Consider the following 115,343-nt stretch of genomic DNA (forward strand, 5'->3'; position numbering starts at 1 on the left):
GATCGACGCGGCGGCGACGAAGCCGTTCGGGTTCATGAAGTTCACGCCGGGGCCGGGGATCGGGGGGCACTGCATCCCGCTGGACCCGCACTACCTGGCGTGGAAGATGCGGACGTTGAACTACAAGACGCGGTTCATCGACCTGGCGAGCGAGATCAACTCCCACATGCCCGAGTGGGTGGTGCAGAAGGTGGCCGATGCGCTGAACGAGGTGCGGAAAGCGGTGCGCGGCAGCCGGGTGCTGGTGCTGGGGGTGGCATACAAGCGGGACATCGACGATGTGCGGGAGAGTCCGGCACTGGATGTGATCCGTCTGCTGGAGGAGCGAGGGGCGCATGTGGAGTATCACGACCCGTTCGTGCACGAATTCCGGGAAGAGGGGCACACCCGCAAGGGGGTCGATCTCAGTGACGAGATGCTGCAGTGGGCGGATGCCATCGTCGTGGTGACCGACCACAAGCAGCTCGATTATCAGCGGGTGGTGGATCAGGCGGCGTTGCTCGTGGACACGCGCAACGTGACGGCATCGCTGCGCCCGGGACGCGCCCGGATCGTGCCGCTGGCGTCGGGGTTCCGTTCGGCTGGAGGCATGGCGTGAGCGTCAGGGAGAACCGGGTGAATCGTTGGATGGTGTGCGGGGGTATGTTGTGGGCATGAGATACGTCCCATCCCGCCTGGAATGGCGGCTGATGCTGCTGTTGAGCGTGGCCGCTGCGGTGGCCGGCTGTTCGAAGGGCTTCAAGCCGCAGGACTTCGCGACGCCGGAGGCCCTGTTCAAGGCCTCCCTGCAGGAGTTCGAGCGCAAGAAGTGGGACAACGCGCAGGTGGGCTTCGAACGGCTGACGAACGATCTCTCGTCGCGCGATCCCCTGCTGGCTCCGGCGTATTTTTATCTCGCGCTGACCCACGAGCGGAAGCAGGAGTATCTGCTGGCGGCGCAGGCGTTCGAGCGGGTCACGGATGGTTTTCCCGACGACACGCTGGCCCCCACGGCCATGCTGGGCAGTGGGCGTTCGTACCAGAGCATCTGGCGGCGCCCGTCGCTCGATCCGGAGCAGGGGCAGAAGGCGGCGTCGGTGTTGCGGGCGCTGCTCTCGTCGTACCCCGACTCCAAGGAAGTCGAGGAAGCGAAGCAGCGCATCGCCACGCTCGAAGAGTGGTTCGCTCAGAAGGATTACGAGACGGGCGTGCACTACATCCGTGTGCGTCGCGCCATCGATCCGGCGATCATCTATTTCAAGGACGTCGTCACGACGTACCCGGCCACGAAGGCGGCACGCCTGTCGTGGCTGCGGTTGCACGAGCTCTACACGAAGATCCGCTGGAAGGAAGACGCGGCGGAGACGTGTACGGCCATGTGGAAGGCCTACCCGGGCGACGCCGATGTCCGGGCGGCCTGTGGTGTGCAGCCCGCGGATACGGCCGCGGCCCCTCCGGCACCGCGCGACACGATTGCGCTCGCGCCGCTGCCGACCCGATCCCCTGTGGTGTACGCGCGCCCCGCGCCAGTCGGGCGCGGCTGACCGGTCGTGCGACTGGGCCTTTTCGGCGGCAGTTTCGATCCGCCGCACGTTGGCCATCTGCTGGTCGCACAGGACGCCCTCGCGGCGCTCCACCTCGACCACCTGCTCGTGATCCCGGCGGCGCAACAGCCGCTCAAGGATCACCATGGCACCTCGGCCGTTCACCGGCTGGCCATGGTGCAGGCGTGTTTTGCCGGGATCCCTGGCATCGAGGTGGACCCGGTCGAAATCGAGCGGGGCGGGTTATCTTACATGGTTGACACCGTGGAGGCTGTCCACCGGCGCTGGCCGGCGGCAGTGCTCCATCTCCTGGTTGGTCGCGATGTGGTTCCCACATTGCCACGCTGGCACGACGTGGATCGCCTGTTGCGGTTGGTCCGTCTGGTCGTGCTCACGCGTGAGACGGCGCCGGATGGACGGCCGCTGCCGATCGACGGGGAGAGCGACGGCGGTGTGGTCGCTGAATACCTGGCCACCCGACGGGTGGACATTTCGTCAACCGAAATCCGGTCGCGGGTCCGGGACGGTCGCTCCATACGGGGCTTCGTTCCCGATGCCGTGGCGACCTACATCGCATCCACAGGGTTGTATCTCGAGCATCCCCGGGAATCGATCGACGCGGAGCGCATCGTGCGCGCCTGACTGGCGCGGCGGGCACCGCCGGATCGGTGCCCTTGCCAGGAGTAGAGGTCTATGCTGAAGGGCTTGATCGGTAAAGTGTTCGGAACGCGCCACGAGCGTGAGCGCAAGCGCGTCCAACCCATCCTCGCCGAGATCCACGAGATCGAACGGCGTCTGTCCTCGTTGTCCGACGAGGAGATCCAGGGACAGACGGCGAAGTTCCGCGGCATCCTCGCGGAACGTACCGGCCCCATCGAGGCGCGTATCGCCGAACTGAAGGCGGCCAAACACGCCACCGCCGACAGCGCGGAACGTGACCGCCTGGATACCGAACTGCAGGGCGTCGATGGACGGGGCGGCGCCGAAGCGGAGTTGCGGACGGCCATCGCCGAAACGCTCGACGATCTGCTGCCGGAGGCGTTCGCCACCGTGCGGGAAGCGGCGCGGCGTCTCAAGGGCACGACGGTCATGGTCACCGGTCATGAACTGACCTGGGACATGGTCCCGTACGACGTGCAGCTCATCGGCGGGATCCAGTTGCACCTGGGTCGCATCGCGGAAATGGCCACGGGCGAAGGCAAGACGCTCGTCGCCACGTTGCCCATGTACCTCAACGCCCTGCCCGGGCGCGGGGCACATCTGGTCACGGTCAACAACTACCTCGCCCGCCGCGACTCGCAGTGGATGGGGCATCTGTACGGATGGCTCGGTCTCACCGTCGGCTGTCTCGACGACACCGAACCGGGATCGTGGGAACGGCGCGCCGTGTACGCGGCCGACATCACCTACGGCACCAACAACGAGTTCGGCTTCGACTACCTGCGCGACAACATGGTGGTCTCGCTCGACCAGCGGGTGCAGCGTCCGCACGTGTTCGCGATCATCGACGAAGTGGACTCCATCCTCATCGACGAAGCGCGGACGCCGCTCATCATCTCGGGACCGGTGGGGAACGAGAGCGACGGGCAGTACGCGGAGTTCAACACGGCCGTGGAACGCCTGGTGCGTCGCCAGTCCGATCTCGTGAACGCGCTTGTGGCCGAAGGGGAACGTCAGCTCGAAGCCGGTGACCAGCAGGCCGCGGGGCTGCAGTTCTACAAGGCGCAACTCGGCGGGCCGAAGAACAAGCGCCTCATGAAGGTGATGCAGGAGCAGGGCGTCAAGCAGCTCGTGCAGCGCATCGAACTCGATGTGATCGCCGACCGCAAGCTGCCGGCTTCCAAGCGGAACTTCCGCTCGCTCGAGGACGATCTGCTGTACGTGCTCGACGAGAAGGGACACACGGTGCACCTCACCGAGCAGGGACTCGATTGGCTTTCGCCGGATCATCCCGACACGTTCGTGCTGCCGGACATCTCGGTGCTCATCGGTCAGATCGACAAGGATCATGCGCTGAGTCCCACGGAACGGCTCGAACGGCGCGGCCTGGTGGAGCGGGAATACGCCACGAAGAGCGAGCGGCTCAACATCATCCATCAGCTCCTGCGCGCCCATGCGCTGTACGAGCGCGACGTGAACTACGTCGTGCAGGAAGGGCAGGTGCTGATCGTCGACGAGTTCACCGGCCGTACCATGCCGGGCCGTCGCTGGAGCGAGGGGCTGCATCAGGCGGTCGAAGCCAAGGAACGGGTGCAGGTGAAAGGTGAGACGCAGACGCTCGCCACGATCACCATCCAGAACTACTTCCGCATGTACGAGAAGCTGGCCGGCATGACCGGTACGGCCGAAACGGAAGAAGGCGAGTTCCACCAGATCTACGGACTCGAAGTGTCGGTGATTCCGACCAACCGGCCCATCCAGCGTGAGGACCGTCAGGATCTGGTGTTCAAGACGCGGCGCGAGAAGTACAACGCGATCGTCGACGAAACGAAGCGGCTGCACGAGCTGCAGTTCCCGGTGCTCGTGGGTACGGCCAGTGTCGAAGCGTCGGAAACGCTGTCGCGTCTTTTTGCGCGGGCGGGGCTCAAGCACAACGTGCTCAACGCCAAGTATCACCAGCGTGAAGCCGAGATCGTGGCCGAGGCGGGGCGTGCGGGCGGCATCACGATCGCGACGAACATGGCCGGCCGTGGCACCGACATCAAGCTGGGCGAGGGCACGCGCGAGGCGCGTCCGTCCCGCGTGCACGATGCCGACGGCAAGGAAGTCGATGTCGAGGAGATCGGCGGTCTCCACATCATCGGCTCGGAGCGCCACGAATCGCGTCGCATCGACCGCCAGTTGCGCGGTCGCTCGGGCCGTCAGGGCGATCCGGGCGCGTCGCAGTTCTTCCTGTCGCTCGAAGACGATCTCATGCGGCTGTTCGGCTCGGAGCGCATCGCGCGCCTGATGGACCGCATGGGCGCGCAGGATGGCGAGGTGCTCACGCATCCGCTCATCACGCGGTCCATCGAACAGGCGCAGAAGCGTGTCGAACTCCAGAACTTCCAGTCACGCAAGCGGCTGCTGGAGTACGACGACGTCATGAACCAGCAGCGGGAAGTGATCTACTCGCTGCGGGCGTTCGCGCTGGAAGGCGGCGAGGAGCTCAAGGGCGAAGCCATCAAGATGCTCGACCGTGGCGTGCAGCGTCGGGTGGAGCAGGCGCTGGCCACGTTCGACAAGCCGGAAGAGTGGGATTTCGAGTACGTGCAGCAGGATCTCCTGATGCACTACATGCTGCAGGTGCCGGGCTTCGTGCAGCACGATCGTCCCACCTCGCTGGAAGAGGCGCAGGCGCAGGCCGTGGATGCCGTGCACGAGGCGTTCGCGCTGAAGATCGAGAGTCTCGATCAGGTGACCGACGAGAACGGCGTGGGTTTCTCCGGCCGTTTGCTGTCGCTGGTGATGCTGAGCGTGATCGACGAGAAGTGGAAGGACCATCTCTACGATCTCGATCAGCTCCGGGCGTCCATCCACTATCGGTCATGGGGACAGAAGGATCCGCTCGTCGAGTACAAGCAGGAGGCGTACACGATGTTCGTGGATCTGATGCACGACGTCGCGCACACGTTCACGGAGCGGTTCCTCAAGGCGCAGCTCGTGTTCGAGCAGGCGCCGGTGGAGACGTTCGAACCCGTGCCCAGCGAGGCGGCCCGCCTGGAAAGCGCGCGACCCACGAAGCGCTACAACGCGCTGGGTATTCTCGAAGACGTGCCGCCCGAGGAGTTGCTGGCGGGCGATGCGGCCGGCGAGATCGTCGACGCCATCGACGAGGTGGATGTCCGCGAAGGCGATGCCGGTGCCGATGCGTCGCGTACGGTGGCGCGCGGTACACCCGCGGTGGTGGGCGCCGGCTCGGTGCGGACGCTCGAAGCCGGCGGTGGGGCACTGCCGCCCGGTTGGGAGAACACACCGCGTAACAACGCCTGCCCCTGTGGATCGGGGAAGAAGTTCAAGAAGTGTCACGGGGCGAATCTCTGAGTCTCCCCCAGCGAAAGAACCACTATGAATCTCCCTCCTGACCAGCTCCGTCCTGCTTCCTCTTGATACGTTGACGCCGTGGCGCCGAGGCCGTCCGGATGACACACCGTGCGTCATCCGGAAGGTACCGATTCCACGGCGTCAATATTTCAAGAGGACGCAGGACGGAGCTGGTCAGGAAAGAGATTCATAGAGAGACTTCGGAAGGCTACGACCGATTCATCAGTGGCGGAGTATCCCGGATCATCTCCGGACAATTGTGACAGCGGTGTGTTCCATCCCCCCGCTCGATCTGGATCGTGGGATGTCTGATGCCGAACTGATCGCGCAGATCGTGAGCGACATCGGCCAGCAGGGCATCGGTGTCGAGTCCGGGCCCCGGGCGCGTGAGGTGCGCGGTGAGTGCCGTGTCGGTGGTGCTCATGCCCCAGATATGGAGATCATGCACCTCCGTCACACCGGGGAGGGCGAGCAGATAGGCCCGTACCGCTTCCGGATCGACGTGCGCCGGAACGGCGTGGAGGGCGAGGTCCACCGATTCGCGCAGCAATCCCCAGGTGCCAATGGCAATCAATGCGACGACGATGAGGCTGATGGTCGGATCGAGCCATAGCCAGCCGGTGAAGCTGATGATGATCCCGGCCACGACGACACCGGCCGAAACGGCGGCGTCGGCGAGCATGTGGAGATACGCGCCCCGCACGTTGAGATCGTCGTGTCGTCCGCCGGCGAAGAGCCAGGCGGTGAAGGCATTCACGACGATGCCGGCGGCGGCGACCCAGGCGATGACCCCACCGGCGACGGGCTCCGGACGCGAGAAACGACCGACGGCTTCCCAGCCGATCGCGCCGATAGCCAGGAGCAGTGCAATGGCGTTGCCCAGGGCGGCGAGGATGGTGGAGCTCCGGAGTCCATACGTGCGGCGGGGTGTCGCGGCCCGCTGCGCCAGCGTGGCGCCGCCCCACGCGAGCAGCAGCCCCAGGACATCGCTCAGATTGTGTCCGGCGTCGGCCAGCAGTGCCATGGAGCCGGTGTGCAGTCCGTATCCGGCTTCGAGGACGATGTAGGCGAGATTGAGCGCCGTGCCGATGGCGAAAGCACGACCGAATGAGGCCGGGGCGTGGTGATGCCCTCCCGGTCCATGCGTGTGTGCATGCTCCTGCCCGGGTTCATGATCGTGATCAGGGTCCTGTTCACGATCATGGCTGTGCGAATGGGAGGACGACGCCATGAACGGGAAGATATCCCCCGGGAACCGGCGCGGGGAAACACCTGACCTCGCCAGGCACATTTTCGAAGTGACGTTCGGCTGACGATGCCCACGATACTTGCCCCGTCACACGAGCCGGTCCCGGTCTCCGGTGTGGTCGCCCTGGTTCCCCGTGCGGGACGAGCGGAGCGGGAGGGGCACCCGAGTGCACCGCCCGGAGGCGGACCTGGATCGTTGTCATTGGGTATTATTGTTTCGTATCCTCTTCGGAGAGTCCGGCGATGACCTGGCGACAGATGCTGGCCTGTGCGGCAATGCTCCCCGTATTTCTTCCCGCCACGCTGTCCGCGCAGTCCCGGGGCGGTGACGGGTATCTCTTCAAGAAGCCGTCGGCGACCTTCGGTTTGCGAATCGGGGCGGGTCAGCCCAACGCATCCAGTGATGTCTTCGACGAGATCACGAAAGATTTCACGCTGGGACGCCGCGATTTTCTGGGCGTGAATTTCATGGCCGATCTCTCGGTGCCGCTGTCGCAGCGGTTGGAGCTGCAGTTCACCGGCGGGGTGAACGGCAGGCATGCCGACAGTGAGTATCGCGCGTTCGTCGACAACAATGATCTGCCCATCGAGCAGCAAACGTCGCTGCGGCGTGTTCCACTGGCGGCGGGGCTCAGGTGGAATCTCACGCCGGCCGGACGCCAGGTGAGCCGTCTCGCGTGGGTGCCGTCGCGGGTCGTGCCGTATGTGGCCGTCGGCGCGGGAGCGATGTATTACAACCTGCGGTTGCGGGGCGATTTTGTCGACAAGGAGACCATGGATGTCTACCCGTCGACGCTCAAAGCCTCCGGCTGGGGTGCTCTGGGGTACGGCGCGGCGGGCGCCACGCTGAACCTGCGTCCCTGGATGGGACTCACCACGGAAGTTCGCTACGACGTGAGCAACGCCTCGCTGCGTGGGGATTTCCGCGATTTCGCACCGATTTCCCTGTCCGGCGTCGGCCTCACCGCCGGCCTGATGTTCCGACTCTGACCGGTATGCTTCACGTATGCTTCACGGAGATCGACCCATGACTCGCACCATCAAGCTGTTGAAGACGGCGTGCGGTGGCGTGCTCCCGGGCATCCTGGGGTCCGCAGCGCTGTTTGCGGCGTTGGGCGTGGCGCCGGCATTCACGACGGGCGGCGTGGCACGCGCACAGAGCACCAGCGCCATCGACGCGCGCTTTCAGCCGTGGATCGGCTGCTGGCGCACACTCGACCTCACCGATATGCCCAAGCCGACGTCGGCCCCTACGCAGGCCTGCGTCGTGCCATCCACTCAGGTCGCCGGCAGCGTCGACGTCCTGCTCTATTCGCGGGACTCGCTCCTGTCGCGCAATGTGTTGCCGCAGGTGGGCAGCGTTACGGACAAGACCATCGATGACTGTCAGGGGCGGGAAACCGCCGCCTGGACTGCCGACAATGCGCGACTCATCATGCGTGCCGAGCTGACCTGCGCGCGCGGCGTGAAGCGCGTGGAAACCGGCATGATGACCATCACGCCGGAAGGCGAATGGTTGCAGTTGCAGCATCTGCAGGTGGGCAGCAACGAGGCCACCACCACCGTACGGTTTCGTTATGATGCCAGCGGACCCGCGCCGGCAGGCATATCGTTCGGCACCAGCCGGTCCACGTCGTCGTTGCGACTGACGGCCGGCGCGCCCGTCACGGTCGATCAGGTGCTCGATGTCGCCACGCACGCGCCGAGCGGACTCACCGAGGCATGGATCGTCGAACTCGGGATGGCGTTCGATCTCGACGGCAAGACACTCGTCAAGCTGGCCGATCGAGGCATGCCGCCCAGTGTCATCGACATGATGGTGGCCGTCTCCAACCCGCGTGCGTTCTCGGTGCGCCCCAACGAAGCGGCGGCGCAGCGCGGGATCGCATCCAGCACCATTGCGGCGGTGCCATCGGGGACCACGGGCATCAACGCGATGCGTTCGCGGTGTGCCATGTGGGATGATTTCTGCTACGGGCCCCGTGGCATGGGCGCGTGGGGATTCGGCTGGCAGTACGGCTATGGCGCGTGGGATCCCTGGGATCCGTGGTACGGCTTCAACAGCTGGCGTTACGCCAGCCGGTACGGATACCCCTATGGCATGGGGTACGGAATGCCGTGGGGTGGCGGCATCTACTACGGCGGAGGTCCGGTCATCGTCGTCGGACCGTCCACCGGACAACCACAGTCGCAGGGCCGTTTCGTCAAGGGGCAGGGGTACACACGCTCCGGCGGTGGCAGCTCGGGATCAGCAACGCCGCGTTCCCCCGTGTCGGGTGAATCGAGGAGCGGCGCTTCGAGCTCCGGCGGGGGGGCCAGCAGTGCACCGGCTCCGAGTTCGAGCTCCGGGTCCAGCTCCGGTGAAGGTTCGGGACGTACTGCCAAGCCCAGACCTCCCGGCGGTCTCTGATCTCGATGCCCTTGTGGACCCTTTCGTACGGCGGCCTGAAATCATTCAGGCCGCCGTGTGCATTTCTCCGCTGATCTCGCGGCCGATCTCCACGATGGCCTGTGCGAGGTCGTCGATGTCCTGAATGGTGGTGCGATGATTGACGTGCGCCACCCGCAGGGCGAACCGGCCGCCGATGCGCGTGGACGACGGCGTGGCGATACCACGTTCCTGCAATCGCTGCAGCAGTTCGGCGTTCAGCGCGTCGAGTGCTTCTTCGGTCAGGGTCCGTCCTGATGGACGGAAGCGGAAACACACGATGTTCAACGGCGCCGGCGCCAGACGTTCGAGCTCACCGTGACTGTCGATGTGGGCCACGAGGCGCTGTACCTGGCGCACGTTCTGCTCGATGATGCGTCCGAACTTGTCGACACCGTCCGCCTGCAACTGCATCCACACCTTCAGCGCCTTGAATCCGCGCGTGAGATCGAGACCCCGGTCGTTGAAAGGCTGTCCGCCGGCGCTCACGCCCCGCGGCATCGCGCCGAGATAGGCGGCCTGTTGACGGAAGGCCGCTTCGTGCAGGGCCGGATCACGTATGAGGGCACAGGCGCATTCGAATGGCATCGATCCCCACTTGTGCAGATCGAACGCCAGGGAGTCCGCGCGCTCCATGCCACGGACACGATCGCGCAACGTGGGGGCGAGCGCGAGGAGCGCACCGAAGGCGCCGTCCACATGGAACCAGAGCGATTCTTGTGTGCAGAGATCGGCCAGCGCCGTGAGATCGTCCACCGTGCCGGTGTTCACGGTGCCCGCCGTACCCACCACACAGAACGGGGCGAGGCCCGCCGCCCGATCGTCGGCGATCATGCGCGCGAGGGCGTCGACGCGAATGGTGAAGTCGTCATGTGTGGGGACCTGCCGGAACGCGCGTCGTCCCAGCCCCAGCCACTCCGCGCCCTTGAATGCCCAGCCATGCGTCTCGGCGGAGCCGTAGAACACGAGCGGCGCAGGTGAGGGGGTATCGGGCCATGTCTGCAGCCCCTGCGTGCGGATGTCGTGCCCGAGTCGTGTGGCCGCTGCATACCGGGCCACCGCCAGACCATGCACATTGGCCATCGTTCCGCCCGTCACGAACAACCCACTCGCGCCGGGCAGACCCATCAGCGCGCCGAGCCATCCGATCACCTGCTGTTCCACGAGCGCCGGCGCCTGATTGAAGCCGGCCAGATGAGGGTTCATCCCCGAGGCGAGCATATCGGCCAGCATGGCCAGTGGTGTGCCGTTGCCTTGCACCCATCCGAAGAACCGCGGATGCCAGTTCCCGTTGCCATAGGGCAGGATGTGCGAGCGGAACAGGGCATACGCCGATTCCGCGCCGATGCCGTCTTCCGGGACCGGCTCGTCGAAACGGGCGCGTTTGGTGTCGGGAAGAGGACGCCACGCCGGGGTGTGCGGCAGGGCGCGTTGGGCATCGACGAGATCATCGAGCATGCGATGGCCCAGCGTGCGCAGTGCCTCCCAGTCGCCGTCGGACGGCGGGTCGAACGACTCGTGATGCGTGTGGGGCAAGGGCAGGGATCCCGTTGAGGACATGATTCACGGCACGATCGCCGATATGATCGCCGACATGATCGCGGGCACGATCGCGATCATGATGAACACAAGGTGAGCGCTCGTCGCCTGAACAGAAACCACGAAACGGGGACAACCAGGCGGTCATGCGAAGAATCGGTCATGCCTGCGGGAACTTGGTACAGGAGATTGCCCACGGCGAGTGCATAGTGGGGCGTCCACGCGCATCACGCCCCGTTTCCCATCTGCACAGACCTCCCATGTCCGCTTCCCCGTCATCGGCTGCATCCAACGGCACCCGCATCAAGGAGCTCCCGTCGAGCGAGCGGCCGCGTGAACGCCTGCGCATGCTGGGGGCGCAGGCCCTCAGCACCACCGAACTCATCGCCACGCTGCTGGGATCGGGACATCAAGGCACGTCGGCGGTGGCCTGTGCGCATGTGATGTTCGAGTACTGCGGTGGCTCGTTGGGGCGTCTGGCGTCCACGCCGCTGGCCGCATTGACCCGCATCCGGGGCGTGGGACTGGCCCGGGCCACCGCGGTGCAGGCCGCGCTGGAATTGGGGCGGCGGATGGCCGGCGAGGCGCGGGAGGCCGGCCTGCCCATGCGGGGACCGCAGGATGTGGCCGCGGCATTCGCGCCGCGGCTCCAGGATGCCCCCGTGGAGGAGTTCCACGTGGCCATCCTCGATGCGCAGCACCGCCTGGAGCGGGACATCCTCATCACCCGCGGATTGCTCAACTCCTCGCTCGTCCACCCGCGGGAGGTGTTCCGGGAGGCGATCGCCGAACGGGCGGCGGCGGTGATCCTGGTGCACAACCATCCGAGCGGCGATCCGACACCCAGCGCCGAGGACCGGGCGGTGACGGAACAGCTCGTGGCGGCCGGGCGGCTGCTGGACATCCCGGTGCACGATCACGTGATCGTGGGGCGGGGCCGGTATGTGAGTTTTGCGGAATCCGGGCTGCTTTGATGGCATGCCTTACTGCCTCTCTTTCATCTCGCCCCGTATTTTCAGAAAGATTCACAACGATCAGGTGGTTGGCCGTTCCCATGTGGGACCAGGCGCGACCGCCCTTGCCGAGGCAGAGTTTTCAGGTGACGACCGTCGCGCTGCACGAGATGATTCCGGGGTTCGGGCCGGCGGCCGAAGGCGCCTATGATCGGCTCGACCATGATCTGCTCGTGCGGGCGTACAAGTACTCCGAGGCCGCGCATGCCGGGCAGGTGCGGCATTCGGGCGAGCCCTATGTCTCGCACTGTGTCGAGGTGGCGCGCATCCTCGCCGACCTCCAGCTCGACACGGCCACGGTGGCCAGCGGGCTGCTGCACGACATCGTCGAAGACACCGATATCACCGTCGAGGACATCGACCGCGAGTTCGGCCCGGAAGTCGCGCAGATCGTCGATGGACTGACCAAGATCGCCAACCTGCCGATGTCCTCCCGCGAGGAACGGCAGGTCGAGAACTACCGCAAGCTGCTGCTGTCGATCGCCAAGGATGCGCGCGTCATCCTGATCAAGCTGGCCGACCGGCTGCACAACATGCGCACACTCGACTGGCTGGCGCCGGAGAAACGTCGGCGCATCGCGCAGGAGACGCGCGATCTGTACGCACCGCTGGCACACCGTTTTGGTATGGCCAAGGTGCGCTGGGAGCTCGAGGACCTGGCGTTCAAACACCTCGAGCCCGAAGCCTACCGCACGCTCGCGAAACTGGTGGCCGCCAAACGTGGCGAGCGTGAGGCGCTCATCGCCCAGATGAAAGAGCCGCTCGAGAAGCGGCTCACCGAGGCCGGCATCGCCGACGTGGAAGTGACCGGCCGGCCCAAACATCTCTGGTCGATCTACAAGAAGATGCAGCAGCGGGAGCGTCCGTACGAGGACATCTACGATCTGCTGGCCATCCGCGTGATCGTCCCCAACGTGCTGGAGTGTTATCACGCCCTCGGCGTGATTCACGACGGGTGGACGCCGGTGCAGGAGCGCATCAAGGACTACATCGCGCAACCCAAGTCGAACGGGTATCAGTCGCTGCACACCACGGTGTTCGGTCCGGGTCGTCAGCTGTTCGAGATCCAGATCCGCACGCGCGACATGCATCGCACGGCCGACTATGGCATCGCGGCGCACTGGCTGTACAAGGAGAACACCAAAAACGCCGACGAACTCGATCGTCATCTGGCGTGGTTCCGTCAGGTGCTCGAACTGCAGATGGACGCCGAGACGCCGGGCGAGTTTCTCGAATTCCTGAAGCTCGATCTGTATCAGGACGAGATCTTCGTGTTCACGCCCACCGGCGACGTGATCCAGTTGCCCAAGGGCGCGACACCGCTGGACTTCGCGTTTGCCGTGCACTCGCAGGTGGGTGCGCGCTGTGCGGGGGCGAAGGTCAACGGGCGTATCGCTCCGCTCTCGCGGGAACTCAAGAATTCGGAAACGGTGGAGATTCTCACCAATCCGAATGCCAAGCCCAGTCGTGACTGGCTGGCGCATGTGCGCACGGGCAAGGCGCGCCACAAGATCCGGCAGTTGCTGCGGCTCGAAGAGCGCTCGTCGGCCATGCGGCTCGGACGCGAGATCATCGAGCGTGAGCTGCGTCGCCGCCGGTTGCCGAAGGTGGACGACGACAAACTCCAGCCTATTGCGCGGCAGCTCAAGCTCAAGGACGCCACGCATCTCATCGCCTCGGTGGGTGCCGGTGACATCCAGGTGCTGCAGGTGCTCAAGGCACTGCACCCGGATCTCGACACCACACCACCGGAACCGGGCAAGGTCAGCACCACCTTCGAGCGCATCGTCGACCGCGTGCGTGGCACGGGGAAGGGCATTCGCATCCAGGGTGCGGATGGCCTGCTCGTGCGATATGCGCAGTGTTGTCAGCCGGTGCCTGGCGACCGGGTGGTGGGCTATGTCACGCGTGGACGCGGTGTGAGCATCCATCGCGGAGATTGTCCCAATCTGCTGCTCTTGGCGCACGAGCCCGAGCGGCGTCTCGAAATCGATTGGCAGGAAATGGCGGGCGAGCGCTTCGTGGTGCGTCTCGCGATGGAAGGCACCGATCGGCGCGGACTCTACGCCGACGTGGCGGCGGCTGTGAGTGCCACCGGCACCGACATCAAGAGCCTCGAACTCAAGACCATCGATGGCAAGGTGACGGGCGCCGCGATGGTGGAAGTGGAGAACCTCGCGCATCTCGAACGCATCATCAAAGCGGCGCGACGCGTGAAGGGCATTGCCCAGGTCACGCGTCGCGAGAAGATCACGGCGGAGGATACGTGAGGTCGGTGGCGGTCTGACCTGCCGGAGCTACGGCCCCGTCCGGACTCCGGCAATTGCTCCGCTGTTCAGCCCGCTCTGACCGCCCGTCGGGTCGCCGGCACGGCCGGTGTGCCTGTCCGTTTCGTCGCAGACGACGCCTCTTCCCGCCGCTCCCGGACCGGTCGCTGCGGCGTCTCGTGCGGAATGCGTCGGGCCATCGTCCGCGCGCCACCTTTCGAGTCCTGCACGAGGAAACGCCGTACGAGATCACGCATCGTGGCGGCCTGCGCGTCGAGTTCATCGGCCGCCGTGGCCGATTCCTCGGCCGAAACCGCGGCGCCCTGCGTCTGTTCACTCACCTGCGCGATGGCCCGATTCACGTGCACGATCTGATCGCGCTGCGATCCACACGCGCCGGCCACCTCGGCCACCAGCGTTGCCACCCGATCGGCGTCGGCATCGATCACGTCGAGCTGCGACCGCACATGATCACTCACCATCGTGCTCTCGCGCGTGGTGGTGACGGTCTCCTCGATCAGCGACGCCGTTTCCCGCGCGGCCGATGCCGCGCGGATGGCCAGTTGACGCACCTCGCCGGCCACGACGGCGAAACCGCGACCCGCATCACCGGCGCGCGCCGCTTCCACCGCCGCGTTGAGCGCGAGCAGGTTCGTCTGGAACGCGATCTCGTCGATCGTCTTCACGATCTGCGCGGTCCGCTCGGCCGAGCCGCGCATGCGGGTCATCGAGTCGGAGAGTTCGCGCATCGAGCGGGTGCCTTCGTGCAATCGCTCCCGCATGGCCATCGAGAGCTCGTGCGTCCGGCTCAGCGTCTCGGACGTGCGGACGATGGCATCCGTCTGTTCCCGCATGGCCGCGGTGATACCGTCGATCGACTCGGCCTGATGGGCCACCGTGGAGGCCATGTGCTGACTGCCGTTGCTCACCTGATACGCCGCACTGGCGATCTGCTCCGTGGCCACTTCCACCTTGCACAGCGCTTCGGAGATGTTGATGACCGCCTTGTTGATGGCGCCCGCCAGACGTGCGTGATCACCCGGGAAATCGCCGGTGACCCGCACCGACAGATCACGCTCCGCGACCCGTTCGAGAATCGCGAGCGCTGCCACCACGGGCTCCCGCGCCGCGTCCTGCGCACGGTTGAAGTCGACGAGCAACTGGCCAAAGGCGCCGGAGAACCGGTCGCTCTGCGCGCGCGCCATCGTATCCCCGAGCCGCGCGCGATCGACGACCCGTTCCGTCTCGGCGAGCATGGCGCGGAGGGCGGTGACCGCATGGCCATAGGAACGAATCCCCGCGTGGGCCCGGGCAATGGTGGCATTCAACTCGGTGGCCACCGCGGCGATCTCATCGCCACCGTCGATCGAGACGGTCGGGGTGTTCGGCGCGACTACCACGTCGAGATTGCCCTCGGCCAGTGCCGACGTGGCCCGTTCGAGTTCCGCCATGCAGTGCTGCTGCAATGACGTCAGGCGGTCGCGGACCTGGGCCAGCGATGAGGTGATGCGTCGGATCACCACGTGGGCCAGCAGGGACGCGCATCCGATGCCCGCGAGCAGCGCGGCCAGTGCCAGCCAGAAGCTGCGGGTGATCTGCGATTCGGCGATCGTCGCGAACGCGGACGCCGATCGGGCCTGACGGTCGGCGGCGATGGTCAGAGTGGAATCCACCGCTTCCATGGCCCGACGAAGGTCCCCATGCAGAATGGCCAGCGCTTCGGGCTGCCGTCCTTCCCCCAGCCGTGTCATCACGGTCGCGAGCGGAATCTGCGCGGCCGACCAGTGCTGATAGAACGTGTTCAGAACCGCACGATCCTGCGCGTCGGTGACGGTGAGCGCCACGGTGCGATACAGCGAATCGACTCTGATGATGCTCCGCACCAGTTCGGCGCGGGCTTCGGACTGCCGTGTTGCGTCGTATGCGAGGTCGCGATATGCGGCCCGTACACGCTGGACTTCACCCTGCAGACGACCGGAGGCCGCCAGCGGCGCAATGGCCTGGGTGTCCAGCGCCCGGGCTTCGCGCGCCACGCCGTCGAGGGCCCGGAGCGAGACGAGCGTGGCGCCCGCACCCGCCGCCAGCCCCAGTCCCAGGGTGCGCCACAATTGTCCACGAAGTGGAAGACGAATGAACCACTGCCATGCTGCGCGCATCGTACCTCATCGTACGGGATCGAGTATGTCAGCCGTTGCAATACGGTGACGATCGGATGTTTCGGAGTAGGGGGCTCGTCGATGAGTTGACGAGATGCTGGCGAGAGTATCGGCGGTACGGCCATGGTGCTAAACCGGCGGACGATATGAGAATTTCCCTTCACCCCGGGTAGGGGCTCCCGAATAAACGCCGACATCGTGTTATATTCGAGGAATGACTGCGCCGTTCCGATTGCATGCTCCCTTCGCTCCCGCGGGCGATCAGCCACGCGCCATCGCCGAACTCTCGGCGGGGCTGCAGCGTGGGGACCGTTATCAGACCCTGTTGGGCGTCACGGGGTCGGGCAAGACGATGACCATGGCCAATGTCATCGAGCAGTGGGGACGTCCCACGCTGGTCCTGTCGCACAACAAGACACTGGCGGCGCAGCTCTACGGCGAACTCAAGTCGTTTTTTCCCAACAACGCCGTCGAATATTTCATCTCCTACTACGACTACTATCAGCCCGAGGCCTATGTGCCGTCGAGCGATACGTACATCGAGAAGGACGCGAGCATCAACGAGGACATCGATCGTCTCCGGCTGCGGGCCACGTCGTCGCTCATGGAACGTGACGATGTGGTGATCGTCTCCACGGTGTCGGCCATCTACGGCCTCGGCGATCCGGTGGAATACCGGCAGCGCATGGTGTCGCTGCAGCGCGGTCAGCAGGTGGCGCGCGACGATGTGCTGCGGGCGCTCGTGGGCATCCAGTATCTGCGCAACGACGTGGCGTTCGAACGCGGCACGTTCCGCGTGCGTGGCGATACCGTGGAGATCTTTCCCGCCTATGAAGAGCAGGCGGTGCGCCTCGAACTCTGGGGCGACGAGATCGAACGCATCTCCAAGATCGATCCGGTCACCGGCGAGACGATCGCCACTCTGGAGCGCATGGCCATCTATCCGGCCAAACACTTCATCACCAGCCGGCCAACCATCCAGCGCGCCACGGCCGCCATTCGCGAGGAACTCGCGGCGCGGCTGGCCGAACTGCGACTGCAGGGCAAGCTGCTGGAGGCGCAGCGACTCGAACAGCGCACGCAGTTCGATCTCGAGATGTTGATGGAGATCGGCACCTGCGCGGGCATCGAGAACTACTCGCGGCATCTGAGTGGCCGTGAAGCCGGCGAACGGCCCGCGTGTCTGCTCGACTACTTCCCCGACGAGTATCTCGTGGTGGTCGACGAGTCGCACGTGACGTTGCCGCAGGTGCGTGCCATGTACAATGGCGACCGCGCCCGCAAGCTCACGCTCGTCGACTATGGCTTCCGCCTGCCGAGTGCGCTGGACAACCGGCCGCTGGTCTTCGATGAGTTCATGTCGTTGGTGCCCCGGCTGGTGAACGTGTCGGCCACCCCGGGCGAACTCGAACTGCAGTTGTCGGAAGGTGTGGTGGTGGAGCAGGTCATCCGCCCCACGGGCCTGCTCGATCCGGTGCTCGAAGTGCGTTCGGTGAAGGGCCAGGTGGACGATCTGCTGCACGAGATCCGTCTGCGTGAGCGGCGTGGCGAGCGGGTGCTCGTCACCACGCTCACCAAACGCATGTCGGAGGACCTCACCGACTATCTACAGCAGATGGGGGTCCGGGTGCGTTACATGCACTCCGATATCGACGCCATCGAACGCATGGAAATCGTGCGCGGATTGCGCCTGGGTGAATTCGACGTGCTGGTGGGTATCAACCTGTTGCGTGAAGGACTCGACATGCCCGAGGTGTCGCTGGTGGCCATTCTCGACGCCGATCAGGAGGGGTTTCTGCGCAGCGACCGCTCGCTCATCCAGACCATCGGGCGTGCGGCGCGCAATCTCAACGGCATGGCCATTCTCTACGCCGATCGCATCACGGGCTCGATGCAGCGCGCCATCGACGAGACCACGCGTCGTCGCACGTTGCAGCGCGAGTTCAATGAAGCGCATGGCATCGTGCCCCGAGGCGTGATGAAGAGCGTCGACGAAGTACGTTTCATCACGCGGGTCGCGGATGCGCGTGTGGAGCGTGAGGGAGAAGCGCCGGCACCGCGTCGTCTGGCCAGTGAAGCCGCGCCGCGGAGTCGTGAAGAACTGGAGACCCTGGTGGGAGAACTCGAAGTGGCGATGCGCGAGGCAGCCACGGCACTCGACTTCGAAGCGGCGGCGCGTCTGCGCGATCAGCTCTTCGAAGTGCGCACGGCCCTCGGGCAGGCGCCGTCGGAAGCGCGTGGCAACGCGGTGGCGCCCCGGCGTCCACCGGGCAGTGCGCCGCAGCGTCGGGCCGGTGGAGGACGTCGTGGTCGCTGATACGCTGGCGCATCTGCTGGGGCGGGGTGCGCCCCGCAATCCCGATCGGGATTCCCTCGATGCCTGGGGACGGGCGCTCGGCGCGGTGCTGCCGCGTCCCACGGTCATCACCCTCGAGGGGGATCTGGGGGCCGGCAAGACCACATTGGCTCGTGCGCTCTGTGCGGGGCTCGGGGTGCTGGCGCTCGATGCCGTCACCAGTCCCACGTTCTCACTGGTGCAGGAGTACGATGCCCCGCGGGGACCGGTGGTGCACGCCGATCTCTATCGCCTGAAGGGGCCGGCCGATCTCGAGGCGTTGGGGTGGGAAGAGCTCGTGGATCGGTCGCCGGTGTTGCTGATCGAGTGGCCCGACCGGGCGGCCAATATGCTGCCCGCGGATACGATCGCGATCACGCTCGCGCACGATCCGGAGCATCCCGACCGCCGTCTGCTCAAGGTGCAGGCGCCCCGGACGCCTCCCCGATGAGCACGCGGATATGCACGCATCTATGCACGCGTCCACGCGCGCGGGCGGGCCCCCGGAAGGGCATGTGGTGGTAAACTCCGGGATGTCCACGGTCATCGGTTTCCCGGCGCTCCCCACGCATGCTCCCGTGCTCGTCATCGAAGCGGCCACCGCGGCCGGCTCGGTGGCGTTGCTGCAGGGGGAAGAACGATTGGCCTCGCGTCAGGTGACCATGGGCGCCGGCATGCGCGATGGCCTGTTCCCGGCCATCGAAGCCCTGCTGCACGAGGCCGCGATTGCACCAGGGCAGCTCGGCGCCGTGGTATGCGGAGCCGGGCCGGGGAGTTTCACGTCGCTGCGTATCGCGGCCTCGCTGGCCAAGGGGCTTGCACATGGATCGGGTGTGCCCTTGTATGCCGTCCCCTCACTCCTGATTGCCGCGGCGGCTCTGCCGGAGCAGGTGCAGGGCGAATTCGTGGTGCATGCCGATGCACTGCGTGGCGAGCGGTACGCACTGCCCGTGCACCGGGGGCCCACCGGTGCCGTGATGAGTGCCGGACCGGTGGCCAGAATCACCGTGGAGACGCTGCGGACACAGACCAGCGAAGCGCAGCGGGTGGCCGTGCTCGAGTCGCCGGCAGCATTGCCGAGTGCGTGGACGGTCTCGCCCGATGCCGCGGGAGTGACGCAGGCGATGGGGAACTGGCGTGAGGCGCCGGTCGAACTGGCCGCATGGGAACCGCAGTATGGCCGGCTGGCCGAGGCGCAGGTGAAGTGGGAGGCGGCACATGGTCATCCTCTGCCGCAGACCGCGCTCCGGGGCGCCTGAAGCACGATGGCGCAGTCGTCCCACCGGTCGTCGTCCGAGCGACCGTCGCCGCTGACGGTCCGGATTCGCGCGATGACGCCGGACGATGCGGACACCGTGGCGGCCATCGAAGCGCAGTCGTTCAGCGATCCCTGGCCGCGCAATGCGTTCACGATGCTGATGCGGCGGGCGCATGCACGGTTGCGCGTGGCGGTCGACGATGGCGATGTGCCGGTGGGGTACTGCGTGATGCTGGTGGCCGTGGATGAGCGTGAGGTGGCCAACATCTGTGTGGACGCCAAGGTGCGCGGCGCGGGAGTGGCCGGACGACTGCTCGACGACGCGCTGGCGGCGGCCGACGCCGAGGAGACGGTGGCGGTGTATCTCGAGGTGCGGGAGTCCAATGCACCGGCCCGGCGGTTGTACGAGACGCGCGGATTCCACATGGTGGGGCGCCGGCGGGGTTATTATCAGCACCCGGCGGAAGATGCGCTGGTGCTCCGGCGGGAGCGCGCGGGGCGTCGGCCGGATGATGTCGGAGAGGTTGTGGGTGAGTGATCGGTGCGTTGTGGGAGATGCGTTCGAACGATCATGCCCGCGTACATCCGGGTATGTGCTTTTTTCGGAAGGTCCTAGTATCGGACATCCGTTGGTTTTTTCATCCGCCATTCCAATCGTGTCGCGCACGAAGCGCGAGGAGGCAACGTGAGTCGCAGCCTGAACAAGGCCATCCTGATCGGCAACGTCGGGGGAGATCCCGAGGTGCGTACCGTGGGCACCGGAGGCCGGGTGGCGCAGTTCTCACTGGCCACCAGTCGCAACTGGACCGATCAGAGTGGCAACAAGCAGGAAAAAACCGAGTGGCACCGGTGTGTGGTGTGGAACAACTCGCGCGGCTCGGGCCTGGCCGACGTGGTCGAGAAGTACGTGAAAAAGGGTGAGAAGGTGTACGTGGAGGGCGAGATCGAATACCGTCAGTGGCAGGACAAGGACGGACAGACGCGCTACACCACGGAGATCCGCGTGCGCGAACTCATGCTGCTGGGCGGCCGCTCCGGCGGTGGTGGCGACGATTTCGAATCATCGGCGCCCCGTCGCACCGCGGCACCGGCGCGTCCCAAGGCCGCCGCGGCCAATGCCGGCACCGACGATTTCTCCGATTTCCCGGGCGCGTTGCAGGACGAGGACGACGATCTGCCGTTCTAGCCAATAGAGTTCAGCGGTGTCGAGCTATCCGAGGGGATGAGCGAGCGCACCGGCTGATCTCGAATACACGTATCACTGACGGGTGACGATCCTTCCGGGTTGTCGCCCGTCGGTTTTTCGTCCATCGTAGGGCAATGCCATCCACCTGCGCGACAGGTTCCTCAGCCGTCCGTCGCCGCTGTTCAAGGCACGAGATTCGTATGAGGGTATTTCGGCAACATGCCGCACTGCTCGTTCTCGGACTGTTGATGTTCTGGTGGCCCCTGCATGGGTTCGCGCAGACGACATACGAGATGGAAGGCTCGGTGCTCGCCGTGTGGGGCCTTCCCCTCGACAGACCCACGGCAACACCAGGAGTGTTGCTGCGCGTCGGTGTGGTGCAGCAGGAAGCACTGAAACGCATCTCGGGCAGACTGGCACTCGAGGGGATCGGGCACGCGCGAAGTATGGGGAATGCGTCCGATCAGGACCGCGTCAAAGCGCTGATCGGGTTGGGATACGACCTGCGCTTTCATGGTTCGCAGCGTCCGGTCAGACATTTCATGCTGATGGGAGCGGGACTCTATGCGTCGCCGATGACGAGGGGCGATGGATATCCAGCCCTGCTTCTGTCTCCGCGCATCGGATGGGGTGGAGAGGTCCATCGTGGGCGAATGGAAGTCGGTCTGGAGATTTCCGCACAGTACGCTCGATGGACCAACCTCGGGATGACCGAAGAGAGAATGGTCCCGTGGATATTCCCCGTGGGAATCACCGTGCGGTACTGAGAGAACAAATCGGCCAGAATGAGTCGGGCCGATATGCTGATGTGATTGGCTCCAAAGAAAGAGATCCCGGCGATGTTCCCGCCATATTCACAGAGCCATCCTGCTGGTATCCCGCTGTTCATCCTGCCGGCATCGCGCCCGCAGGGCGCCCTTCACGGCCTGGGGCCCGCCCCAAGCCGGTTGTCCGGCACGAATCGCTGACGCGTTGCCTCCAGCCCTGGCTGATGGTGTATTGGCCGAGCGGTTGTGCGCGTGGGGACCATGTGGACACTCCTCAATTTTTGCTGACCACACCACTGACGGCACACTGACGAGAGCGGCGAATCTGCGTCAGGCCCGCAGCCGTTCGGCACCGTGTCGGCGCCCCGAATGCCGCATCCCGAAACGATGCGCGCCAGGAGCGAAACGGAGGAGGCGTTACCGCGCTGCCCGGTATGCGTCTCCGGTGTGGTAACTGGTGTGACGATTTCTTTTTCCCGGGACTTTCACAGATGCGCGCTGCCAAGAAGGCGCCCTCGACGTCCACGCTCACCCGCACGCAGACCTCGGGGCTGCTGTTCAAGCTCCTGATCGCTCTCGTCGGCACGTTGGCTTTGCTCGTCGTCTGGCGCCCCGCCGTCATCCACGCGCAGGCAGCGCCGGCCGCCGGCAATGCCACCGGCAGTGCCGGCTCGACCACGCACGTCGTGAAGGCCGGCGAAACCTTGTGGAGCCTGGCGGCCCGCTACTACGGCGACGGACATCAGTGGCGGGAGCTCGCCCGCCGCAACAAGCTCGGCACCGACGGCGTGCCGCCGCTGCGGGTGGGTATGACGATCAGCGTACCGTCGCGGCCCTCCGCGGGCGGCAGCAAGGCCGCGCAGGTGGCAGCCGCGCCGGCCGACAGCACGGTCCCGGCGGTGGCACTGGCCAAGGCCGGCGAAGGCACACTCCCCCCGCCCCCCGCCAGGCCGGAGACAAATCCGGCCGCCACCGCGTCGGGGTCGCTGGCCGCCCAGACGGCGGCTAAAGGCAACGCCGTCCAACCGCCCACGGGTGCCCGCTCCACCCGGACTGTCGCGTCCTCCTCGGGCGCGCCCCGCACGCCGGTTGCCGGAAGCCGAGCCGCGGCGTCGGTGACCGCCAGTTCGGTGACCCCCCGCTCCGCGGCCGCCCAGGGAGCAGGTGCCGATACCGGCCGCCTCAACCTGCAGCCGTCACGCGGCACGCTCATGAGCGAAGGTCAGGGCACGGTGCGGGTCGGGCTGGTCAACCAGCACGAACAGGCCGCGGCCCGCAAAACCAGTGAGGCGCTGACGGTCTTCCATCGGGATATTCCCGATGCCGCCGAAGGCGAGCGGCGCGCGATGGCGGCCATCCGGCCCAATACACCCGTGCCGCGCCAGGCCGAATTCGACGCGGCTCCCTTCCTCCTGACGGGCGACCAGCGCGACGCGACCGGCACCATAGGGCGTCGTGTCGGCACCGGCGGCAATGCCGGCACCGACGGCTATCCGCAGCGGGCCATCAAGACCGACGAAGTCGAACTGTCGCCGGCACCGCGGGGCAGCTTCACCGTGGGGCAGCGCCTGGTGGCGTTCAGCGAATCACGCCTGGCGGATGGCAAGACCATCGTGGCCGTGCCCACCGGCGTCCTCGAAGTCACCGAAGCCGAGGCCGGCCGGCCAGCCGTGGCGGTGGTGCGTCGGCAGTCCGGACGCATCGAAGCCGGCCAGCGCGTGGTCGTGTCCAACGGGGAACCTGCTCCGCGCGGGCAGGCCGAACGCCTCGCCGCCCCCGACGTCTCGACCACCGTGCGCTGGCTCGAGAGCACCGAACTGCTGCCCACCCTCCAGAGCTATCTGGTGCTGGGGGCGGGATCGGCGCAGGGCCTCAAGGCCGGCGACGAGGTGGCCCTGTATCACCGCCCCGCCGGCAGCGCGTCGGATGTGCTGACGGCCACCGTACGCGTCGTGCGGGTGGACGATGGTTCCAGTACGGCCATCATCCTGCGCCAGTACGGCCACGAAATCACCACCGGGATGACGGCCCGACGGTTCGCCAAGGCCCCCTGACGCGCCCATAGGTCCCCACGGGGAACATCCCGAGGACCGCCGCCCCGCGGTTCGTCGCGAGGCCTGCGTCACGGACCTCCGTACATCACGCAACACCGCGCAGCAGTACGTCGCATGACACACGCGCCGGGTGCCCCATGGCTCCCGGCGCGTGTGTACATTGTGGGATTCCCCCCGAACCTCAACGCAGAGGCAGCGAACGGCATGGCCAAGACGGTGCTGGTGACAGGTGGTGCCGGGTTTATCGGCTCCCACGTGGCGGATCGATTTGTCGCCGAAGGATGGACCGTGACGATCCTCGACGATCTGTCGAGCGGTCGTGAGGCGAACCTCCCCTCGGCGGCGCGTTTCGTGCGCGGCTGCATCACGTCGCCCGAAGCGGCCGCGCTGGTGCGTGATGGACATTTCGACGTGATGTGCCATCTGGCCGCGCAGATCGATGTGCGGCGCTCCGTGCTCGATCCCGCCTACGACGCCACCCGCAACATCCTCGGCACGCTGAACCTCATGGAGGCCATCCGCACGAGTGGCCATCCCACCCGCACGGTGTTCTCGTCCACGGGCGGGGCACTCTACGGCGACTTCGATCCGCCACCCAGTGCGGAAACATTCGCCAAGGATCCTGAAGCGCCGTACGGGATCGCGAAGCTCTCTGTCGAGTACTATCTCGCGTACTACGGACGTGTTCACGGACTCGATACGGTGGCCTTGCGCTACGGCAACGTGTACGGGCCCCGACAGGATCCTCATGGCGAGGCAGGGGTGGTGGCGATCTTCTGCAACCGGTTGCTCGACGGGCGACCACTCACGGTGTTCGGCAACGGCGAGCAGACCCGCGACTACGTGTACGCGGGCGATGTGGCGGCGGCGAATTTCGCGGCGGCCACCACGGATGCCCTCCCGCCGCGTGGTCGCCTGGACGCACGCGCGTTCAACATCGGGACCGGTATCGAGACGTCGGTGAATACGCTGGCGGAAACCCTGCGTGGGGTATCCGGTGCCACGGCACCGATCGAGTACGCGCCGGCACGCGCCGGTGAACTGGCGCGCTCCGCACTCGATACCGCCAAGGCCCAATCGATGCTGCAATGGAAGCCGGCCGTGTCGCTGCGCGAGGGCCTGGAGCGCACCTACCGGTTCTTCGAGACACGCCGTGCGGGGAGTGTGCCGTCGTGATGGGCGCGGTTGTTCCGGCGCTGCTGCAGTTGTCCACCGTGGGTGGAAATGCCGTTCCTTCGTCGCCGCTGGCCCTCATCGCCACGAGCGATCCGGTCACCAAGTTCGTGCTGGGCATCCTGGCCATCCTGTCGCTGCTGTCGTGGGGCATCATGTTCGCCAAGTGGCGGGCCTTCAGCGCCGCGGAGCACAACGGACGCAGCTTCGTGCACGAGTTCGAGCGGGCGCGGGGCATGGATGACGCCATGCTGCTGGCGCAGCGCGTGAAGTCGAGCGCCTTCACGGCGGTGTTCGCGCGGGCGGTGCAGTTCCTGCACGACACCAAGCCGGCGCTGGGCGCCACGTCCGATCGCACGGCCCGTCTGTCGGGCTCGCAGGTGGAAGCCCTGCGGCTCGTGCTCGATGCGGAAAGCGGCAAGGAGCGCGAGGAACTCGGCCGCTTCATTCCGTGGCTGGCCACGGTGGGCAGTGTCTCCCCGCTGATCGGACTCTTCGGCACGGTGCTTGGTGTGATCGAAGCCTTCACGGGCATCGCGGCCAAGGGCTCGGGCAACATCGGTGCGGTGGCGCCGGGTATCGCGATCGCCCTCGTGGCCACGGCCGCCGCGCTCGCCGTGGCCATTCCGGCGGCCTTCGCGTACAACGTGTTTGCCGCGCGCCTCAACCGGTTCGACAACGCGCTCGAAGGCTTCGGCTCCGAGCTCATCGCACTGATGGTGCGCGAAGGGCGGATCTGAGTCGTGCGACGTGGCCGCCGCGGTGAGCGCATGGGTGTCAATGGCGAGATCAACGTGGTCTCGCTCATCGACGTGATGATGCTGCTCATGGTGATCTTCATGATCACCGCGCCGATCATGCAGGGTGGGGTGGACATCGCGCTGCCCACCGCCGACGTGCGACCACTGGAACCGAAGAACGGTCTCGTGGTGACGGTGGACCGTCGCGGGCAGATCTTCGTGGACGAGACGAAGCTCTCGTTCGACGAATTTGCCGGCAGCATCAAGGCGTTGTCCGACAAGAAGGGCGGGGGCGGGGTGTACCTGCGGGCCGATGAAGCGGTGCCGTATGGCCGGGTGGTGCAGATCGTGGCGGCGATGAAAGCGAGCGGCATCACCGATGTGGGGCTCGTGGCCGAGCCGGAGTCTCCGCGGTGACTTCGGCGGGGACGGCGGGCAATGCGCCCACGTCGCTGACGCGTGGGATGGTGGCGTCGGTGGTGGTGCATGGCGTGCTGGTCGCGCTGGCCATCTGGTGGGGCGGCCGGCCTGGTCCCGTGCGTCCGCCGGTCTATCGGGTCGAACTCGTGGGGCAGGCGGGTCCGCGGCAGGCGGGCGTGGAAACGCCCACCACGCAGCCGGTGGCGCAGGCGCCCGATGTGGCGGGCGCCGAGCGCGTGAAGGAGGAGAAGGTCGTGCCCACGCCGAGCAAGGCGAAGAAGGTGCTGCCCTCGCCCAAGGCGACACCTTCGCCCACGCGCTCGAAGGCCGCGGGAGCGAAGACCGCCGCACCGACCGCCACCAAGGGCACAGCCGCGCCCAGGTCGGGTGCCGGTCCCACGGGCAGCAAGGGCGCGGACGTCGCGAATGTGCGTACGGATGGGATCGCGTTTCCCTTTCCTGGGTACCTGAACAACGTTGTCCGTCAGATCGCGCTGAACTGGTCTCCGCGGCGGGTATCGGCGGCGCTCATCACCGAGGTGAAGTTCCTGATCCGTCGTGACGGATCGGTGGCCGGCATCGAGGTGGTGAAGAGCTCGGGAGACCGGCTGTACGATCTCGATGGCGTGGGTGCCATCGAAGCGGTGGGGTCGACACGCAGCTTCGGCCCGCTCCCTACCGGTTGGTCCGACGATGTCCTCGTCGTGTATTTCACTTTCGACTACGCCCTCCGTCCGAACTGATGCGATTCCGTCCGTCCCGCTCCCTGTTGGCACTCCTGCTGACACCGGTGTTCGTGGTGTCCGCGTTCGTCACACCACGCGGTGTGGCCGCCCAGGAGAAGGGCGTGAGTCTGTCGCTGCAGTATCGACCGGGGCAGAAGACCACATTGATCGTGCTCCCCATCGCGGGGGCCAACGGCGATTCGATCGCGCGGGTCATCAGTCGCGATCTCGATTTCAGTGACCGGTTCACGATGGTGTCGACGAGCAGCGCACCGACGGTGAACGGTCCGTTGAATTATGCCTTGTTCACGAAACTGGGAGTCGACGGGATCGTGCAGGCGACATTGCTGCCGTCGGGCTGGGTGCGTGTGGCCCTGCACGACGTAGGGCTCAAGAATGTGCGGAATACGAAAGACTTTCCGTTGCCGTCGCCGGCATTGTCGGCGGGGTGGCGACTGGCGGTGCATGGGGTGTCCGACGGCATCGAGGAGTGGATCACGGGCGCGCGCGGGATTGCGCAGACGCGGATCGCCTTCACGCGGGGCGGTCGCGTGTGGACAACCGACAGCGACGGCGCAAATGTGACCGCCGTGACGCCGAGCGGCATGTCGCCACAGTGGCTGCCGAGTGGACGCGGGATCGTGTACAGCGTGCTCGATGGGGTGCGCAATCCGATCATGTTCACGGATCTGGCAACCGGAGCGCAGCGTGTGCTGGTGAGTGCGCAGGGTGTCGAGCATACGACACCGGTGGTGTCGCCGGATGGCCGCACGATCGTGTATGCGCGCGGATCGGATACCGGAACGGATCTGTATCAGCAGCCCCTCGAGGGCGGCGCGGCGCGGCGTATCACGGTGGGCCGCGGTCGTGCGAGTGCACAGGCGAGCTTCAGCCCGGATGGTCAGCGATTGGCATTCATGTCCGATCGCTCCGGGCATCCCGAAGTGTATATTAGTGATCTGGACGGCACGAACACCGAACTGCTGACGGCGGCGGCTTTCGGTGATCGGGATTATCGTGCGGGACCGGACTGGTCTCCCGACGGACGTCTCGTAGCCTTCCAGTCGCGCAATGGTGGCACGTTTCAGATCATGACCATCAATCTGCGTGATCAGTCGGTGAAGCAGGTGACGAACGACGGCCGCAACGACGATCCGTCGTGGGCGCCCGATTCGCGGCATCTCGTGTTCACATCCACACGCAGCGGTACGAGGCAGTTGTGGATCGTCGACATCGAGACAGGCCGCACGCGGCAGCTCACGTTCGGACCGGAGACGCGATTGTCTGCCTGGTCTCCCCGATTGCTCGCGCAGTAAGCGCGGTCTTCACTCCCTTCCCGCTCAGGAGTTTTCGACATGAAGCGTGTCTCGCGTGTGCTGATGGTCATGGTGTCCACGTCGCTCGTCCTCGGTGCCTGCAAGAAGAAGCAGCCGACGCCGGCTCCGGCTCCCGCGCCGGCGCCGACCAGCGAGGCGCCCGTGCGGAATACCCCGACGGCGCCGGCACCGCGGGACACGATGGAGGAGTATCGTGCGAAGGTGGCGGCGGCGCGGGCGCGTCTGCTCGAGACCATCTACTTCGAATACGATGCCGACGAACTGCGTGAGGAAGCGCGGGCGTCGCTCGATGCCAAGCTCGCGATCCTGAACGCGAACCCCGGTTTGCGCATCCGTATCGCCGGTCACTGCGACGAGCGCGGCAGCGATGAATACAACATCGCCCTGGGCCGTCGTCGTTCCGAAGCGGCAAAGCGTTATCTGACCGATCGTGGCGTGGATGCGTCGCGCATCGAGACGTCCTCGTTCGGCCGCGAGCGTCCGGCGGTGCAGGGGTCGGGGGAAGAGGCGTGGTCGAAGAACCGTCGTGACGAGTTCGAGATCACCGCGGGCGGCGATCAGCTTCGCGCGGCTCCGTAATGTTCACGGCCACACCCGGAGGTCTGGTCATGCGTTTCCACCGTGTGTGGCGGCTGGTTCCCCTCGTGGCCCTGGCGGCCACGGGGGGCTGCTTCGCCACGCGGGGCGATGTGCGCATCGTGCAGAACGATGTGCTCTCCCTGCGCTCGGAGATGTTGCGTCAGCAGCAGCAACATCAGGAGTCCCTTTCACAGACGTTGCGCATTCTGCAGGTGGCCAGTGATTCGCTGGCCCGGGTGAGTGCCCGGACCGTGACCATCCAGGGCGATGTGCGCGGAGAGATGCGGGCGGTCCGCGAACAACTGCTGCAGGTGCAGACGCTGCTGGGACAGAGTCAGGCCACGATCTCGCGCCTCCGGGCCGAACTCGAGGCTCGCAACAATGCGCCGATGCCGACGCCCACGGGGGCACCGTCCGGTCCGCCGTCGGCATCGGGGACACCTCCGGTGGGTTCACGGAATCCCCCGGTCAGCAGCGGGACGCCGGTCGATTCGATGACACCGGCCCCCACCGGCCCGGGTCCCAATCAGCTTTTCACGAACGGCATGGATCAGCTCAACCGCGGCAGCACCTCCACGGCGCGCACGCTGTTTCAGGAGCTGATCACCACGTATCCCACGTCGGACTATGTGCCCGACGCGCAGTACTGGATCGCCGAGTCGCTGGCCAAGGAGAACAATCTGCCCGCGGCCGATGCGGCCTATGCTGCGGTGGTCAGTGCCCATCCCACGTCGGCCAAGGCGCCGACGGCGCTGTACAAGCGGGCGCAGTTGCTGCTCCGGCAGAACAACCCGACGCAGGCCCGACAGCTGTTCGAGCAGGTCATGGCGAAGTATCCGCGCAGCAACGAGGCCGCGCTGGCCGAAGAGACTCTCAAGACGCTGCGCTGATCCGCGTGGCCCGTACGTCCGACCGAGCAACCGATGGCTGGGAGTAACGCGGGAGAAATGCCGTTCCTCGATCATCTCGAGGAACTGCGTTGGCGGCTGTTCCGATGCGCCCTGGCCATTGCGGCCGGTGTCATCGTGGCGTTCACACTGCTGTATACCAAGCGGGTCGATATCGTCGGCATCCTCGCCGCGCCGATCCAGCCGTATCTCAAGCAGCCCCTCATGGTCACGCACGTCGGTGACCTGTTCGACATTGTGATGAATGCCTCGATCACTCTGGGCGTGATCGCCGCCTCACCGGTCATCGTCTGGCAGGTCTGGGGATTCCTCTCCCCCGCGCTCTACGGGCATGAGAAGAAGGTGGTCATTCCGGCGCTGGTGGCGGCCGCGCTGCTGTTCCTGGCCGGCATGGCGCTGGCGTTCGAGTACGTCCTGCCCGTGACCCTCGCGTTCTACGCCAGCTTCGAGAGCGAGTCGGTGAACACGATGCAGACGGTCGACGGATACTTCTCGTTCGTGACCTCGATGTGTCTGGCCTTCGGTGCGATCTTCGAACTGCCGGTGGTGATCGCGCTGCTGTCCGCCCTTGGCATCGTCCAGCCGGAGTTCCTGTCGCGCTTCCGCCGTCACGCGTTCGTGGGGTGTCTGATCGCGGCCGCGCTGATCACCCCGGGCAGTGACCCCACTTCGTTGACCCTTTTGACGATTCCGTTGTACATGCTGTACGAGGCATCGATCACGGTGTCGCGACTCATCGCCCGCCGGCGCGAGCACCGACTCGCGGCCGAGGTGGCGTAACGGAGGCTGGGTGAAGGCAGCGGGGGGACGGGGAATGTGGCAGCGGCTGCTCTGGGCAGTCGTATGTGGAGTATCGCTGGCCGGATCCTCGATCGAGGCGCAGGCGCAACCGCCGGGGCAGGCGCGCGTGGGACGTCCGCAAGCGCCGGGCGCGCGACGCGACAGCACCGGCCAGGACAGTGTCCGCACGCTCAGCAAGGAGCGGAAGGTCTTCGAGTGGGCCACCCCGGATTCCATCATGCGGGAGCTGCTCGATCGGGCGGGATACAAGAAGGTGCAGTATCAGGGCGATACGGTGCAGTTCGATGCGCTCACGCGCATTCTGACGCTGCATGGCAAACCCTCCGGCGTGCAGCGCGACGAGACCATGCTGGTGGGCGACTCGGTCGTCTACAACGACTCCACGAAGAAGGTCGTAGCCCTCGGCGATTCGGTGCTGCTGCGCGACCCCACGCAGGCCGATGCCGATGATTTCATCGCCAACGGACGCATCGAGTACGATCTGACCAGCCGGCAGGGGCTCACCGGCGCCTTCTCGACGTCGGTGACCTCGGGACAGCGGCTGTATCTGAGTGCCCGCAGCAGCGCGCTGGTGACCGATTCCGTGTTCGCCGGGCGGCACATCGTGTACGCGAAGAACGGGTCGTTCACGTACTGCGATCACACCGAACCGCATTTCCATTTCACGACCGGTGAGATGAAGTTCATCTCACAGAACGTGATGGTGGCCCGTCCGGGCGTGCTGTACATCGGCGAAGTGCCGGTGTTCTGGATCCCGTTCTTCTTCCAGGACATCCGGTCGGGGCGCCGCAGCGGCCTGCTGACGCCGAACTTCGGGATGGCCGAACTGTTCCGCAACAGCCCGTCGTACCGGCGCAGCGTGCAGAACATCGGGTATTTCGTGGCCATCAACGACTACATGAATTTCGAGACGTCGTTCGACTGGCGCAGCGGCGCGCGCAGTTCGGATGCCGATCCCGGATTCATCCGCGGCAACGCGGAACTGCGCTACAAGTGGCTCGACCGGTTCGCGAACGGCGAGTTCGCCGCGAGTTACATGGGGCTGCGCAACGGAACGACCAACACGTCCTACACCTGGAATCACAACCAGGATTTTTCGCGCACGACGCGGCTCACGGCGCGCCTGAACTGGGTGCAGAACACGATGGTGCAGCGGGCCACCACCGTGAATCCCGTGGCGGCGAACGCGACGATCCGCTCGCAGCTCAACTATCAGACGAAGATCGGACCGGCGCAGATCAATGTCGGTGGATCGCGGGTGCAGTATCCGGGGCGTACGCAGGTGGACATGGAGTTCCCCTCGCTCAATGTGACGACCGGATCGCTCGAAGCGGGACCGGCCACATGGACACCGTCGTTGCGTCTGGCCATGTCCGGACAGAGCCGCATCGATCAGGGGCTGCAGTTCCCGTTCGTGTACAACGCCCGCGCTGACGGGGGCATCGACAGCACGCGCTTCAATGCGGGGCGGCGGAACACGCAGTTCCAGTTCGACACGCCCATCAAGCTGTGGGATTTCCAGTGGCAGAACTCGTTCACGATGAACGAACGGTTCAATGATTTCCCCGAGCAGCGGGAAGTCATCGGCGTGAACGACACGACGCAACGTTCCACGCGGGTCTTTGCCAAGACCTTCGAGACCAACGTCGACTGGCAGACCTCATTCAATCTGCCGCGGTTCTTCCAGGGCACATGGAACATCTCGCCCTCGATCACCCTGGCCAATGTGGAGAATGCGGCCGGCCTGTTCACCCGCACCGAGCGCAGCGGAGGCCGCTGGGTGCAGCAGAGCAAGCGCCTGAACTACTCGGTGTCGTCCTCTCCCACGCTGTATGCCATGCTACCGGGCGTCGGTCCCATCGCCCGGTTCCGGCACTCCATCACGCCCAGTATCACGTATTCGTATTCGCCCCAGGCGTCGGTCAGTGACGAGTTCCTGCAGGCCATGGGACGTACGCGCGTGGGATATGTGGGCGCGCTGGCGCAGAACCGGGTGGGCATCAACCTGGCGACCAATCTCGAAGCCAAGCTGCGTCCCCCCAGCGATTCGGTGGATCAGGGCGACGGGGCCGGCCGGAAGATCAAACTGCTGTCGCTCAACTTCTCGTCGATCACGTACGATTTCGTGCGCGCGGACACCCTGGGCAACGGCATCGCCGATCGCACGTTCACCATCGGCGGGCGCACGGATCTGCTTCCTGGCTTCGACTTCCGCGCCTCGTACGATCTGTTCCAGGGTGACATCGCCACCGACTCGGCCACATTCGATCCGTATCGCACGGACTTCGGCGTCACGTTCTCGCTCGACAGCAAGTCGGGACTCGTGGCACTGGTCGGGCGGTTGTTCGGCCGCAAGGCCAGCCTCGCGTCGGACAGTCTGACCCAGGCCAGCCGGCAGAACACCAACAATCAGATGGTGGACCGACAGTCGCGCAACATGAATGCGGCCGGCGGTGGCACCATGCGGGGCATGCAGCAGGCGCTGCCGTCGGGGCAGGGATGGAATCTCAACATCCAGTACAATGCTGCGCGTCAGCGTCCCGTGCGGGGCGGCCTGCAGATCGTCAACAATCCGGAGACGTTGTGCCAGGGGCAGAAGCAGTACGGCGTGCTGGCCTACGATCTCTGTGTCCAGAATGCGCAGAGCGCACCACCCACCGGGGCCAACAGTGGCCAGAGTGCCATCGGAGCGCCGGTGTTCATCCAGCCGCCCACGCAGAACGTGAACGCGACGATGTCGTTCAACATCACGCAGAACTGGGCGGCCCAGTGGACGACGCAGTACGATGCCGTCCGTTCGCGTTTTTCCAGTCAGCAAATCGGACTCCAGCGTGCGATGCACGACTGGAATGCGGTGTTCTCCTTCTCCCAGACCAACAGCGGCAGTTTCGCCTTCAACTTCTTCATTGCCCTGAAGGCACAGCCGGAACTCAAGTTCAACTACGACCGGCAGACGTATCGGTCGACGAACTATTGAGTCGTTGCCCGGGTTGCTGCATGAGTCGTCGCACGTGAACGGTTTACGGGCCTCCACGCCCGCCCCTCCCGCCCCCTGATCGTCAGGAGTTTCTGGTGTTGCAACTCGATGGTCGTTCGTTGCGCATTGCCGATGTGCTGGCCGTTGCCGACCGGCGTGTGCCGGTCTCGCTGTCGCCGGAAGCCCGCAGCCGTATGGATGCCACGCGCCGCGTGGTGCAATCGGCGGTGGATCGGGGTGAACCCGTGTACGGCATCAACACCGGCTTCGGCAAACTCTCCGAAGTGACGATTGCCACGCCGCAACTGGCGGCGCTGCAGCGCAACCTGGTACGCAGCCATGCCGCCGGGGTGGGGGATGCGCTGCCCGAACGCGAAGTGCGCGCGATGATGCTGTTGCGGGCCAATGTGCTGGCCACCGGATACGCGGGCGCGCGGGCCTCGGTGGTGGAGCGCCTGCTGGCCATGCTCAATGCCGGCGTCTGGCCGGTGGTGCCCGAGCAGGGCAGCGTGGGTGCGAGCGGAGATCTGGCGCCGCTGGCGCACCTCGCGCTGGCGCTCATCGGGGAAGGGCCTGCCCGACTGGGCGAGCGGGAAGGCCCCGCCGTGGAATTGCTCCAGGCCGTGGGGCTCGAACCGGTGGTGCTGGAAGCCAAGGAAGGGCTGGCGCTTATCAACGGCACACAGGCGCACACGGCGGTGGCCTCGCTGGCCGCCGCCGAACTCACGACGCTGTGGCGGACGGCGCACGTGGCGACGGCCATGAGCCTGGAGGCGCTGCTGGGCACCCCGGACGCCTTCGATGCGCGTATCCAGGATGCACGCGGGCAGGTGGGACAGTCGGAATCGGCGGCGCTGCTGCGCACGCTGCTCAGCAACAGTGAAATCCGCGAATCGCATCGCTACGGCGATCCGCGTGTGCAGGACGCCTACGCGCTGCGCTGCGTGCCGCAGGTGCACGGACCGGCGCTCGACACGCTGCGATTCGCGCGCGGCATCATCGAACGCGAACTCAATGCCGCCACCGACAACCCGCTCGTGCTGGACACGGGCGAACTGCTGAGTGGCGGCAATTTCCATGGGCAGGCGGTGGGCATGGTGAGCGACTTCCTCGCCATCATCTGCGCGAATCTGGCGGTCATCAGTGAGCGGCGCACCGACCGGGTGGTGCACCCCGATTTCAATCAGGGGCTGCCTCCGTTCCTGGCCGCCCAACCGGGTGTGGAATCGGGGCACATGATGTCGCAGGTCACTGCCGCGGCGCTGGCCAGCGAATGCAAGGCGCTGGCCCATCCGGCCAGCGTCGACTCCATTCCCACCGACGGCAACAAGGAAGACGTGGTGCCGATGGCGATGGGCGCCGCCACGCGCCTGCGGCGTTCGGTGCGCAATCTGCGGCATGTGCTGGCGATCGAACTCCTCATCGCCGCCGAAGGACTGGAGTATCGTCGCCCGTTGCGCAGCAGTGCCGCGGTGGAACAGGCCCATGCGATCGTCAGGCAGTATGTCGCGCGCGCCGATGGCGATCGTCCCCCCGGTCCCGACATCACGCGACTCGCCGGCGCGATCGCGTCTGGCGTCTTCGACGATCTCACGAGTTCGGTGGTGCTATGAATCAACGCGAGAATCTAGGCGGGAGTCCGCCCGAGGCTGTGATGACGAAGAGCGGTCCCCGTCCGGTGAAGGCACCCCGTGGCACCACCCTGCGCTGCCGCGGTTGGGAGCAGGAAGCCGCTCTGCGCATGCTGATGAACAATCTCGACGCCGAAGTCGCCGAACGCCCCGATGATCTGGTGGTGTATGGTGGCACCGGACGCGCGGCGCGTTCATGGGAGGCGTTCGACGCCATCGTGCGCACGCTCGAAACGCTGGGCGACGAAGAAACCCTGCTGGTGCAGAGCGGCAAGCCGGTGGCGGTGTTCCGCACGCATGCCGACGCGCCGCGGGTGCTCATCGCCAACAGCAACCTCGTGGGCCGCTGGGCCACGTGGGAGGAGTTCCGTCGTCTCGAAAAGCTCGGACTCACGATGTACGGCCAGATGACGGCCGGTTCGTGGATCTACATCGGCAGTCAGGGCATCGTGCAGGGTACGTACGAGACCTTCGGCGCGGTGGCCGCGAAACATTTTGGCGGCACGCTGGAAGGCCGTCTGGTGGTGACGGCCGGTCTTGGTGGCATGGGCGGGGCGCAGCCGCTCGCGGCCGCGATGCACGGCGCCGCGGTGCTGGGCGTGGAGGTCGACCCCACGCGCATCGCCAAACGCATCGACACGCGGTACTGCGATCGGCACACCGCATCGCTCGACGAAGCGCTGGGCTGGCTGCGTGACGCGCAGGAGCGCCGCGTGGGACTGTCCGTGGCGCTGCTGGGCAATGCCGCCGACGTCCTGCCCGAGCTGGTGCGTCGTGGCATCACCCCCGATGTGGTCACCGACCAGACCAGTGCGCACGACATGCTGGTGGGATATGTGCCGCAGGGACTGACGCTCGATGAAGCGGCGGCGCTGCGTGCATCGCAGCCGCAGGAGTACCTGGCCCGCGCCACGGCCAGTGTAGTGGAACACGTGCGGGCAATGCGCGACATGCAGGACCGCGGTGCGGTGGCGTTCGACTACGGCAACAACATCCGCACGGTGGCGTTCGATGCCGGTGTGGACGATGCGTTCCGCATTCCCGGCTTTGTCCCCGAGTACATCCGTCCGCTGTTCTGCGAAGGCAAGGGGCCGTTCCGGTGGGCCGCGCTCTCCGGTGATCCCGCCGACATCGCGCGCACCGACGAACTCGTGCTCGAACTCTTTCCGCACGATCAGCAACTGCGGCGCTGGATCACGCTGGCCCGCGAACGCATCGCGTTCCAGGGACTGCCGGCCCGCATCTGCTGGCTGGGGCAGGGTGAGCGCGCCCGTTTCGCCCTGGCGCTCAACGATCTCGTGGCGCGTGGCGAGGTGTCGGCGCCCATCGTGATCGGCCGCGATCATCTCGACACCGGCAGCGTGGCGTCGCCGTTCCGCGAGACCGAGGCCATGAAGGACGGCAGCGATGCGATCGCCGACTGGGCGATCCTCAACGCGATGCTGAACGTGGCCAGCGGTTCGAGCTGGGTGTCGTTTCATCATGGCGGCGGGGTAGGCATCGGCAACTCGCTGCACGCCGGACAGGTCATCGTCGCCGATGGCACCGAACGCATGCGCCGGCGCCTGGAACGCGTGCTGACCAACGATCCCGGCATCGGCGTCGCGCGTCATGCGGATGCGGGCTACGACATCGCGATCACGACGGCCGAACGTGAGGGCATTCAGTTGCCGATGCGTATGTCGACGCCGATGTCGACGCCCACGCGGAACGGCTGATGCTGTCGAGCCGGTATCGGCCGTGGCATGTGCCGATCTTCCTGTCGAAGTACGCGTGGCTGCGCGCGCGCGGACGCCCCGTGCTCCTCAATTTCGAGGTCACGATGCGCTGCAATGCCCGCTGCGGATTCTGCGACTACTGGAAGACACCGGCTTCGGAAAAGGCGCGGGAGCAGACGGATTTTGCCGCCATCGCGCGGCACTTCTCGCCCATGCTCGTGACATTCACCGGCGGTGAGCCGACGCTGCGCCGCGATCTCGAGGACATCGTGCGATCGGTGCGTGCGGCGGTACGGTACACCTACGTGCAGCTCATCACGCATGGGGCCATGCTCTCGCTCGATCGGGCGCAGTCGTTGTGGGATGCGGGCGTCGACCAGTTCAACATCTCGCTCGACTATCTCGATGGCCGGCATGACGCAGCGCGCGGCATTCCGGGACTGACGGAAAAGATCCTCGATCTCGTACCCCGCATGCGCGTGGCCGGCATCGGCGGGGTGCGGTTCAACACGGTCATCAAGAACGACAACCTCGATCAGATCCTGCCCATCGTGGAACGGGCGGCGGCGCTGGGCGGCGGTGTGAACTTCTCGGTGTACACGGCGCTCAAAAACGGCAACACCGCCCATCAGTTGCAGGACATCGATCCGCGGGCCGTGCAGCGGGTGGTGGACGCGCTGCTCGCCTACAAGCAGCGGCGGCGTGGGGTCATCACCAATTCGGACTACTACCTCGAACAGATCCCCCGGTACGTGCGCGGGGAGATGCAGGAGCCCTGTCAGAGCGGTTCGACCACCATCCACATCGATCCGCAGGGGCAGGTGCGGCGCTGTCCCGACTTCAAGCCCGACGGACCCTGGTCGGACTATCAGGGATATGCGCCCATCGACTGCAATGCCTGTTATTACGCCTGCCGCGGCGAAGCACAGGCGCCGTTGCGCATCATGTCGCGCATCCGGGATGTCATGGCCACCGTCGTTCCATCGGACGACGCGTTGCGACCCGCCGTCGTACAACCAGAGGAGCAGGTCGCATGACTCCCACGACACTTTTTCTGAACGCCGCGCAGACGCTCACGGCGGCTGGCCCCGCGCGCGCGCGTCGTGGTGGCGAGATGGCCGACGCCGGTGTGCAGCAGGGCATCGGCGTGGCGGTGCAGGGCGAGCGCATCGTCGCTGTGGATCGCGACGACGTGTTGCGGCAGCGTTTTCCCGATGCCCTCGAAGTCGATTGTGATCGGGGACTGCTGGCTCCCGGCTTCGTCGACTCCCACACGCACACGGTGTTCGGCGCGGCGCGTTTTGCCGAACACGAACTCCGGGCCACGGGCGTACCGTATCTCGAGATCGCCCGCCGTGGCGGCGGGATTCACAGCTCCGTGCGCGACCTGCGCGCGCGCACCGACGACGAATTGTTCACGCTGGCCGTGCCACGACTCGCGCGCCTGGCGGCCGGCGGCGTGACCACCGTCGAGATCAAATCCGGGTATGGTCTCACGGTGGCCGACGAACTGCGCACGCTGCAGGTCATTCGTCGTCTGGCGCAGACCCAACCTCAGGTCATCGTTGCCACCTGTCTTGGCGCCCACGAAGTGCCGCTGGAGTTCCGCGATCGGGCTGGCGGCCGTCAGGAATGGCTGGCCCTGCTCATGCACGAGCTCTTTCCCGTGGTGGCGCGTGAAGGACTGGCCGAGTTCGCCGACATCTTCTGTGAGCCCGGCGTCTTCACGGTGGAGGAAGCGCGGGAACTGCTGCAGCATGGACAGCGGCTCGGATTGCGCGCCAAACTGCACGCCGACGAACTGCACGATGGTGGCGCGGCAGCACTGGCCGCGGACATCGGTGCGGTGAGTGCCGATCATCTGGCGGCCATCGCACCGTCGGGCATCGCCGCGTTGGCCGCCAGCGACACCGTGGCCACCGTGCTGCCCGGCACCATGCTGTTCCTCGGCACCGGTCGACAGGCGCCGGCCCGGAAGCTCATCGAAGCCGGGGCGGCCGTGGCGCTGGCCACCGATTTCAATCCGGGTACCTCGCCGTTGACCTCGTATCCGCTGGTGATGACGCTGGCCGTGAGCGAGCTGCGCCTGTCGGCCAGCGAAGCCTGGATTGCCGCCACGGTGAACGGTGCCGCGGCACTGGGGCTGGCCGGGGAAACCGGACAACTCGCTCCGGGATTCCGGGCCGACCTCGCCATTCACGCGGTGGACGATTTCCGCGCGTTGCCTTACTGGTTCGGCGAGCGTCTTTGTGTCGGGTCATGGGCCCGCGGTCGCGCTTGTCACCCCATGCGTTGATTCGTAAGATCCGTGACTCGGCAGATGACCGCCGTGCGTGCCGGCAGTGTGACAGTCGCATCGTTCGTGTGATGCCGGTGATACGTCGTCAGGGTATTCTGCGTCGCTGATCGTCAGCGCCCGCCGTGAGGGCGCTTCTTTCGTCTCCGGGAGCCCGACTCGACCGCATGTCCAACGCCGCGAAGTACAGGAAAAAGGCGGCCGAGTTCGAGCAGCTCAAGCAGATCGACCGGGCCATCGCCTCGTACGTCAAGGCCATCGAGGAAAGCGAGGCCGCGGGCGAAGACGTCGACGTCGCGTTGTTCAACAAGGTCGGCGATCTGGCGCTGCGTCAGGGGCGGGTGCCCGATGCGATCACGTACTACGAGCGCGCCGTCGAGCACTACGCCACCTCGGGGCTCTTCAACAACGCGATCGCGCTCTGCAACAAGATTCTGCGCAATGCGCCCGGTCGGGCCAATGTGTACTTCACCCTGGGCCGCATCTGCGCGCGCAAGGGGCTGCGGGGAGACGCCACCCGCAACTTCCTCGAATATGCCACCCGCATGCAGCAGGACGGACGGGTGGACGAGGGCATGCGGGCCCTGGCCGAGGTCGCGGACCTCATGCCCGAGCTCACCGAGGTGCAGGCTCTGGTGGAGGAGCATGCGGCGCGCGCCGGAATCGCCCTGCCGCGTCGGCGCACGCCCATCCGCACCACGGAAGCCGTTGCCGCGCCCGACAGTGCGCCGGGTACCCCCTCGTTCGCGCGTGATCAGCGCTCCAGCGATCTCGTCTTCCTCGACATCGACTACGGTGATCCGCGCTCCCGCACGCCGGTGGCGGTCCCGAGAGTGCCCACGCCGCGCGACAATCGGCCCGTCAAGGAACCCGTCAAGGGAACGGAGACGCAGGCCGTCGCCGTCCCGGCATTGCCTTTCCTGGACACGTCCGAACGGGTGGAAGGGTTGCTCGACATCCCGCTCGAATTGGTGGGAGGAGAGGGCGACGGAAGCGAGGCGGCCGTCAGTGCTCTGCCTTTGGACCCGCGGGCCGTGCCGCCCGAGCCCTCGGTGGAGCGTGCGCCGGAGATCGGAGCGCTGGAGGTTGCCGCGCTGGACGGTCTCGAAGCGCCGCAGGTCGTTCCCGATGCCGAAGTGGCGCCACTCGAAGGGTTCGCGCCCGATGTGCTGGCCGACGAGGAGCCCGGCGCGACGGATGCGATCGAGCCGCCGTCCGATGTCACGTGGCTGGTGCCGCCCGAGGCGGAGGCCGGTGTCGAACGTCTGGACGATGTCCTCGTCGAGGACCTCACCGATCCGCAGGGCGAGCAGGGCCTGCACGCCGTCATCCTGACGGAAACTCCGCCCGTCGTGCCGGCGATTCCCGAAACACCCACGGGCACGGACGCGCTCGACGACATGACGGTGGAACTCGACTTCATCGAGATCGAGTCCATCGAGCTGGACCCGTTCGAGGATGACGATCTGTCGTTCGAGCTGGAGCCGTTCGAGACGGACGGGCTCGAGCCGCTGGACATCGTGCCGGTGCCGGAGCTCGATGCCGCGATCGCGGCCGGTGCAGAGCTGGTGGCGCGTGCGGAAGCCGCGGAGGCGGAAGCCGCAGAGGCGGCGGCCGCCGCCCTGGACCGGGAAGCCGAGAGTACGCGCGAGATAGACGCCGAGGAGGGTGCGGAGACGGCAGCTCCGGCGGACGAGGAGCCGGCTGTCGCGCCGATCATGGAGCCGGCAATCGTCGTCGCGTCGAACCGCCTGCCGCACGCGTCGTATCACATCGATCCGCACGACTTCGTGCAGTCGGGTGAGCTGCCGCCCTTGCTGCTCGCCGATGCGCTGGTGGAGCGTGGTCTTCAGGTTGCGGCGGCTCCGATCGACGTGCCCGTGGAGGTGGCATCGGGTTCCGCGCCGGCGGTCACGGCGAACGCCACACCGCATCCGGCTGCCATCGATGCCGAGGTGTCGCCTGCCGGCCGTGGAAGCCGCGACACCCATGACCCACCGGATGCACGCCACGACGAGCGTGAGTCCGAGCGTGAGTCCGAGCGTCGCGCCGAGCGTGAAGCGGAGGCTCTGTTGCGTCAGGCCATCGGCGAGAGCGCGGCATTGCTCGATCTCGACGAGCCGGAGCCGGCTTCCACGCCCGATCCGTCGGCTGCGGAACCCTCGATACAATCGGCCTCCCAACCGCCTGCGCCATCGGCCGTGGCACCGGCTGTGGCACCGCCTGCCGGATCTGCGTCCGAGCCGGATGCCCCGTCTGCTCCGGAACCGGATGCCGGGCTGGTGCTGACGCCAGCGCCTACGCCAATGGCGACGCCGGGAACCACGGCTGTCCCGACGCCGGTCGCCGAGCCGACCCCGACGCCTGCTTCGGCTGTCCGGGTCGTGCACGTCACGCCGTCCCTGCCCACCGCCGCAGTGGCGGCGGAAGCCGTCGTCGTGGCCACGTCGCGGCGGGATGCGCTCCGGGCGGCGGTGGCGCGCCTGCCGCAGCACTGGTTGCTGCGCCGCCGGCTGGCGGAGGCGCTGTTCGAAGCCGGCGAGCGCGACGCGGCGCTGCATGAACTGGAAACGGCCCAGCAGGGATTGATCGGCGACGGGGAACTGGCGGCGGCGGCGGATATCGCCGATGAGCTGGTGCATGTCTCACCGGATCGTGTGCCGTACCACCAGAAGCGGGTGGAGCTGGCCGTGCGGCTGCAGGAGCAGGACCGGCTGCAGCTGGCCTACCTCGATCTGGCCGACGCGCTGGTGCGGATGGGGGAAGAGGGACGTGCGCGTGCGGTGTACGCGCGGGTACTCGAGCTGGATCCCCACGACGATCGCGCCCGGGCCGCCCTTGGTGCGGCGGCACCACCGCCCCCTCCGCCGCCGCGCCCCGACGACCAGTTCGTGGACCTGGCCGATTGGCTGCGGGACGACGACGAACCCGCATCCACGCGCATGCGCATGCGGGAGCCCGTCATCAGCGGTGACGAACAGGCCGACTTCGACGCGCTCCTCCAGCATTTCAAGGACGGCGTGGCCCGCTCCCTCGGAGACAATGACTTCGAAGGGCATTACGACCTCGGTGTCGCCTATAAGGAGATGGGACTTCTGGACGATGCCATCGCGGAGTTCCAGAAGGCGTTGAGAAGCCGGACCCACCGTCTGCCGGCCTATGAAGCGCTGGGGCAGTGTTTCGTGGAGCAGGGGCGACACCAGATCGCGGCCACCGTCCTATCCCGGGCACTGCACGAACCGGGGCTCGACGACGACCAGCGGGTGGGCGTCCTGTATCTGCTCGCACATTCCTGCGAGGCATTGCAGCGAAGGGACGAGGCTCGTGGTTATTTTCAGCGCGTGTACGCGACCGACATTCAATTCCGCGATGTCGCCACCCGATTGGCGGCACTCGACCCAGCCACACGATGACGCTTACCACGCGGACTCCGTCCGCGCTGGCGGCAGCGTTACGTGACATCCAGGCTCCGGTACACACAGCACTCTCGCAGGTCTCGGGAGAGCTGTGGCGTATCGTCGCTGCGGATGTGCCGCTGGTGCGCGAGGTGCAGGATCATCTCATGGGGATGAAGGGGAAACTCTTCCGCCCCACCTTGCTGCTGCTGGCCAGCTCCATCGAAGATCGTTCGCCTCCGCGCGCGATCACGTATGCGGCGGTCGTCGAGCTCATGCATCTCGCCACGCTCGTGCACGACGATGCCGTGGATCATTCCGTGCTGCGTCGTGGTATGCCCACGGTGAATTCACTCTTCAGTCACCAGGTGTCGGTGATCATGGGTGACTTCCTGTATCTCCGGGCATTGCGCGAGCTGGTGACCATGGGTGACCTCGAGGCGATGCGTTCCATCACGCAGGCTTCGAACGAGATGACACTCGGCGAAATCCGTCAGTTGGGCGCGTACGACGCGCTGGCATTCAGCGAAAGCGATTACGAAACACTCATTCGCGCCAAGACCGCGGCGTTGTTCATGGCCGCGTGTGACGTGGGTGCGCTGTGCGGAGCGCCGCGCTACCGGCAGGCGGTGACCCGTTTCGGAGAACGCCTGGGCATGGCGTTCCAGGTGGCCGACGATCTGCTCGACTACACCGAGCAGCAGGAGATGACGGGCAAACCCAGTGGTCTCGACCTCAAGGAACACAAGGTGACACTTCCGCTCATCGCCGCGTTGCGGGAGATGCCGGCGTCCGCGCGGGCCCGGGTGGACGCGCTCTTCGCGTCGGTGGAACCCGAGGACGAAGCCATCGCCGAAGTGGTCGGCATCGTGCGCGATCATGGGGGACTCGAGTACGCGCGGCGTCGGGCCGATCAGTTCTCGCACGAAGCCGAGGAGGCGCTGGCGGAACTGCCCGAGAGCGCGGCCCGGAGCGCGCTGCTGGATTCGATCGCCTACGTCGTGGAGCGGCGCTGGTGATGGCCGTCCGCGGACCTTCCAAACACCGCCCGTTGTTCCACGTTCTGGTACTGGCGTCGGGCTTCGTGGCGGGCGGGCTACTGACCCAGGTGGCGCGCCGGTTCCTGCCGCCCGGGGCGGTGAAGGAGTTCCTGACGACGGGAGTCACACCCGCCATAGGTCCTCTCCCGATCGACCTGATTATATTGAAGTTTGCGGTTGGACCAGTCGCCCTGGATGTCTCTCTCCTGAGCCTTCTGGGAGTATTGATCGCCTACCTCATCGCGCGGTCCCTCTTCTAGGAGCTTTTCCCATGAACTTCGGAAACTTCGGTTTCGGCGAGATCCTGATCATCCTCGTGATCGTGCTGCTGCTCTTCGGAGCCAAGCGCATCCCGGAAATCGCCGGCTCACTCGGCAAGGGCATCAACGAGTTCAAGCGCAACATCAACGACGCCCAGCGACAGATCACCGAGCCCACGCCGCGCAGCGAACCGCGCGTCGCCCAGGGCACCGCGGCGCAGCAGGAAGCAGCCGACGAGGAGCGCCCCGAACCCAAGCGCCTGATGTGATCTGCCGGTGATCGGCGCGTGAGCCCCGTGTGATCCGCTGACTCTTCGTCAGATCGTCAGACCGCAAAACAGAAGCGCCCCCGCGAGATTCTCGCGGGGGCGCTTTGTTCGATGGGTTCCGATCGATCAGACGCCGGCGGACTGCCGACGGAGCTGCGACAGCACCTTCGTGCGACGATCGTCGACCTTGGTGTGCTCGCGCAGATTGCCAAGGAATTCGTCGATACGCTGCTGACGGAGCGACTGCATGAGCTGCGCCCGCTGTGTGTCCTTCTCGGCTTCGAAAGCGTCGCGCTTCGCGTCCATGCGGCTGTCGACGCGCATCACCACCATGCCGTCCTGCGAGCGGAACGGACCGCCCACCTGACCCACCGGCAGGACAAACGCGGCACCCACCGCCTGCGTGAACTGACCCAGGCCGGCGACGGGATCGATGCGGCTGAATCCGGCCGCCTTCTCCACCGTGAGTCCCTTGGCCGCGGCGGCCGTTTCCAGCGTCCCGCTCTTCGCGGCCGCCACCAGCGCTTCGGCATCCGGACGCAGCTTCTCGATGCGCTTGTCGCGCGCGAGACGACGACGGATGTCTTCCTTCACTTCACTGAGCGACTGCTGGCCACCCGGCGTGAGCGAATCGAGACGCGCGAGATAGTAGGCTTCGGGCGAATCGAACAGATCGCTGGTTTCGCCGGCACGCACGCCGGAGAACGCCCACGCACTCACACTGGGCACATACCGGCCGGCGAAGGAGAGCGGCTCCTTCTCGATGACCGCCACCTGCGCCGCCGTGAGGCCGAGGGCCTTCGCGGCATCGTCGAACTTCTTCGCGTCTTCCTGGCTGGCACCGATGGTGGCCAGCGAATCGGCGCGACGATCGGTACGCGTGGCGCTGGAATCGGTCTGACCCACCGACACGAGGATGTGCCGCACGTCGAGCGTGTCACCCTTGCGTTCGTCCACCCGGATGATGTGCCATCCGAAAGGCGTGAGCACCGGCTGTGACAGCTCGCCGACCTTGAGGGCGTAGGCGGCTTCCTCGAACTTCGGCGTGAAGCGGTTGCGACCACCCTTGCCGAGTTCCCCACCCTGGGCGCCGGAGACGGAGTCGGCCGATTCGCGGCGGGCCACATCCTCGAACTTCGCCCCGCCGACGATCTCGGCGCGGAGCTGGTCGACCCGGGCGCGGGCGGCGGCCGAATCGGCGGCCGTCACGGTGCGGGGCACCGTCAGCAGCGACACGATGGCACGACCGGGGCGCTCGTAACGCTTCTTGTTGCGCTCGTAGAACTGCGAGATCTCCGCGTCGGTGACATTCACCGTGGTGTCGGCGAGTGCATCGGTGCGCAGCACGACGAAGCTGACGGACGCGCTGTCGTGCCGGTCGCGATAGACCTGCCAGAGACGCTCATCGGACACATACGCGCCGCTGGCGATCTGGTCGAAGAGCTTCTGCTTGGGGATCTCGTTGCGATAGAACGATTCGAGACCGGCCAGGATGCCGGACTGCCGCGCCATCGGGCTGCCGATGAAACGCAGGTACTTCTGCATGTCGAACCGGCCATCGGTCTGGAAATCGGGCGAGGTCGTGGCCTGCGGCGGCGGCGAGACGCGTGCCGCCTGCACGACTTCTTCGTCAGTAACCGTGATGCCGCGACGCTTGTACTCCTGTTGCAGGAGCATTTCCGTCACGATTTCATCGAACGCCCGGTCCTCCAGCTGCTGCCGCTCGTCGAGCGTGATACTGCGCCCGGTCTGCTGCTGCTGTTGTTGTTCGAGGGCGTTGACCGCATTCTGCCACGTTGTGAGGAGTATTTCCTCCCCGTTGACGGTGGCGATGGAGGTGGTCGTCGTCACTGGAGCACGACCGGCAAGTCCGGATGTCTCATACAGCAGGAAGCTGCCGACAAACGCCACGATGATGAAAATCCAGATGTACTTCGCGGCGCTCCGCATCGATTGCAGCACGGGGCGAGACTCCTTGACTCGAAAAGACGGGCAGAACGGAAAGGCACACGCACCTCCCCGAAGAAGGGCGTGTGCCGGAAAGAGTCCGGAAAGCTAGCGGTTCTGAAGGGCTAAAGGCAAGACACGACACGACTTCCCGTCGTTTCGTCCACGATTGACATCCCGACCGACCGCGGCGAGTAATAACGGTTGACACAACCGGGCATCCGCCGCCCGCCGGTCGGGGACACCACCAGAGGGTACCGCACGCATGAGTACAGCCGCCCGGATCGAGGAGCTCCGGAGAAAGTTCGAGGAGAATCCGCGCCGCTATTTTGCGCCGCTCGCGAACGAACTCCGGAAGGCCGGCGAGTTGTCGCAGGCCATCGCGCTCTGTCGCGAGCATCTGCCGAAGCAGCCTGGGCACATGAGCGGATACATCGTGTTCGGTCAGGCCCTCTATGAGAGTGAGAGTCTGAGCGAGGCCCGGTCGGTGTTCGAGCAGGCGCTGGCACTCGATCCCGAGAATCTGATCGCCCTGCGCCATCTGGGTGACATTGCGCGCCGGCAGGGTGATCCCCTGGCCGCCCGTCGCTGGTATGAGCGGGTGCTGGACGCCGACCCGCGCAACGACGACATCGCCGCGCAGTTGGCGACGCTGTCCACGCCGGCCTACGGAAGTCGGGCCATTCCCCAGGCGGGCGGACCGGCCATCGGCCAGACTCCGGTGCCCACTCCCGGTGTGCCGATGCCGGTGGTGCCGGCTCCGGCTCCCGATCTGCGTCCCGTGTCGTTCACGCCTTCGGTTCCGGTGCCGATCATCGGCGCTGTCGTGCCCACGCCCGATGCTGCCTTGCGGGCGGTGGATTTCGACGAGGTGAATGCGCGGCTCCGCACACCCGTGCCCACGCCATTGTCGGTGCCGGCGGCCTTTGTGCCGACCGCGCCGGTGGTGCCGCCCGTGGTGCCCGCTGCATTGGCTGGCGATCTGCTCGATCTCGAAGCGATGGAGATGGAAGGCGACCGGATCGTGGCGGCCATGCCGACGCCAATGGCGACCCCGGTCGTGGAGCCCGTGGTGGAGCCGGTCGAAACCGTCGTGGAATCGGTCGGGACGCCTGTGGACGCGCCGATCGAGCCGTCGGTCGAGCCGCTCGTCGAACCATCGACACCGTCCATCGAAGCCCGGTTCGAGCCAGTAGCCGAACTTCTGACGGAGCCCGCAGCCGTGGTGGTGGCCGAGCCCATGCAGGAGCCCACGGCGGAGTCCGTGGAGCCGGTGGCAGAGCAGACGGATCCCTTTGCTTTTGCCGACGTCGACACGGGGGCGGTCGCCGCTGCCGAGGAAGCGGCGCTGGCCGAGTCCATGGATGCCGATGCGTCTTTCGAAGAAGGCCTCGCCGCACCGGAATGGCCCGACACCACGGAACTCGTGGCCCGTGTCGTCACGCCCCGCAGTGTGACCCCCGCATTCGTGGACGTGCCGGTGGAAGCCGCCGACGCGTTCGGGCGGGAGTCGAGTGACCCCGTGGTGTTTTCGCTCCCGGAGCCCGAACCGGATATCGCCGACGAAGAATTGGTGATCGCGGCGGACACGTCGACGGATACTTCGGTTGATGTTGCGGCCGATGTTTCGGCGGATTCGTCGGTGGATCTGCCCTGGCTCGCGCCGCCGGTCACCCCCACCGAAGAAGTGGAGGCGATCGCCGACGCCATTGCCGAGGATGCGCGCACGGCCGGCGATCCGGATGACGTGTCGGTGTACGCGTTGCCCGTGGCTTCGATGCCGCACGAGATCGTGGAAGGACTGGACACCGAGGAAGTGTCCTTCTCCGATGTGCATCCCGAAGCCGTGTCGGACATGCTGGTCGAGGACCAGGACTTCGAGGCCGAGGAGCAGGAGGCACCGTCGCCGGCGTTCGTCACCGAGACGATGGGCGAACTGCTCGTGACGCAGGGATTCATCGAGCGCGCGATCAGTGTGTACGAAGAACTGGTGCGTAGGCGTCCGTACGACCCGGTGCTGTCGTCGCGTCTCGCCGAATTGCGCGAGCAGGTGGAAATCCCGGCGCCGGTCGACCTCGGGGTGGATGCCGGGATGGACATCGGAGCCGAAGCAGAAGACGTGGTCGAAGAAGTGGGGCATGTCGACGTGGCCCACGACGTCGCGCATGCGAATGACGTGCTCGCGGCGCCGGTCTACACGGCCCGTGAGCGATTTGCCGCACTCGCCGCCCGGCGGGTATCCCGTCGCACGCCGCGCGTCTCGACCGCTGTGCCGGCCCCCGAGTGGAGCGGTGCCACATGGGCGGGAGATGTCGGTGACGATGGGCTGACGTCCCTTTTTGGCGCGGCCAGCGCCGAACCGCAGGACGATATGGCTGCCCGGGCCCTGGCCGATGCCTTCGCATCGCGTGATGTGGAGAGTGCGGCGGTGAACGACGCCCTCGCGAGTTCGCTCTTCGATGCGGCCACGGCCGCGCGGATCCCCACACCCGCCTATGGCACCGTGCGCACGCCCACGCCGCTGCATAACACACCGCTGCGCAACACGCCGGTACGCAACACGCCCGTTGCCGAAGCCGCCGCTGGGCATGCTGCGGAGCCGTCGCCGGGACATGTTTCAGGGGATGTTTCGTTCGATCGTTTCTTCCCCGATCCGGCCACCCAGGCGCCGTCGGGAGAGACGAAGTCACCGTCATCGGGCGCATCGAATACACCCGATGGACCGAGCGCCACGGACGATCTGGCGCAGTTCTCCGTCTGGCTCAAGGGATTGGGTAACGCGTGATCATCGGTGTTCTGAACGGCCCCAATCTCAATCTACTGGGGACTCGCGAGCCCACCATCTACGGCACCGCCACGCTGGCGGACATCATGACTCACCTCGAGGGCGTCGCGAACGCGCTCGGGGTGCAGTTGCGTTCGGCCCAGTCCAACAGCGAAGGCACACTCATCGACACGCTGCATGCGTGGCGTGGCGAGGTCGATGGCGTGGTCGTGAACGCCGGCGCCTACACCCATACCAGTCTCGCGCTGCGCGATGCGTTTTCCGCGACGGCCATACCCTTCGTGGAAGTGCACCTCTCCAACATCCATGCCCGGGAACCGGAGCGCCGGCACTCGATGCTGGCCAGTGCGTCCATCGGCATGGTGTGTGGACTCGGGGCCGATGGTTACGAGTATGCCCTTCGCGGCCTGATCCGCGCCCTGCAGTCGTTGCCGTCGCGTCAATTGCCGCCCGTTCGCGGCTGATCCGCAGGCCCTCCATGACATCCGATACCCGATCGGCGCGTCTCGCGTCGCTCCGCGATGCACTGGCGCGCGCCGATATCGACGGATTGCTCGTGTCGTCGCTGTCGAACGTGCGGTACCTCACCGGTTTTTCCGGCAGCAACGCGCTCGTGCTGGTGACGTCCCGGGAATGCCTGCTGCTCACCGATTTCCGGTACGCCACCCAGGTGGAGGAGGAAGTTGGCGATGCCGCCACCGTGCGCATCGAGCCCACCAGTCTGTGGCTGGGCCTCTGGAACGCGCTGCAGCACATGACCGGTGTGGACCGGATCGGCTTCGAGACAGGGCATCTGCTGCATCGCGATTTTGCCCGTCTGCTGGAGCAGGGCAGCCGGTGGCAGTGGCGTCCGCAGGAGGACCTCGTGGAGACGCTGCGGGAGCGGAAGGACGCCGGTGAAGTGGCGGCCATCGAGGAGGCCGTGGCGATGGCCGAGCAGGCGCTGGACCGCACGCTCGGGAAGTTGCGTGCCGGACTGACGGAAACGGCCGTGGCCGGCATATTGGAGCGCCATCTCCGGGAGGCGGGGAGCGAGGCGTATCCGTTTGCGTCCATCGTGGCCTCCGGACCCCGTTCGGCGCTTCCCCATGCGCGGGCCGGCGACCGGGTACTCGGCCCGGGTGATTTTGTCCTGCTGGACTTCGGGGCCGTGGCGCGGGGCTATTGCTCCGACATCACCCGCACGGTGGTTCTGGGGCGGGCATCGGCGGAGCAGCGGGAGGTCTATGAGATCGTCCGGGAAGCAAATGGGCGCGCTTCGGGTGCGGTTCGGCCCGGAATGACGGGGATGGCTGCAGATGCGGTCGCGAGAGAGTACATTGACGCCCGCGGGTTTGGTGAGGCATTCGGGCATTCGCTGGGTCATGGCATCGGCCTGGACGTGCACGAAGCGCCGCGTCTGGCCCGTACCGTCGAAGCTCCCCTCGCTGCCGGCATGGTCGTGACCATCGAACCGGGCATCTATCGCCCGGGCTGGGGCGGGGTGAGAATCGAGGATGATGTGCTGATCACCGAATCGGGGGGACGCGTGCTGACGAGTTTCCCCCGTGCGCTGCACGAAATCGTTTGACCTCGTCCGAACCCGTCTGACCTCGCACCCGGTGTCTCGCCGGGCGCCGCTCCTCTTTAGCCTCTCCCTCCATGATCGACCTGCGCTACGTGAAGAAGCTGATCGAAATGCTCGACGGCTCCACGGTGGATTCCATCGAGATCTCCTCCGACAAGGGGATGAAGCTCCGGATCTCGAAGAGCCCGCAACAGCGCGCTGCCATGACCGTTGCTCCCGCCGCGCCGGCGCCCGTGGCTGTCGCCGCACCGGTGTTGCCTGCGGCGCCTGCGGCGCGTCCTGCCGAGGAGGGGGGGACTGCGGCGCCGAAGGCCGAGGCGCCGAAGGCCGCGGCCCTCGAGATCAAGTCGCCGATGGTGGGCACGTTCTACTCTGCGCCTGAGCCCGGCGCGAAGCCCTACATCTCCGTAGGGGATCGTGTCAGCAAGGGACAGATCGTCTGCATCATCGAGGCGATGAAGATCATGAATGAGCTCGAGTCCGAATTCGATGGCGTGGTGCGCGAGGTGAACGTCACCGATGCGCATCCGGTCGAATACGGCCAGGTGCTCTTCCGCATCGATCCGACCGGCTGAGACATGACGACATGACGATGGTCTCCGGCGTTGCGCCCGGCCTGAACGGCACACAGGGCAGCAGCGCCAACGGTGCGGCTTCCGCGCCCGCTCCCGCTTCGGGTCTCGACCTGAAGGCCGCGCTCCAGCGCATGGTCCGCGAAGGCGCCTCCGATCTGCATCTCAAGGTCGGCCGTCCACCGACCCTCCGTCTGCACGGAGACCTCGTCCCGCTCGACATGCCGCCGATGCGCCCGGAAGAACTCCGGGCGCTCGCTGAGCATCTGCTGCCGCCGGCGCAGCTGCGCGAATTCGTCGAAGCGCGTGAGTCGGACTTTGCCATCAATGTGCCCGGCATCGGGCGCTTTCGCGTCAACGTCTACCAGCAGAAGGGGACGGTGGCGTTTGCCATGCGCGCGATCGCGCACGCGGCGTCGAATGTGCGGGACCTGAATCTGCCCTCCGTGCTCGAGCAGATCGCCATGCGTCCGCGTGGCCTCGTGCTCGTCACCGGCGTGACGGGGTCGGGCAAGAGCACGGCATTGGCGGCGATGATCCAGCACATCAACGAACGCCGCAGCGCGAACATCATCACGATCGAGGATCCGATCGAGTTCGTGCATCGCGATGTGCGCTGCCACATCAATCAGCGCGAAGTGGGCACCGATACCGCTTCGTTCTCGCAGTCGTTGCGCCGGGTGCTGCGTCAGGACCCCGACGTCATCATGATCGGCGAGATCCGCGATCTCGAGACGCTCGATGTCGCACTCAAGGCGGCGGGCACGGGCCACCTGGTCTTTTCCACGCTGCACACGACCGACGCGACGCTCACGATCAATCGGGTGTTGTCGTTCTATCCGCCGCACCAGCAGAACGAAGTGCGGTTCGCGCTCGCCAACGCGCTCGCCGCGGTGGTGTCACTCCGTCTGGTGCCGCGCGCGGATCAGCCGGGCCGTGTGCCCGCCTGCGAGATCCTGGTGAATACCGAAGCGGTGCGCGATCAGGTACGCGATCTCTCGGCCACGCTCAACATTCCCGACCTGATCAAGGAAGGCAGTGTCGCGTACGGCATGCAGAGCTTCGACCAGTCGCTCATGAACTGGTACTCGCGCGGCGTGATCTCGTACGAGGATGCGTTGTTCAATGCGTCCAACCCGGCCGAGTTCGCGCTGCGGGTGCAGGGCGTGGACGGGGCGAGCGATACGGCGTTCGACGGATTCCGGCCGGGCAGCAACGCGGCCTGATGGACTACTTTGCCGCGGATTGCGCGGATGGGGCGGAAACAGCACGGATACAATCAGTAGAGAACGGATATTGGAACTGCTTTTTTTTATAGTGGCCGGTGCGTTGGGTCATCCAACCTGACGTGTCGGCGCTACTGCGGCTTGAATCGGCGCGGCAGTGGACCTCATGCCATATCCGTGCTGTTTCCGCCCCATCCGCGTGATCCGTGGCAACGGTCTGTCCATCTCCCGGTTCGTTCGAAGCCCGGGTGAACTGCGCCAGGACTGGCGGCAGGGCAGTGATCTCGCCACCATTACCGGATGTTCAAAAAGGTCCTGATCGCCAACCGCGGGGAGATCGCCCTCCGCGTCATCCGCGCCTGCCGTGAGCTCGACATCCAGACGGTCGCCGTTTATTCGGAGGCCGACCGCGAGTCGCTGCATGTGCGTTACGCCGACGATGACGTGTGCATCGGCCCTCCGTCCGGGCGCGATTCGTATCTCAAGATCACCCGTCTGATCGCCGCCGCCGAGATCACCGGCGCCGACGCCATTCACCCGGGCTACGGATTCCTGGCCGAGAACGCGGAGTTCGCCGAGACCTGTCGCGCCTCGGGCATCACGTTCATCGGCCCCACGCCCGATCAGATCCGCACGATGGGCGACAAGGCGTCGGCCCGTCGGGCGATGCAGGAGGTCGGTGTGCCGATCGTGCCCGGTTCGCCGGGCCCCGTGGAAGATCCCGAGGAAGCCCTCGAGTTCGCCCGATCGATCGGCTTCCCGGTGATCATCAAGGCCGCAGCGGGCGGCGGCGGCAAGGGCATGCGCGTGGCCCGCGATCCCGACGATTTCATGCGGTCGTTCCAGCTCGCCCGCTCGGAGGCGCTCTCCGCGTTCGGCAACGGCGATGTGTACGTGGAGAAGTTCCTCGAACGTCCACGGCACGTGGAGTTCCAGATTCTCGGCGACACGCATGGCAACGTGATCCATCTGGGCGAACGCGACTGCTCCGTGCAGCGCCGGCATCAGAAGCTCATCGAGGAAGCCCCCTGCCCGGTGATGACGCCGGAATTGCGGGCGAGGATGGGTGAAGCCGCCGTGCGTGGCGCGAAGGCCATCAACTACGTCGGTGCCGGCACGATCGAAATGCTGCTCGACGAAGATGGTTCGTTCTACTTCATGGAGATGAACACCCGCATCCAGGTGGAGCACCCGGTGACGGAGATGCTCACTGGTGTGGACCTCGTGAAGGAACAGATCCGCGTGGCGGCTGGTCTTCCGCTCACCGTGAAGGAGCTGCCGCCGTTCCGCGGGCATGTGATCGAGTGCCGCGTGAACGCCGAGGATCCCTCACGCAACTTCCAGCCCTCGCCCGGCAAGCTCGAAGTGTTCCATCAGCCCGGCGGCCCCGGTGTGCGCATCGATACGCATGCGTATGCCGGCTACACGGTGCCGCCGTTCTACGACTCGATGATCGCCAAGCTCATCGTGCAGGGCTCCACGCGTGAGGAAGCGCTCAAGCGCATGCAGATTGCGCTCGAAAGTTTCGTCGTGGAAGGGGTGAAGACCACGATGCCGTTTCTGGCTCGCGTGATGCAGCATCCCGGCTTCCAGGCGGGCAAGGTGCACACCAAGTGGCTGGAGTTCGAAGGCGCCGACCTGCTCAAGGAGCCCGGCTAAGTGCGCATCGACGTGCTGCTCGGCGAGGCACCGGTAGTGCCCGCCGATGTGGCCGATCGAGTGGTGGTGGTGATCGATGTCCTGCGCGCGGCCACCACGGTGGCCACGGCGCTGGCCAATGGGGCCCGGGCGGTGGCGCCGTTCGAGACCGTCGAGGACACGGTGCGGCGGGCGCGGGACTTTGCCCGTGACGAGATCCGGCTGGCCGGCGAGCGCCGCATGGTACGGATCGAAGGGTTCGATCTCGGCAATTCACCGCTGGAGTACGGGCCGGAAGTCGTGAACGGACGAATCATTCTGTACACGACCACCAACGGGACACGCGCGCTCGCGGCCACCCAGGGAGCCCGCGTGTGTTTTTTCGCGGCGTTCGTGAACGCGACGGCCACGGTGCGTGCCGTGCGGGCCGCGATGAGCGAGCACACGGAGGTGCTGATCATCTGTTCGGGACACGAACGGCGACTGGCGCTCGAAGACGTGGTGTGCGCCGGACGACTCGTGCGGGGGATCGCGCAGGGGCAGGAGCATCTGGTGCGCGCCGACGGAGCGCGCGTGGCGGAATTGATGGAACGACCGTTCGTGGGCGGGATCGCATCGGTGGCACACGAGGCCACGCACGCGCGGTCACTGAGTGACGCCGGATTCGACGCCGACGTGGCAGCGTGCCTCACGCTGGATCGATATGATACGGCAGTACGTTATCAGGACCGGCAGTTGCAGCGGCATGCCGTCGCTGCGGGTCGCTGACGCCGCAGGGCAGGCAGCCCGACGGACGCGAACACCATCGCGAAACGCGGGCTGACGGGAGAGTGACGATGGATCGACAGCTCCTCAAACGGGAACTCGGCGCCGTGGCGCTCATTCTCCTGGCCGTCTTTCTGCTGGGAGCGCTGATCTTTCAGCGCCCGATGGGCAGCGATTGCTGGTCGTCCACCGGTCCGTTCGGACCGACGGGCACGGTGACGCGCTGTGTGCTCGTGGCGGCGGTCGGAATTCCGGGAATGGTGATCATTGCGGTGGGGTGTGTCGTGGTGGCGCTCGCGCTGTTCGGGCGCATCCGCCGCGCCGATGATGCCAGCGACTGGAGCGTGCTGTTCGCCGGCACCGTGGCCCTCGTGCCCATTGCCGTGGGACTGGCGCTGGGTGGTGAACCCGCACCCTCGGCCGGCGCGGGGCTGTGGGGCAGTCTCGTGGCCCACTATCTCCGCAAATGGCTCGGTCCCGCTGGCGCATGGATCGTGTTTCTGCTGGCGACGAGTGCACTCACCGTGCTCACGTTGCGCTGGAATCCCATCCGTCTGCTCATCGGCCAGGGACGCCGTGCAAGCACGGGTCGCGACGGCGATGTGTCCGCACCATCGACTGTGCGCGATGGTGCGCGTCGTCCGTCACTTGCGGAGGCGCTGGCGCCCGAGCCCGAGGAGATGCCGGCGATCGATCCCTCACTGGCGCGGGACGTGCTCGGTGGTATTGCCGGCAGCGAAGTGCTAGCCGCACGGGCGCCCGCAGAAGGGGCTACGACCGATGCCAGAGCACGTCGGGGGGCTGCGGGAAGCAGCGCATCGCCCGCGGAGTCGGCGAAAGCGAAGAGCAAGACCGGCACCCGTGACGAACGCGTGGAAGCCGCACTGGATGCCGCGAATGAACCGGCGACCTACAGCGAGGATCTACCGCCCACCGATCTGCTGGCTGCACCGCCCGTACGCAACGCCGATGCGGGCAGGCGTGAGCTGGATCTGGCCGGCGAGAAGCTCATGGCCACGCTGCGCACGTTCAAGGTGGACGGGGAACTCGTCGGACGGACCACGGGACCGTCGGTCACGCAGTTCGAAATCGAACCGGCGGCGGGTGTGAAGGTGCGGCAGATCGCGGCGCTGGCGGACGATCTGGCGCTGGCAATGCGCGCGCCCAGCATCCGCATCGTGGCGCCCATTCCGGGACGCGGCGCGGTGGGTGTGGAAGTGCCGAATCCGACACCGGAGATGGTGGTGTTGCGTGAAGTCCTGGAGGCGCCCGAGTTCCGTCATGCGCGGGCGGCGCTGCCCATCGCGCTGGGCAAGGATCTCGAAGGCCGCCCCGTCGTGGCCGATCTTGCCAAGATGCCGCACCTGCTCATCGCCGGTGCGACCGGGTCGGGCAAATCGGTGTGCGTGAACACCATCATCACGAGCCTCGTGTACCGGCATACGCCGAGTACGCTGCGTTTCCTGATGGTCGACCCCAAGATGGTCGAACTCAGCGTGTACAACGCGCTGCCGCATCGTCGTCACAAGGTCATCACCGACAATCGGGATGCCGCGGCCGTGCTCAAGTGGGCCGTGATGGAGATGCAGGATCGGTACCGGTTGCTGGAGGCGAACGGCTGCCGCAATCTGCAGGAATTCAACAAGCGCGTCGCCCAGCACGAGAACGGCGAAGGACAGCCGGTGCTCAAGCCGCGCAATCCCGAGGTCGCGTTCGAAGACCGCACGTACACGGGCGGTGTGCTGCCGTACATCGTGGTGGTCATCGACGAGATGGCCGATCTCATGATGACCGTGCAGGGTGAAGTGGAGACCCCGATCGCCATGCTCGCGCAGAAGGCGCGCGCCATCGGAATCCATCTCATTCTCGCCACGCAGCGACCCAGCGTGAACGTCATCACGGGGTTGATCAAGGCGAACTTTCCGTGCCGGATCGCTTTCCGTGTGGCGTCACAGGTGGACAGCCGCACCATCATCGACGGGGCGGGCGCTGAATCGCTGCTCGGCAACGGCGACATGCTGTTCATCCCGCCGGGCAAATCGGAAGCCTCGCGTTTGCAGGGGGCATATCTCTCCAGTGAGGATACCGAGCGTCTGCTTGGCTGGTACGAACAGGCGCGTTTGCGTGCGTTGGGTGAAGCCGCGGCCGCCGGGGACGACGTGTCCGCGGAGCCGGACATTCTGGAGACTGTGCGGGCACTCGAAGCCAAGGCCAACGGCGACGAGGACGAAGCCGACGGGACGGGCGACGAGCGGGATGCCCGTTTCCGCGAAGCGGCAGAGGTGGTCATCCAGCATCGTCAGGGTTCGACGTCGTTGCTGCAGCGCCGTCTCAAGATCGGGTATGGCCGGGCGGCACGGATCATCGATCAACTGGAGGCGGCCGGTGTGCTGGCGCCTTCGGAAGGCGCGGCGCGACCGCGGGATGTGCTGGTGGGAGTGCAGGACCTCGACCGGATCTGCGGCGAATCCTGAAGGACTCCTGAATAAATCCTGACGGTATCGTCAAGTTTTTCGCGTAATCCGCCCCCGGATGTATTGACGGCGCGAAAGGGGGCTGTGAAGATTCGTGCAACGGTTGGGCTGTGTCGTCTCCACGAATGCTGACACGACCCACAATGACCGGCATCCCTTCCCGCCGGTCATCGGACCTCGACGTCCTTTTCATCCCTCTGAGGTGAACGATGTCCCTGTTCCTCCGACGTGTGTTGGCCTTCACCGTGCTGGCGTTGGGCGTGTTGCCCGTGGCGTCGAGCCGATTGGCAGCGCAGTCCGGGTCGATCTCCGGCAAGGTGACCGATGCCGCGACCGGTCGGCCGATCGAGAATGCGCAGGTGCAGGCACAGCTTTCGGGTGGACAAGCCTACGGCGCCATCTCCGGTACCGACGGTACATTCCGGGTCGTGAATCTTCCCGATGGCAGTTACACGGTGACCGTGCGCGCCATCGGGTATGACCAGAAGGTGTTCAATGGCCAGCGCCCCGGCGCGACCATCACGGCGGCGCTGTCGGAACGTCCCACGCAGCTCAATCAGACCGTCGTGACGGCGAGCCGCAGCCGTCCGGAAAAAGCCCTCGATGCACCGGCCCAGATCTCCGTGGTGTCGAGCGAACGCATCGAAGAGCGACCCGCGGTGACGGTCACCGATCATCTGCGCAGCACACCGGGTGTGGACATCAGTCGCGGCGGCATCGCGCAGTCCAACGTGGTGGCGCGTGGCTTCAACAACGCCTTCAGCGGCGCGATGCTGATGCTGCAGGACTACCGGTTTGCCGGTGTGCCGTCGCTGCGTGTGAACGTGCCGTTCATGTTCACCGGCACCAACGAAGACATCGACCGCATGGAAGTGCTGCTCGGACCGGCGTCGGCGCTGTACGGTCCCAACAGCTCCAACGGGGTGCTGCACGTGATCACGAAGTCGCCGTTCGCCTCGCAGGGCACGACGATCAGCGTGGATGGTGGTGAGCGCAGCGTGATGCGGGCGGGTATCCGTCACGCGTCCAAGCTGAACGAGAAGTTCGCCGTGAAGGTGTCGGGCGAATACATGCGCGGCAAGGATTGGGAGTTCCTGGAACTGGCGGAACCGGCCACGTTCCCGACCACCGACGACGTGCCGGCGTCCCGCCGCGGAAAGACCAACGATCGCGATTTCAGCCTCGAGCGGTACACGGGTGAAGCGCGCATGGACATCCGGCCGTCGGAGAATTCCGAGGCCATCACGACGGTGGGGCACACGCACATCGGCCACGGGATCGAGTACACCGGCGCCAATGGCGCGGCGCAGATCCGGAACTGGACGTACACCAGCCTGCAGCAGCGCTTCCGCTGGAATCGCCTGTTCGCGCAGGTGTTCGCCAATCTGAGCAACGCCGGCAACGACAATGCGCTGTCCGACGAAGGCACGTATCTGCTGCGTTCGGGCAAGCCCATCGTGGACAAGTCGAACGTGTGGGCGGCGCAGCTCCAGCACGGCTTCGACATGGGCAGCAAGCAGAGCTTCACGTACGGCGCCGACTACATCGCCACGAACCCGGAAACGGGCAACACGATCAACGGCGGCAACGAAGACAACGACAACGTCCGGGAATACGGCGCGTATCTGCAGTCCTCCACGCGGCCGAACAAACATCTCGAACTGCTGCTGGCGGCTCGTGGGGACGCGAACAACGTGATCGACGGGGCGTTCTTCTCGCCGCGTGCGGCCATCATCTTCAAGCCCACCGAGACGCAGAACATCCGCTTCACGTACAACCGGGCGTTCTCGACGCCGGCCAACTTCTCCTTCTTCCTGGACCTCATCCAGACGCCGAACGTGGGTGGCTCGGGCTTCAATGTGTACGCCCGCGGCAACCCGCCCAAGGAAGGCCATCTGTTCAACCGGAGCTGCGCCGGCAACAGCACGTTCGGGTCGTTCTGCATGAAGTCGGCCTATACGGGGCAGGGGCAGTTCACGGGCGCGTCGGCGGCGGCGGCGTTTCCGGGGGCGATCACGGCACTGGGCCCCCGGTTGATCCCGGGCATTGCTTCCGGCCTGGCAAGGCTCTCGGCGGCGGGCATGACTCCCGCACAGATCCAAGCACTGGCGGCGGGTGCGGTGCAGTACCTCGCGTCACGGGCGCCGACCAATGCGGATCTCGCCACCCGCGTGACCTACCTGACGAACGCGTCGACACCTGGCGGTCTCACGCCTGATCAACTCACCGACATCGCCCCGCTGTCGGCGTCCTTCAACAACACGTTCGAAGTGGGGTACAAGGGCATCGTCGGCAATCGGTTCCGCTGGGACATCTCGCTGTGGGGGCAGGAGCGTGGTGACGTGGGCACGACCGCCGCGCTCTCCACGCCGAACGTGATGTTCGCCAATCCGCAGCAGGTCGGTGGGTACCTCGGACAGCAGCTCGGTGCGTATTTCGGACAGCAGTTGGGCCCGCTCGGGGTACCGGCAGAAATGATCGGGCAGATCGCATCGGGGCTGGCTACCGCACTGACACCCAATGTCGCGGCGCTTCCCGTGGGTGTGGTCACCTGGGCCAACAGCAACACCGCGCCGAACGCCATCTATGCCACGTATCTCACGACGCCCGGAAAAATCTGGGTGCGTGGCATGGACCTCGCCACGGACATCGTAGCCACCGATCGCCTGACGTTCGACCTCGCCTACAGCTGGCAGAGCGAGAATGTCTTCGGCGGCATTGCCGGCGGGAACAATCTGCCGCTCATGTCCAACTCGCCGAAGTCACGCGGTTCGGTCGGGATGCGGTACCGGAACGAAGGCAACGGCCTGGGCTTCGAGCTCCGTTCGCGCTACAACGACGCGTATCCGGTGAACTCGAGCGTGCACACCACCAACTTCGCCTTTGCAATTGCGTCCGGTCGTCCGGGCGCGGCGGCCAATCCGACGATTGGCGCTGACAAGTGTGCGCCGGTGTCCGCAGGCGCCTACTGCTACGACGGCGTGCCTGAAGCGGTCGTCTTCGACGCGCAGGTCTCCAAGCACTTCGATCTCGGTGGCAAGCAGAAGCTGATGTGGTCCATCAGCGCGCAGAACATGTTCGACAACCAGGTGCGCACATTCCCCGGCATGCCCCAAATGGGTCGTATGGTGATGTCGCGGCTGCAGTACAGCTTCTGAGTGATGGGTTTCGGGGAACGGGTTCGGTGGTTCAACGCCAGACCCGTTTCCCCAAACCCGGGACCGTATTCTCCAATGCTTCTTCTCGACCCCAATGCCCGACCGGTAGTCGGTCACCGCGGCAACCGGGCTCACGCGCCCGAGAACACCATCCCCTCGTTGCTCGAGGCCGTCGCACTGGGCGTCGATGCGGTCGAGTTCGATCTGCATGTCACGCGCGATGGGGTGCTCGTACTGCTGCACGATCCCACACTCGATCGCACCACCGATGCGGCGGGACCGGTCGCCGCGCGCACGCTGGCCGACCTGCGCACGGTGGACGCGGGAGCACGCTTCACGACCGATCGTGGTCGCACGTTCCCGTGGCGTGGACGCGGTGCCGGGATTCCGACGTTCGACGAAGCGGTCGAAGCCCTGCCGCGCGATCTCCCCATCATCATCGAACTCAAGACGCCCGCGGCGGCCCTGCCGCTGCGTGAGGCCATCGCCCGGCACGGGCTGGCGCGGCGCGTGATCGTGGCCGGCTTCGATCCCGCCAGCACACGCCCCCTGCGTCATGCCGGCTTCGCACTCGGCGCGAGTACACCGGATGTCGCCGGTCTGCTCGTTCCATCGCTGCTTCGACGGCCGATTGCCGCGCCGCTGTTTCAGGCGATGTGCATTCCGCCGGTGTACAACGGTATCCCCGTGCCTCTTGGCTCGCTGGTGCGCAGTACGAAGCCTCACGGTGTGGTCACACACATCTGGACGGTGAACGATCCCGCGTACGCGCTCAAACTCTGGCGACTGGGTGTGAACGGGATCATCAGCGATGACCCGGGACTGATTCTGGCCGTGAGAGGCTGAGACGACAGATAGTCAGAGAACGGCTTTGCCGCGGATTGCACGGAGGGGGCGGAAACAACACGGATCAACAACAATTTTTTGTAGTGATCCGTGCAGTTTCCGCCCCCTCCGCGTAATCCGTGGCAACGCAGTTTTCTTGTTTTTTTCTCTCTCCGCAATGAAATGATGATGCTCGCAATGTTCTGGTGACACATGTCGGCGGAGCGCGCATTACACTCCCGCCATGACACAGGCACGACAACAACTCGGACTGCTTGGCGAACGCATCGCGGCGCGCTGGATGATCCGCAACGGATGGGAGCTGGTCGCGCATCGTTTTCGCCACGGACATCGCGACATCGATCTGATCATGCGACGCGGGCAGGCCATCGCGTTCGTGGAGGTCAAGGCCCGCCGTGGCGACGCTTTCGGGTCCCCGGTCGAGGCCGTCCACGCCCGGAAGCAGCGCGAATTGGTACGTTCGGCCCGGGTCTGGGCGGATCGACACGGGTTTGCGGAGGTGGAATACCGTTTCGACGTGGTCGGTGTGCTGATAAACGGTCAGAATGTCCGCATCCGGCACATCGAACACGCCTTCCCGGTGTCCTGAAATCGGGCAGATTGGGGAGTTGTCCACATCGTGTCTTCTTCGTACTTTATTCGGGTCTTGGTCCTGCCCGCGTTCACCCTAGATTCTCGCGGGCCAGGGCATGGCGCTTCACCCCTCACGACGGCGGTCTTATGGCGGGCACAGTGATAACCGACGACAAGCGCAAGGCCCTGGCGCTCGCGGTCGCGCAGATCGAAAAGAGCTGTGGCAAGGGCTCGATCATGCGACTGGGCACCGACGCCAAAGTGCGGGTCGAATCGATCCCCACCGGCGCGATCAATCTCGATGCCGCCATCGGCGTGGGTGGTATCCCGCGTGGCCGCATCACCGAGATCTACGGTCCCGAGTCCAGCGGCAAGACCACGCTCTGTCTGCATGTGGTCGCCAATGCGCAGCGCAACGGCGGGGTCGCAGCCTACATCGATGCCGAACATGCGCTCGACACCGAATACGCCAAGAAGCTGGGCGTGGACGTCGAGAACATGCTCATCTCGCAGCCGGACACCGGCGAGCAGGCTCTCGAGATCTGCGAGATCCTCGTACGTTCGGGCGCGGTCGACGTCATCGTCATCGACTCCGTTGCCGCGCTCGTCCCCAAGGCGGAAATCGAAGGGGACATGGGTGATTCGCACGTGGGTCTGCAGGCGCGCCTCATGAGCCAGGCGCTCCGTAAGCTCACCGGTGCCATTGCCCGCTCCAAGGTGTCGGTGGTCTTCATCAACCAGTTGCGTGAGAAGATCGGCGTGATGTTCGGCAACCCGGAGACCACCACGGGTGGCAAGGCGCTCAAGTTCTACGCGTCGCTCCGTCTCGACATCCGTCGCATCGGTCCGGTGAAGGAGAAGGAGGACGTCATCGGTTCGCACGTGCGCGTGAAGGTCGTCAAGAACAAGGTCGCGCCCCCGTTCAAGCAGGCGGAGTTCGACATCATGTACGCCGAGGGCATCAGCCACACCTCGCTGCTCGTCGATATCGGTGTCGAGTCCGGCATCATCGACAAGGCCGGCGCCTGGTACAGCTACGGCTCGCAGCGCATCGGGCAGGGACGTGAGAACGCCAAGATGTTCCTGAAGGACAACCCGGCGCTGATGGCCGAGGTGGAGGACAAGGTCAAGACCGTACTCGGCGTGAAGGGCCTGGACGCCGCCGGAGAAGAGAGCGAAGAGTAGTGCTCGCCTCCTGACTCCGGTGCATGAAGCATGAGGAGAGGGCCGAGGGGTTGCTCGCGGTGGGAAGTGGTGCCCGGATCACCACGGCTCATCGTGAGTTGCCCCTCGGCTCTTTTTCATCCGGCTGAGACCGTTTTTGTCTGAACCCCTCGCCTCCGCGTCGTCTGTCTTCTCCAGATCCCGTCCCCCAGCACCCGCACGCCCACCGCATCCAGGGCCTACGGGAGTCTCCCCGCCGCCCGGGTCGCTATGTGTTGCAACTGGGCGATGGGCGCACGTTCGTCGTGGGTGTGGCCGTGCTGTCCGACACGGGCGCCACGAAGGTGGGCGTGGAGTTGTCGGAAGAGCAGGTGGCGCGGTTGGCCGAGGAGTCGACCATCACGGACCTGATGGACCGCGCGCTGGACGCACTGGCGCGAAGCCGTCGCACCCGCCGCGAACTCGAACTGCGCTTGCTGAAGCGTGAGGCCACGCCGGCGCAGGTGCGCACGGCGCTCGATCGCCTGGAAGCGTCGGGTGTGCTCTCCGACGACACGGTGGCCAGGGCCGAAGCCGGCGCTCGGCTGCGTCGGGGCGACGCACCGGCCCGGGTCCGTCAGCAACTGCGCCGCAAAGGCGTCGACCAGCGCACGGTCACCGAGGCCGTGTCCGAGGCGCTCGAGGAAGCCAGCGCGGACGGCTTCGACGAAGTGGCGGCCTGTCGTGCGGTCGCCGAGAAGCGTGCCCGCTCCCTGCGAGCGGTCGCACCCGATGTCGCTGAGCGGCGATTGCTGGGATTTCTGCTGCGACGGGGGTACGCCGGAGGTCTTGCCCGGCGAATTGCGCGTGAAGTGCTGCAAGCGCGGCCGTGAGCCCCCTGTTGTGCTTCGACCCGTCTATATTTCCGGGCCTATGCTCGCGTCCGAAATCCGTGCCCGATTCCTGGCCTACTTCGAGAAGAATGGCCACTCCATCCGCCCCAGCTCGTCGCTGGTGCCATCCGACGACCCCACCCTGCTGTTCGTCAACGCAGGGATGGTGCAATTCAAGAAAGTCTTTCTGGGAATGGAGGACGCGCCCGAAGGCAAACGACGAGCTACCACGTCGCAGAAGTGCGTGCGGGCCGGCGGGAAGCACAACGACCTCGAGCAGGTCGGCCACACCGCGCGTCACCACACGTTCTTCGAGATGCTGGGGAATTTTTCCTTCGGCGACTACTTCAAGCGTGATGCGATCCGGTTCGCGTGGGAGTTCGTCACCGAAGACCTGAAGATTCCGCGGGAGCATCTGCGCGTCACGGTCTTCCACGAAGACGACGAAGCCCGTGAGCTCTGGAAGGAGGTGGCCGGTGTGCCGGAGAGCCGCATCTACGGGCTGGGCGCCAAGGACAACTTCTGGCAGATGGCCGATACGGGGCCGTGTGGTCCGTGTACGGAGATCTATGTGGACCTCGCCAAGCTGGCCGCCGACTGGGCATTCCCGGCCGACGCCAGCGGGGAGTGGACCAATCTGGATATCGAGGATTTTTCGCTCGACGCGTTTGTGGAAGGCGCCGAGGCGGGGCGCTTCCTCGAGATCTGGAACCTCGTCTTCATGCAGTTCGACCGGCAGGTAGATGGCACGCTCGTGCCGCTGCCCAAGCCGTCGGTGGACACCGGCGCGGGTCTCGAACGCATCGCGGCCGTACTGCAGGGCGTGACGAACAACTTCCACACCGATCTGTTCCGCCCGCTCATCGCGAAGGTGGAAGACGTGGTGGGGATCGGGTACCCGTACCGCCCCGGCGTCGGTCTGGGGAAGGCCTACGGCAAGGATGGTCAGGAAATCGACCCGGCGTCGTTCCGCGTGCTGGCCGACCATGCGCGTGCGGTGGGTTTCCTGCTGGCCGACGGGGTGTTCCCGAGCAACGAAGGCCGCGGCTACGTACTGCGTCGCATTCTGCGTCGCGCGGTCCGTCACGCCTGGCTGCTGGGCCGTCGGGAGCCGACGCTCGTGCATGTGGTGGACGTGCTCATCGACACGATGCGCGACCTCTATCCCGAACTGCATGTGCGTCGCAAGCACATCCTCGAGACCACGCGTGCCGAGGAGGAGCGGTTCCTCGCCACCATCGATGCCGGCATGTCGCGGTTCGAGGAACTGGCGCCCGCGGCCAGCACGCAGGGCAGTTCGAGCATCCGTGGCACCATCTCGGGTGAGGATGCCTTCCGTCTGTACGACACGTTCGGCTTCCCCATCGATCTCACCGATCTGATGGCGCGTGAGCGCGGCTATCTGGTGGACATCGCCGGTTTCGAACGATCACTCCAGGCGCAGCGCAAACAGTCGCAGGACGATCGCAAGGCGCGACAGATCGCCGTCAGCGCCGACGATTTTGCCGACCCCACGCAGTGGACGCACGATCAACAGCATCTCGAGGCGCTGGGACGCTTCGTGGGCTACGATGCGATCGAAGTGGACACGCTGGTCACGGCCGTGCGGCATCTGCCCGACGGACGCGTGGCGGTGATGCTGCGTGAGTCGCCGTTCTACGCGGAATCGGGCGGCCAGATCTCCGATCACGGCACCATCACCGGCGAAGGCTGGTCGGTGACCGTCAACGAAGTGCGGAAACTCGATGGACGCATTGCCGCGATCGGTGCGCCCACCGGCGAGATCACGTTCGGTCGTGCACATGCGGTGGTGCCGCGCGATCGTCGCCGCGACACCGAGCGCAATCACACCGCCACGCATCTGCTGCATGCGGCGCTGCGCAAGGTCCTCGGCGATCATGTCCACCAGGCCGGCTCGCTGGTGGCGCCGGATCGTCTGCGTTTCGACTTCACGCATCACGGGCCGCTGACGGCCGAGCAGTTGGCGGCCATCGAAGCCGATGTGAACGCGGGGGTGTGGCAGAGTGCGCCGGTGACCATTCGCGAGGAGTCGTACGTCGACGCGGTCGCCCACGGCGCGATGGCACTGTTCGGTGAGAAGTACGGGGACGTGGTGCGCGTGGTGGAGATCCCGTCGCTGTCGGTGGAGCTCTGTGGTGGCACGCATGTGCGCAACACGGCCGAAATCGGGCTGGTGCGCATCGTGTCGGAGAGTGGTGTCGCGGCCGGCGTGCGTCGTATCGAAGCCGTCAGCGGCCCGCGGGCCTTCCAGTTCCTGGCCGATCGCGAGCGGGCGCTGCTGCAGGTGGCGTCGCGCCTCAAGGTGCCGATGTCGGGCATGACGTCGGGGTTGGAGCAGATCGAGCGCAAACTCGACACGCTCATGGACGAGCGGAAGCAGCTCGAGAAGCGGCTCGATGAGTCGCTGCGCGGGGGCAGCAGCGGCGGCGGCGTGGCGCAACAGCTCGTGGCCCGCGCCGGCGATGTGGCGGGCACGCGGTTCCTGTCGGCGCGTGTGGAGGTGCCCGATGTGAAGGCGCTCCAGGCGCTGGGCGACGCAGTGCGTGAAGCGCTGGGCAGTGGAGTGGCGTTGCTGGGCGCCTCGTTGGCCGATGGCAAGGGCGCGCTGCTGGCCGTGGCCACGGACGACGTGCGGGAGCGTGGGCTTCGTGCCGACGCCGTCGTGCGTGAAGTCGCGGCCACCGTGGGCGGCCGTGGCGGTGGCAAGCCGCACATGGCGCAGGCCGGTGTGGAGTCGACGCAGATCGACGCCGCGCTGGCGGCTGGTGAAGGGGTGGTAAACCGCCTGGCGACCGCCGGCGCGTGATGCCGCCCGCGGCAGCAACGACCGTGGGGGAGTGGGTCGCGCAACTCGATCCGCGCCCTCCGGTCGCGCTGCACGAGCGGCTGACCGCGCTGCTGGCGCCCGGCGCACACCGTCCGGTGGCCGATACGGCGGAGATCTGCGTGGAGACCGGGGTACGACTGCTGGATGAGATGCTGGCTTCGGAAGCCACGGACCGGGCGCATGCACTGGATCTGCTGGCGGTGGATGCGTTGATCACCTATGCCTTTCAGGTCGCCGCCGACGAGCCGGCGCGTATCGAAAGCCGGGCGGCCGCGGCCATGGCCCGCATTGCCGGGCTGAACATCGTGGGCGAGCCCGAAGCACGTTGAACGACCTCTATGCGCGGTTCCATCCGTGCGCGGAGAACGGGACGTCATGATCGATATCCACTCCCATCTGCTCCCCGGCGTCGACGACGGGTCACCGTCGTTCGAAGTCTCTCTTCCGGTGCTCGAGCGATTCGTGCAGCAGGGGGTGACCACCGTCGTATGCACTCCGCATCTCAATGCGGCCCAGGCGGCCGCGGCACCCTACGAGGGGCATCTCGCCATCTTCCGTGAGCTGCAGGCGCGGGCGCCTCAGGGGATGCAGCTCGAACTGGGCTGGGAGATCATGCTGGACGCGCCGGCGGTCGATCTCACGGCGCCAGAACTGTCGCTGGGCTCGTCGCGTGCGCTGCTGGTGGAGTTCACACGGGGCGGGCTGCCGAGGGGGGCGTCGGGAGAACTGCGACGGATCGCCCGGGCCGGTCGCACGCCCATTCTGGCGCACCCCGAGCGGTATTTCGGGTGCACCATCGATCTCGTGCGCGAATGGCGCAGCTTCGGCGTGGTCATCCAGACCGACGCCTCCGTGCTCATGGGACGCGGCACGCCGGCCGACCTGGCCCGGCAGATGCTGGAGCTGGGACTCATCGACATTCTCGCATCGGACAATCACGGGGATCATCGTTCGCTGGCCACCGCGCGCGACTGGCTGCTCGAACGCGGGGCCCGGGAGCAGGTGGAGCTGCTCACCAGCGTGAACGCGGGGAATGTGCTCCGCGACGAGGAGACCCTTCCAGTCCCACCGCTCAGCAGCGGATTCTTCGGACGGATCAAGCGGCTCTTCACGTCTTCCTGACGGCGTTGAGCCCGCGTTCGAACAGTTCGGTGAACACGCCTACCCACCACCCATTCCCGCCCTTCCCAATGTCTCAGCTGCCCTCCAGCGACCTGGCTCCGGTGCTCGGTGCGTTACGCGAACTTGCCGCCACGGCCGAACGAACGGCTTCCCAGCTCGAAGCCCAGATCGGCGCCGCGCTGGCGCTGGTGCAGGCCACGGTGGCGCGAGGGGGCACGTTGCTGTTCTGCGGCAATGGCGGGTCGGCCGCAGACGCACAGCATCTCGCCACCGAGTACGTGGTGCGGTACATGCGGAACCGGCGCGCCTATCCGGCGATCGCACTGACCACCGATACGTCGCTGCTGACCGCAGCGGGGAACGACATCGGGTTCGATCACATTTTTTCACGACAGGTCGAAGCCATCGGCCGGGCCGGTGACCTGCTGGTGATCCACTCCACGAGTGGAAACTCACCAAATGTGATCAAGGCGGCCGAGGCAGCGCGGAGCAGAGGTATCGGCGTGTTGTCGCTGACGGCCCGTGACGGGGGCGCGTTGCCGGCGGTGAGTGACGTGTGCATCGTGGTGCCCACCACCAGAACCGATCGTGCGCAGGAGATGCACCTCTGCATTCAGCACGCGATCTGCGATGCGATCGAGCAGACGTTGTAAAACCGGCGCCGTCCGGATGTGGCGCACGATACAGGCTGTAAGGACAGATCGCTGCCTTCACTCCGGTTCAGTGTCTTCGCTCATGTGGTTCCATTCCATGCAGTTCCCGTGTCCACCTCCACTGCTTTCTCAAGGGAAGCACAGGATCAGGGTTCATCCGTGATTTCGCTCGAAGGGAAGGTCGCGCTGGTGACGGGAGGATCGCGTGGGATCGGCGCGGCCTGTGCGCGTTTGTTGGCCCGCGCCGGAGCGCGGGTGGCGTTCGCTTATCGGTCGCGTGATGATGAGGCCACGACCCTTGCCGCCGAGATCACGTCCATGGAGCGTGAGGTATTTGTCCACAAGGGCGAACTCTCGTCGGCGGAAGCCAACGCCACCTTCGTGCAGGGCGCACTCGATCGCTTCGGACGTGTGGATATCTTCGTCGGCAATGCCGGTATCTGGCCGCCCGTGCCGGCGCCGGTGGAAGCGCTGCCGGGGGAGCGCTGGCGTCAGACCATGGCCACCAATGTGGACGGCATGTTCCACGGCGCCCAGGCTGTGATCCCGCATCTGGGCCCCGGCGGCCGTCTGATCTTCATCTCGAGCACCGCCGGCCAGCGTGGAGAGGCCGGTCATGCGGACTACGCGGCCAGCAAGGGCGCGATGATTTCGTTCGTGAAGTCGCTCGCGGTGGAGCTCGGGCCGCGCGACATCACCGTGAACAGCATCGCGCCGGGGTGGGTGGACACCGAGGCGGTGACCATTCCCTTTGCCGCCGACGGCCGGTCGCGCATCGAAGCGAACATTCCGCTGGGCCGGGTCGCCTCGCCGGAGGACATCGCCGGACCGGTGTTGTTCCTAGCCAGTTCGCTGGCCCGCCATGTCACGGGAGAGATTCTCAACGTGAATGGCGGGAGTGTGCTCTGCGGGTGAGCGTGTCCGCCGAACGAGTCGACGAACGGTTCGACCACCCGTCGCTGCGGCCACCCGGGCAGGTCATCGAGCTGGCGCGCACGTTGCAGCGCGCGGGCTTCGCCACGTGGTGCGTGGGCGGGGCCGTGCGCGACGCGTTGTTGGGGCTGGCTCATCTGGACTGGGACCTGGCCACGGCCGCCACTCCGGCCGAAGTGCGGAAGACCTTCCGGCGCACCATTCCGGTGGGCATCGAGTTCGGCACGGTGGGCGTGCTGGATCAGCACGGCGTGATGCATGAAGTGACGACCTTTCGTCGTGACGTGCATACCGATGGTCGGCATGCGGTGGTGGAGTTCGGTGCTTCGCTCGACGAGGATCTGGCCCGTCGCGACTTCACCATCAACGCCATCGCCTACGACCCGATCGAGAAGGTGCTGCACGATCCCTTCCGCGGTCGCGAGGACCTTGCCGCGGGGATCGTGCGGGCGGTGGGGGTGCCCGACGACCGCATGCGCGAAGACCGTCTGCGGGCGCTCCGGGCCATCCGGTTTGCCAGCCGTTTCGGGTTCCGCATCGAAGACGGGACCTGGGCCGCCATCGTCGCCAGCGCGCCGCATCTCACGCGCCTCTCGCCCGAACGGGTGAAGCAGGAGCTGGACAAGACCATGGAGCAGGTCGCGCATCCGTCGCAGGCATTCCGCCGGTGGCGCGACTCGGGTGCCTTTGCGGCACTCGTGCCGGCGTTGCGCTCGGTGTCCGACACCACGCTGGCCTCGGTGGATCGATTGCCGCGGCCGGGACAGGTGACGCGTCCACTCCGTCGGATGCTGCGGACGGCCGCGCTGTTCTCCGCGCTCGATGGCAAGACCGCCGAGCAGGCGTTGCGGGCCCTGCGAGCGTCCAATCAGGAGATCATGGTGGTGGGCACGCTGGTCGATCGCTGGCAGCGGTTCGGCGATTCGCTCACGGCCGCGTTCGCCACTGGCGAACTGCCCGATGATCCCGCGTTGCGGAGACTCGCCGCCGAAATCGGTCGGCTGCGCGTGAATGCGTTTCTGCGGCTCGGAGCGGCGCAGTGGGGCGGCAATCCGCACATTCCCCCGGCGCTCGTGCGCGCGCTGTTCCGGCGTCTCATGCGGATTGCATTCCGTGATCCCATCGAGATTGCCGATCTCGCCGTCGACGGCGACGATCTGCGTCAGCATGGCATTCCCGCCGGCCCGGCGCTGGGGCGCACGCTGCAACTGCTGCGACAGGCCGTCATCGAGGATCCGGCGCGGAATACCCGTGACGTGCTGCTGGAGATGGCGCGTACGGCAGCGACGGACGGCAGCGGAGTTCCGGCACGATGAGTGAACTCACGCAGCTCCGGCCAGCGGGACAATCCCGGTTCCGTCCGGGCGAGGACTGGTTCGTGCACACGGTGCTCGATTCAGGCGTGCCAGGTGACGCGCCCATTCATCGCGTGGTCGTGGGCACGAACGCCGAACGTGTGCTCGATACGCTGCATGCCATGTGTGTGTATCTCGATCCCGCCGTCGACGTGGCTGTGAGCGATCGTCGGTCGGGAGCGCGATGGGAAGGAGCGTTGCTCGCATTGCCCGACGTGCGCGAAACCGTCGGGCGCCTGCGTCTGCCGCTCGCCTCGTACGGTGGTGTGGAACTCTCGGTGTACACGGGCGACGATCAGTTGACGCTCACCGCCGAACTGCTGCTCGTGGTGCATGCCCGCACCGATCGCTGGACGTTCCTGCTCGACGAACTGGGTTTCGTGGAGCGTGCGGACATTCCGCGTCCCACCTGGCGGTTGGCCGACGGCGCGCTGCGTCCGGCGAACGCGCTGTTCGAATCGCTGGTGGCGGCGACGAATCGGCTCGGCCTGCAGGAAGTGGCGATCCCCGTCGTGGCCAACGTCGCGACGAATGCCGCGACGAATGCCGCGGCTGGCATGGTGGAGGCGACAACGTGAGCAAGAGCACGCGCAGCACCGGCCCGTCGCTCTTCGCGTCGCGTGTGGCCGAGCCACTCGCCGCGCGCATGCGTCCACGCACGCTCGAGGAATATCTCGGGCAGGAGCACCTGCTCGGCGTGGGCATGCCGCTTCGTGAAGCGTTGTCGCGTGGCAAGGTCGACTCCATGGTGTTCTGGGGACCGCCCGGCGTGGGGAAAACCACACTCGCGCGTCTGCTCGCGCAATCCGCCGATGCGGCCTTCGTGTCGTTCTCGGCCGTCAGCGATGGCGTGGCGCGTGTGCGGGAGATCGTGGCCGAAGCGGAAGCGCGGCGGAACACCGGCCGTGGCACCATTCTCTTCGTCGACGAGATCCATCGATTCAATCGCGCGCAGCAGGACGCATTTCTGCCGCACGTGGAAGCCGGCACCATCGTGCTCATCGGCGCCACCACCGAGAATCCGTCGTTCGCGCTCACGGGCGCGTTGTTGTCGCGTGTGCGCGTGATGGTGCTGGAATCCATTCCGGCTTCTTCACTGGATGCGCTGATCACGCGTGCGCTGACCGATCGCGATCGTGGTCTGGGTGAACGCGCACTCACCATCGACGAGGATGCACGGCAGGTGCTGGCCGAGTCGTCGGATGGGGATGCCCGGCGTCTGCTGGGCATTCTCGAAGCGGCCGCGGCACTGGTGGACGATGGAAGTGTCGTGACACGATCGATCGTGGAAGCCGCGATGCAGTATCGTCCGCCGCGGTACGACAAGTCGGGCGAGGAGCACTACAATCTCATCTCGGCGCTGCACAAGGCGTTGCGCGGCAGTGATCCGCACGGTGCGTTGTACTGGCTGGCCCGCATGATCCAGGGCGGTGAAGACCCGCGATACATCGCCCGTCGTATGGTGCGCATGGCCACCGAGGATATCGGGCTCGCCGATCCACAGGCCCTGACCATCGCGATGACGGCGGCGCAGACGTACGAACGACTGGGGACCCCCGAAGGCGAACTCGCGTTGGCCGAAGCCGCCGTGTATCTGGCGACAGCCCCCAAGTCGGCGCGATTGTATGAAGCATGGAAGGCCGCGCAGGAAGCCGCACACGACACACCGGCGGCCCCGGTGCCCATGCACTTGCGCAATGCGCCCACAAAGCTCATGAAGGAACTCGGCTATGGGGCAGGGTACCAGTATGCGCACAGCGTACCGGACGCCTACCTGCCACAGTCGTATCTCCCCGCGCAGGTGGGAGAGCAGGTGTTCTACGAACCCGGACCATTCGGATTCGAGAAGGACATCGGCAAACGTCTCGCCTGGTGGGCATCGCTGCGCGCCCGGGCGGAAGGCCAGAGTGAAGAACAAAACACTGCGGAACCCTCAACGAGTGAACAGTCAGGAGAGATGACGTGAAGACGCTGCCCACCACCCGCCGCTGGAGTTCGCGCGCTGTCCGACGTCTGGCGTCCCGACCGGTGATGCTGGTCACGCTGGCCCTTGGTGTTGCCGGTGCCGCGGCCTGCTCGACACTCGGTCGCGCGAGTTTCAAGGAGCCCGATGTGCAGTTGCGGGAGTTCACCATCACGGGACTTGGACTCACCGGCGGGAGCGTCGACGTCGTGCTGCAGGTGTACAACCCCAACGGCTACAAACTCGACGCGCTCAAGATGACCTATCAGGTCGACGTCGATTCCATCAAGCTGGGTGATGGGGAACTCGATGGCCGGTTCGTGGTGCCCGAGAAAGATTCGTCGATCGTGCGCCTGCCGGTGCGCTTCACGTACGCCGGTCTCGGCGCCGCGGGACGGTCGATGCTGAACGCCGGGACCATCAACTATCGCGTGCGTGGAGATTTCACGGTCGCGACCCCCATCGGCAATTTCACCCGTCCGTACGACCGCCGCGGCCGCTATTCTTCGGTGGGCGGCAACGGGCGCTGACCCGCCGTCGGCGCCTTCTTCGGCAGACACTTCGCAGACATTTCGCAGGTAGACACACATCAGTCGCGAACCGATTTCTCTCACGCCCCAGGTCGAGCGGGCGATTCTGGTCAGCGCGCCATTCAAGCGCGGTATGGCCAAACACTTCGTGGACGAGCACCTCGAGGAACTGGCGCGTCTGGCCGATACGGCCGGCGCGCAGGTCGTGGGCACCCTCACGCAGCAACTCGATCGTCCGCATCCGGCCACGTACCTCGGCACGGGCAAGGTCGAGGAACTGAAGCTGCGCATTCAGGAACTCGACGCCACGCTGGTCATCTTCGACGATGAACTCACGCCCGCCCAGGGCAAGAACATCGAGGAGATCGTCCGCACGCGCGTGATGGATCGCGCGGAGCTCATTCTCGACATCTTCGCCACCCGTGCCCGGTCGAGTGAGGCGCGCATGCAGGTGGAGCTGGCGCAGCTCGAATACATGCTGCCGCGTCTGACGCGCATGTGGACCCACCTCGAGAAGATGCGCGGTGGTATCGGTATGCGCGGTCCCGGCGAAACACAGTTGGAAACCGACCGCCGGCTCATCCAGCATCGGATCCGCGTGCTGAAGGAGCGGTTGATCGATGTCGAACGCGCGCGCGAGATCCAGCGGCAGGGACGGCGCACCCAGTTCCGCGTGGCGCTCGTGGGCTATACCAACGCGGGCAAGTCGTCCATCCTGCGTGCGCTGGCCGCGGATGGCGACGTGTTCGTGGAAGACCGGCTCTTCGCCACGCTCGATCCGCTCACACGCGAAGTCGACATCGGCGACGGGTACACGATGTTGCTCACCGACACGGTGGGATTCATCCGCAAGCTGCCGCACCATCTCGTGGCCTCCTTCCGCGCCACGCTGGCCGAGGCGCGTGAGGCGGACCTGCTGCTGCACGTGATCGACGCGAGCCATCCAGCGTGGGAAGAACACCGAGACGTGGTGGATGGCGTGCTCGCGGAACTCGGGCTCGCCGAACGACCCATGCGCTATGTGATGAACAAGATGGACGCCGTGGCGCCCGAGCTGCGCAGCGGTGTGCGCGAACGGGTGGCCAATCTGATGCCGGAGTCGTTGTTCGTGTCCGCCATCGAACCGGGCGGACTGGAATCGCTGCGCACCGTATTGCTGGAGAGCATGCGTCGCCAGCGTCCGGTGCTCGAAGTGCGCATTCCCGCCGCCAATGGACGACTCATCGCCGAAGTGCATCGTGATGGCGAAGTGCTCGATCAGCGCCACGACGAGGATCTCATCGTGTTGCGGGCGCGGCTCGACGAGCGCGCCATCGGCCGGTTGCGACAGGCGGGAGTGAGTGTGACCGTGACGCAGGCGGCGCGGCCGGCGGTGATGGGGATGTAGGCAGGGTTGGCGGGGGGGTAGTTTCGGCAGCCGCGGTACCCGCAGCGCCAGTTGGCATCGCGTAACCGCGGGAGGCCGATGATCGTCCTATCATCGGCTGAGGCGGCGTGAGATCGATGGGCAAGCTGGCCTGCAAGAATTCGCGTTGAGTCTCCCAGCCATTGCTGTATTCCACCTCCCCAGCGGAGCCTGACTGTCCAGTTCCCGGCGCCGTTTCATCGGTGAGTGTGAATCGGAAAGGGCACTGCCGACATGGAGTAGACCGCATTGCGCAAATCCCAGTGGTATTTTCGGAGATTCGCCCCGGGCGACAACCTCTCGGACCCGGACTTCGCAAAGGCACTCTTCGCCAGCGATTCGGACTCTGCAGTCGCCCGCTCGCTTGTCAGAGAGGCGCTGCAGAACTCCCTTGATGCCAAGGCCGAGGATGCAGAGAAGGTTCGTATCCGGATTGCGATAAATCGAGGGCTGTCTGCAGCGTCGGTTCCGAAGGCAGCCCCGTTCTTTTCTGGTATTGAACACCATGTCGATGCCACCGACAATGGACTACATGACAGGCCGACACTTGGTGAGTCGGTTCCATTCCTTGTCCTCGAGGACTTTGGAACCAGGGGACTGCAAGGCTCGCCGGATCATTGGCGGCCAATCGAAATTGGAGCCAATGCCTTCTTCCTCTTCTTTCGGGCACTCGGACGCAGTGGAAAGGCAGATGAATCCCGGGGAAGGTGGGGTGTCGGAAAATTCGTGTTTCCGATGTCCAGTCGTGCTCACGTGTTCTGGGCCCTTACCATCCCTGCAGACACCAACGTGCCGCTCCTCATGGGGCGCACGGTGCTGCGAACGCATCAGGCCGAAGGTGAACAATGGCATCCTGACGGCCACTGGGGCGAGAGGCGAGAGGTCGATTCGCAACTGGTGACACCTGTCCGTGACGCGGAGACAATCGCGCAGTTCGTTGATGCCTTTGGAGTGGCAAGGCGCAGGGAACCCGGCTTGTCCGTGGTGGTGCCCTGGTTGGTCGATGAGATCGATAGGAACACTATCCGCGACGCGGTGCTGAGTGAGTATTTTCTACCGCTGCTCCGCGGAGAGCTCGTGGTCGAGCTCTCGGAGAACGGAGAGATGGAGATCATCGACGGTGCCGCTGTTCGGACCTATGCGGAGACCGCCGAAGATCGGCACTTGAAGGAACGTCTGGCACTGGCGGTTTCGGTTGTGGACCGGACAGGAATCATGCTCGAATGGCCCGTGCCGCTACGCTACGATGATTTGACGCTTCGTCGGGATGACCTGCCAGATGGACTGCGGGAGACCTTGAGTGCGAGCCTCGACGAGGGACATGCGGTGGCAGTGCGGATCTCCGTATTCGTGGGGCGAAAGGATTCGACCGCCCCCCGCCAGGGATATCTCACTGTCCATCTCCGCAGAGTGGACCGCCTCGGCGGGCTCCGTCCGTTGATCATTCGGGATGGGATTTCCCTTCCTGAGGACAAGACCAAGATGGTGTTCGATCACGTATCGCTCCTCGTTGCTGAGCGGTGTGCAATGGCATCGGCCATCGGTGATGCGGAAACGCCTGCTCACGAACAGATGCAGCACGAGCTCCTCAAGGATCGGTACAAGTATCCGAAGAAGCTGGTGACCTTCGTTCGCGAATCCGCCGGTTCGTTGGTGCGGGCCCTGCGTCGCGGAGATGGCGAGGATGACCCACTCACGTTGGCGTCCTACTTTCCACTTGAGGCGGACACAGGGCCGCAGTTGCTGGTCCCGACAGTGAGATCCAAAGGCAAGAAGGCCGGTGAGAGCCTGCCGCCACTTCCCCCTCCGCGTCCACGCCGGTTCCGCGTGACGCGCGTGTCCGGTGGCTTTACCATCTCAGGTATTCCGGGTTCGGGACGCCTGCTTGATGAACTCAACGTGCAAGTCGCCTATGATGTGCGCCGCGGCGACCCGTTTTCCAAGTACCGCCCGTATGACTTCGATCTCTCCGGAACAGGCCTCGAGACTGTCGCGGAAGGCTGTGGCATCGTCGCTGATGCCGGCAATCGACTTGCCATTCGTCCCGACCGGCCGGACTTCTCCATCACAGTCAGCGGATTCGATAGCCAGCGGGATCTGATCGTGCGGGTTACCGCCGCTGGGAAGGAATCATGAGCACGAGCCGCTTCAATTTCACCGGACGCAAGCGCATACCGCGCGAGAATGTGTGGGTTGGTGTCAGTGGAAATGGCCCCACCGCGATTGTCGAGGCGGGTTTCGATATCGGATCTCTGGGATTTCCTGTCACTGCGAAGGTGGTTCTCGAAGCTCAAGCCGGATGGACGATCCAGCGCTTCGACTGGGGCTCAGTGGGTCAGTCGGCGGAACCCGCCGATCGCCGCCTCCATGAATTCCGGTCGCACGCGGGACTGTTGTTCCGACTCAAGGTGATAGCGATCGGTGACAACGACGGGCGATTGCTCGGCATCGCAGACAAGCTCAAGCCGACCGGTGGTCTGGAAGCGATGCCGCGGCAATCGCTTGTGGTGGTCCGTCCGCAGGATCTTGGTGATCGGGTCTGGAAGATCGACTTCGACGAATCGCAACCTCTCCTGCTCATCAACAGCCGATTGAACGACCACCAGGATTTTCTGAAGCGAAGAGAAGTTGCGGCATTGGTGCTTCCAGAAGCACTCCATCGGATTCTCGAGAAGGCCGTCGAGGTCGGTGCAGAGGATGCTGCTGCGGATGGCTGGCATACCATGGCAATTCGGCTCGGTGAGAGGCTTGCCGGTCGGATTGCACCTCAATCAGGCGACGATGAAGAGAATGATCGCTGGATCGACGAAGCGATCAGTACATTCTCGCGCAGGCACAATCTCATGGAAGCTTTTGCAGGCGAGTCGGTGGAGGAACCACGGTGACGATGTTGCGATCGCTTACCCATGAGGGACGACGCCATGCCGCAGACATGCTTGCGCGCGTCCGTTCAGGAGAGGCCTCCCAACTCGATATGACGGAGTTCGATCATCCGAGCCACTCAGGGGAGACTGGCCTTTCTTTCCCGGATCCGACTGGGGAGTCGGTTGCCTCGCGTTGGCATCTCGGGGCCTGGCTGTTCCGGACTTTCGCAGGGGCTGAAGAGAAGATGGATGCCGGGGCGTGGTCCTGGTTGGGATTGCATTTGTTCGACGTGTTGTGCCCGCCGAAAGCAGGGGTGCGCAAGGTACGAGAGGACGCGCGCTACCTCTTGGAGGCTGGCGACTATCGAAAGGCATATCGTCATCTGCTTGCGGGGCCATTCCTGCTCATGCAAGCGCATCGTTCAGATCCCGATGCCGTGCGCGGACTGCTCGCCACATCACCTGACGCTCCCGGTGAAGTCTATGAACAGCTGGCCGCCCGCAAGTACACCGTGACCAGTCGTGCCGTTGTTCAAGTGGCGACATTCCTCTACTTCGATCTCAGAACTGGAAAACTCAAGCGTGGTGCGGGTGGATCGACTGCGGGAAGCCCTCGCCGATTGAGCGAAGTGCTTCAACAATTCGACCTCACCTACGACCTGCAAGCCATCTCCGCGCAGCGACTCGTCGGACTGTTGCCGAAGGAGTTCGGTCGGTTCTTGCGAGCATAGTCGGTACAAGTATCCGGTCGTTCTGCTTGCCAGAGCTCAGCTGCCCGATACTGCCCTGAGCTCGGCAAGCAACTGTTCGACGGTCAACAGATGCGGCCTCACCTCGTCCGGATAGTTCGACATGATCGGCTCCGGCACCACCAATCGAATGCCCGCGTCCTGCATTTCCCTGAACTGCGGCACGGATACCCCTTCCTGCAGCGTGAGCAGGTGCTTGTCGGCAATGCGGTCCGCCTCATTGAGCACCTGCCGCCAACGGTCCTTGCAGGTGGTTTTCGCGGCCAGCATGCGCAGCGATGACGACGGAAATCGTGGGTCGTGATACGCGGCCTCCGACGGGAAGATGAAATCCGGCGCCTTCCTGTTTTCGGTTCTCGCCTGCCACGCGAAGGGAATGCGCTCCTCGTTGAAGATCATGCGGGCGTGGAGTTCGAGCGAACGACCGCTGCGTGACTTCCGTCGATTGGTGAGGGAACCGGCGAACTCCACGAAGGTCTCGACCGATTCGAAACCGCTGTTGATGCGAGGCATCGCATGATAGCGCTCGACGGAATAGAATACCTGCTCTTCGCAACGCCTGCGCTCGACAAGCCGCCGGTCGGCACTCCCATGTGCGAGGCGCCGGTGCGCTGCCCACGTCACGAGCGCCTCACCGTTCGGGAAGGCTGATCGCCAGTCTTCAGGAATCTCTTCATCGCGCAATGCACAGTTGCCACCGATCGCGGAAGTGATGTACGCACCGTTCGGCGATACGATGCGGCCCGCTCCGGGTGCGACATCCGGCAGTCTGTCGAGGAGATAGTCTTCTTCGGAAGGTGAGCGACAGCGCCATATGCGAAGCGCATCGGCATCCGCATTCGATTGGATGCGGAAGGCGAAAATGACGAGAGAGCCGGTGGCATCCGGTTCGACAAGCGGGGAATCGGTGCTGCCCCAGCGGGTGAGTCGGGCTTCGTCCCTACCATTCTTCTGCCGCGACAGCCGTTTCGAGTTGTACCAGACCAGGCGCAGATCGAGGGACTCGCCGTGTGAATCGATATGCGTGGGCAGCGTCAGATCCGGATTGGACTCGCGCCCCGCCCGATCGGACAGCATCGGAAATGCCGTTGCGAAAAGCGACTTGCCAAGGTGTGGTCCACCCTGATGCACGTTCTTCTTGGCATAGGTATCGTTTGCGGAGAGGTACTTGACGTACCAGAGCCATTCAGGCCCGGACACCGAGGCCAACCAATCGGCGAGTTGCAGCGTATCCGTATCGATGTCGCTCATCTGCGGATTCTCCTCACGAGTGCATCCAGTGCGCGCGTCGACGTTCGGCACTCCCACACGACGAACACACGCCAGCCCGACCGCCGGAGGGTTGCGATGTTTCGCGCATCCCGCTCGACGTTCTCCCGGAACTTCCGACTCCAGAACGCCGTGTTGGAGGACGGCGTGGCAGTCTGTGGACAACCTTCATGGCGGTGCCAGAAGCAACCATGCACGAACACCACGGCCTTCCAGCGTGCCAACACGATATCCGGACGCCCGGGCAGGCCGCGTTGATGGAGTCTGAACCTGAGACCGGCCCTGTGCAGGTGTGAACGTACCAACCGCTCCGGCATCGTGTCCCTTCCCTTGATGGAAGCCATCATGCGGCTTCGCTCGGACGGCGCAACGATGTCGGCCATGAATCAGGCGCCGGCGAGCGCGAGCTGCGGCAACGGGTCGCCAAGAGGTTCGACGCTTCGTCGCTCGCCACCTAGGTAGGGAACCAATGCTTTCGCGATGCTGGCCACGACCGGGACGGCCACGGCGTTGCCGAACTGACGATAAGCCTGTGTATCGGAAACCGTGATCTTGAATGGTTCACGACCGGGACGATCGAAGCCCATGAGCCGTGCACACTCCCGTGGCGTCAGCCGGCGCGGCGGACCGGATTCGCGCTGCACGAGGATTTCGGAGCCATCCTTGTAGTATCTGGCGGACAGTGTCCGGGCGACATCACCGGGCCCGACCATGCCGAATCCGAAGCCGTTTCCGGCGGCCTTGTGCTTCTTGGCGTAATCCTGAAGATACTGCCAAAGCGCTGGCGTGAGCGTGTACTTGGGCAGCACACGGCCGAACGCATCGGTGAAACGCTCCTCGGGCACCTCGGATCCGTTCTCCGGGTGGAGGATGTTGCCGAGTCGGGGGCCGGAGATGGGATCCGGAATTTGCACCTCATCGAAGTCGAAGTGCGAATCGAGATCGGGATGAAGTCCGACGATGAAGATGCGCTCGCGGTGCTGCGGCACGAAACTCCTGGCATCGATCACACGGAAGGCGATGCGATATCCCAGTTTTTCGGTGAGTGTCCGCCGAATCACATCGAAGGTCCGACCGCGATCGTGCGATTGCAGGTTCTTCACGTTCTCCAGCACGAACGCCTTGGGCTGCTTCGCGCTGATGATGCGCTCGATGTCGAAAAAGAGCGTGCCTTGGGTTTCACATTCGAATCCGTGCTTGCGTCCAAGCGCATTCTTCTTGGAGACGCCCGCAATGGAGAACGGTTGGCACGGGAAGCCCGCCAAGAGCACGTCGTGGTCGGGGATGGCGTCTGCCGGGATGGCCGTGATGTCCCCATGGACGTCATGGTCGCCGTAGTTGGCCCGATAGGTGGTTTGGGCATGTCGGTCCCACTCCGACGTGAAGACGCAGCACCCACCCGCCTCTTGAAAACCGCTCCGGAAACCGCCGATCCCAGCGAAGAGATCAATGAAGGTGAACTGTCCCGGAACCGGAGACCGTGGCATGAGCCCGAGAAGGTACTTGTAGGCAGCCTCTCGCACGGTCGACTCGCCGCTTTCCCAGCGGGCGATCGTCTTCAACGCGTAGCCGGTCTCATCAGCCACTCGCTTCCGGGAAAAGCCCATGGCTTCCCGCAGTCGGCGGAAGTCCGCGCCTGACGCGGGAGCGGAGTTTGTTCGGGGGGACATTCCATGGACGCTATGTCCACGGCGGCCAGAATGCAACAGGTCACGCCCTCAAGAGAGATGAGCGCGTTGGCACTGAGACCTGCTCAAGAAAATGGGTGTGTGTGTTTCGGCCGGCACGTGGGTCCGCTGGCGAACAGCGAAGGGCAGGGGGTATCGCGACGACGCGCTGGGCCGGCGGGGTGTGTCCGGTATGCGACGTTGCTGATGTCGACGTCTTCGTGCATCGTGCGTACTCGAGTTGCGTGAGGGCTGTCTTCTCGACGTCCTCTCGGTCACACGCGCACAGCATGATGCCAGCCTTGGGGAACTACGGCACGTGCCTGAGCGGCATGTCCGAAGTGGGCAGGCGAAAGACAAACACATCCACAGTCAGGGAGGCTACGGTGATCGAGCACACTTTTCGGTTCGAGGTAACCGACCCGGACACGATCGAGCTTCCTGCTGACTTGCTGCGGGAAGGTGGTCGCTATCGAGTCGATCTCCATGATGGCGATGTGTACATCTCCGGCAACACCAACGGCCTCTTGTACCTTGCGCATGTGCTGGTTCAGTGCGCGAAAGGCGGATTCTCAGAGACCTTCCATGTACACATTCGCCAGGATTCGGAATCAAGGCCGCCGGACGGTAGTGGACCTCCTCCTGCAGAGGTTGTGGTATTTGCCGGGGAACTGTAGTCCGCCATAAAAGGCAACTGGTAGATTCTTCTCGAGAAGGACAGAACTCCGTCCTGATGAGGCTCGTCACAGGTGACGCAGAGGCAGCAGTTCATGACGCACACAGACGGCCTGCGGTTCGGGTGGGTTGATACGAGCATACGGCAGCTCGTGGAGACACGGCCAGCCGCAGTCACTTACGCCTACGCGCTCATCACCTGCGTCGACAGCACGACGGATCTCTCGCATCTGAAGACGGCACGGGCGATCACCCAGCGCCATCCCCAGTGTGGGTTCCTCGGCACCGCGTTGGTGATCCCCGGGGAACTGCTAGCCGACATCGTGACGGAGTTCAACCTCTTCAACGGTTTTGACGAGGCGTGGTTTTTCAGGAACGTGCCGCAGGTGGCAAAGCCTGATGACGTGTCGCTCGTGGCACCTCTGGACCTGAGGCAGGAGGCGATTCCACAGGAGCTTCGCGACTGGATGCGCGCGTCCGGGTGTGAACTTGGGCTCGGGGATGGGGGCGGTCTCAACTACGTGACGCTCGACGAACGCGTCGCCGTGGTCCTCGAGCGGGATGGTCTCGAGCGCAGTACTACATGGCGTTGGGCGCGAGCTTGGATCGTGTTGACAGGCTGGTGGACGCGGCATGGGCCTATGAACTCGCGCTACAGTATTCGCCGGTTTCTGTCGATCTGGTCCTCGACCTGGTGGCGGTTTATCTCACCTGTCTCGACGCGGGCTATGCCATGAGCAAAGGCCTGAGCGAGGGATTCACCGAAGGCGCCTACGATCGCGCCAATGAGGTCCTCGATCTTGGGGTGCGTACGTTTGGTGATCTTCCGGACTTCGAGGCATGGCGCTTGGCGCTACGGCAGTTGGTGTTGGGCGAAGAGATCCCGCGATCACGTTTCGAACAACTCGCGGCTGGTGGTTCAGACCTGGCCGCGATCGAAGCGTCCTTGGGGAGCGATCCTCGGTATCTCGCCCAAGCAAAGCAAGTCTTCGATCGGTCCGCCACACGCGACACTGCGCGGCAACGCTACTTCATGTCGTTTGCGAACAGTGTTCGGTGGTAACATGCTCGCGTCGTTGGCCTGGGGCGTACCGGGCAGCGTGAGTTCATTGTCAAGGTCTACGAGGACGATATCGAGCAAGCGAGCCCATCAGTTATCGGCGAACGCATGGACAGCCCGAGCTTGCCTCCTTTCGCGTCGTGAGTGCAATCCCCAAGCTCATGCTGGAAGGTGCCATAGCGGGGACCGAACGTATCATTGACATTCAGATCGTCACGTGTTACTTGTAGCAACACACGGTGCATCCGGTCCCGCACCTGTTCGCGCAGGCCTGTTGCACAGACCCACGTGTACCGGCGACAGCCGGTCTACCGGAGCCTTCCCATGTCCCATTCACTCGGAGATTTCCTCAAAGAGGAACGCCTGAAGCAGGGCCTCAGCTTGAGAGCCTTCTGCAAAGCCGTCAAACAGAACCCGTCGAATTACTCCCAGATCGAACGTGGTGCCGTGGCCCCTCCCAATGAGGAAGTGCTGGAGCGCTACGCGAGAGGTCTCGGCATCCAACCGGACCTGAGCGATCCTCGATGGAGCACCATGACTGCCCGTGCGGCGGCTGGTCGCGGCGACATTCCCCAGGACCTCCTCGCCCGTCCCACTGTGCTGGCTCTTCTGCCAGCATTCTTCGAAAAGGTTCGGTTGCTGCACAACGACGATGTAACCACTGAGACCCTCATCAACCTTCTTTCCGAGAAAGAATAAGGGTGAACACCTCGTCCAGTCGACTTCGGATCCGTTTGGCGGCGGAGCGATTCCGGCAACGGCTCGCTCCGCATCATGTCGGTCCGCTCGATATCGAGTATCTGATGGAGTCTGTGTTGGACATGGTTCTCATGCCCAAACAGGGGTTGATTGCGAACGCCAAGTGCAAGGCGTGGCTCGCCGTCGATGGTCGCACTGTCTGCATCGACGAAGACTATTTCAACACCGATCTTCCCGAAGTAAGAGAGACGATCATGCATGAGGTCGCTCATGCCCAATTGCATCAGCGTCTCTTGCCGCACTCTGCTGTCACCAGGCTCGGCGACTACGACAGCTTTCGCGCGCGTCTCTCGCAGGAGGAGGTGGAGTTTGCCGAACTAGAGGCGCGCGCGTTCTGCGGGCACGTGCTGGTGCCTACGCGGCTGTTGGAGATGTCGTTCTCCCTCGCCAATGCACGGCGACTGCTGCGTGCGCGCCAACCGCCCCACTCTCAACGAGATCCGGAACTCGAGCTTGCTGCCATAGCAAGGCAAATCGCCGTTCGTTACGGTGTCACCGACGCCCTCGCGATGCGCCGGATCTCAGAAGAACGGCTCCTCGAGAAGTCCCCATATTTATTTCTGCAGCTCGACCAATCGAGCGCTGCATCGCTGTTGGCATAAAAACAGAGCTCCCCATGTTGGCACATGAGGAGCTCTGGGATGGGTAAGGAGAGAGCGCCGGAGAGGTTCCATCTCCTTCACTTAACATCCGCGCCTCCAATGCATCGGAGGATCCTTCCCAGCGAACCCGACGCGCGGGCCGCTGGAGGCCGAGACTCATGACTGAGCCCCCGCTTTTGACCTAGGAAATCAAAAGCTGTAGTCAGAGTATCGGCCGCGCAAGGGATTTTCATCACCGCCCGCGCGTCAGGCAGGATTCATGGAATCCCAAGCCCCCTCCAGTGCGGATGAGCCTGGCCAAGACAGCGATGAGCTGATTTGTCGACCGTTCATCACCCTGAAGAGCGGCAAGCGGATCTATGCGTCGGCATACGGCAAGAAGGCGTTCTGCTTCAAGCCGAAGCCCCGCAAGTAGATCCCGCAAGTTGAGGTCGTAGGACGGAATGTGCGCAACCCGGATGGCTCCCGTGCTGTGCACACACCGAGTGCTTTCTGCGGTCACAGTCGTTTCATTCTTCAGGAGCTACAGATGACACCGAAGCATCACGACGAACGCTGGACGCCCGGTCAAGTGAAGCAGCTTGAGCAGCTCGCCGAGCAGAACACACCCACCCGGGTCATTGGCCTCAAGCTCGGACGTACCGAGGACGCCATCTACAGTAAGGCGCAGGCTGAGGAGATCTCCTTGAAGCCGACCAACCAGCGGCCATACAATCGTCGGAAGTAAGTCGAGCAGAAAGGCGCCCTCGGGTGCCTTTCTCACGCGTCCCCTCGGCACGGTAGGCATGTAGCCCATCGTGCCGAGCCCGCCGCAATGAACTACCGGTTTGCGCTGACGATTGAGCGTGACATTCGATCATCTGGACGCTCGCCCGGGTAGCGCAATCAGTCGTCGACACCTGGCGATACTCACAGGAAACTGCCGGCCCGGAGGCAAGCAGATGCTTCAAGGCAAGCGATGCAAGCCAAAACCACCGAACGGCCGGGGGTGAACGCACGGAAAGCCTTAAATCTGGGCCACCCACATCGGCTATTCTTTCCGTTATAATGCCCAGTCCAGAAACACAAAGGCCGATGATCGTGAGATCACCGGCCTTTCGTGTTTCGCCGTGCATGACGGCATGGGCGCGCAGGGACTCGAACCCCGGACCTCTGCTGTGTGAAAGCAGCGCTCTAACCAGCTGAGCTACGCGCCCGTTCTCCGAACCGGTCGTGCCGCAGCGCTTCCAGGACGGACCAAGAACGTAACGGGACGGGCGGAGCGGGGGAAGCCCCTCGGGGAAATTGACGCAAACGCCCCGACGTTGCCGTCGGGGCGTGCATGGTCCGGGTGGGACTTGAACCCACGATCCTTCGATTATGAGTCGAGCGCTTTGACCGACTAAGCTACCGGACCGAAGTGACACCTGAGGTGCGCCTGCGGATGGGACTCCACAATCGTCCCTTCATGCAAGATGCACCGCACCGTCACGTATCGCGAGTAGTCGAAGCCAGTCACCCGGTGCTGGTCTCGTGATGCGCATCGTACGCGTGCAGCACTTCGTCCGGCGACACGGTCGCGGCGCCCAGTTTGCCCACTTCCACGCCCGCGGCGTAGTTCGCCACGATCGCCGCTTCGATGGCGCTCGCGCCGGCCGCGAGCATGGTCGCGAGATAGGCCGTCACCGTATCGCCCGCGCCCACCACGTCGTACACCTCGCGCGCCGTGGTCGGCACCCGATGCACCACGCCGTCCGCCGAGATGAGGGCCATGCCGCGCTCGCCCAACGTGAGCAGGAGATGGTCCACACCGAGTCGGGCAAACGTCTCGGGAAGCGCCGCGGGATGATCCAGGTCCACGGCCGCACCCAACGCGCTTTCCAGTTCGCGCCGATTGGGTTTGAAGACCGTCGCGCCACGATAGGTGAAGAAATTCCGGAACTTCGGATCGACCACGATGGGCAACCGCCGTTCCCGGGCCATGGCGATGGCGCCCTCGATGACCGCGGGCACGAGTACGCCCTTGTTGTAGTCCTCGAACACCAGCGCGGTGGCATCGGGCAGCGCGCGGGCGATGGCCTCCAGCACACGCGTGACATCGGCGGCGGAGAGATCGGCGTCGTCTTCCTCGTCGAATCGCACCAGTTGCTGCGAACGCGCCATCACGCGGGTCTTGGTCGTGGTGGGACGCGCGACGGTCACCAGCGAGCGGGCGTGCATGGTGCCCTCCCCGAGCCGCTCCCGCAGGGTGGCGCCGGCCACGTCATCACCCACCACGGCCACCAGGTCGCACCCGGCCCCTAGGGCGGCCACGTTCTGCGCCACGTTGGCCGCGCCCCCGAGGGCCAGTTTGCGGTCGCGCACCCGCACCACGGGCACCGGCGCCTCGGGCGAGATGCGATCGACATCGCCCCGCAGATAGACGTCGAGCATGGCGTCGCCGATGATCAGCACATGCTGGTCGCGCGCGCGGGCGAGCAAGTCCGCGAGACGGTCACGCAAAATCCACGGTGTCATGCGGGGAAACTAGTCGCGTGGCGGGATGTTGGCGTGGGTGCAACCGAGGCGTCGGCGTGGGCGCACCGGCGACGGGCGGCACTGGCGATGGGCGGCACTGGCGGACGTCCGCGCCATCCGCATGTTACCGGGATGTCGACATTGTCGCGTGTTGCCATGGGGAGCCTGATACTGCGGTCACTCATGCTGTCACTCATGTTGACATTGGGCAGCGCGGCCGCACCGGCACAGTCCCCCAATGCGACCATTCACGGCCTCGTGCTGCATGCGGACAATGGCAGTGCGCTCCCCGCAACCGCGGTCGAGATGCTCAGGATCGGCACTGGTCCATCAACGCGGCGAACCACCCGCACCGATGCGGAGGGCCGGTTTCTCTTGGTGGCACCATCCGGTACGCAGCAGGTGCTCGTGGTCCGACGCGCCGGGTTTCGCCCCGAGTCGCTGTCGGTGCGGCTCACCAGCGACACCGCCGTCGCCATCTGGCTCAGGCCGCTCGGCAATGTGCTCGACTCCGTGCGGGTGAGGGCGCGCGTGACAGGTGTGGACGGCTACGTGCTCTCGCGCGCGACGTTCGATCTGGTTCCCGACGTTCGCGTCAGCGTGGCGGGCACGCGACGCGTCACGATCTCCGATACCGGCGGCTACTTCCGATTCGCCGATCTGCCAGCGGGTCCCACCATGCTGGTCGCATCGCCGCCGGGGGGCGGCAGCGTCATGCGACCGGTCGATATCGACGCGAACACCATGGCGCGCACGACGATACTGCTCGACCCCGCCGACAGTCGTCCGCGCGCGGCCATCGAAGACATGCAGCAGCGACTCACCTGGCGTCGCATGACATCGGCGCTGGTGACGGGTGACGCACTCGCGAAGCGCGGCGGCATCTCGGTGACGGGACTGCAAACCGTGCCCGCCGTGATCAAGGCGGGCATTCGCATCACCGAACCTGTGTGCGTGTTCCGGAATGGTCGGCCCATGCCGGGCTGGTCGTTGAATGCGTTCGCCGCAGAGGATATCGTCGCCGTGGAAGTGTACGCGGCGGGCGCCGAAGGGTCCGGCCAACTGAGGAACGCGTGGCCGCCGGGTGTGGCCTGCGGTGACGACAACGACACGCGCACGAATTCAACCCGTCATGCCGAGGCGAGTACATGGGTGGTGATCTGGACACGATGAGGGGGATCGGTTGACGGCTACACCTGCAGCACCCGCAACACCGGCATCACCGCGCGCGCTGGGGACCTCACCGCTGCTGGTGCTCGCGGCGTCCCTGATCGGCATCTCGTTCGCCGCGCCGCTCATCCGGCTGTCGTCGGCCGATCCGCTCGTGATCGCCACCTGGCGACTGGGCTTTTCGCTCATCATCGTGGCCATTGCACTGCTCGTGGGCGGCGGCTGGCGAAGCTGGCGCACGCTGTCCCGGGATGATCTGCTGCTGGCCATGGGCGCCGGTATCCTGCTCGCGTTGCACTTCTGGTCTTGGAACACGTCGCTGCGCTACACCAGCGTGGCCGCATCGGTGGCGCTGGTGAATCTGCAGCCGGTGCTCATCGCCGCGGCCTCGGGCTTGTGGCTCCATGAACCGCCCAGTCGGCGTCAATGGTTCTGGATCGTGGTGGCCGTGATCGGTGCGCTCATCGTGGGACTGGCCGACGTGCCCGGGGGCCTGGCCGCCGTCGGGCCGGCCCTGTTGGGCACGGGGGCCGAGGGCGCTCGCGCGTTGCTGGGTGATGGCCTCGCGCTACTGGGAGCGGTCACTGCGGCGGGGTATTACCTCATCGGCCGTCGCCTGCGGCAGCATCTGGCGCTGTGGCCGTACGTGGGGCTGGTGTACGGGGCGGCGTTTGGTGTCTGCCTGGTGCTCTGTCTGTTCACGGGGGCGGCGCTCACCCCGCAGCCGCCGCGTGAACTGGCCATCTTCGCCGGCCTCGCGCTCGGTCCCATGCTGCTGGGGCATACAGGCATGAATTGGGCGCTGGCCCATCTGCCGGCCTTCGTGGTGAACCTCACCGTGTTGGGTGAACCGGTGGGGGCCACGATCCTCGCCGCCCTGCTGCCCGGTATCGCGGAGGTGCCGGGACCGGCAACCGTCATGGGCGGCGCTCTGGTGCTCAGCGGCGCGATTCTCGCCGCGCGCCGGTGACGGCCTGCCGGGGTTTACCTTTGACAGGTGTGGATTCCTGACGTCCTGACCTCGACCCCTGCCGCAGACACCCTGCGGAACGCGCTGAAGAATGCGATGAGCCCGACCGGGGCCCTGCCGGCGTCGGGGCGTCTGCACGCGCGGGCCAAGGAAGCCGGTGCCCTGTCGGCAACGCCGATGTCGGGAGCCGGTCCGCTCCAGCCGCTCGACGTGGTGGTCACGCGGGGCGATCTCGTGGAGTCCACGCACCGTGTGCATGCCGCCGTGGTCGATGCCGACGGGGCACTGCTCGACGCGGTGCGCGATCCGGCCATGGTGGTGTGGTGGCGCTCCTGCGCGAAGCCGTTCCAGGTGATGCCGCTGCTGCGAAGCGGCGGACTGGACGCGCTGGACTGGGGCGTGGACGAACTGGCCCTGGCCTGCGCCTCGCATGGCGGCGAGCCGGAACACGTGGCCGTGGCCGCGCGCATGCTGCAGAGCCTGGGACTAGAGGAAGGGGACCTGGCCTGCGGTCCGCATGAGCCGCTCGCGTCACGCGGGGCTCGCCTGCTGCGCGAAGCGGGCCAACGTCCGTCCCGACTGCACAACAACTGCTCCGGCAAACACTCGGCCATGCTGGCCCGCGCCCGTCAACTGGGCATTCCCACGACGGGGTATGAGCAGGTCGCGCATCGGGTGCAGCAGGACTGCCGCCGCGCCGTCGCCGAGTGGACCGGTGTGGCCGGCGAGGCACTGGGCGTCGGTGTGGACGGGTGCGGCGTCTCGGTGTTCGCCCTGCCGCTGGCCAACATGGCGCTGTCGTACGCGCGCCTGGCACGGGCCGCAGGGCAGGGCGACGACGCCAGCCGGCGGGTGGTGAGCGCCATGACCGGGCAGCCGTTCCTGGTGGGCGGCACCGATCGCTTCGACACACTGGTGATGGAGGCCGGTGGCGGCAACGTGATCTGCAAGATCGGGGCGGAAGGTGTGCATACGTTCGCCATCGTCGACCGCGGTATCGGTTTTGCGCTCAAGGTCGAGGACGGATCGCCCCGTGCGCAGTTTCCCGCGGTGCTGGCGCTGCTCGATGCGTACGACGCGCTGCCACGACCGTTGCCCGATCCGCTGGCGGACTTTTTGCGACGCCCCGTGCGTAACACGCGGGGTGAGCAGGTGGGGCTCATTGCCGTCGCGTGATTTTCATCATGCCCGCAACGTTTCGATGACAGTGACCGCAGACTCCGATGTTACGTTGACCACACTCGATGGCGAGACCGCGGCGCTGGTGTCTCTCGCGGCCATGCTGGCGGGTGGCAGTGAGGCCGACGTGCGTGCTGCGCTTACGCGAGCGGTGCAGGACATCCGGCCGGCATGGGTGGAAGAGGTGATTCTTCAGACCTATCTCTTCGCCGGATTTCCCCGGGCGCTCAACGGGGCACGCGAGTGGCGTCGGATTTCGGGACGGGAGGCCCCCTCGCCCGATACGCACGCCATCGATGGCCCCGCCGATCGTCTGGCGAAGGGAGAGGTCACCTGCGCCACGGTGTACGGCCGCTTCTACGAGCGGCTGCGGGTCAACATCCGGGAGTTGCACCCGGCACTCGATCAGTGGATGATCGAGGAAGGGTACGGCAAGGTGCTGTCGCGTGCGCCGCTCGACCTGGCGCGTCGGGAGTTGTGCATCGTGGCGGCATGTGCCATTGCCCGTCAGGATCGCCAATTGCATTCGCATCTGCATGGTGCGTTACACGCGGGTGCGGCTCCCGAGGTGGTCGGCGCGGCGCTCGACGTGGTGGCACCGGCGCTGTCCGCCGACGACGTGCGGCGGTATCAGGGGCTCTGGGCGCGCGTACAGGGCAAGTAGAAGATCGGCGCCGATCGTTCTCGTTGATCGGTTGTGGGGTATTTGTCGGTCGTTGTTGGTCAGCTGTTCGTCAGCTGTTCGTCGGTCGTTTGCAGAAGTCCGGAAGCATCCAGCGTCCGGATCGGTTCAATTCCGCAGGGTTTCCACCGGGTTTTCCATGTTCGTCGATCGGGTACTCGTCAAAGTCGAAGCAGGCACCGGAGGGTCGGGCCAGACCTCGTTCCGTCGGGAGAAGTACGTGCCCATGGGCGGCCCCGACGGGGGCGACGGAGGACGCGGCGGTGATGTGTTGGTGCGCGCCGACCGCAACCTCACCACGCTGCTCGACTACACGTACCGCGATGCGTGGACGGCCGAACGCGGACAGCACGGGGAAGGCTCCAATCGCACCGGTCGCTCCGGCGCCGATGTGATCCTGCCCGTGCCACCCGGCACCGTCGTGCGTGATGCGCGCACCCAGGAACTGCTGGGCGAGGTGCTCGAACATGGCGACACGCTCGTGGTGGCCAAGGGCGGCCGCGGTGGCAAGGGCAACGCCTTCTTCGTGACGGCCACCCATCAGTCGCCGCGCGAATGGCAGCCCGGCGAGGAAGGTGAGATCCGCACGCTCGAACTCGAGCTCAAGCTCATCGCCGATGTCGGATTCGTGGGCCAGCCCAACGCGGGCAAGAGCACACTGCTCTCGGTCATCTCCGCCGCGCGCCCCAAGATCGCCGACTATCCGTTCACCACGTTGTCGCCCAACCTGGGTGTCGTTCCGCTCAGCGATCATCGTTCGTTCGTGGTGGCCGATATTCCCGGCATCATCGAAGGCGCGCACGAAGGCAAAGGCCTCGGTCTGCAATTCCTGCGGCATATCGAACGCACCCGACTTCTGGCGTTCCTGATCCCCATCGACGCGATGGACTGGCAGGCGGAGCTGGATCAACTGCGGCACGAAATCGCGGCCCATTCACCGGAACTCGCGGCCAAACCGTATTGCGTGGTGTTCTCCAAACTCGATCTGCTTGGCGAGCACTACATCCCTGAAATCGAAGCACCGGGCGCGTTCGGCATCTACGCCATCAGTGCCGCGGGCCGCATGGGACTCGATGTGCTGCTCGACGCGTGGTGGCGGGAGTTGCTGGCCATGCGCACCGCGGCCGAGCAGCCGGCGCGTGATGCACAACTGCTCCCCTGAAGCGCGGGCGTGTCTTGCCCTCCAGTCCCTGCCGGGGCTGGGGGATGTGGCGGTGCGCACGCTGATCGAAACGCATGGTTCGGCCGAGGCGGCGCTGGCCGCCATCACACGCACCGTTGGTACGGATACACATACGTTGGCTCTCGCATCGGCCGCGCGGCATGTGGCCGATGCCGAACGTGTGGGAGCGGGTGTGGTCTCGATGCAGGACGCGCACTATCCGGCGCGACTCAGGGAATTGCGGGATGCGCCGCCGGTGCTCTTCGCGCGCGGGACGCTCGAGAGTGCCACGCCACCAGCCGTGGCCATCGTGGGCACCCGCAATGCCAGTGGCTACGGGGTGCGGGTGGCGAAGGCCATTGCCGCGGCGTGTGTGCGGGCGGGCATCTCGGTGGTCAGTGGGCTGGCCCGGGGCATCGATGCCGCGGCCCACGAAGCCGCGCTCGCGCAGGGCGGACGCACGGTGGCCGTGTTGGGCACGGGCATCGACATGACGTATCCGCGGGGCCATCGTCTGCTGCAGGAGCGTATTGCGCACGATGGACTGGTGCTTTCCGAGCAGGTGCCCGGTGATGCCGGACATGCCGGCACATTTCCCCGGCGCAACCGTCTGATTGCCGCACTGGCCGATGTGACCGTGGTGGTGGAGGCGGGGGAGGGCAGCGGCGCGCTCATCACTGCCGATCATGCGCTGGAATTGGGGCGCACCGTGGCCTGTGTGCCCAACGCCATCGACATCGCGAGCGCACGCGGCAGCAACCGGCTGCTCAAGGATCACGCCGAGCCCATTCTGTCGCCCGACGATGTCCTGATGCTTCTCGACATGTCGCCCGCGCCCGCGCATGGACCGGCGCTGGATGGGGTGTCGGCGCGCTGCTGGGACGCGGTGCAGCGTGGTGCACGGGTGCCGGAAGACATCGCCCAGGCCACGGATCTCACCGTGCGCGAAGTGACGGCCGTACTGGCCCTGCTCGAGATCGACGGGTTGATCACCTTCGATGCGAGCGGCCGGGTGTGCCCCACGCTGTCGGGGAGCTGAATGGCCACGCACCCGCCGGCCACGCCTCACACACCCGTGGTGCGCGAGGTACCGGCACCCGTTTCGCCCGGGATGTCGCTCGCGATGTCACCCGCGATATCGCCCGCGATATCACCCGCCGTGCCGTACCGGCATGTGTATGTGCACGTGCCGTTCTGCGCGCGCCGGTGCAGCTACTGCGATTTTGCGATTGCCGTACGACGTGATGTGCCCTGGCGGGCGTACGCCGATGGCGTGCGCACCGAACTTGCGTTGCGCCATGGTGAGCGTGCGAGAAACACCGACCACCCGCTGGACACCCTCTACTTCGGCGGAGGCACGCCCTCCCGCCTTGGTGCCGACGGGGTGGACGCGCTGATGGACGTGTTCCGGGAACGTTTCCGCTGGACGGAGCAGGCCGAGATCACGCTCGAGGCCAATCCGGAGGATATCTCACCCGCCAATGTGCGTCGCTGGCGCGAGGCGGGTGTGAACCGGTTGAGCATCGGCGTCCAGAGTTTTCACGACGACGTGCTGTTGTGGATGCATCGGGTGCACGACGGGCAGGCCGCCGCGCGTGCGGCCGCGGTGGCCCGCGATGGCGGCATCAGCGCCCACTCCATCGATCTCATCTTCGCCACGCCCGATGGTATTCCGCGATCGTGGACGGACGATCTCGAGCGGGCCATCGCGCTCGATGCGGATCACATCTCGCTGTATGGCCTCACCGTCGAACCGCACACACCGCTCGGACGATGGCAGGCGCGCGGACAGGTGACCGAGGCCGACGAATCGCGTTATGAACAGGAGTTTCTCGAAGCCCATACCCGTCTGTCGGCAGCCGGGTACGAGCACTACGAAGTGTCGAACTACGCCCGGCCGGGACGGCGGGCCCGTCACAACAGCGCCTACTGGCAGGGCGTGCCGTATCTCGGACTGGGCCCGTCGGCGCATGGCTTCGACGGGGCGACCAGGCGGTGGAACGCAGACGCCTACGTGGAGTGGCTGCGGCTGGTGCAGGCCGGCCAGGATCCCGAACGGGGCGCGGAACGGCTGTCGGACGAGAACCGCGTGGCCGAGACGGTGTATCTGGGGATGCGCACTATCGATGGATTGCGGATCGACGCGCGGGAAGCCGCGCATGTGACACGTTGGGTGGAGGAGGGATGGGTGACCGTTTCCCGTGATGTGCACGACCCGTCGTTCTCCACGGCTGGCGGTATGTACCGCCTCACCTGCACGCCGATGGGGTGGTTGCGTCTCGATGCGCTGGCCGCCGACTTGACAGCGTTTCGAAGCGGTTCGTAGGCTTCTCGCCATGGCGCACGGTGCGGAACTTTCGGATCGCGAACGACGGGTCCTCGAAGCGGTGATTCAGAGCTACGTCGCGACGGCGGAACCTGCCGGCTCGCGCACGCTCTCCCGTCAGTTCGGACTCGGCATCTCGCCGGCGACCATCCGCAATACGATGAGCGATCTCGAGGACAAGGGATTCCTCTTCCATCCGCACACGTCGGCCGGCCGCATTCCCACCGACAAGGCGTATCGCACCTATGTCGATTCGCTGATGCGACGCGATCCGCTGACGGGGCAGGAGCAGCGTCAGCTCCAGGCGGAGATCAGCGCCGGCGGATCGGCCATCGAAACCATTCTGCGTCGTGCGGCGCAGTCCCTGGGCATCCTCACTCAGGAACTGGGCGTGGCACTCGGCCCCCGTCTCGAGCGGGCCGCGCTGCGTCAGGTGGAGCTGGTGCGCGTCTCGTCCGATCGCCTGCTGATGGTGCTGAGTCTTACGGGCGGCGCGGTGCGCACGATCTTCGTGGAAGTCCCGGGAGTCATTGCCGACGAAGCGCTGATCGGGGTGACCATCGTGCTCAACGAGCGCCTGGCCGGTCTCACGCTCGATCAGGTGCGCACGTCCCTGGCCGCGCGGCTGCGCGATGTGCACACCACACCCGAAACCGCCGAACTGCTCAACATCTTCCTGCAGGAAGGCGATCAGGTGTTCGGCCGCGCCGCGGAGCCGCTCGATACGGTGGTGATCGGACAGGCCTCCCTGCTGGCCGACCAGCCGGAATTCGCCACCAGTGAACGCATGCGGCAGCTCTTCGAACTCACCGAGACCCGTCAGCGACTGGCCACGCTGCTCGAGCAGCGGCCGGGCGGTTCCGGGCTGTCCATCACCATCGGCAACGAGCACGGCGATCCCAAGCTCGAACCGTTCACGGTGGTGACGGCGGGGTATCACGCCGGATCCCTGAGCGGGGTGATCGGGGTGATCGGTCCGACCCGCATGCCGTACGAGAAGGTGATTTCGCTGGTGGAGCACACGTCGCGGCTGGTCTCCGACCTGCTCTGCTGACCTGAGGCGCGGAGCAGGGCGCCGGGCAGGGGCGGCCACTCCTTTTCGGCCGCCGAATTGCCGATATTTCAGGGCTGGAGCATGTGGCGCCCACGATCCCGGGTCACGGGATACCGGCGCGACCGGCATTTCGTGTTTTACCGGGATTTTGCGCATGGCTGATTTCTACGCGGTGCTGGGTGTACCGCGCGATGCCTCCGACGACGACATCAAGAAGGCGTATCGCCGTCTGGCGATGCAGTGGCACCCCGACCGGAATGGGGGTGCCCGGGACGCCGAGGAAAAGTTCAAGGAGATCACCGAAGCGTACGACGTGCTGCGGGATCCGCAGAAGCGTGCGGCTTTCGATCGGTACGGCGAAGCCGGACTGCGTGGTGGCGGTCCGGCGTACGAACACGTCGATCTCTCGGAAGCGCTGAACATCTTCATGCGGGACTTCGGCGGCTTCGGCGATCTGTTCGGCGCCGCGGCCGGCGGGAGAGGTCGTTCAGGCCCCCGCAGCGGCACGGACATCAAGGTCCCGCTCACCCTCACGCTGACCGAAGTCGCGACGGGTGTCGAGAAGACGGTGACCATGAAGGTCCTCGAAGCCTGCGACAAGTGCGAAGGCTCGGGCGCCGAACCGGGCACCAAGCCCCAGACCTGCGGCACCTGCAGCGGCACCGGTGAGGTGCGTCGGGCACAGCGCTCGTTCTTCGGGCAATTCGTGTCGGTGGCGCCCTGTCCCACCTGCGCGGGCGAGGGCGTGGTGGTGGCCTCGCCATGCAAGAAGTGCCGCGGCGAAGGACGGGTACGCGCCGAACGCACGCTCAAGATCCAGGTGCCCGCCGGTGTGGCCACCGGTCAGTACATGACGCTGCGGGGCGTGGGCAATGTGGGACCGCGCGGAGGCACCCGCGGCGATGTGCTCGCGGTGTTCGAGGTGGAGGACGACGAGCGGTTCGATCGCGACGGGGAGGATCTGTTCTGCGAGGCGCTCGTCACCTATCCGCAACTGGTGTTCGGCGCGGACATCCGCGTACCCGGTGTGACCGGTGAACTGTCGTTGCGTGTGCCGGCCGGCACGCAGAGCGGCACGGTGTTCCATCTGCGTGGCCGTGGTCTGCCGCGAGTGAACGCCTCGGGGACCGGCGATCTGCACGTGAAGGTGCAGCTCTGGACGCCGCAGTCGGTGGACGACGAGGAGAAGGCGATGATCGAAAGCCTGGCCGCGCTGCAGGGACAGGCGCCGCCGCAGCGTGAGAAAGGCTTCTGGTCGAAGATGAAGGAAGCGCTGGGTGCCTGACACGGGCCGGTGGACCAGTGTGCGGGTGACCCCCGATGCCGGGTCGGCCTCTGCCCGCGAAGCCTGTCTGGCCGCGCTCTTCGCCGTCGGCGCACAGGGCGTGCACGAAGATCTGTCGGCCCTGGTGACCCACTTCCCACCGGCCACCGATCTCGAAGCCGTGCATCGCGCCCTCACCGAGGCCGACGAGCAGGTGATCATCGAAACGGCGCTGGTGCCCGACGTGGACTGGAGCGAGGCGTGGAAGAGCCGCATCGGCGCGCACCAGTTGGGAGACCTCACCGTGACGCCGCCCTGGCTGGCGGAGGGGCGGGATCCGGCGCGCACCATCGTCATCGAACCGGGCATGGCGTTCGGCACCGGCGAGCACGCGACCACCCGTGGCGTGGTGCGTCTGTTGCCGCGTCGTCTCCGTGACGGGGATACCGTGGCCGATCTGGGCGCCGGCAGTGCGGTGCTGGCCATCGCGGCGGCCAAGCTGGGCGCGGCGCGGGTATATGCCATCGAACTCGATGGCGAAGCGATTCCCGATGCGGAAGCCAATGTGGCGCGCAACGGTGTGACCGACCGGGTGCATGTGTTCGAAGGCGACGCGGGGTCGTTGCTGCCGCTGGTCGCGCCGGTGCAACTCATCCTCGCGAACATAATCTCGTCGGTGCTCATAGAGCTGTTGCCGGTGATCGGCATGGCGCTCGCCGAGGACGGTGCCGCCATTCTGAGCGGCATTCTGCGTGAGGAGCGTGACACCATGATGGAGGTGCTGTCGGCACACGGATGGGCCATCCTCGAGGAAGACGCGGAGGACATCTGGTGGTCGGTGTCGATCGCGAGGGCGTAGGCGCGGGCCGGCCGCAATTCGTCGTGGCGGACGCCACGGCCGATGCGATCGGTGTGGGCGCGACCGTCACACTCGATGAAGGTGCCGCCCGTCATATGCGGGTACTGCGGCTCGAGGTGGGCGCCGTGGTGGGGGTGCGCGACGGGCAGGGCCATGTGGGCGCGGGGCAGGTGGTGCGACTGTCCAAGACCCATGCGCACGTCGAGATCACCGAGGCGGTACGGGTGGCACCGCTGCCTCCGGTGCATCTGCTGGTGCCCGTGGCCGACCGGGACCGCATGTTGTGGCTGGCCGAGAAGGTGGCCGAACTGGGGGCGACGAGCTGGCGTCCGGTGCTGTGGCGCCGTTCCCGAAGCGTGTCGCCGCGCGGCGAAGGGGTGAGCTTTCTGGCCAAGGTGCGGGCCCGCATGGAAGGCGCGCTGGCGCAGTCGGAGGGCGCCTGGCTGCCGCAGCTCTTTCCCGAAGCCAATCTCGAGCGGGCCATCCTGGCGGCGCCGTCGGGCGAGCGCATCGTGCTCGATCCGGCCGGTGAGCCGTTGATCGGCGAGCCGCTGATCAGCGAGCCGCTCATCGGGGCGCCGTTCCGGGCCCCGATCGTGCTCGCCGTGGGCCCGGAAGGCGGGCTCGAGGCCGACGAGATTGCGGAGTTGGAGCAGGCGGGGTTCCAGCGCCGGTCGCTGGGCCCGACGATCCTGCGATTCGAAACGGCGGCGATCGGTGCCCTGGCGATCGCCCGGACCGCCCTGGGGCGGGGCACGGAAGCGACCGACGAATCAACCGACGAATCAACCGGTGAGCGAACGGATGGGAGCGATGACTGAGACGATGAACGAAGCGACGACTGACCCCACCTGCATCTTCTGCCGCATCGCGGCCGGCAGCATTCCGGCCACGGTGGTGGCGCGGAATCATCAGGCCATGGCGTTCCGGGACCTCAATCCGCAGGCCCCGTCCCACATCTTGGTGATCCCGCTCCGGCACGTGGATTCGCTGGCCTCGGCCGACAATCCCTGCGAGGTGGGAGGGGCGCTGGCGCTGGCCGCCGAGGTGGCGGAGGCAGAGGGGCTCGGGGAGGGCGGCTACCGGGTGGTCACGAATATCGGCCGCGACGGCGGGCAGACGGTGCAACATCTGCATTTCCATGTGCTTGGCGGCCGTCAACTCCACTGGCCCCCGGGTTGACCCGGAGCTCACAAAGCCCTAGGATACAGGGCTGTTCCACTTTTTTCTCCTGCAGCAGGTCCATGAACCGGCACGTACCGGTCGCCTGCCGCGGTATCATCACACTCTGAAGACCACACCCCGAGGTCCAGTTTGTCGGAAGTCATCATCCACGAGGACGAGAATTTCGAGCGGGCGCTCAAGCGCTTCAAGAAGAAGTGCGAGAAGGCCGGCATTCTGTCCGATCTGCGCAAGCATCGCCACTACGAGAAGCCGTCGGAGCGTCGCAAGCGCAAGATGAACGCTGCCGTGCGCAAGAACCGCCGTACCCGTCACGGGTGACCAGTCCTGTGGACGCCAGCGGCGCTTCGCTGCTGGCGCGGTTGCAGGGTGATCAGGTCGCAGCACGGCGCGAGCAGGCCAAGGACCGCGTGCTGCTGCTCGGCATGGTCATCGCCGAGGTGAAGAATCGCGAGCTCGAATTGTCCCGGCCGATCACCGACGACGACGTCATCGACGTCATTCGCAAGGCGATCAAGAAGCGTCGGGAGTCGGCCGAGCTCTATGCCAAGGCGGGTCGTACCGATCTGCTCGACAAGGAGCAGCAGGAGGCGGTGATACTCGAAACGTACCTCCCGCCGCAGGTCGATCCGGCCGAGATCCGCGCCGCCGTCGTGGCGGCCATTGCCGCTGGCGCCACCAACGTCGGCGCCGTGATGGGACGCGTCATGCCCGCGTTCAAGGGCAGAGTCGATGGCGGTGTCATCAATGCCATCGCGCGTGAGGAGCTCGCCGGGCGGTAGCCCGGGGCGATATACCCGCCGATGACACGGGCGGTGGCCGCAGGCTCCGCATTCGTGTTTCTCCGTTCGCCGCACCGCTCGGTGTACCGCCCGTCTCCGGTCGGCAGATCCATCAGCAGGTCCCCATGAACGCGCACGCCCTCGGCATTCTCGAGTTTCCCCGCCTGCTGGCACACGTGGCGGGACGGGCAGCGTCCGCACCCGGCGCTGCCGCCGTGCGCGCGCTGCGGCCCCGTACCGATCGGGAGTGGATCGAAGCGGAGCATGCACGCGTCAATGCCGTGCGCTCGCTGGTCAGTTCCGACCTCGGCTGGCCCAGTGAACCCATACCCGATATCGCCGAACCGCTCAAGCGGCTGCGCATCGAGGGACTCACTTGGACCGCGCTGGAGCTGCTGCAGGGTGCCACGCTGCTGCGTTCATCCCGGCGCATGCGCACGGCACTGCGTGATCCCCGGCGGCCGGCCATCATGCTGGCGTTCCTCGTGCGGTATGCCGAGGCGCTGGTCGATCTCGAACCGCGTGAACAGGCCATCGAACGCGCCATCGGCGACGATGGTACCGTGCGTGACGATGCCTCGCCGGCGTTGCGCAAAGTACGGCGCGAATTGCGGGAGACCGAAGGACAGCTCGTGCGCCTGCTCGAGCGCGAGATGGGCAAGCTCGAAGCGCATCACCAGGTCAGCGATCTGTCGGTGACCATGCGCAACGGACGCTGGGTGATTCCCATGCGTCGGGAAGCGCGCGGGTACGTGGGCGGGATCGTGCACGACAGCTCGGGGACGGGCGCGACGATCTTCGTGGAACCGCCGGCCGCCGTGGAATTCGGCAATCGGGTGCGCGAGCTCGAGATCGAGGAGCAGCGCGAGGTGGAACGGGTGCTGCGGGCGCTCACCGACGAGATCCGTCCGTATCATGATGCCATCGGCGCGGCGTACGACGCACTCGTGGCGCTCGATGCGTTGTATGCCCGAGCGCGCTACGCGATCGAAGCGCACTGTGGCGCCGTCACGTTCTGCGCGCCGGCGGACGGTTTTCAGATCGTCGATGGACGTCATCCCCTGCTGCTCGCGAACGGCACGGCGGTGGTGCCGTTCGATCTCACGCTGCACGCCGACGAGCGTACGCTGCTCGTGTCCGGCCCCAACACCGGTGGCAAGACGGTGTTGCTCAAAGCCATCGGGCTGCTCAGCATGATGGCGCAGTCGGGTGTGCCCGCACCACTCGGAGAGACGAGCCGCCTGGCGGTGTTCGACGATGTGTTTGCCGACGTGGGCGACGAACAGAGCATCGAGGCCAGTCTCTCCACGTTCAGCGCGCACCTCAAGAACCTCGGCGAGATTCTGCGGTCGGCCACACCGTCGTCGCTGGTGCTCATCGACGAACTCGGATCGGGCACCGATCCAGCCGAAGGCGCGGCGCTGGGTGGCGCGATTCTCGAAACACTGACGCAGCGTGGCACACTCACGCTGGCCACCACGCACCTGGGTCAGCTCAAACTGCTGGCCACCGATGTCGCCGGTGTGGTGAATGCGTCGTTGCAGTTCGATGCCGCGCGGCTCGCGCCCACGTATCGTCTGCTCAAGGGTGTGCCGGGTCGCAGTTATGGACTCAGCATCGCCCGCCGTCTGCAGATCGACGACGCCGTCATTGCACGGGCCGAGGAGCGCCTGCCGCATGGCGAACGCGATATGGCGGTGCTGCTCGCCGATGTGGAAGCGCGCGAAGCCGTGCTCGCCGAATCCGAGCGTCAGATGCAGATCGAGCAGGACAAGCTGCGTGCCCGCGTGGCCACGGTCAGCGATCGCGAACTCAAGGTGCGCGAACGCGAACGCGAGTCGGAACGTCAGGCGCGTCAGGAAGCGCGGCGGTATCTGCTCGAAGCCCGCGGCGAGGTGGAACGGGCCATCGCCGAGGTGAAGCGGCAGGCGCAGGCCGAGAGTGAAAGCTTCGATGAAGCGGCGCGTGCGGCGCGGCGTTCCATCGAAGAGGCGGCGGCCTCGCAGGGCGCCGCGGCCGGCGATGTGGAGCGCCGTGGTGAACGTGATCGCGCCCGGGTGGACGCCAAACGGGGTGCGGCGGCAGCGGCGGCGAATCCCAATCTGGGACGCCAGGTGGCGCGTCCCGCCCGTGGGGCGGCGGTTGCCCCCCTGGCCGAGGGAGATCATGTCACCGTGGGCACGCTGGGCGGCAAGACGGGGCGCATCGTGTCGGTGCGCGGCGACGATGCGCGGGTGCTGGTGGGATCACTGACCCTGACCGTGCCCGTGCGCACGCTCACCCGATCGGCTACTGCACCGACACCCACGCTGCGTGTTCCGCTGATGGGGGACGTGCCCGAGGTGGAGCCCGTGCGTGAGGTGGACGTGCGGGGGCTGCGGGTGGACGAAGTGGACGACCAGGTGCTGCAGGCCCTCGATGCGGCGGTGCGCAACGATCTGCGGGAGCTGCGGATCATTCACGGCAAGGGCACGGGGGCGCTCAGGGCGCGGGTGAGCGAAATGCTCAAGAAGGACACCCGCGTGACCGGCTTCCGGCTCGGCGCCTGGAACGAAGGCGGAGCGGGCGTGACCGTGGCCGAGCTGGCCTGATTGACGTTGGTTCGCTGACCGACGTTGATTCAAGGGATGTCCACCGCCGCGTACGTCCACTCACGCCCGTTTCCATGATCCCCGACGAAATCGTCGAGCAGGTCCGGTCGGCGGCGGACATCGTGGAGATCGTGGGCGAATTCGTGCCGCTGCGGCGCTCCGGTGGCACGTGGCGCGGACCCTGTCCGTTTCATCAGGGCAAGAATCCCAACTTCTCCGTGTCGCCGTCGCACGGGAGCTATCACTGCTTCGTATGTCAGGAGAGTGGTGATGTCTTCACGTTCGTGCGCAAGCGGCTGGGGCTGGATTGGCCCGCCGCGGTGAAGTACGTGGGTGAGAAGGTGGGCATCGAAGTGATCGACACGCCACGCCGCGCGCCGATGCAGGATCCCAACGCGCCCAATCATGAGGCGCTCGCGGCAGCGGCCGAGTGGTTTCAGCAGCAACTGCTCGACGAGCAGGCCGGGCGCGAGGCGCGGGCCTATCTCGCGCAGCGTGGGCTCGATGCGGCCGCCTGGCAGCGGTTCGGCCTGGGATTTGCCCCGCGTGACGCGCAGGCGCTGCGTCGGTACCTGCATTCGCTGGGTTACGACGACGCGCGTCTGCTGGAAGCCGGCTTGCTGGCGCTCAGAGAGGGAGAGACCGAGCCGCGCGGGCGTTTCCGCGGTCGTGTCATGTTTCCCATTCACGACGAGATCGGGCGGCCGGTGGGCTTCGGCGGTCGGGCCATGGGCGACGACCAGCCCAAGTATCTCAACAGTCCCGAATCGCCGGTCTTTCAGAAGCGCCGGACGCTGTACGGATTGCACACGGCCAAGCAAGCGATGCGCCGGGCCGAGCGGGCGATCGTCGTGGAAGGGTATCTCGACGCCATCCGGCTCACGCTGGCCGGCATCGAGGAAGTGGTGGCGCCCCTGGGCACGGCGCTCACCGAGGAACAGGCGCGGCTGCTGGTGCGGTATGCGTCGGAGATCTTCCTGCTGTACGACAGCGACGAAGCGGGGCAGAAGGCCACGTTCCGCTCGGGCATGGAGTTGCTGCGCGAGAAGGCCGCCGTGCGCGTGGTGTCACTGCCCGATGGGGAGGATCCGGATTCGTTCGTGCGCGCGCAGGGCCGTGCGGCGATGGAGGCGCAGTTGTCGCAGGCGATCGATGTATTCGATCGTCAGGTGCAGTTGCTGGAGCGTCGTGGATGGTTCAGCGATCTGCGCCGCAGTCGGCGTGCCGTCGACAAGCTGTTGCCCACCATCCGGGCGGCGTCCGATCCGCTGACGCGGGATCTCTATCTGGCCCGACTCGCGGACGTCACGGGGCTGGACAAGGCCGCGCTGCAGGCGGAAACGCCTGAATCAGGGCCGCCGGAGGCACCTCCGCCGGAGCGAGGGTTCGAGGAAGGACCACCCGCGCCCTTGCCCGAGCCGGCACCGGAACCCGGCGCCCGGGCGCCCTGGAAGGGGCGCCGCGGCAAGCAGGGTCCCGAGTGGAAAGCCACGGCCATTCCGCCCCGTCCCCGAACGGACGAGCCGGTGGAGCGCGCGCTGGTGCGGGCGATGCTTCTCGAGCGTGGGGTGGCCGAACGGGTGGCCGAACGGCACCCGCCGGCGAGCTTCCGGAGCGCATCGTACCGGGAGCTCTTCGACGTGCTGCTCAACGCGCCATTCGACGAGGATCTGGAGCAGATCGCCATGCGTCTCTCCGAAGAGAGCCTGCGGGTGCTGCGGGATCTCACGGAAGGCTCGCCGTTCCTGCCGGAGGGCGCTGATATCGCGCTCAGTCTCGACAAACTCGACGCGCGCGTGCTGGAGCGCCGCATCGACGCCATTCTCGACGCGATGCTCCGCACCGACGATCGCACGGAGAAAGATGCGCTCATGCGCGAGCGGCTCGAACTGGAATTGGAGCTGCGTCGGCTCTTGCCGATCCGCAGTCCACGTACTAAACCGAGAAGGTAGGTAAAAACACGGGCATCGTGTCCGTGGGCAGGGTGGTATCAGGTTTCCCTTCTGGAGGCGCAGTGAATCCCGAACTGCAGGCGCTGCTGACCGTGCAGCAGGACGACGAGGCAATCCGTGAAATCGAGGCGCGACTGGCGGCCCTGTTGCCGCGTTTCGGCACTCTCGACGCGGCCCGCCGTCGCACGGCAGAGGAAGTGGCCCGCAACGAAGCGGTGTTGGAACGTGAGGGCGCGCGACTGCGCGCGGTCGAGAGCAAACTGGCCGAACACCGCATCCGGCTCGACAAGAACACGGCCGTGCTCGATGGCGCGGCCAAGTTGAAGGAGGCCACGGCGGCGGCGGCGCAGGTGGAAGCGGCGCGCAAGGCCGTGGCCGAAGACGAGAGCGAACTGCTCACTGTGTCGCGGCGCGTGTCCGATGTACGCGCGGCGCTGGCCGCCCATCAGGAAGAATTCGAACGTCTCACCGCGGAACTGGCGGCCGTGCGCGAGTCTATCGGCGCCGAGAAGGACGCCATCGACGCCGAACTGGCCGTGGCCCGTGCTCGGCGTGCCGTGTCGGCGGAAGGCGTGGGGCGCACGTTGCTCTCGCTGTACGACCGGGTGCACACCAGGCGCCGCACGACGGTGGTGTATGCGCTGCACGCGGATTTTTCGTGTGGGGCCTGTGACACCGCCATTCCCCTGCAGCGTCGGCCGGCCATGTCGAGTGGCAGCCGTGTGGAGCCGTGCGAGGCGTGCGGGGTGTTGTTGTACTATCACATTCCCGACGCGCCGCCAGGATGATGCGCGCGTAGTTTCGGGTGTCATCGGAGAGAGCGGCTCCCTAGATTCCCGGCGTGACCACGAGCAGCCGCCCCACTTCCACGACCACCGCCACGCTGCGCCCCGACGCACGCTGGGTGACGACGCCCCTGCCGCCCGAAGCGGCGGTGGTGCGACTGACGGAGGCGTTGCTGCTGCCGCAGCAGGTCTGCCATCTGCTCGTCAATCGCGGATACGACGATGTCGAAGCCGCCAAGCGCTTTCTGCGTCCGCGGCTCGAACACATCGAAAGTCCGTGGCGCCTGCACGATGCCGAACGCGCCGTGCAGCGTATCGCCGAAGCCGTGCGCGCAAACCAGACCATCTTCGTGCACGGCGACTACGATGTGGACGGCATGTCGTCCACCGCGCTGCTCACGCGCGTGCTGCGGGATCTGGGGGCCCGGCATGTCGTGCCATTCGTGCCCAATCGGCTCACCGATGGGTACGACCTCGGTCCCGCCGGCGTGCGTGCGGCGCGTGAGGCCGGCGCGCGGTTGGTGATCACCTGCGACTGCGGCACGAGTGCGCACACCGCGGTCGCCGAACTGATGCAGGCGGGCATCGATGTGATCGTCACCGATCACCATCTGCCGGGTCATGGCATGCCACCGGCGTTTGCCGTCTGCAATCCCCGGCATCCGTCGTGCCAGTCACAGGACAAGGATCTCGCCGCCGTGGGCGTGGCCTACAAGCTGGCACTGGGCTTGTGCGACGTGTTCGGCGTGTCGCCCAACATCGCGCATCGGCAGCTCGATCTCGTCGCGCTGGCCACCATTGCCGACGTGGCGCCGCTGCGCGGAGAGAACCGGGTGTTCGTGCGGTACGGTCTCAAGTTGCTGGCCGAGACCACCCATCCGGGTCTCCGCGCATTGATCCGGTCATCGGGACTCGATGCCAAACCGCTCACGGCGGGGCGCGTGGGTTTCGTGCTGGCGCCGCGTCTCAATGCGGCCGGTCGCATCGCCGAGGCGCGACTGGGGCTGCAACTGCTGCTCGCGGAACGGGAAGACGAAGCCAATGTCATCGCACGTGAGCTCGAGGAACTCAATCGGGCCCGGCAGGAACTCGACCGTCAGGTGCTCGACGACGCGATGCGGCAGGTGGAAGCGCCCGACATGCGCGACCGCGTGGGATTCGTGCTGGCCCGCGAGGGGTGGCATGCCGGCGTCATCGGCATCGTGGCGTCGCGCATCGTCGAATACACGGCGCGGCCGACGGTGCTCGTGGCGGTGGGCGATGGCATCGGCAAAGGGTCGGGGCGTTCCATCGGTGCGTTCGATCTGCATGGTGGACTGGGTGCGTGTGCTGATCTTTTTCAGCGCTACGGCGGCCATCGGGCCGCCGCGGGGCTCACGATGGACGCGGCGATGCTGCCGGCTTTCGTGGAACGGTTCGACGCCGTGGCGCGTGAGCGGCTGACGGCAGACGATCTCGTTCCCGAATTGCGGGTCGATCTCGAAGTGCCCATCGATGTCGTGGGTGAGGAACTCGAGAAGCTCGTCCGCCATTTCGAACCCTTCGGGATCGGCAATCCCGCGCCCACCTTTCGCGCCGATGGCGTGCGGCTGGCGGCGCCGTCGCGCCGGGTGGGCACCGACGGGCTGCGTGTCAGTGTCGACACCGGTACGGGGACGCTCGAGGGCATCGGCTGGGGGTTGGCCGCACGCACACCGCGTCTCGATGTCACGGCCAGTTACGATCTCGCGTTCCGCCTCGAGCGCGACGAATACCGCGGTGTGTCCCGTCTGCAGCTCCGGCTGGCCGACGTCAGGCCGGGCGTGATGCCGGCATCGGGAGGCTGAGCGTGCGCATCATCGCCGGACGCTGGAAAGGGCGGCGTATCAGCGCGCCGCCGGGAGATGCGGTGCGGCCCACGGGCGACCGCGTACGCGAGGCCTGGATGAGCATCGTGCATCCACTGCTGCCCGATGCCCGGGTGCTCGATCTCTGCGCGGGCAGCGGAGCGCTGGGGCTGGAAGCGCTGTCGCGCGGTGCCGCCGAGTGCGATTTCGTGGAGCAATCCCCCCGGGTGTTGCGGGTGCTGCAGCAGAACCTCGAAGCTCTGGGCAATCCTCCGGGCGCGCGGGTGCATCGTGATGACGCCGTGCGTTTCGTGAGCGGACTGCCGGCCGGGCGCTACGATGTGGCCTTTGCCGATCCCCCGTACGCGGCCGACACCGCCCGTCTCCTGGTGGAACACTGGATCGCCGTCCCTTTCGCGGCGGTATTCGCGGTGGAACATTCGTCGACACTCGCCATGCCGGCGATCGGTGAAACCCGGCGATACGGGTCCACCGCACTGACCTTCTTTCGCGCTTCTCCGTGATGTCGTCCGACTCTCCCTCGTCCGGAACGCCCGTGGCTGGAACGCCGGTGGCCGGCGCCACCGACCGTACGCCGCTGCTCGCTCTCTATGCGGGCTCGTTCGATCCCATCACGCGTGGGCACGAAGATCTCATCCGGCGCACGCTGACGTTCGCCGATCGCCTGATCGTGGCCGTGGCCAACAACATCGCCAAGCAGCCGCTGTTTTCCGTGGAAGAGCGCATCGGATTCGTGCAGCAGGTCGTGGGTGACGATCCGCGGATCGAGGTGCGGGCCTTCAGCGGATTGCTCGTGGACTTCGCCCGGGAGACCGGTGCCCGCGTGAATGTGCGCGGTCTGCGCGCGGTGAGCGATTTCGAGTATGAATTCCAGATCGCGCTGATGAATCGTCATCTGCGTCCCGAACTGGAGACGGTGTTCATGACGCCGTCGCTGGACACGACGTTCATCAGCTCGAGCATGGTGCGTGAAGTGGCACGGTTCCACGGCGATGTCTCGGAGCTGGTGCACCCGGTCGTGACCGCGGCCTTGGCGGAGAAATTCCCGACCGCGCCAGGTACCGATGGCCGCGGGGGTGCGGCGTGAGTGGGAGCGTGAGCGGAACAGAGCGCGGCGCTTCGGCCGCGGCGGCGGCGTTCCTGGAATCGCTGCATGCACGCGCCAGGGCCACGCCACGCACGATTCTTTTTCCCGAGGCCACCGACATCCGCACGGTGCAGGCGGTGATCGCGCTGCAGAAGCGGCAATCGGTGGTCCCCGTGCTGGTCAGGCGCAGCGATGCGCCCACGGGGGTCACGCCCGCCTCGGGGATGGTGCTCGATCCGCTCACCGATCCGCGTCACGATCGGATCGTGGCGCACCTGTTGGCGCGGCGCGGCGACAAGGGACTGATGCGGGAAGACGCCGAACGTCTGGCGCGCGATCCGCTGTACTTCGCCGATTCGCTGGTGGCGCTGGGCGAGGTCGATGGCTGCGTGGCCGGTGCGGTGCACACCACGGCCGATGTCCTGCGCGCGGCCATCTGGACCATCGGCGCGGCGAGTGGGGTGCGCAACGTGTCGTCGTCGTTCTACCTGATCGTGCCACCGTTCCGGAGCGGGGAAGGCGAGGTGCTGACGTATACCGACTGCGCCGTCATCCCCGATCCGACGGCACGTCAGCTCGCCGACATCGCGCTGGCGGCTGCGGCCGATCGCCGACGCATCGTGGGGGACGAACCACGCGTGGCCTTCCTGTCGTACAGCACCATGGGCAGTGCCGACGGCCCGTCGGTGAGCAAGGTGCGGGAGGCCGTGGCACTGGTGCGGCAGGCCGCGCCGTCGCTGGTGGTGTCGGGTGAGCTGCAGGCCGACGCGGCACTGGTCACGGACATCGCGCGCCGGAAGGCGCCGGGCGAGGCCGCGGGTGGTGTGGCCAACGTGCTGGTGTTCCCGTCGCTCGACGCCGGGAACATCGCCTACAAGCTCACCCAGCGTCTCGCCGGGGGCATCGCCATCGGCCCCATCCTGCAGGGGCTGGCCCGTCCGTGCAGTGACTTGTCCCGGGGGGCGACGGCTGACGACATTGTTCATGTTGCGGCTGTCACCGCTCTCCAGGCTGGTGACGCCGGCGCCTGATGTCCGCCGCAGTTTCTCCCGGGTTCCGCCCGACTTCCCCTGCTTCGTGAGCACGAGATGAGCTTCACACTGGACCGCGCAGACGACGTCCTGACGGTGGCGGTCGATGGCCAACTTGTCGTGACCAATCGCCAGGAGTTCAAACAGGCGATTCTCGATGCGATGGAGCAGGGCGTGCGGTTGGTGATCGTCGACTTCACACGCACCGGCTACATCGACAGCTCCGGACTGGGCGCGCTGGTGTCGCTCAACCGCCGGTTGCGGGATGTGGGCGGCGATCTGCGACTGGTGGGGTTGAGCGACGAACTGCGCACGTTGTTCGAGCTGACGCGTCTGGATGCGCTGTTCCCGCTGTTTGCCTCACGGGCCGACGCGCTCGCCTCGCGCTGAATGACGTCCTGGATGACGCGCTGATGTCCACCTCGCGCTGCTGGGTGCTCTCGTCGGAGCTCACGGTCATCCAGCCGGTGGTGGAGGATATCGTGGGCCTCTGCCGCGATGCGGGGTTTTCGTCGAAACAATGTCGGCTCAACGTGCCGGTGGCGGTGACCGAAGCGGTGGCCAATGCCATTCTGCGCGGCAACGCCTGTGATGCCTCGCGACACGTCGAGGTCACGGTGGAAGTGGACGAGCAGCGACTCGTCGTGGAGGTGTGTGACGAGGGCGAGGGATTCGATCTGCAGCAACTGCAGCAATCGCCCGACGAGGCCGACTGGTTCGAGCGCGAAAACGGGCGTGGGGTGTTCCTGATGCGGAATCTGATGGACCACATCGAGAACGCCCGACTCGACGGCCGGAGCGGGCATCGTCTCCGCCTCGTCCTGTATCGCGCATGAACGAGGTCGCCGCCCTTCTGGCCGCGTTTCTCGAGGCCACCGGGCGCCAGGCGGCCATCTGGGAGAGACGCGAGGGTTCCGTCGCACCGACCCTGCTCGGCGCGTCTTCCGAGGTGTTCGCCGAACGCACCGCCTCCTGCGCCCAGGCCTGGGACGTGGTGGCCTGGGCCCGTTCGCATGGGCTGCACGCACAGCTCGTGAACACGGGCGAGAGTGTGGGTTGGCTGTTCGTGGAATCGGTGGACGCGGACGATGCGGCGGAGGCCATGACGTCTGCCATGGCCTCCGCGGCCTCCGCCGCGGTCGACGCCGACCGATTGCTGGGACGGCTGCTGCCGCTCGTGCGCCGCATCACGCGGGAACGTGATGGCGCCACCCGTGAACTGGCCGAACGCTACGAAGAGATCAATCTCCTGTACGCGATCGGTGAACTGTTGGGTGGCACCACGTCGGTGGAGAGCGTCGCCGACACGCTGCTCGCGGAACTCGCGGCCACGCTGGGCGCGCGACGCGCGGTGTTTCTGCAGACCAATCGTGCCCACGGCACCCTGACGCCCGTGGCCACGCTCGGTCTGCCGTCGGAACACTACGAGGCGGTGTCGCTGGAGCAGGCCTCGCATATCGCCGTGCGGGCCTATCATGCCGGCAGCGCATGCACGGAGGACGGCAGCGCGGCATCGCTGGCCGATCCCGTGTTGGCAGCGGGTGGAGCGCCGCTCATGGCGGTGGCGATCACGCGGCCGAGTACGGGACTGGGCATCACGGGCACGTTTGCCGTGCCCACGCGACGCGGCGCCGATGGCGTGGCGGTGCCGATGGGAGTGCTGGTGCTCGCGGGTCGACCGGGTGGTTCGCCGTTTTCGGGCGGCGATCGCAAGCTGGCGGTGGCCATCGGCACGCAGGTGGGTGTGGCGATGCACAACGCGTCGCTGGTGCGCGCGGCCGTGGAACGTCAGCAACTCGCGCGCGAGATGCGGCTGGCGCACGAACTGCAGCTCAAGCTGCTGCCCAATCCCGCCGTGGTGCAGCCGGAAGCACGGGCCGCCGCCCGCGTCGTGCCGGCGGAGCTGGTGGGTGGAGACTTCTACCTGCTTGCCCGTCTCGACCGCGATCGTACCGGGGTGCTGATCGGCGATGTGTCGGGGCACGGATATCAGTCGGCGCTGGTGATGGCACTCGCACTCAGCGCGGCGGCCATTCATGTGCAGGCCGCGTTCGATCCGTCCATCGCCATCGAGGCCGTGCAGCGCTCCCTGCGCGAGGAACTCATGTCCACCGAGATGTCGATCAGCATCTGCTATGCCGTGATCGACAGCCGCGCACATGAAGTGCGTTTCGCCAACGCGGGACATCCGCATGCCTTCAAGTTGTCCGCCGATGGACAGACGGTGCGTCTGGGAGCAGTCGCGCCGCCCATCGGGTTCAGCGATCAGGGGCTCGAGGAATGTGTGATGAGCTGGCGTCCGGGCGATCGTCTGGTGTTCTTCACCGATGGTCTCGTGGACGCCCGTGATGCGGCGGGACGCCGTCTCGGTGAACCCGCGGTGCTGGATCTGCTGGCGTCGATGAACGCGGGGCAGACGCCCGCGGCCATTCTCGATGGCATCTACGATCGCATGAACGCACACATCGAACGGACACCGCTGCGCGACGATTGCACGGTGGTCGTGGTGGACCGGCCATGAGCATTGGCAGCACGGAGGGCACGACATGAAACGTCCATCGCGTGCATCATCGCCGGCGCGCCCGGGCGCGTTGCCGGCGCCGCGCAAACGGTTCGGGCAGCACTTCCTCAAGGATGGTCGTGTCCTCGAGAGCATCGCCGACGCCCTGGGCGATCTGCGGGGACGCACCGTAGTGGAGATCGGCCCCGGACGCGGTGCGTTGACGGATCTGCTCGTGGAACGTGCCGAGCGGGTCGTGGCGGTGGAGATCGACCGGGATCTCGCGGCACATCTGCGGACGCGGTATGCCAGCCGGCATGCCGGCCGGTCGCAGGTGGAGATCGTGGAAGCGGATGTGCTGCAGACCGTGCTGGCCGATCTGGCGGGCGGGCCGTATGTGCTGGCGGGCAATGTGCCGTATTACATCACCACGCCGATCATCTTCCACGCGTTGGCGCTGCCTCGGCCTGACTGTGCCGTGTACCTCGTGCAGAAAGAGGTGGCCGATCGCATGGCTGCGCCGCCAGGCGACAAGACCTACGGGGCGCTGAGCGTCAATCTGCAGGCCGTGGTGAACGTGGAGTTCCTGCGAAAGGTGCCGCCCGGTGCGTTCAATCCGCCGCCGGCCGTGGACTCGGCCGTGGTGCGCATCACCCCGCGTGAACAGGCCGTGATCGAACCGGAACTCGAAGCCCGCTATCGCAGTTTCGTGCTCGCGGCTTTCGGCCTGCGGCGCAAACAACTCGTGCGTGTAGTGCGGACTGTCGCGTCGCTCGATGCCGAACGGGCAGGGGCCGTCGTGGCGGCGTGTGGACTCTCGCCCGAGGCCCGGCCCGAGACGCTGACCCCGGCGGACTTTGCGAGGCTGGTGCGGGCGCTGCAAACCCAACAGCAACAACCTGCCGCGGATTGAGCGGATGGGGCGGAAACAACACGGATCAACAACAAGTTTTTTCGTAGTTATCCGTGCTGTTTCCGCCCCATCCGCGGCAAAGCAGTTTGCTGTTGCTGTTACGCCGCCCCCTGATCCAGCAACCCCGCGTTCGTGAGCGCGAACGACAGACCTTCCAGCTCCATCGCCATGTTCACCGACTTGAGCGACACATGGGGCGGCACCGAGATCTGCGCCGGCGCGAAGTTGAGGATCGCGCGGATACCGGCAGCCACGATCTGATCCACCACCGCCTGCGCGTTCTCGGCCGGAATGGCCAGCACCGCGATCGGGGCCTCTTCCCGGCGGATATCCTGCGCCAGGTCGTCCATCGAGCGGATGGTCGCATCGCCCCAGGCCTTGCCCACCTTGTCGGGGTCGTGATCGTACACCCCCACCACCGTGAACCCGCGCTGGCGGAACCCGCGATAGTTGGCCAGCGCCGCGCCGATCTTGCCGGCGCCCACGATGATGACCTTCCACTCCCGCTGCAGGCCGAGAATTTCCCGCAGATGGGCCGTCAACTCATGCACGGGGTAGCCGAGCCCGCGTTTTCCGAACGAGCCGAAAAAGGAGAGATCCTTGCGGACCTGGGCCGGGGTCGTCCCGCACAGGTGCGCGAGTTCGTCGCTGGAAGCGGTCTGCTGTCCACGCGTATCGAGATCCTCCAGATAGCGGAGATACATCGACAGGCGGCGGACGGTGGAGTCGGCGATGCGTTTCACGGGCGCTCTTGGTGCTTGTGAAAATCTTCACAAAGCTAGACAGACGCGCTCCGTTTCACCAGCGGCTTTCCCACCCGTCCACTACTTTCCAGACGTGATTGGTACATCGGTCTCCCCCCGGCCCACCACGCTCTCCGCCCGCGCGGCCCGCCGGCTGGCCAGCGGACCGCTCGATGCCGTCACGCTCATGCGCGAGGTCTGCCAGGTGGACCGCCTGCAGGCCGACGCCGCCGAACGCATGGCCGTCGCACTGCTCGGCAGTCATCCCGAGTTCAGGCGGTTGCCCACGGGACACTGGACTCTGACGGCCGGAACCGCGGATCATGCCGGAGTCAGCGGAGACGCAGGCACGGCAGTCCGACCGCGGGACGGGGAGCCTCACACCGCCGGACCGCGGCTTCTCGATCTGTCGTTCTCCGTGGTCGACGTGGAAACCACCGGCACCCGCGCGTCGGGCGGGGACCGCATCACCGAAATCGCCATCGTGCGGGTGGAGCGGGGGCAGGTGGGCGAGGTCTACTCCCAGCTCGTGAACCCCGAACGGCCGATTCCACCGTTCATCACGGCACTCACGCAGATCTCGTGGGAGATGGTGCGCGATCAGCCCACGTTCCGGCAGGTCGTGCCCGATGTGCTCGAACGCCTGCGGGGATCGGTGTTCGTGGCACACAACGCCGCGTTCGACTGGCGTTTCGTGAGTGAAGAGGTGCGCCGGAGCAGTGGGCAGGAGCTGTCCGGACCGCGGCTCTGCACGGTGCGTCTCGCACGGGCCGCGCTGCCGCAGTTTTCGCGGCGCTCGCTCGACCATGTCTCCCGGCATTTTGGTATCGAGATCGGCGCGCGTCACCGGGCGGCCGGCGATGCGGTGGCCACGGCGCACGCGCTCTGCCGCATGCTCAACATCGCGGCCGACGCCGGCGTTGAGACGTGGAGCGCATTGCAGGCTTTCGTGGACGGTCCCGTGGGTCGACGTCCGCAACGGGCGGCCGATCGCCGTCGCCGCGCTTTCCCACTTCCTGTCACCGAGGACGATATCGCGTGAGTTTTCCGCATCCCCTGCTCGATACGCGCACGCTGGGCCGCTGGCGCATTCATGCCATCCAGGCCGGCGGCCAGCAACTCGACGGTGGCGCGATGTTCGGCGTCGTGCCCAAGACCCTCTGGTCACGGCGGCTGGCGGCGGACGAGAAGAATCGCATCCCCATGGGCATGCGCTGTCTGCTCATCGAGCACGAGGACGGCCTCGTCCTGCTGGACACCGGTTCCGGCAACAAGGAGACGCAGAAGTTCCACGACATCTACGGCATCGAGAACGCCGGTGCCGAGGGGCGGACCGCGCTCGAGGACGGGATCCGGGCGGCGGGCTTCACGCCCGAGGAGGTGTCGCTGGTGATCAATACGCATCTGCACTTCGATCACGCCGGCGGCAACACCTGGCGCACCCCCTCCGGCGAGGTGCTGCCCACCTTTCCGAACGCGCGCTACCTCGTGCAGGCCGGCGAGAAGGCGTACGCCGAACACACGAACGAACGCACGGCGGCCAGCTATTTTCCGCCCAACTGGGCGCCCATCGTGGCCAGTGACCGCTTCGACGTGATCGAAGGCGAGCGGGAGATCGTGTCGGGCATCACCGTCCGCCCCACACCCGGCCACACACCGCACCACCAGAGTGTCATTCTGCGGTCGGGCGGGGAGACGGCCTGTTTTCTGGGGGACGTGGTGCCCACCAGCCATCACCTCGCGCTGCCGTGGATCATGGGGTACGACGTGGAGCCGCTGGTGACGCTGGAGTCCAAACGGGCGCTGCTGGGCGAGGCGCTGCGCGAGGACTGGCTCCTCATCTTCGAGCACGACGCCCACGTGGGTTTCGGCCGGCTGGCGCACGACGGCAAGGCGTACGCGCTGGCGGACCGGGGTTGACCCCAGCGGTTCCCCGCATAGAATTATGCTGTTACGGGTTAACCTGATGCTGTTTCAGGTTCTATCCGCCGCCGGGTCGCAGAGCCCGGGACAATCGAGAAGTGGCGGGGCAGCGACGCCCCGCCCACCCTTCGGCCCTCATGTCGCGTTCGCTCCTTCATGGCGCGTTCGCTCGCGAGGTGTGCTGCTGGAGTCCATCGAAACGTGCTCCCTCGCCATGCGTCTATCCGTGGTGAGTGGCGGCGATCGTTCACGACGCGGATTCCACACAGGGGTCCGCGTTTTCTGTTTCTTCCACCGGAGTACGCACTATTCAGGATTCGACGAAGCGTCCGCCACGGGTGAACCGGCAGATCCGGATCAGCCCCGTTCGCGTGATTGGCGCCGACGGCAGTCAGCTCGGCATCCTCGAAGTGGACGCGGCATTGTCCATGGCGCAGGAGCTGGGCCTCGATCTCGTGGAAGTGGCGGCGGCGGCTCGGCCTCCCGTGGTTCGCATCATGGACTTCGGCAAGTTCAAGTTCGAACAGGCCAAGCAGGCGCGACTCGCGAAGAAGAAGCAGCACGTGATCCATCTCAAGGAGGTCAAGTACCGTCCCGGGATCGACGATCACGACTTCGAGACGAAGACGCGGCACGCCCGGCGTTTCCTCGAAGAGGGCAACAAGGTGAAGGTGACGCTGATGTTCCGGGGCCGACAGATCGCCCATCCCGAACTCGGGAAACAGGTGGTCGATCGGG

100 protein-coding genes and 2 tRNA genes (1 of these 102 running past the window's edge) are annotated in these 115,343 nt (G+C 65.9%); 91 read left to right on the forward strand and 11 right to left on the reverse strand.

Annotation, left to right across the window (positions count from 1 at the left end):
- From WG208_RS05705 to secA, 4 genes are all read left to right on the forward strand, one after another.
- On the forward strand, positions 1-598 hold a 598-nt coding region (locus WG208_RS05705; protein WP_337170376.1), incomplete at its 5' end, for a UDP binding domain-containing protein.
- Positions 599-653: 55 nt separating this feature from the next.
- A complete protein-coding gene (bamD, locus tag WG208_RS05710) occupies positions 654-1,523 on the forward strand; it encodes an outer membrane protein assembly factor BamD (protein WP_337170377.1) in 870 nt (289 codons plus the stop codon).
- Between the two features lie 6 nt (positions 1,524-1,529).
- Positions 1,530-2,165 (forward strand): nicotinate (nicotinamide) nucleotide adenylyltransferase, encoded by a 636-nt coding sequence (gene nadD / locus WG208_RS05715; protein WP_337170378.1) that lies wholly within the window; start codon positions 1,530-1,532, stop codon positions 2,163-2,165.
- Positions 2,166-2,216: 51 nt separating this feature from the next.
- Entirely contained in the window at positions 2,217-5,546 is a 3,330-nt protein-coding gene (secA, locus tag WG208_RS05720) for a preprotein translocase subunit SecA (protein WP_337170379.1), read from the forward strand.
- A 208-nt stretch (positions 5,547-5,754) separates the two neighbouring features.
- Here the strand turns inward: secA and WG208_RS05725 are convergent, their stop codons facing one another.
- Positions 5,755-6,777: a cation diffusion facilitator family transporter gene (locus WG208_RS05725; protein ID WP_337170380.1), complete on the reverse strand. Its 1,023-nt coding sequence runs from the start codon at positions 6,775-6,777 to the stop codon at positions 5,755-5,757.
- A 260-nt stretch (positions 6,778-7,037) separates the two neighbouring features.
- Here WG208_RS05725 and WG208_RS05730 point away from each other — a divergent pair, with 260 nt between their 5' ends.
- Both WG208_RS05730 and WG208_RS05735 read left to right on the forward strand, forming a co-directional pair.
- Positions 7,038-7,784 carry a hypothetical protein gene (locus WG208_RS05730; RefSeq protein WP_337170381.1) on the forward strand — a complete coding sequence of 249 codons (747 nt, stop codon included), beginning with the start codon at positions 7,038-7,040 and terminating at the stop codon, positions 7,782-7,784.
- Between the two features lie 37 nt (positions 7,785-7,821).
- Positions 7,822-9,204, forward strand: coding sequence for a hypothetical protein (locus WG208_RS05735; protein WP_337170382.1), 1,383 nt, complete (start codon positions 7,822-7,824; stop codon positions 9,202-9,204).
- 45 nt (positions 9,205-9,249) lie between these two features.
- Here the strand turns inward: WG208_RS05735 and WG208_RS05740 are convergent, their stop codons facing one another.
- Positions 9,250-10,758: a pyridoxal-dependent decarboxylase gene (locus WG208_RS05740; RefSeq protein WP_337170383.1), complete on the reverse strand. Its 1,509-nt coding sequence runs from the start codon at positions 10,756-10,758 to the stop codon at positions 9,250-9,252.
- Positions 10,759-11,021: 263 nt separating this feature from the next.
- On the opposite strand from WG208_RS05740, the gene radC reads away from it, so the two are divergent.
- The gene (radC, locus tag WG208_RS05745; RefSeq protein ID WP_337170384.1) at positions 11,022-11,735 is read left to right on the forward strand and encodes a DNA repair protein RadC; all 714 of its coding nucleotides are present in this window, start codon (positions 11,022-11,024) and stop codon (positions 11,733-11,735) included.
- Positions 11,736-11,860: 125 nt separating this feature from the next.
- Positions 11,861-14,044, forward strand: a complete 2,184-nt coding sequence (locus tag WG208_RS05750) for a bifunctional (p)ppGpp synthetase/guanosine-3',5'-bis(diphosphate) 3'-pyrophosphohydrolase (protein WP_337170385.1) — start codon at positions 11,861-11,863, stop codon at positions 14,042-14,044.
- Positions 14,045-14,109: 65 nt separating this feature from the next.
- Here WG208_RS05750 and WG208_RS05755 read toward each other — a convergent pair whose 3' ends face one another.
- Complete coding sequence (locus WG208_RS05755; RefSeq protein WP_337170386.1) at positions 14,110-16,197, reverse strand: methyl-accepting chemotaxis protein; 2,088 nt, start codon at positions 16,195-16,197, stop codon at positions 14,110-14,112.
- Positions 16,198-16,411: 214 nt separating this feature from the next.
- On the opposite strand from WG208_RS05755, the gene uvrB reads away from it, so the two are divergent.
- The 23 genes from uvrB (at position 16,412) to WG208_RS05870 (ending at position 44,066) form a co-directional block, all read left to right on the forward strand.
- The gene (uvrB, locus tag WG208_RS05760; protein ID WP_337170387.1) at positions 16,412-18,514 is read left to right on the forward strand and encodes an excinuclease ABC subunit UvrB; all 2,103 of its coding nucleotides are present in this window, start codon (positions 16,412-16,414) and stop codon (positions 18,512-18,514) included.
- Positions 18,504-18,983: a tRNA (adenosine(37)-N6)-threonylcarbamoyltransferase complex ATPase subunit type 1 TsaE gene (tsaE, locus tag WG208_RS05765; RefSeq protein WP_337170388.1), complete on the forward strand. Its 480-nt coding sequence runs from the start codon at positions 18,504-18,506 to the stop codon at positions 18,981-18,983. Before uvrB ends, tsaE begins: the two co-directional genes overlap by 11 nt.
- A gap of 10 nt (positions 18,984-18,993) precedes the next feature.
- Positions 18,994-19,791, forward strand: coding sequence for a tRNA (adenosine(37)-N6)-threonylcarbamoyltransferase complex dimerization subunit type 1 TsaB (gene tsaB / locus WG208_RS05770; protein WP_337170389.1), 798 nt, complete (start codon positions 18,994-18,996; stop codon positions 19,789-19,791).
- A 72-nt stretch (positions 19,792-19,863) separates the two neighbouring features.
- A complete protein-coding gene (gene rimI / locus WG208_RS05775) occupies positions 19,864-20,328 on the forward strand; it encodes a ribosomal protein S18-alanine N-acetyltransferase (RefSeq protein ID WP_337170390.1) in 465 nt (154 codons plus the stop codon).
- Positions 20,329-20,475: 147 nt separating this feature from the next.
- Complete coding sequence (gene ssb / locus WG208_RS05780) at positions 20,476-20,976, forward strand: single-stranded DNA-binding protein (RefSeq protein WP_337170391.1); 501 nt, start codon at positions 20,476-20,478, stop codon at positions 20,974-20,976.
- Positions 20,977-21,176: 200 nt separating this feature from the next.
- Complete coding sequence (locus tag WG208_RS05785) at positions 21,177-21,743, forward strand: hypothetical protein (protein WP_337170392.1); 567 nt, start codon at positions 21,177-21,179, stop codon at positions 21,741-21,743.
- A 491-nt stretch (positions 21,744-22,234) separates the two neighbouring features.
- Positions 22,235-23,797 carry a LysM peptidoglycan-binding domain-containing protein gene (locus WG208_RS05790; protein WP_337170393.1) on the forward strand — a complete coding sequence of 521 codons (1,563 nt, stop codon included), beginning with the start codon at positions 22,235-22,237 and terminating at the stop codon, positions 23,795-23,797.
- 204 nt (positions 23,798-24,001) lie between these two features.
- Positions 24,002-24,973: an NAD-dependent epimerase/dehydratase family protein gene (locus WG208_RS05795; RefSeq protein ID WP_337170394.1), complete on the forward strand. Its 972-nt coding sequence runs from the start codon at positions 24,002-24,004 to the stop codon at positions 24,971-24,973.
- Complete coding sequence (locus WG208_RS05800) at positions 24,973-25,710, forward strand: MotA/TolQ/ExbB proton channel family protein (RefSeq protein WP_337170395.1); 738 nt, start codon at positions 24,973-24,975, stop codon at positions 25,708-25,710. Before WG208_RS05795 ends, WG208_RS05800 begins: the two co-directional genes overlap by 1 nt.
- A 3-nt stretch (positions 25,711-25,713) precedes the next feature.
- Positions 25,714-26,127: a biopolymer transporter ExbD gene (locus WG208_RS05805; protein ID WP_337170396.1), complete on the forward strand. Its 414-nt coding sequence runs from the start codon at positions 25,714-25,716 to the stop codon at positions 26,125-26,127.
- Positions 26,124-26,873 (forward strand): TonB C-terminal domain-containing protein, encoded by a 750-nt coding sequence (locus tag WG208_RS05810; protein WP_337170397.1) that lies wholly within the window; start codon positions 26,124-26,126, stop codon positions 26,871-26,873. Before WG208_RS05805 ends, WG208_RS05810 begins: the two co-directional genes overlap by 4 nt.
- A complete protein-coding gene (locus WG208_RS05815) occupies positions 26,873-28,171 on the forward strand; it encodes a hypothetical protein (protein WP_337170398.1) in 1,299 nt (432 codons plus the stop codon). The genes WG208_RS05810 and WG208_RS05815 overlap by 1 nt, the downstream gene beginning before the upstream one ends.
- A 39-nt stretch (positions 28,172-28,210) precedes the next feature.
- Complete coding sequence (pal, locus tag WG208_RS05820) at positions 28,211-28,771, forward strand: peptidoglycan-associated lipoprotein Pal (protein ID WP_337170399.1); 561 nt, start codon at positions 28,211-28,213, stop codon at positions 28,769-28,771.
- A 29-nt stretch (positions 28,772-28,800) separates the two neighbouring features.
- Positions 28,801-29,661, forward strand: a complete 861-nt coding sequence (gene ybgF, locus WG208_RS05825; RefSeq protein WP_337170400.1) for a tol-pal system protein YbgF — start codon at positions 28,801-28,803, stop codon at positions 29,659-29,661.
- Between the two features lie 33 nt (positions 29,662-29,694).
- On the forward strand, positions 29,695-30,459 hold the full coding sequence (tatC, locus tag WG208_RS05830) for a twin-arginine translocase subunit TatC (protein ID WP_337170401.1): 765 nt from the start codon (positions 29,695-29,697) through the stop codon (positions 30,457-30,459).
- 127 nt (positions 30,460-30,586) lie between these two features.
- Entirely contained in the window at positions 30,587-33,457 is a 2,871-nt protein-coding gene (locus tag WG208_RS05835; RefSeq protein ID WP_337170402.1) for a putative LPS assembly protein LptD, read from the forward strand.
- Between the two features lie 95 nt (positions 33,458-33,552).
- A complete protein-coding gene (hutH, locus tag WG208_RS05840; protein WP_337170403.1) occupies positions 33,553-35,070 on the forward strand; it encodes a histidine ammonia-lyase in 1,518 nt (505 codons plus the stop codon).
- 41 nt (positions 35,071-35,111) lie between these two features.
- Positions 35,112-36,806 (forward strand): urocanate hydratase, encoded by a 1,695-nt coding sequence (gene hutU / locus WG208_RS05845; protein ID WP_337170404.1) that lies wholly within the window; start codon positions 35,112-35,114, stop codon positions 36,804-36,806.
- Positions 36,806-37,843 carry a radical SAM protein gene (locus WG208_RS05850; protein WP_337170405.1) on the forward strand — a complete coding sequence of 346 codons (1,038 nt, stop codon included), beginning with the start codon at positions 36,806-36,808 and terminating at the stop codon, positions 37,841-37,843. Before hutU ends, WG208_RS05850 begins: the two co-directional genes overlap by 1 nt.
- Complete coding sequence (hutI, locus tag WG208_RS05855) at positions 37,840-39,102, forward strand: imidazolonepropionase (protein WP_337170406.1); 1,263 nt, start codon at positions 37,840-37,842, stop codon at positions 39,100-39,102. The genes WG208_RS05850 and hutI overlap by 4 nt, the downstream gene beginning before the upstream one ends.
- Before the next feature lie 167 nt (positions 39,103-39,269).
- Positions 39,270-42,515 carry a hypothetical protein gene (locus WG208_RS05860; protein WP_337170407.1) on the forward strand — a complete coding sequence of 1,082 codons (3,246 nt, stop codon included), beginning with the start codon at positions 39,270-39,272 and terminating at the stop codon, positions 42,513-42,515.
- Positions 42,512-43,516, forward strand: coding sequence for a polyprenyl synthetase family protein (locus WG208_RS05865; protein ID WP_337170408.1), 1,005 nt, complete (start codon positions 42,512-42,514; stop codon positions 43,514-43,516). The genes WG208_RS05860 and WG208_RS05865 overlap by 4 nt, the downstream gene beginning before the upstream one ends.
- Positions 43,517-43,808: 292 nt before the next feature.
- Entirely contained in the window at positions 43,809-44,066 is a 258-nt protein-coding gene (locus WG208_RS05870) for a twin-arginine translocase TatA/TatE family subunit (protein WP_337170409.1), read from the forward strand.
- 126 nt (positions 44,067-44,192) lie between these two features.
- Here the strand turns inward: WG208_RS05870 and WG208_RS05875 are convergent, their stop codons facing one another.
- A complete protein-coding gene (locus tag WG208_RS05875; protein ID WP_337170410.1) occupies positions 44,193-46,028 on the reverse strand; it encodes a peptidyl-prolyl cis-trans isomerase in 1,836 nt (611 codons plus the stop codon).
- A 250-nt stretch (positions 46,029-46,278) separates the two neighbouring features.
- Between WG208_RS05875 and WG208_RS05880 the strand changes: the two genes are divergently transcribed.
- The 26 genes from WG208_RS05880 (at position 46,279) to WG208_RS06005 (ending at position 78,057) form a co-directional block, all read left to right on the forward strand.
- Entirely contained in the window at positions 46,279-48,798 is a 2,520-nt protein-coding gene (locus WG208_RS05880; RefSeq protein ID WP_337170411.1) for a tetratricopeptide repeat protein, read from the forward strand.
- The gene (gene aroQ, locus WG208_RS05885) at positions 48,795-49,262 is read left to right on the forward strand and encodes a type II 3-dehydroquinate dehydratase (protein ID WP_337170412.1); all 468 of its coding nucleotides are present in this window, start codon (positions 48,795-48,797) and stop codon (positions 49,260-49,262) included. Before WG208_RS05880 ends, aroQ begins: the two co-directional genes overlap by 4 nt.
- A gap of 14 nt (positions 49,263-49,276) precedes the next feature.
- Positions 49,277-50,368, forward strand: a complete 1,092-nt coding sequence (locus WG208_RS05890; RefSeq protein WP_337170413.1) for a Xaa-Pro peptidase family protein — start codon at positions 49,277-49,279, stop codon at positions 50,366-50,368.
- Positions 50,369-50,439: 71 nt separating this feature from the next.
- Complete coding sequence (gene accB / locus WG208_RS05895; protein WP_337170414.1) at positions 50,440-50,940, forward strand: acetyl-CoA carboxylase biotin carboxyl carrier protein; 501 nt, start codon at positions 50,440-50,442, stop codon at positions 50,938-50,940.
- An 11-nt stretch (positions 50,941-50,951) separates the two neighbouring features.
- Complete coding sequence (locus WG208_RS05900) at positions 50,952-52,163, forward strand: PilT/PilU family type 4a pilus ATPase (RefSeq protein WP_337170415.1); 1,212 nt, start codon at positions 50,952-50,954, stop codon at positions 52,161-52,163.
- Between the two features lie 300 nt (positions 52,164-52,463).
- Positions 52,464-53,822, forward strand: coding sequence for an acetyl-CoA carboxylase biotin carboxylase subunit (accC, locus tag WG208_RS05905; RefSeq protein ID WP_337170416.1), 1,359 nt, complete (start codon positions 52,464-52,466; stop codon positions 53,820-53,822).
- Positions 53,823-54,569, forward strand: a complete 747-nt coding sequence (locus tag WG208_RS05910; RefSeq protein WP_337170417.1) for a 2-phosphosulfolactate phosphatase — start codon at positions 53,823-53,825, stop codon at positions 54,567-54,569.
- A gap of 68 nt (positions 54,570-54,637) precedes the next feature.
- On the forward strand, positions 54,638-57,040 hold the full coding sequence (locus tag WG208_RS05915; protein ID WP_337170418.1) for a DNA translocase FtsK: 2,403 nt from the start codon (positions 54,638-54,640) through the stop codon (positions 57,038-57,040).
- 209 nt (positions 57,041-57,249) lie between these two features.
- Entirely contained in the window at positions 57,250-60,198 is a 2,949-nt protein-coding gene (locus WG208_RS05920; RefSeq protein WP_337170419.1) for a TonB-dependent receptor, read from the forward strand.
- 75 nt (positions 60,199-60,273) lie between these two features.
- Positions 60,274-61,044: a glycerophosphodiester phosphodiesterase family protein gene (locus tag WG208_RS05925; protein WP_337170420.1), complete on the forward strand. Its 771-nt coding sequence runs from the start codon at positions 60,274-60,276 to the stop codon at positions 61,042-61,044.
- A gap of 223 nt (positions 61,045-61,267) precedes the next feature.
- Positions 61,268-61,633: a YraN family protein gene (locus WG208_RS05930; protein WP_337170421.1), complete on the forward strand. Its 366-nt coding sequence runs from the start codon at positions 61,268-61,270 to the stop codon at positions 61,631-61,633.
- Positions 61,634-61,764: 131 nt separating this feature from the next.
- Positions 61,765-62,802 carry a recombinase RecA gene (gene recA / locus WG208_RS05935; RefSeq protein WP_337170422.1) on the forward strand — a complete coding sequence of 346 codons (1,038 nt, stop codon included), beginning with the start codon at positions 61,765-61,767 and terminating at the stop codon, positions 62,800-62,802.
- A 251-nt stretch (positions 62,803-63,053) separates the two neighbouring features.
- Positions 63,054-63,653, forward strand: coding sequence for a RecX family transcriptional regulator (locus WG208_RS05940; protein ID WP_337170423.1), 600 nt, complete (start codon positions 63,054-63,056; stop codon positions 63,651-63,653).
- 40 nt (positions 63,654-63,693) lie between these two features.
- Positions 63,694-66,480 (forward strand): alanine--tRNA ligase, encoded by a 2,787-nt coding sequence (gene alaS / locus WG208_RS05945; RefSeq protein WP_337170424.1) that lies wholly within the window; start codon positions 63,694-63,696, stop codon positions 66,478-66,480.
- Positions 66,477-66,830 (forward strand): hypothetical protein, encoded by a 354-nt coding sequence (locus WG208_RS05950; protein WP_337170425.1) that lies wholly within the window; start codon positions 66,477-66,479, stop codon positions 66,828-66,830. The genes alaS and WG208_RS05950 overlap by 4 nt, the downstream gene beginning before the upstream one ends.
- Positions 66,831-66,876: 46 nt before the next feature.
- Positions 66,877-67,623: a CpsB/CapC family capsule biosynthesis tyrosine phosphatase gene (locus WG208_RS05955; protein ID WP_337170426.1), complete on the forward strand. Its 747-nt coding sequence runs from the start codon at positions 66,877-66,879 to the stop codon at positions 67,621-67,623.
- Positions 67,624-67,691: 68 nt separating this feature from the next.
- Positions 67,692-68,276, forward strand: coding sequence for an SIS domain-containing protein (locus WG208_RS05960; protein ID WP_337170427.1), 585 nt, complete (start codon positions 67,692-67,694; stop codon positions 68,274-68,276).
- Between the two features lie 159 nt (positions 68,277-68,435).
- Positions 68,436-69,191 (forward strand): glucose 1-dehydrogenase, encoded by a 756-nt coding sequence (locus tag WG208_RS05965; protein WP_337170428.1) that lies wholly within the window; start codon positions 68,436-68,438, stop codon positions 69,189-69,191.
- Between the two features lie 2 nt (positions 69,192-69,193).
- The gene (locus WG208_RS05970; protein ID WP_337170429.1) at positions 69,194-70,525 is read left to right on the forward strand and encodes a hypothetical protein; all 1,332 of its coding nucleotides are present in this window, start codon (positions 69,194-69,196) and stop codon (positions 70,523-70,525) included.
- Entirely contained in the window at positions 70,522-71,142 is a 621-nt protein-coding gene (locus tag WG208_RS05975) for a hypothetical protein (RefSeq protein WP_337170430.1), read from the forward strand. The genes WG208_RS05970 and WG208_RS05975 overlap by 4 nt, the downstream gene beginning before the upstream one ends.
- A gap of 68 nt (positions 71,143-71,210) precedes the next feature.
- Complete coding sequence (locus WG208_RS05980; RefSeq protein ID WP_345786966.1) at positions 71,211-72,530, forward strand: replication-associated recombination protein A; 1,320 nt, start codon at positions 71,211-71,213, stop codon at positions 72,528-72,530.
- On the forward strand, positions 72,527-73,057 hold the full coding sequence (locus WG208_RS05985) for an LEA type 2 family protein (RefSeq protein WP_337170432.1): 531 nt from the start codon (positions 72,527-72,529) through the stop codon (positions 73,055-73,057). Before WG208_RS05980 ends, WG208_RS05985 begins: the two co-directional genes overlap by 4 nt.
- Positions 73,058-73,163: 106 nt before the next feature.
- The gene (gene hflX / locus WG208_RS05990) at positions 73,164-74,444 is read left to right on the forward strand and encodes a GTPase HflX (protein WP_337171249.1); all 1,281 of its coding nucleotides are present in this window, start codon (positions 73,164-73,166) and stop codon (positions 74,442-74,444) included.
- A gap of 267 nt (positions 74,445-74,711) precedes the next feature.
- Complete coding sequence (locus WG208_RS05995) at positions 74,712-76,598, forward strand: hypothetical protein (protein WP_337170433.1); 1,887 nt, start codon at positions 74,712-74,714, stop codon at positions 76,596-76,598.
- Positions 76,595-77,347 (forward strand): hypothetical protein, encoded by a 753-nt coding sequence (locus WG208_RS06000; protein ID WP_337170434.1) that lies wholly within the window; start codon positions 76,595-76,597, stop codon positions 77,345-77,347. Before WG208_RS05995 ends, WG208_RS06000 begins: the two co-directional genes overlap by 4 nt.
- Positions 77,344-78,057 (forward strand): hypothetical protein, encoded by a 714-nt coding sequence (locus WG208_RS06005; protein ID WP_337170435.1) that lies wholly within the window; start codon positions 77,344-77,346, stop codon positions 78,055-78,057. Before WG208_RS06000 ends, WG208_RS06005 begins: the two co-directional genes overlap by 4 nt.
- A gap of 36 nt (positions 78,058-78,093) precedes the next feature.
- On the opposite strand, the gene WG208_RS06010 is transcribed toward WG208_RS06005, so the two are convergent.
- The 3 genes from WG208_RS06010 to dcm are packed head-to-tail and all read right to left on the reverse strand — an operon-like array spanning position 78,094 to position 81,014.
- Positions 78,094-79,326: a type II restriction endonuclease gene (locus WG208_RS06010; RefSeq protein ID WP_337170436.1), complete on the reverse strand. Its 1,233-nt coding sequence runs from the start codon at positions 79,324-79,326 to the stop codon at positions 78,094-78,096.
- Entirely contained in the window at positions 79,323-79,727 is a 405-nt protein-coding gene (locus WG208_RS06015; RefSeq protein ID WP_337170437.1) for a very short patch repair endonuclease, read from the reverse strand. Before WG208_RS06015 ends, WG208_RS06010 begins: the two co-directional genes overlap by 4 nt.
- A 3-nt stretch (positions 79,728-79,730) precedes the next feature.
- Positions 79,731-81,014, reverse strand: a complete 1,284-nt coding sequence (gene dcm, locus WG208_RS06020; protein WP_337171250.1) for a DNA (cytosine-5-)-methyltransferase — start codon at positions 81,012-81,014, stop codon at positions 79,731-79,733.
- A 383-nt stretch (positions 81,015-81,397) separates the two neighbouring features.
- Between dcm and WG208_RS06025 the strand changes: the two genes are divergently transcribed.
- From WG208_RS06025 to WG208_RS06050, 6 genes are all read left to right on the forward strand, one after another.
- The gene (locus tag WG208_RS06025) at positions 81,398-81,688 is read left to right on the forward strand and encodes a hypothetical protein (RefSeq protein WP_337170438.1); all 291 of its coding nucleotides are present in this window, start codon (positions 81,398-81,400) and stop codon (positions 81,686-81,688) included.
- Positions 81,689-82,269: 581 nt separating this feature from the next.
- Positions 82,270-82,749: a hypothetical protein gene (locus WG208_RS06030; protein WP_337170439.1), complete on the forward strand. Its 480-nt coding sequence runs from the start codon at positions 82,270-82,272 to the stop codon at positions 82,747-82,749.
- Between the two features lie 321 nt (positions 82,750-83,070).
- Entirely contained in the window at positions 83,071-83,445 is a 375-nt protein-coding gene (locus WG208_RS06035) for a helix-turn-helix transcriptional regulator (RefSeq protein WP_337170440.1), read from the forward strand.
- 2 nt (positions 83,446-83,447) lie between these two features.
- A complete protein-coding gene (locus WG208_RS06040) occupies positions 83,448-84,107 on the forward strand; it encodes a hypothetical protein (RefSeq protein WP_337170441.1) in 660 nt (219 codons plus the stop codon).
- Between the two features lie 259 nt (positions 84,108-84,366).
- A complete protein-coding gene (locus tag WG208_RS06045) occupies positions 84,367-84,522 on the forward strand; it encodes a hypothetical protein (RefSeq protein WP_337170442.1) in 156 nt (51 codons plus the stop codon).
- 114 nt (positions 84,523-84,636) lie between these two features.
- The gene (locus tag WG208_RS06050; RefSeq protein ID WP_337170443.1) at positions 84,637-84,834 is read left to right on the forward strand and encodes a hypothetical protein; all 198 of its coding nucleotides are present in this window, start codon (positions 84,637-84,639) and stop codon (positions 84,832-84,834) included.
- A gap of 395 nt (positions 84,835-85,229) precedes the next feature.
- Here WG208_RS06050 and WG208_RS06055 read toward each other — a convergent pair.
- From WG208_RS06055 to WG208_RS06065, 3 genes are all read right to left on the reverse strand, one after another.
- Positions 85,230-85,303, reverse strand: a tRNA-Val gene (locus WG208_RS06055).
- 126 nt (positions 85,304-85,429) lie between these two features.
- Positions 85,430-85,503: transfer RNA gene (locus WG208_RS06060), tRNA-Ile, on the reverse strand.
- A 98-nt stretch (positions 85,504-85,601) separates the two neighbouring features.
- Entirely contained in the window at positions 85,602-86,603 is a 1,002-nt protein-coding gene (locus WG208_RS06065) for a bifunctional ADP-heptose synthase (protein WP_337170444.1), read from the reverse strand.
- Positions 86,604-86,786: 183 nt separating this feature from the next.
- Between WG208_RS06065 and WG208_RS06070 the strand changes: the two genes are divergently transcribed.
- The 25 genes from WG208_RS06070 to rsmA all read left to right on the forward strand — a co-directional run bounded on the left by WG208_RS06070 (position 86,787) and on the right by rsmA (position 111,939).
- Complete coding sequence (locus WG208_RS06070) at positions 86,787-87,776, forward strand: carboxypeptidase regulatory-like domain-containing protein (RefSeq protein WP_337170445.1); 990 nt, start codon at positions 86,787-86,789, stop codon at positions 87,774-87,776.
- Positions 87,777-87,786: 10 nt separating this feature from the next.
- On the forward strand, positions 87,787-88,743 hold the full coding sequence (locus WG208_RS06075; RefSeq protein WP_337170446.1) for a DMT family transporter: 957 nt from the start codon (positions 87,787-87,789) through the stop codon (positions 88,741-88,743).
- A 96-nt stretch (positions 88,744-88,839) separates the two neighbouring features.
- On the forward strand, positions 88,840-89,919 hold the full coding sequence (locus WG208_RS06080; RefSeq protein ID WP_337170447.1) for an asparaginase: 1,080 nt from the start codon (positions 88,840-88,842) through the stop codon (positions 89,917-89,919).
- Between the two features lie 55 nt (positions 89,920-89,974).
- A complete protein-coding gene (locus tag WG208_RS06085) occupies positions 89,975-90,586 on the forward strand; it encodes a carboxymuconolactone decarboxylase family protein (RefSeq protein ID WP_337170448.1) in 612 nt (203 codons plus the stop codon).
- Positions 90,587-90,743: 157 nt separating this feature from the next.
- Positions 90,744-91,766, forward strand: a complete 1,023-nt coding sequence (gene obgE, locus WG208_RS06090; RefSeq protein WP_337170449.1) for a GTPase ObgE — start codon at positions 90,744-90,746, stop codon at positions 91,764-91,766.
- On the forward strand, positions 91,747-92,805 hold the full coding sequence (gene dprA, locus WG208_RS06095) for a DNA-processing protein DprA (protein WP_337170450.1): 1,059 nt from the start codon (positions 91,747-91,749) through the stop codon (positions 92,803-92,805). The genes obgE and dprA overlap by 20 nt, the downstream gene beginning before the upstream one ends.
- Positions 92,806-94,092 (forward strand): radical SAM family heme chaperone HemW, encoded by a 1,287-nt coding sequence (hemW, locus tag WG208_RS06100; protein WP_337170451.1) that lies wholly within the window; start codon positions 92,806-92,808, stop codon positions 94,090-94,092.
- A gap of 10 nt (positions 94,093-94,102) precedes the next feature.
- Positions 94,103-95,146, forward strand: a complete 1,044-nt coding sequence (gene hrcA, locus WG208_RS06105) for a heat-inducible transcriptional repressor HrcA (protein WP_337170452.1) — start codon at positions 94,103-94,105, stop codon at positions 95,144-95,146.
- 154 nt (positions 95,147-95,300) lie between these two features.
- Positions 95,301-96,431, forward strand: a complete 1,131-nt coding sequence (gene dnaJ, locus WG208_RS06110; protein ID WP_337170453.1) for a molecular chaperone DnaJ — start codon at positions 95,301-95,303, stop codon at positions 96,429-96,431.
- On the forward strand, positions 96,424-97,269 hold the full coding sequence (locus WG208_RS06115) for a 50S ribosomal protein L11 methyltransferase (RefSeq protein ID WP_337170454.1): 846 nt from the start codon (positions 96,424-96,426) through the stop codon (positions 97,267-97,269). Before dnaJ ends, WG208_RS06115 begins: the two co-directional genes overlap by 8 nt.
- On the forward strand, positions 97,242-98,090 hold the full coding sequence (locus WG208_RS06120; RefSeq protein ID WP_337170455.1) for an RsmE family RNA methyltransferase: 849 nt from the start codon (positions 97,242-97,244) through the stop codon (positions 98,088-98,090). Before WG208_RS06115 ends, WG208_RS06120 begins: the two co-directional genes overlap by 28 nt.
- Entirely contained in the window at positions 98,083-98,451 is a 369-nt protein-coding gene (locus WG208_RS06125) for an HIT domain-containing protein (protein ID WP_337170456.1), read from the forward strand. The genes WG208_RS06120 and WG208_RS06125 overlap by 8 nt, the downstream gene beginning before the upstream one ends.
- A gap of 132 nt (positions 98,452-98,583) precedes the next feature.
- Positions 98,584-98,772 (forward strand): 30S ribosomal protein S21, encoded by a 189-nt coding sequence (rpsU, locus tag WG208_RS06130; RefSeq protein ID WP_012683383.1) that lies wholly within the window; start codon positions 98,584-98,586, stop codon positions 98,770-98,772.
- Positions 98,769-99,233, forward strand: a complete 465-nt coding sequence (locus tag WG208_RS06135) for a GatB/YqeY domain-containing protein (RefSeq protein WP_337170457.1) — start codon at positions 98,769-98,771, stop codon at positions 99,231-99,233. Before rpsU ends, WG208_RS06135 begins: the two co-directional genes overlap by 4 nt.
- 125 nt (positions 99,234-99,358) lie before the next feature.
- Positions 99,359-101,824, forward strand: a complete 2,466-nt coding sequence (locus tag WG208_RS06140) for a Smr/MutS family protein (protein WP_337170458.1) — start codon at positions 99,359-99,361, stop codon at positions 101,822-101,824.
- A 74-nt stretch (positions 101,825-101,898) separates the two neighbouring features.
- Entirely contained in the window at positions 101,899-103,776 is a 1,878-nt protein-coding gene (gene dnaG, locus WG208_RS06145; RefSeq protein ID WP_337170459.1) for a DNA primase, read from the forward strand.
- Between the two features lie 62 nt (positions 103,777-103,838).
- On the forward strand, positions 103,839-104,564 hold the full coding sequence (locus WG208_RS06150) for a hypothetical protein (protein WP_337170460.1): 726 nt from the start codon (positions 103,839-103,841) through the stop codon (positions 104,562-104,564).
- A gap of 53 nt (positions 104,565-104,617) precedes the next feature.
- Positions 104,618-106,387 (forward strand): single-stranded-DNA-specific exonuclease RecJ, encoded by a 1,770-nt coding sequence (recJ, locus tag WG208_RS06155; protein WP_337170461.1) that lies wholly within the window; start codon positions 104,618-104,620, stop codon positions 106,385-106,387.
- Between the two features lie 2 nt (positions 106,388-106,389).
- A complete protein-coding gene (gene rsmD, locus WG208_RS06160) occupies positions 106,390-106,911 on the forward strand; it encodes a 16S rRNA (guanine(966)-N(2))-methyltransferase RsmD (RefSeq protein ID WP_337170462.1) in 522 nt (173 codons plus the stop codon).
- Positions 106,911-107,495, forward strand: a complete 585-nt coding sequence (gene coaD / locus WG208_RS06165; protein ID WP_337170463.1) for a pantetheine-phosphate adenylyltransferase — start codon at positions 106,911-106,913, stop codon at positions 107,493-107,495. Before rsmD ends, coaD begins: the two co-directional genes overlap by 1 nt.
- 8 nt (positions 107,496-107,503) lie before the next feature.
- The gene (locus WG208_RS06170) at positions 107,504-108,526 is read left to right on the forward strand and encodes a phosphate acyltransferase (RefSeq protein ID WP_337170464.1); all 1,023 of its coding nucleotides are present in this window, start codon (positions 107,504-107,506) and stop codon (positions 108,524-108,526) included.
- A gap of 57 nt (positions 108,527-108,583) precedes the next feature.
- Positions 108,584-108,916 carry an STAS domain-containing protein gene (locus WG208_RS06175; RefSeq protein WP_337170465.1) on the forward strand — a complete coding sequence of 111 codons (333 nt, stop codon included), beginning with the start codon at positions 108,584-108,586 and terminating at the stop codon, positions 108,914-108,916.
- A 23-nt stretch (positions 108,917-108,939) separates the two neighbouring features.
- Positions 108,940-109,362: an ATP-binding protein gene (locus tag WG208_RS06180; protein ID WP_337170466.1), complete on the forward strand. Its 423-nt coding sequence runs from the start codon at positions 108,940-108,942 to the stop codon at positions 109,360-109,362.
- Positions 109,359-111,047, forward strand: a complete 1,689-nt coding sequence (locus tag WG208_RS06185; protein WP_337170467.1) for a SpoIIE family protein phosphatase — start codon at positions 109,359-109,361, stop codon at positions 111,045-111,047. Before WG208_RS06180 ends, WG208_RS06185 begins: the two co-directional genes overlap by 4 nt.
- 25 nt (positions 111,048-111,072) lie before the next feature.
- The gene (rsmA, locus tag WG208_RS06190) at positions 111,073-111,939 is read left to right on the forward strand and encodes a 16S rRNA (adenine(1518)-N(6)/adenine(1519)-N(6))-dimethyltransferase RsmA (protein ID WP_337170468.1); all 867 of its coding nucleotides are present in this window, start codon (positions 111,073-111,075) and stop codon (positions 111,937-111,939) included.
- A 98-nt stretch (positions 111,940-112,037) separates the two neighbouring features.
- Here rsmA and WG208_RS06195 read toward each other — a convergent pair whose 3' ends face one another.
- On the reverse strand, positions 112,038-112,682 hold the full coding sequence (locus tag WG208_RS06195) for a redox-sensing transcriptional repressor Rex (protein ID WP_337170469.1): 645 nt from the start codon (positions 112,680-112,682) through the stop codon (positions 112,038-112,040).
- A 94-nt stretch (positions 112,683-112,776) separates the two neighbouring features.
- On the opposite strand from WG208_RS06195, the gene WG208_RS06200 reads away from it, so the two are divergent.
- The 3 genes from WG208_RS06200 to infC form a co-directional block, all read left to right on the forward strand.
- Complete coding sequence (locus WG208_RS06200) at positions 112,777-113,724, forward strand: 3'-5' exonuclease (protein WP_337170470.1); 948 nt, start codon at positions 112,777-112,779, stop codon at positions 113,722-113,724.
- Positions 113,721-114,602, forward strand: coding sequence for an MBL fold metallo-hydrolase (locus WG208_RS06205; RefSeq protein WP_337170471.1), 882 nt, complete (start codon positions 113,721-113,723; stop codon positions 114,600-114,602). The genes WG208_RS06200 and WG208_RS06205 overlap by 4 nt, the downstream gene beginning before the upstream one ends.
- Positions 114,603-114,913: 311 nt before the next feature.
- A protein-coding gene (gene infC / locus WG208_RS06210) for a translation initiation factor IF-3 (protein ID WP_345786967.1) crosses the window boundary here: on the forward strand, positions 114,914-115,343 show its 5' portion. 89 nt of this gene lie beyond the right edge of the window; only the first 430 of its 519 coding nucleotides appear in the window; it begins with the start codon at positions 114,914-114,916; its stop codon lies beyond the right edge, outside the window.

Source organism: Gemmatimonas aurantiaca (genome assembly GCF_037190085.1).
Lineage (GTDB): Bacteria > Gemmatimonadota > Gemmatimonadetes > Gemmatimonadales > Gemmatimonadaceae > Gemmatimonas > Gemmatimonas aurantiaca_A.

What these genes read in the sequence shown, in the direction of transcription:
- bamD (WP_337170377.1), top strand. Translation starts at nt 654, where the DNA reads ATGAGATACGTCCCATCCCGCCTGGAATGGCGGCTGATGCTGCTGTTG.
- secA (WP_337170379.1), top strand. Translation starts at nt 2,217, where the DNA reads ATGCTGAAGGGCTTGATCGGTAAAGTGTTCGGAACGCGCCACGAGCGT.
- WG208_RS05725 (WP_337170380.1), bottom strand. Translation starts at nt 6,777, where the DNA reads ATGGCGTCGTCCTCCCATTCGCACAGCCATGATCGTGAACAGGACCCT.
- WG208_RS05730 (WP_337170381.1), top strand. Translation starts at nt 7,038, where the DNA reads ATGACCTGGCGACAGATGCTGGCCTGTGCGGCAATGCTCCCCGTATTT.
- WG208_RS05735 (WP_337170382.1), top strand. Translation starts at nt 7,822, where the DNA reads ATGACTCGCACCATCAAGCTGTTGAAGACGGCGTGCGGTGGCGTGCTC.
- radC (WP_337170384.1), top strand. Translation starts at nt 11,022, where the DNA reads ATGTCCGCTTCCCCGTCATCGGCTGCATCCAACGGCACCCGCATCAAG.
- WG208_RS05755 (WP_337170386.1), bottom strand. Translation starts at nt 16,197, where the DNA reads ATGCGCGCAGCATGGCAGTGGTTCATTCGTCTTCCACTTCGTGGACAA.
- uvrB (WP_337170387.1), top strand. Translation starts at nt 16,412, where the DNA reads ATGACTGCGCCGTTCCGATTGCATGCTCCCTTCGCTCCCGCGGGCGAT.
- tsaB (WP_337170389.1), top strand. Translation starts at nt 18,994, where the DNA reads ATGCACGCATCTATGCACGCGTCCACGCGCGCGGGCGGGCCCCCGGAA.
- rimI (WP_337170390.1), top strand. Translation starts at nt 19,864, where the DNA reads ATGACGCCGGACGATGCGGACACCGTGGCGGCCATCGAAGCGCAGTCG.
- WG208_RS05785 (WP_337170392.1), top strand. Translation starts at nt 21,177, where the DNA reads ATGAGGGTATTTCGGCAACATGCCGCACTGCTCGTTCTCGGACTGTTG.
- WG208_RS05790 (WP_337170393.1), top strand. Translation starts at nt 22,235, where the DNA reads ATGCGCGCTGCCAAGAAGGCGCCCTCGACGTCCACGCTCACCCGCACG.
- WG208_RS05795 (WP_337170394.1), top strand. Translation starts at nt 24,002, where the DNA reads ATGGCCAAGACGGTGCTGGTGACAGGTGGTGCCGGGTTTATCGGCTCC.
- WG208_RS05800 (WP_337170395.1), top strand. Translation starts at nt 24,973, where the DNA reads ATGGGCGCGGTTGTTCCGGCGCTGCTGCAGTTGTCCACCGTGGGTGGA.
- WG208_RS05815 (WP_337170398.1), top strand. Translation starts at nt 26,873, where the DNA reads ATGCGATTCCGTCCGTCCCGCTCCCTGTTGGCACTCCTGCTGACACCG.
- pal (WP_337170399.1), top strand. Translation starts at nt 28,211, where the DNA reads ATGAAGCGTGTCTCGCGTGTGCTGATGGTCATGGTGTCCACGTCGCTC.
- ybgF (WP_337170400.1), top strand. Translation starts at nt 28,801, where the DNA reads ATGCGTTTCCACCGTGTGTGGCGGCTGGTTCCCCTCGTGGCCCTGGCG.
- tatC (WP_337170401.1), top strand. Translation starts at nt 29,695, where the DNA reads ATGGCTGGGAGTAACGCGGGAGAAATGCCGTTCCTCGATCATCTCGAG.
- hutU (WP_337170404.1), top strand. Translation starts at nt 35,112, where the DNA reads ATGACGAAGAGCGGTCCCCGTCCGGTGAAGGCACCCCGTGGCACCACC.
- WG208_RS05850 (WP_337170405.1), top strand. Translation starts at nt 36,806, where the DNA reads ATGCTGTCGAGCCGGTATCGGCCGTGGCATGTGCCGATCTTCCTGTCG.
- hutI (WP_337170406.1), top strand. Translation starts at nt 37,840, where the DNA reads ATGACTCCCACGACACTTTTTCTGAACGCCGCGCAGACGCTCACGGCG.
- WG208_RS05860 (WP_337170407.1), top strand. Translation starts at nt 39,270, where the DNA reads ATGTCCAACGCCGCGAAGTACAGGAAAAAGGCGGCCGAGTTCGAGCAG.
- WG208_RS05865 (WP_337170408.1), top strand. Translation starts at nt 42,512, where the DNA reads ATGACGCTTACCACGCGGACTCCGTCCGCGCTGGCGGCAGCGTTACGT.
- WG208_RS05870 (WP_337170409.1), top strand. Translation starts at nt 43,809, where the DNA reads ATGAACTTCGGAAACTTCGGTTTCGGCGAGATCCTGATCATCCTCGTG.
- WG208_RS05880 (WP_337170411.1), top strand. Translation starts at nt 46,279, where the DNA reads ATGAGTACAGCCGCCCGGATCGAGGAGCTCCGGAGAAAGTTCGAGGAG.
- WG208_RS05890 (WP_337170413.1), top strand. Translation starts at nt 49,277, where the DNA reads ATGACATCCGATACCCGATCGGCGCGTCTCGCGTCGCTCCGCGATGCA.
- accB (WP_337170414.1), top strand. Translation starts at nt 50,440, where the DNA reads ATGATCGACCTGCGCTACGTGAAGAAGCTGATCGAAATGCTCGACGGC.
- WG208_RS05900 (WP_337170415.1), top strand. Translation starts at nt 50,952, where the DNA reads ATGACGATGGTCTCCGGCGTTGCGCCCGGCCTGAACGGCACACAGGGC.
- accC (WP_337170416.1), top strand. Translation starts at nt 52,464, where the DNA reads ATGTTCAAAAAGGTCCTGATCGCCAACCGCGGGGAGATCGCCCTCCGC.
- WG208_RS05915 (WP_337170418.1), top strand. Translation starts at nt 54,638, where the DNA reads ATGGATCGACAGCTCCTCAAACGGGAACTCGGCGCCGTGGCGCTCATT.
- WG208_RS05920 (WP_337170419.1), top strand. Translation starts at nt 57,250, where the DNA reads ATGTCCCTGTTCCTCCGACGTGTGTTGGCCTTCACCGTGCTGGCGTTG.
- WG208_RS05925 (WP_337170420.1), top strand. Translation starts at nt 60,274, where the DNA reads ATGCTTCTTCTCGACCCCAATGCCCGACCGGTAGTCGGTCACCGCGGC.
- WG208_RS05930 (WP_337170421.1), top strand. Translation starts at nt 61,268, where the DNA reads ATGACACAGGCACGACAACAACTCGGACTGCTTGGCGAACGCATCGCG.
- recA (WP_337170422.1), top strand. Translation starts at nt 61,765, where the DNA reads ATGGCGGGCACAGTGATAACCGACGACAAGCGCAAGGCCCTGGCGCTC.
- alaS (WP_337170424.1), top strand. Translation starts at nt 63,694, where the DNA reads ATGCTCGCGTCCGAAATCCGTGCCCGATTCCTGGCCTACTTCGAGAAG.
- WG208_RS05955 (WP_337170426.1), top strand. Translation starts at nt 66,877, where the DNA reads ATGATCGATATCCACTCCCATCTGCTCCCCGGCGTCGACGACGGGTCA.
- WG208_RS05960 (WP_337170427.1), top strand. Translation starts at nt 67,692, where the DNA reads ATGTCTCAGCTGCCCTCCAGCGACCTGGCTCCGGTGCTCGGTGCGTTA.
- WG208_RS05975 (WP_337170430.1), top strand. Translation starts at nt 70,522, where the DNA reads ATGAGTGAACTCACGCAGCTCCGGCCAGCGGGACAATCCCGGTTCCGT.
- WG208_RS05980 (WP_345786966.1), top strand. Translation starts at nt 71,211, where the DNA reads ATGCGTCCACGCACGCTCGAGGAATATCTCGGGCAGGAGCACCTGCTC.
- WG208_RS06000 (WP_337170434.1), top strand. Translation starts at nt 76,595, where the DNA reads ATGAGCACGAGCCGCTTCAATTTCACCGGACGCAAGCGCATACCGCGC.
- WG208_RS06010 (WP_337170436.1), bottom strand. Translation starts at nt 79,326, where the DNA reads ATGAGCGACATCGATACGGATACGCTGCAACTCGCCGATTGGTTGGCC.
- WG208_RS06015 (WP_337170437.1), bottom strand. Translation starts at nt 79,727, where the DNA reads ATGGCCGACATCGTTGCGCCGTCCGAGCGAAGCCGCATGATGGCTTCC.
- dcm (WP_337171250.1), bottom strand. Translation starts at nt 81,014, where the DNA reads ATGTCCCCCCGAACAAACTCCGCTCCCGCGTCAGGCGCGGACTTCCGC.
- WG208_RS06030 (WP_337170439.1), top strand. Translation starts at nt 82,270, where the DNA reads ATGGCGTTGGGCGCGAGCTTGGATCGTGTTGACAGGCTGGTGGACGCG.
- WG208_RS06035 (WP_337170440.1), top strand. Translation starts at nt 83,071, where the DNA reads ATGTCCCATTCACTCGGAGATTTCCTCAAAGAGGAACGCCTGAAGCAG.
- WG208_RS06045 (WP_337170442.1), top strand. Translation starts at nt 84,367, where the DNA reads ATGGAATCCCAAGCCCCCTCCAGTGCGGATGAGCCTGGCCAAGACAGC.
- WG208_RS06050 (WP_337170443.1), top strand. Translation starts at nt 84,637, where the DNA reads ATGACACCGAAGCATCACGACGAACGCTGGACGCCCGGTCAAGTGAAG.
- WG208_RS06065 (WP_337170444.1), bottom strand. Translation starts at nt 86,603, where the DNA reads ATGACACCGTGGATTTTGCGTGACCGTCTCGCGGACTTGCTCGCCCGC.
- WG208_RS06070 (WP_337170445.1), top strand. Translation starts at nt 86,787, where the DNA reads ATGCTGTCACTCATGTTGACATTGGGCAGCGCGGCCGCACCGGCACAG.
- WG208_RS06080 (WP_337170447.1), top strand. Translation starts at nt 88,840, where the DNA reads ATGAGCCCGACCGGGGCCCTGCCGGCGTCGGGGCGTCTGCACGCGCGG.
- obgE (WP_337170449.1), top strand. Translation starts at nt 90,744, where the DNA reads ATGTTCGTCGATCGGGTACTCGTCAAAGTCGAAGCAGGCACCGGAGGG.
- dprA (WP_337170450.1), top strand. Translation starts at nt 91,747, where the DNA reads ATGCACAACTGCTCCCCTGAAGCGCGGGCGTGTCTTGCCCTCCAGTCC.
- hemW (WP_337170451.1), top strand. Translation starts at nt 92,806, where the DNA reads ATGGCCACGCACCCGCCGGCCACGCCTCACACACCCGTGGTGCGCGAG.
- hrcA (WP_337170452.1), top strand. Translation starts at nt 94,103, where the DNA reads ATGGCGCACGGTGCGGAACTTTCGGATCGCGAACGACGGGTCCTCGAA.
- dnaJ (WP_337170453.1), top strand. Translation starts at nt 95,301, where the DNA reads ATGGCTGATTTCTACGCGGTGCTGGGTGTACCGCGCGATGCCTCCGAC.
- WG208_RS06125 (WP_337170456.1), top strand. Translation starts at nt 98,083, where the DNA reads ATGACTGAGACGATGAACGAAGCGACGACTGACCCCACCTGCATCTTC.
- WG208_RS06140 (WP_337170458.1), top strand. Translation starts at nt 99,359, where the DNA reads ATGAACGCGCACGCCCTCGGCATTCTCGAGTTTCCCCGCCTGCTGGCA.
- dnaG (WP_337170459.1), top strand. Translation starts at nt 101,899, where the DNA reads ATGATCCCCGACGAAATCGTCGAGCAGGTCCGGTCGGCGGCGGACATC.
- coaD (WP_337170463.1), top strand. Translation starts at nt 106,911, where the DNA reads ATGTCGTCCGACTCTCCCTCGTCCGGAACGCCCGTGGCTGGAACGCCG.
- WG208_RS06175 (WP_337170465.1), top strand. Translation starts at nt 108,584, where the DNA reads ATGAGCTTCACACTGGACCGCGCAGACGACGTCCTGACGGTGGCGGTC.
- WG208_RS06180 (WP_337170466.1), top strand. Translation starts at nt 108,940, where the DNA reads ATGTCCACCTCGCGCTGCTGGGTGCTCTCGTCGGAGCTCACGGTCATC.
- WG208_RS06185 (WP_337170467.1), top strand. Translation starts at nt 109,359, where the DNA reads ATGAACGAGGTCGCCGCCCTTCTGGCCGCGTTTCTCGAGGCCACCGGG.
- rsmA (WP_337170468.1), top strand. Translation starts at nt 111,073, where the DNA reads ATGAAACGTCCATCGCGTGCATCATCGCCGGCGCGCCCGGGCGCGTTG.